The organism is Reyranella sp. GW821-FHT12G01 (genome assembly GCF_058806575.1).
Genome location: NZ_JBXAPV010000001.1, coordinates 1,640,308 through 1,753,044 on the forward strand (window position 1 = coordinate 1,640,308; position 112,737 = coordinate 1,753,044).

At 66.9% G+C, this 112,737-nt stretch carries 105 protein-coding genes (2 of these 105 cut by a window edge); 57 read left to right on the forward strand and 48 right to left on the reverse strand.

Features of this window, described 5'->3' with window-relative positions:
* The 3 genes in view from AC1RP5_RS08115 to AC1RP5_RS08125 are tightly spaced (at most 24 nt apart) and all read left to right on the forward strand, a layout consistent with a single transcriptional unit that may run on beyond the window.
* Positions 1–895 carry the 3' portion of an ABC transporter permease subunit gene (locus AC1RP5_RS08115; protein ID WP_493110118.1) on the forward strand. Its footprint begins 29 nt before the window's first position, so only the last 895 of its 924 coding nucleotides appear in the window; its start codon lies off the left edge, out of view; its stop codon occupies positions 893–895.
* A gap of 11 nt (positions 896–906) precedes the next feature.
* A complete protein-coding gene (locus AC1RP5_RS08120) occupies positions 907–1,974 on the forward strand; it encodes an ABC transporter ATP-binding protein (protein ID WP_493110119.1) in 1,068 nt (355 codons plus the stop codon).
* Positions 1,975–1,998: 24 nt separating this feature from the next.
* Entirely contained in the window at positions 1,999–3,417 is a 1,419-nt protein-coding gene (locus tag AC1RP5_RS08125; protein ID WP_493110120.1) for an amidase family protein, read from the forward strand.
* Between the two features lie 21 nt (positions 3,418–3,438).
* Here the strand turns inward: AC1RP5_RS08125 and AC1RP5_RS08130 are convergent, their stop codons facing one another.
* Genes AC1RP5_RS08130 through AC1RP5_RS08140 form a run of 3 tightly spaced genes read right to left on the reverse strand, consistent with a single transcriptional unit; the run spans position 3,439 to position 8,072 of the window.
* Positions 3,439–4,623: an MFS transporter gene (locus AC1RP5_RS08130; RefSeq protein ID WP_493110121.1), complete on the reverse strand. Its 1,185-nt coding sequence runs from the start codon at positions 4,621–4,623 to the stop codon at positions 3,439–3,441.
* Positions 4,620–5,723, reverse strand: coding sequence for an S-methyl-5-thioribose-1-phosphate isomerase (gene mtnA / locus AC1RP5_RS08135; protein WP_493110122.1), 1,104 nt, complete (start codon positions 5,721–5,723; stop codon positions 4,620–4,622). The genes AC1RP5_RS08130 and mtnA overlap by 4 nt, the downstream gene beginning before the upstream one ends.
* 9 nt (positions 5,724–5,732) lie before the next feature.
* Complete coding sequence (locus AC1RP5_RS08140; RefSeq protein WP_493110123.1) at positions 5,733–8,072, reverse strand: thiamine pyrophosphate-binding protein; 2,340 nt, start codon at positions 8,070–8,072, stop codon at positions 5,733–5,735.
* A gap of 100 nt (positions 8,073–8,172) precedes the next feature.
* Here AC1RP5_RS08140 and AC1RP5_RS08145 point away from each other — a divergent pair, with 100 nt between their 5' ends.
* The gene (locus AC1RP5_RS08145; RefSeq protein WP_493110124.1) at positions 8,173–8,646 is read left to right on the forward strand and encodes an Lrp/AsnC family transcriptional regulator; all 474 of its coding nucleotides are present in this window, start codon (positions 8,173–8,175) and stop codon (positions 8,644–8,646) included.
* A gap of 96 nt (positions 8,647–8,742) precedes the next feature.
* On the opposite strand, the gene AC1RP5_RS08150 is transcribed toward AC1RP5_RS08145, so the two are convergent.
* Positions 8,743–9,651 carry a PhzF family phenazine biosynthesis protein gene (locus AC1RP5_RS08150; protein ID WP_493110125.1) on the reverse strand — a complete coding sequence of 303 codons (909 nt, stop codon included), beginning with the start codon at positions 9,649–9,651 and terminating at the stop codon, positions 8,743–8,745.
* A gap of 36 nt (positions 9,652–9,687) precedes the next feature.
* Here AC1RP5_RS08150 and AC1RP5_RS08155 point away from each other — a divergent pair, with 36 nt between their 5' ends.
* Both AC1RP5_RS08155 and AC1RP5_RS08160 read left to right on the forward strand, forming a co-directional pair.
* Entirely contained in the window at positions 9,688–11,373 is a 1,686-nt protein-coding gene (locus AC1RP5_RS08155) for an AMP-binding protein (RefSeq protein WP_493110126.1), read from the forward strand.
* Positions 11,374–11,641: 268 nt separating this feature from the next.
* Positions 11,642–12,853, forward strand: coding sequence for an acyltransferase family protein (locus AC1RP5_RS08160; protein ID WP_493110127.1), 1,212 nt, complete (start codon positions 11,642–11,644; stop codon positions 12,851–12,853).
* Here the strand turns inward: AC1RP5_RS08160 and AC1RP5_RS08165 are convergent.
* From AC1RP5_RS08165 to AC1RP5_RS08175, 3 genes are read right to left on the reverse strand one after another with little or no spacing between them, the layout of a single operon-like run.
* Positions 12,774–13,316 (reverse strand): hypothetical protein, encoded by a 543-nt coding sequence (locus AC1RP5_RS08165; RefSeq protein WP_493110128.1) that lies wholly within the window; start codon positions 13,314–13,316, stop codon positions 12,774–12,776. The genes AC1RP5_RS08160 and AC1RP5_RS08165 overlap by 80 nt on opposite strands.
* A gap of 15 nt (positions 13,317–13,331) precedes the next feature.
* On the reverse strand, positions 13,332–14,078 hold the full coding sequence (locus AC1RP5_RS08170; protein ID WP_493110129.1) for an alpha/beta fold hydrolase: 747 nt from the start codon (positions 14,076–14,078) through the stop codon (positions 13,332–13,334).
* A 38-nt stretch (positions 14,079–14,116) separates the two neighbouring features.
* Positions 14,117–14,599, reverse strand: a complete 483-nt coding sequence (locus tag AC1RP5_RS08175; RefSeq protein ID WP_493110130.1) for a PaaI family thioesterase — start codon at positions 14,597–14,599, stop codon at positions 14,117–14,119.
* A gap of 297 nt (positions 14,600–14,896) precedes the next feature.
* On the opposite strand from AC1RP5_RS08175, the gene AC1RP5_RS08180 reads away from it, so the two are divergent.
* Positions 14,897–15,325 carry a hypothetical protein gene (locus AC1RP5_RS08180; RefSeq protein WP_493110131.1) on the forward strand — a complete coding sequence of 143 codons (429 nt, stop codon included), beginning with the start codon at positions 14,897–14,899 and terminating at the stop codon, positions 15,323–15,325.
* The gene (locus tag AC1RP5_RS08185; RefSeq protein ID WP_493110132.1) at positions 15,325–15,840 is read left to right on the forward strand and encodes a hypothetical protein; all 516 of its coding nucleotides are present in this window, start codon (positions 15,325–15,327) and stop codon (positions 15,838–15,840) included. Before AC1RP5_RS08180 ends, AC1RP5_RS08185 begins: the two co-directional genes overlap by 1 nt.
* A 24-nt stretch (positions 15,841–15,864) precedes the next feature.
* Here the strand turns inward: AC1RP5_RS08185 and AC1RP5_RS08190 are convergent, their stop codons facing one another.
* Entirely contained in the window at positions 15,865–17,019 is a 1,155-nt protein-coding gene (locus AC1RP5_RS08190; protein ID WP_493110133.1) for a M20 family metallopeptidase, read from the reverse strand.
* Between the two features lie 39 nt (positions 17,020–17,058).
* Complete coding sequence (locus AC1RP5_RS08195) at positions 17,059–18,300, reverse strand: Zn-dependent hydrolase (RefSeq protein WP_493110135.1); 1,242 nt, start codon at positions 18,298–18,300, stop codon at positions 17,059–17,061.
* A 93-nt stretch (positions 18,301–18,393) separates the two neighbouring features.
* Here AC1RP5_RS08195 and puuE point away from each other — a divergent pair, with 93 nt between their 5' ends.
* Together puuE and AC1RP5_RS08205 are read left to right on the forward strand one after the other, a co-directional pair.
* Positions 18,394–19,308 (forward strand): allantoinase PuuE, encoded by a 915-nt coding sequence (puuE, locus tag AC1RP5_RS08200; RefSeq protein ID WP_493110136.1) that lies wholly within the window; start codon positions 18,394–18,396, stop codon positions 19,306–19,308.
* A gap of 246 nt (positions 19,309–19,554) precedes the next feature.
* Complete coding sequence (locus tag AC1RP5_RS08205; protein ID WP_493110137.1) at positions 19,555–20,007, forward strand: hypothetical protein; 453 nt, start codon at positions 19,555–19,557, stop codon at positions 20,005–20,007.
* 5 nt (positions 20,008–20,012) lie between these two features.
* Here AC1RP5_RS08205 and AC1RP5_RS08210 read toward each other — a convergent pair whose 3' ends face one another.
* The 4 genes from AC1RP5_RS08210 to AC1RP5_RS08225 are packed head-to-tail and all read right to left on the reverse strand — an operon-like array spanning position 20,013 to position 24,267.
* The gene (locus tag AC1RP5_RS08210) at positions 20,013–21,215 is read right to left on the reverse strand and encodes a pyridoxal phosphate-dependent aminotransferase (RefSeq protein WP_493110138.1); all 1,203 of its coding nucleotides are present in this window, start codon (positions 21,213–21,215) and stop codon (positions 20,013–20,015) included.
* A gap of 14 nt (positions 21,216–21,229) precedes the next feature.
* A complete protein-coding gene (locus tag AC1RP5_RS08215) occupies positions 21,230–22,069 on the reverse strand; it encodes a DMT family transporter (protein WP_493110139.1) in 840 nt (279 codons plus the stop codon).
* A gap of 4 nt (positions 22,070–22,073) precedes the next feature.
* Positions 22,074–23,120 carry an Ldh family oxidoreductase gene (locus tag AC1RP5_RS08220; RefSeq protein ID WP_493110140.1) on the reverse strand — a complete coding sequence of 349 codons (1,047 nt, stop codon included), beginning with the start codon at positions 23,118–23,120 and terminating at the stop codon, positions 22,074–22,076.
* Positions 23,121–23,127: 7 nt separating this feature from the next.
* Complete coding sequence (locus tag AC1RP5_RS08225) at positions 23,128–24,267, reverse strand: amidohydrolase family protein (protein WP_493110141.1); 1,140 nt, start codon at positions 24,265–24,267, stop codon at positions 23,128–23,130.
* Between the two features lie 70 nt (positions 24,268–24,337).
* Here AC1RP5_RS08225 and AC1RP5_RS08230 point away from each other — a divergent pair, with 70 nt between their 5' ends.
* From AC1RP5_RS08230 to AC1RP5_RS08240, 3 genes are all read left to right on the forward strand, one after another.
* Positions 24,338–26,083 (forward strand): FAD-dependent oxidoreductase, encoded by a 1,746-nt coding sequence (locus tag AC1RP5_RS08230; RefSeq protein WP_493110142.1) that lies wholly within the window; start codon positions 24,338–24,340, stop codon positions 26,081–26,083.
* Positions 26,084–26,130: 47 nt separating this feature from the next.
* Positions 26,131–26,598, forward strand: a complete 468-nt coding sequence (locus tag AC1RP5_RS08235) for a CHRD domain-containing protein (protein ID WP_493110143.1) — start codon at positions 26,131–26,133, stop codon at positions 26,596–26,598.
* Positions 26,599–26,689: 91 nt separating this feature from the next.
* On the forward strand, positions 26,690–29,659 hold the full coding sequence (locus tag AC1RP5_RS08240) for a DUF4114 domain-containing protein (protein WP_493110144.1): 2,970 nt from the start codon (positions 26,690–26,692) through the stop codon (positions 29,657–29,659).
* Between the two features lie 3 nt (positions 29,660–29,662).
* Here the strand turns inward: AC1RP5_RS08240 and AC1RP5_RS08245 are convergent, their stop codons facing one another.
* The gene (locus AC1RP5_RS08245; protein WP_493110145.1) at positions 29,663–30,490 is read right to left on the reverse strand and encodes an amidohydrolase family protein; all 828 of its coding nucleotides are present in this window, start codon (positions 30,488–30,490) and stop codon (positions 29,663–29,665) included.
* Between the two features lie 10 nt (positions 30,491–30,500).
* A complete protein-coding gene (locus AC1RP5_RS08250; protein ID WP_493110146.1) occupies positions 30,501–31,529 on the reverse strand; it encodes an aldo/keto reductase in 1,029 nt (342 codons plus the stop codon).
* A gap of 64 nt (positions 31,530–31,593) precedes the next feature.
* Here AC1RP5_RS08250 and AC1RP5_RS08255 point away from each other — a divergent pair, with 64 nt between their 5' ends.
* Positions 31,594–32,235 carry a glutathione S-transferase family protein gene (locus AC1RP5_RS08255; protein ID WP_493110147.1) on the forward strand — a complete coding sequence of 214 codons (642 nt, stop codon included), beginning with the start codon at positions 31,594–31,596 and terminating at the stop codon, positions 32,233–32,235.
* A gap of 163 nt (positions 32,236–32,398) precedes the next feature.
* Here the strand turns inward: AC1RP5_RS08255 and AC1RP5_RS08260 are convergent, their stop codons facing one another.
* Genes AC1RP5_RS08260 through gpt form a run of 5 tightly spaced genes read right to left on the reverse strand, consistent with a single transcriptional unit; the run spans position 32,399 to position 37,878 of the window.
* A complete protein-coding gene (locus AC1RP5_RS08260; RefSeq protein WP_493110148.1) occupies positions 32,399–33,295 on the reverse strand; it encodes a TauD/TfdA dioxygenase family protein in 897 nt (298 codons plus the stop codon).
* Positions 33,296–33,317: 22 nt separating this feature from the next.
* Positions 33,318–35,351, reverse strand: a complete 2,034-nt coding sequence (locus AC1RP5_RS08265) for a bifunctional aldolase/short-chain dehydrogenase (protein WP_493110149.1) — start codon at positions 35,349–35,351, stop codon at positions 33,318–33,320.
* Between the two features lie 8 nt (positions 35,352–35,359).
* The gene (locus AC1RP5_RS08270; protein ID WP_493110151.1) at positions 35,360–36,349 is read right to left on the reverse strand and encodes a Bug family tripartite tricarboxylate transporter substrate binding protein; all 990 of its coding nucleotides are present in this window, start codon (positions 36,347–36,349) and stop codon (positions 35,360–35,362) included.
* A gap of 15 nt (positions 36,350–36,364) precedes the next feature.
* Positions 36,365–37,378, reverse strand: a complete 1,014-nt coding sequence (locus AC1RP5_RS08275) for a zinc-dependent alcohol dehydrogenase family protein (protein WP_493110152.1) — start codon at positions 37,376–37,378, stop codon at positions 36,365–36,367.
* Positions 37,375–37,878: a xanthine phosphoribosyltransferase gene (gpt, locus tag AC1RP5_RS08280; RefSeq protein ID WP_493110153.1), complete on the reverse strand. Its 504-nt coding sequence runs from the start codon at positions 37,876–37,878 to the stop codon at positions 37,375–37,377. The genes AC1RP5_RS08275 and gpt overlap by 4 nt, the downstream gene beginning before the upstream one ends.
* A gap of 134 nt (positions 37,879–38,012) precedes the next feature.
* On the opposite strand from gpt, the gene AC1RP5_RS08285 reads away from it, so the two are divergent.
* The 7 genes from AC1RP5_RS08285 (at position 38,013) to AC1RP5_RS08315 (ending at position 45,235) form a co-directional block, all read left to right on the forward strand.
* A complete protein-coding gene (locus AC1RP5_RS08285; protein WP_493110154.1) occupies positions 38,013–38,741 on the forward strand; it encodes a TerC family protein in 729 nt (242 codons plus the stop codon).
* 5 nt (positions 38,742–38,746) lie between these two features.
* Positions 38,747–39,178 carry a universal stress protein gene (locus tag AC1RP5_RS08290; RefSeq protein WP_493110155.1) on the forward strand — a complete coding sequence of 144 codons (432 nt, stop codon included), beginning with the start codon at positions 38,747–38,749 and terminating at the stop codon, positions 39,176–39,178.
* A 72-nt stretch (positions 39,179–39,250) separates the two neighbouring features.
* Positions 39,251–40,426: a deoxyguanosinetriphosphate triphosphohydrolase gene (locus AC1RP5_RS08295; protein ID WP_493113312.1), complete on the forward strand. Its 1,176-nt coding sequence runs from the start codon at positions 39,251–39,253 to the stop codon at positions 40,424–40,426.
* Between the two features lie 146 nt (positions 40,427–40,572).
* Complete coding sequence (gene argS, locus AC1RP5_RS08300) at positions 40,573–42,315, forward strand: arginine--tRNA ligase (protein ID WP_493110156.1); 1,743 nt, start codon at positions 40,573–40,575, stop codon at positions 42,313–42,315.
* A gap of 147 nt (positions 42,316–42,462) precedes the next feature.
* Complete coding sequence (locus AC1RP5_RS08305) at positions 42,463–43,242, forward strand: SPOR domain-containing protein (RefSeq protein WP_493110157.1); 780 nt, start codon at positions 42,463–42,465, stop codon at positions 43,240–43,242.
* A gap of 10 nt (positions 43,243–43,252) precedes the next feature.
* A complete protein-coding gene (gene nagZ / locus AC1RP5_RS08310; protein WP_493110158.1) occupies positions 43,253–44,284 on the forward strand; it encodes a beta-N-acetylhexosaminidase in 1,032 nt (343 codons plus the stop codon).
* 54 nt (positions 44,285–44,338) lie between these two features.
* On the forward strand, positions 44,339–45,235 hold the full coding sequence (locus AC1RP5_RS08315) for a segregation and condensation protein A (RefSeq protein WP_493110159.1): 897 nt from the start codon (positions 44,339–44,341) through the stop codon (positions 45,233–45,235).
* Between the two features lie 14 nt (positions 45,236–45,249).
* Here AC1RP5_RS08315 and AC1RP5_RS08320 read toward each other — a convergent pair whose 3' ends face one another.
* Positions 45,250–45,747, reverse strand: a complete 498-nt coding sequence (locus tag AC1RP5_RS08320; protein WP_493110160.1) for a hypothetical protein — start codon at positions 45,745–45,747, stop codon at positions 45,250–45,252.
* Between AC1RP5_RS08320 and scpB the strand changes: the two genes are divergently transcribed.
* The 8 genes from scpB (at position 45,682) to AC1RP5_RS08360 (ending at position 51,888) form a co-directional block, all read left to right on the forward strand.
* Positions 45,682–46,377 carry an SMC-Scp complex subunit ScpB gene (gene scpB, locus AC1RP5_RS08325; RefSeq protein WP_493110161.1) on the forward strand — a complete coding sequence of 232 codons (696 nt, stop codon included), beginning with the start codon at positions 45,682–45,684 and terminating at the stop codon, positions 46,375–46,377. The genes AC1RP5_RS08320 and scpB overlap by 66 nt on opposite strands.
* A gap of 120 nt (positions 46,378–46,497) precedes the next feature.
* Positions 46,498–46,770, forward strand: coding sequence for a twin-arginine translocase TatA/TatE family subunit (locus tag AC1RP5_RS08330; protein ID WP_493110162.1), 273 nt, complete (start codon positions 46,498–46,500; stop codon positions 46,768–46,770).
* 29 nt (positions 46,771–46,799) lie between these two features.
* A complete protein-coding gene (gene tatB / locus AC1RP5_RS08335; protein WP_493110163.1) occupies positions 46,800–47,324 on the forward strand; it encodes a Sec-independent protein translocase protein TatB in 525 nt (174 codons plus the stop codon).
* Between the two features lie 70 nt (positions 47,325–47,394).
* On the forward strand, positions 47,395–48,210 hold the full coding sequence (gene tatC, locus AC1RP5_RS08340; protein WP_493110164.1) for a twin-arginine translocase subunit TatC: 816 nt from the start codon (positions 47,395–47,397) through the stop codon (positions 48,208–48,210).
* A gap of 2 nt (positions 48,211–48,212) precedes the next feature.
* Positions 48,213–49,496 (forward strand): serine--tRNA ligase, encoded by a 1,284-nt coding sequence (gene serS / locus AC1RP5_RS08345; RefSeq protein WP_493110165.1) that lies wholly within the window; start codon positions 48,213–48,215, stop codon positions 49,494–49,496.
* Positions 49,493–50,290, forward strand: coding sequence for a 5'/3'-nucleotidase SurE (gene surE / locus AC1RP5_RS08350; RefSeq protein WP_493110166.1), 798 nt, complete (start codon positions 49,493–49,495; stop codon positions 50,288–50,290). The genes serS and surE overlap by 4 nt, the downstream gene beginning before the upstream one ends.
* A gap of 9 nt (positions 50,291–50,299) precedes the next feature.
* Positions 50,300–50,947: a protein-L-isoaspartate(D-aspartate) O-methyltransferase gene (locus tag AC1RP5_RS08355; RefSeq protein WP_493110168.1), complete on the forward strand. Its 648-nt coding sequence runs from the start codon at positions 50,300–50,302 to the stop codon at positions 50,945–50,947.
* A gap of 62 nt (positions 50,948–51,009) precedes the next feature.
* Positions 51,010–51,888, forward strand: a complete 879-nt coding sequence (locus AC1RP5_RS08360; protein WP_493110169.1) for a peptidoglycan DD-metalloendopeptidase family protein — start codon at positions 51,010–51,012, stop codon at positions 51,886–51,888.
* A 149-nt stretch (positions 51,889–52,037) separates the two neighbouring features.
* On the opposite strand, the gene AC1RP5_RS08365 is transcribed toward AC1RP5_RS08360, so the two are convergent.
* On the reverse strand, positions 52,038–52,376 hold the full coding sequence (locus AC1RP5_RS08365) for a DUF1491 family protein (protein WP_493110170.1): 339 nt from the start codon (positions 52,374–52,376) through the stop codon (positions 52,038–52,040).
* Between the two features lie 10 nt (positions 52,377–52,386).
* Positions 52,387–53,319, reverse strand: a complete 933-nt coding sequence (locus AC1RP5_RS08370; protein ID WP_493110171.1) for a hypothetical protein — start codon at positions 53,317–53,319, stop codon at positions 52,387–52,389.
* 65 nt (positions 53,320–53,384) lie between these two features.
* On the opposite strand from AC1RP5_RS08370, the gene AC1RP5_RS08375 reads away from it, so the two are divergent.
* A complete protein-coding gene (locus tag AC1RP5_RS08375) occupies positions 53,385–55,190 on the forward strand; it encodes an ABC-F family ATP-binding cassette domain-containing protein (RefSeq protein WP_493110172.1) in 1,806 nt (601 codons plus the stop codon).
* 123 nt (positions 55,191–55,313) lie between these two features.
* On the opposite strand, the gene AC1RP5_RS08380 is transcribed toward AC1RP5_RS08375, so the two are convergent.
* Both AC1RP5_RS08380 and AC1RP5_RS08385 read right to left on the reverse strand, forming a co-directional pair.
* Complete coding sequence (locus tag AC1RP5_RS08380) at positions 55,314–56,741, reverse strand: M20/M25/M40 family metallo-hydrolase (RefSeq protein WP_493110173.1); 1,428 nt, start codon at positions 56,739–56,741, stop codon at positions 55,314–55,316.
* A 43-nt stretch (positions 56,742–56,784) separates the two neighbouring features.
* The gene (locus AC1RP5_RS08385; RefSeq protein ID WP_493110174.1) at positions 56,785–57,789 is read right to left on the reverse strand and encodes a hypothetical protein; all 1,005 of its coding nucleotides are present in this window, start codon (positions 57,787–57,789) and stop codon (positions 56,785–56,787) included.
* A gap of 173 nt (positions 57,790–57,962) precedes the next feature.
* Here AC1RP5_RS08385 and AC1RP5_RS08390 point away from each other — a divergent pair, with 173 nt between their 5' ends.
* Together AC1RP5_RS08390 and AC1RP5_RS08395 are read left to right on the forward strand one after the other, a co-directional pair.
* The gene (locus AC1RP5_RS08390; protein WP_493110175.1) at positions 57,963–59,549 is read left to right on the forward strand and encodes a peptide chain release factor 3; all 1,587 of its coding nucleotides are present in this window, start codon (positions 57,963–57,965) and stop codon (positions 59,547–59,549) included.
* Positions 59,550–59,786: 237 nt separating this feature from the next.
* Positions 59,787–61,502: an N-acyl-D-amino-acid deacylase family protein gene (locus tag AC1RP5_RS08395; protein WP_493110176.1), complete on the forward strand. Its 1,716-nt coding sequence runs from the start codon at positions 59,787–59,789 to the stop codon at positions 61,500–61,502.
* A 72-nt stretch (positions 61,503–61,574) separates the two neighbouring features.
* On the opposite strand, the gene AC1RP5_RS08400 is transcribed toward AC1RP5_RS08395, so the two are convergent.
* Positions 61,575–62,414: an amidohydrolase family protein gene (locus AC1RP5_RS08400; RefSeq protein WP_493110177.1), complete on the reverse strand. Its 840-nt coding sequence runs from the start codon at positions 62,412–62,414 to the stop codon at positions 61,575–61,577.
* 20 nt (positions 62,415–62,434) lie between these two features.
* A complete protein-coding gene (locus tag AC1RP5_RS08405; protein ID WP_493110178.1) occupies positions 62,435–63,658 on the reverse strand; it encodes a CaiB/BaiF CoA transferase family protein in 1,224 nt (407 codons plus the stop codon).
* A gap of 116 nt (positions 63,659–63,774) precedes the next feature.
* Between AC1RP5_RS08405 and AC1RP5_RS08410 the strand changes: the two genes are divergently transcribed.
* From AC1RP5_RS08410 to AC1RP5_RS08420, 3 genes are all read left to right on the forward strand, one after another.
* On the forward strand, positions 63,775–64,125 hold the full coding sequence (locus AC1RP5_RS08410; RefSeq protein ID WP_493110179.1) for a RidA family protein: 351 nt from the start codon (positions 63,775–63,777) through the stop codon (positions 64,123–64,125).
* Between the two features lie 47 nt (positions 64,126–64,172).
* The gene (locus AC1RP5_RS08415; RefSeq protein WP_493110180.1) at positions 64,173–64,520 is read left to right on the forward strand and encodes a RidA family protein; all 348 of its coding nucleotides are present in this window, start codon (positions 64,173–64,175) and stop codon (positions 64,518–64,520) included.
* 126 nt (positions 64,521–64,646) lie between these two features.
* Entirely contained in the window at positions 64,647–65,141 is a 495-nt protein-coding gene (locus AC1RP5_RS08420) for a hypothetical protein (RefSeq protein ID WP_493110181.1), read from the forward strand.
* Positions 65,142–65,205: 64 nt separating this feature from the next.
* Here AC1RP5_RS08420 and AC1RP5_RS08425 read toward each other — a convergent pair whose 3' ends face one another.
* Complete coding sequence (locus tag AC1RP5_RS08425; RefSeq protein ID WP_493110182.1) at positions 65,206–66,609, reverse strand: FAD-binding oxidoreductase; 1,404 nt, start codon at positions 66,607–66,609, stop codon at positions 65,206–65,208.
* A gap of 71 nt (positions 66,610–66,680) precedes the next feature.
* Here AC1RP5_RS08425 and AC1RP5_RS08430 point away from each other — a divergent pair, with 71 nt between their 5' ends.
* The 3 genes from AC1RP5_RS08430 (at position 66,681) to AC1RP5_RS08440 (ending at position 70,021) form a co-directional block, all read left to right on the forward strand.
* A complete protein-coding gene (locus AC1RP5_RS08430; RefSeq protein ID WP_493110183.1) occupies positions 66,681–67,931 on the forward strand; it encodes a thiolase family protein in 1,251 nt (416 codons plus the stop codon).
* 9 nt (positions 67,932–67,940) lie between these two features.
* On the forward strand, positions 67,941–68,837 hold the full coding sequence (locus AC1RP5_RS08435) for an SDR family NAD(P)-dependent oxidoreductase (protein ID WP_493110184.1): 897 nt from the start codon (positions 67,941–67,943) through the stop codon (positions 68,835–68,837).
* Positions 68,838–68,938: 101 nt separating this feature from the next.
* Complete coding sequence (locus tag AC1RP5_RS08440; RefSeq protein WP_493110185.1) at positions 68,939–70,021, forward strand: adenylate/guanylate cyclase domain-containing protein; 1,083 nt, start codon at positions 68,939–68,941, stop codon at positions 70,019–70,021.
* Positions 70,022–70,168: 147 nt separating this feature from the next.
* Here the strand turns inward: AC1RP5_RS08440 and AC1RP5_RS08445 are convergent, their stop codons facing one another.
* Positions 70,169–70,615, reverse strand: coding sequence for a flavodoxin domain-containing protein (locus AC1RP5_RS08445; protein ID WP_493110186.1), 447 nt, complete (start codon positions 70,613–70,615; stop codon positions 70,169–70,171).
* A 104-nt stretch (positions 70,616–70,719) separates the two neighbouring features.
* Between AC1RP5_RS08445 and paaG the strand changes: the two genes are divergently transcribed.
* From paaG to AC1RP5_RS08460, 3 genes are read left to right on the forward strand one after another with little or no spacing between them, the layout of a single operon-like run.
* On the forward strand, positions 70,720–71,517 hold the full coding sequence (gene paaG / locus AC1RP5_RS08450) for a 2-(1,2-epoxy-1,2-dihydrophenyl)acetyl-CoA isomerase PaaG (protein WP_493110187.1): 798 nt from the start codon (positions 70,720–70,722) through the stop codon (positions 71,515–71,517).
* A gap of 21 nt (positions 71,518–71,538) precedes the next feature.
* A complete protein-coding gene (locus AC1RP5_RS08455; RefSeq protein WP_493110188.1) occupies positions 71,539–72,321 on the forward strand; it encodes an enoyl-CoA hydratase-related protein in 783 nt (260 codons plus the stop codon).
* A gap of 47 nt (positions 72,322–72,368) precedes the next feature.
* A complete protein-coding gene (locus AC1RP5_RS08460) occupies positions 72,369–73,301 on the forward strand; it encodes an SMP-30/gluconolactonase/LRE family protein (protein WP_493110189.1) in 933 nt (310 codons plus the stop codon).
* Here the strand turns inward: AC1RP5_RS08460 and AC1RP5_RS08465 are convergent.
* The 4 genes from AC1RP5_RS08465 to AC1RP5_RS08480 all read right to left on the reverse strand — a co-directional run bounded on the left by AC1RP5_RS08465 (position 73,298) and on the right by AC1RP5_RS08480 (position 77,420).
* Entirely contained in the window at positions 73,298–74,677 is a 1,380-nt protein-coding gene (locus AC1RP5_RS08465) for a T6SS phospholipase effector Tle1-like catalytic domain-containing protein (protein ID WP_493110190.1), read from the reverse strand. The two genes, AC1RP5_RS08460 and AC1RP5_RS08465, sit on opposite strands and share 4 nt — an antisense overlap.
* A 97-nt stretch (positions 74,678–74,774) precedes the next feature.
* On the reverse strand, positions 74,775–76,166 hold the full coding sequence (locus tag AC1RP5_RS08470) for a malonyl-CoA decarboxylase domain-containing protein (protein WP_493110191.1): 1,392 nt from the start codon (positions 76,164–76,166) through the stop codon (positions 74,775–74,777).
* A 64-nt stretch (positions 76,167–76,230) separates the two neighbouring features.
* On the reverse strand, positions 76,231–76,869 hold the full coding sequence (locus AC1RP5_RS08475; RefSeq protein WP_493110192.1) for a DNA-3-methyladenine glycosylase family protein: 639 nt from the start codon (positions 76,867–76,869) through the stop codon (positions 76,231–76,233).
* Positions 76,866–77,420 (reverse strand): methylated-DNA--[protein]-cysteine S-methyltransferase, encoded by a 555-nt coding sequence (locus AC1RP5_RS08480; RefSeq protein WP_493110193.1) that lies wholly within the window; start codon positions 77,418–77,420, stop codon positions 76,866–76,868. The genes AC1RP5_RS08475 and AC1RP5_RS08480 overlap by 4 nt, the downstream gene beginning before the upstream one ends.
* A gap of 127 nt (positions 77,421–77,547) precedes the next feature.
* On the opposite strand from AC1RP5_RS08480, the gene AC1RP5_RS08485 reads away from it, so the two are divergent.
* From AC1RP5_RS08485 to AC1RP5_RS08505, 5 genes are all read left to right on the forward strand, one after another.
* Complete coding sequence (locus AC1RP5_RS08485) at positions 77,548–78,777, forward strand: BtaA family protein (protein WP_493113314.1); 1,230 nt, start codon at positions 77,548–77,550, stop codon at positions 78,775–78,777.
* On the forward strand, positions 78,774–79,448 hold the full coding sequence (locus AC1RP5_RS08490) for a class I SAM-dependent methyltransferase (RefSeq protein ID WP_493110194.1): 675 nt from the start codon (positions 78,774–78,776) through the stop codon (positions 79,446–79,448). The genes AC1RP5_RS08485 and AC1RP5_RS08490 overlap by 4 nt, the downstream gene beginning before the upstream one ends.
* A gap of 118 nt (positions 79,449–79,566) precedes the next feature.
* Positions 79,567–80,769 carry a 3-oxoadipyl-CoA thiolase gene (gene pcaF / locus AC1RP5_RS08495; RefSeq protein WP_068197029.1) on the forward strand — a complete coding sequence of 401 codons (1,203 nt, stop codon included), beginning with the start codon at positions 79,567–79,569 and terminating at the stop codon, positions 80,767–80,769.
* On the forward strand, positions 80,769–81,842 hold the full coding sequence (locus AC1RP5_RS08500; protein WP_493110195.1) for an OmpA family protein: 1,074 nt from the start codon (positions 80,769–80,771) through the stop codon (positions 81,840–81,842). The genes pcaF and AC1RP5_RS08500 overlap by 1 nt, the downstream gene beginning before the upstream one ends.
* Positions 81,843–82,138: 296 nt before the next feature.
* Positions 82,139–88,615, forward strand: a complete 6,477-nt coding sequence (locus AC1RP5_RS08505; RefSeq protein ID WP_493110196.1) for a hypothetical protein — start codon at positions 82,139–82,141, stop codon at positions 88,613–88,615.
* Between the two features lie 67 nt (positions 88,616–88,682).
* Here the strand turns inward: AC1RP5_RS08505 and pncA are convergent, their stop codons facing one another.
* From pncA to purD, 5 genes are read right to left on the reverse strand one after another with little or no spacing between them, the layout of a single operon-like run.
* Entirely contained in the window at positions 88,683–89,291 is a 609-nt protein-coding gene (gene pncA, locus AC1RP5_RS08510; RefSeq protein ID WP_493110197.1) for a bifunctional nicotinamidase/pyrazinamidase, read from the reverse strand.
* A gap of 3 nt (positions 89,292–89,294) precedes the next feature.
* The gene (gene tgt / locus AC1RP5_RS08515) at positions 89,295–90,431 is read right to left on the reverse strand and encodes a tRNA guanosine(34) transglycosylase Tgt (protein WP_493110198.1); all 1,137 of its coding nucleotides are present in this window, start codon (positions 90,429–90,431) and stop codon (positions 89,295–89,297) included.
* A complete protein-coding gene (gene queA, locus AC1RP5_RS08520; RefSeq protein ID WP_493110199.1) occupies positions 90,428–91,471 on the reverse strand; it encodes a tRNA preQ1(34) S-adenosylmethionine ribosyltransferase-isomerase QueA in 1,044 nt (347 codons plus the stop codon). Before queA ends, tgt begins: the two co-directional genes overlap by 4 nt.
* Positions 91,472–91,495: 24 nt before the next feature.
* Entirely contained in the window at positions 91,496–92,623 is a 1,128-nt protein-coding gene (locus AC1RP5_RS08525; RefSeq protein WP_493110200.1) for an MBL fold metallo-hydrolase, read from the reverse strand.
* Positions 92,624–92,680: 57 nt separating this feature from the next.
* On the reverse strand, positions 92,681–93,961 hold the full coding sequence (purD, locus tag AC1RP5_RS08530) for a phosphoribosylamine--glycine ligase (protein WP_493110201.1): 1,281 nt from the start codon (positions 93,959–93,961) through the stop codon (positions 92,681–92,683).
* Positions 93,962–94,018: 57 nt separating this feature from the next.
* Between purD and xseA the strand changes: the two genes are divergently transcribed.
* From xseA to AC1RP5_RS08570, 8 genes are all read left to right on the forward strand, one after another.
* Entirely contained in the window at positions 94,019–95,539 is a 1,521-nt protein-coding gene (gene xseA, locus AC1RP5_RS08535; RefSeq protein WP_493110202.1) for an exodeoxyribonuclease VII large subunit, read from the forward strand.
* A 116-nt stretch (positions 95,540–95,655) separates the two neighbouring features.
* On the forward strand, positions 95,656–96,387 hold the full coding sequence (locus AC1RP5_RS08540) for a ribonuclease activity regulator RraA (protein WP_493110203.1): 732 nt from the start codon (positions 95,656–95,658) through the stop codon (positions 96,385–96,387).
* Between the two features lie 173 nt (positions 96,388–96,560).
* Positions 96,561–98,858, forward strand: a complete 2,298-nt coding sequence (locus AC1RP5_RS08545; protein WP_493110204.1) for a TonB-dependent receptor — start codon at positions 96,561–96,563, stop codon at positions 98,856–98,858.
* 21 nt (positions 98,859–98,879) lie between these two features.
* A complete protein-coding gene (locus AC1RP5_RS08550; RefSeq protein WP_493110205.1) occupies positions 98,880–99,563 on the forward strand; it encodes a Fe2+-dependent dioxygenase in 684 nt (227 codons plus the stop codon).
* The gene (locus AC1RP5_RS08555) at positions 99,563–100,258 is read left to right on the forward strand and encodes a PepSY-associated TM helix domain-containing protein (protein ID WP_493110207.1); all 696 of its coding nucleotides are present in this window, start codon (positions 99,563–99,565) and stop codon (positions 100,256–100,258) included. Before AC1RP5_RS08550 ends, AC1RP5_RS08555 begins: the two co-directional genes overlap by 1 nt.
* Before the next feature lie 9 nt (positions 100,259–100,267).
* On the forward strand, positions 100,268–101,074 hold the full coding sequence (locus AC1RP5_RS08560) for an energy transducer TonB (protein ID WP_493110208.1): 807 nt from the start codon (positions 100,268–100,270) through the stop codon (positions 101,072–101,074).
* Between the two features lie 10 nt (positions 101,075–101,084).
* Entirely contained in the window at positions 101,085–101,813 is a 729-nt protein-coding gene (locus AC1RP5_RS08565; protein ID WP_493110209.1) for a MotA/TolQ/ExbB proton channel family protein, read from the forward strand.
* 10 nt (positions 101,814–101,823) lie between these two features.
* Entirely contained in the window at positions 101,824–102,240 is a 417-nt protein-coding gene (locus tag AC1RP5_RS08570) for an ExbD/TolR family protein (RefSeq protein WP_493110210.1), read from the forward strand.
* 12 nt (positions 102,241–102,252) lie between these two features.
* On the opposite strand, the gene AC1RP5_RS08575 is transcribed toward AC1RP5_RS08570, so the two are convergent.
* Positions 102,253–102,774: a Fur family transcriptional regulator gene (locus AC1RP5_RS08575; protein WP_493110211.1), complete on the reverse strand. Its 522-nt coding sequence runs from the start codon at positions 102,772–102,774 to the stop codon at positions 102,253–102,255.
* A 200-nt stretch (positions 102,775–102,974) separates the two neighbouring features.
* Between AC1RP5_RS08575 and AC1RP5_RS08580 the strand changes: the two genes are divergently transcribed.
* Together AC1RP5_RS08580 and AC1RP5_RS08585 are read left to right on the forward strand one after the other, a co-directional pair.
* Positions 102,975–103,643, forward strand: a complete 669-nt coding sequence (locus AC1RP5_RS08580; RefSeq protein ID WP_493110212.1) for a response regulator transcription factor — start codon at positions 102,975–102,977, stop codon at positions 103,641–103,643.
* Positions 103,640–104,962, forward strand: coding sequence for an ATP-binding protein (locus tag AC1RP5_RS08585; protein ID WP_493110213.1), 1,323 nt, complete (start codon positions 103,640–103,642; stop codon positions 104,960–104,962). The genes AC1RP5_RS08580 and AC1RP5_RS08585 overlap by 4 nt, the downstream gene beginning before the upstream one ends.
* 12 nt (positions 104,963–104,974) lie before the next feature.
* Here AC1RP5_RS08585 and AC1RP5_RS08590 read toward each other — a convergent pair whose 3' ends face one another.
* From AC1RP5_RS08590 to AC1RP5_RS08605, 4 genes are all read right to left on the reverse strand, one after another.
* Positions 104,975–105,355, reverse strand: coding sequence for a VOC family protein (locus tag AC1RP5_RS08590; protein WP_493110214.1), 381 nt, complete (start codon positions 105,353–105,355; stop codon positions 104,975–104,977).
* An 86-nt stretch (positions 105,356–105,441) separates the two neighbouring features.
* Complete coding sequence (locus AC1RP5_RS08595) at positions 105,442–105,702, reverse strand: hypothetical protein (RefSeq protein WP_493110215.1); 261 nt, start codon at positions 105,700–105,702, stop codon at positions 105,442–105,444.
* Between the two features lie 95 nt (positions 105,703–105,797).
* Positions 105,798–106,850 (reverse strand): glycosyltransferase family 4 protein, encoded by a 1,053-nt coding sequence (locus AC1RP5_RS08600; protein ID WP_493110216.1) that lies wholly within the window; start codon positions 106,848–106,850, stop codon positions 105,798–105,800.
* A 4-nt stretch (positions 106,851–106,854) separates the two neighbouring features.
* A complete protein-coding gene (locus AC1RP5_RS08605) occupies positions 106,855–107,667 on the reverse strand; it encodes a UDP-2,3-diacylglucosamine diphosphatase (protein WP_493110217.1) in 813 nt (270 codons plus the stop codon).
* Positions 107,668–107,789: 122 nt separating this feature from the next.
* On the opposite strand from AC1RP5_RS08605, the gene AC1RP5_RS08610 reads away from it, so the two are divergent.
* On the forward strand, positions 107,790–108,716 hold the full coding sequence (locus tag AC1RP5_RS08610) for a diacylglycerol/lipid kinase family protein (protein ID WP_493110219.1): 927 nt from the start codon (positions 107,790–107,792) through the stop codon (positions 108,714–108,716).
* Between the two features lie 24 nt (positions 108,717–108,740).
* Here AC1RP5_RS08610 and AC1RP5_RS08615 read toward each other — a convergent pair whose 3' ends face one another.
* The 5 genes in view from AC1RP5_RS08615 to AC1RP5_RS08635 are tightly spaced (at most 16 nt apart) and all read right to left on the reverse strand, a layout consistent with a single transcriptional unit that may run on beyond the window.
* Positions 108,741–109,022 (reverse strand): hypothetical protein, encoded by a 282-nt coding sequence (locus AC1RP5_RS08615; protein WP_493110220.1) that lies wholly within the window; start codon positions 109,020–109,022, stop codon positions 108,741–108,743.
* The gene (locus tag AC1RP5_RS08620) at positions 109,019–109,732 is read right to left on the reverse strand and encodes a hypothetical protein (RefSeq protein ID WP_493110221.1); all 714 of its coding nucleotides are present in this window, start codon (positions 109,730–109,732) and stop codon (positions 109,019–109,021) included. The genes AC1RP5_RS08615 and AC1RP5_RS08620 overlap by 4 nt, the downstream gene beginning before the upstream one ends.
* Before the next feature lie 13 nt (positions 109,733–109,745).
* Complete coding sequence (locus AC1RP5_RS08625) at positions 109,746–110,957, reverse strand: lytic murein transglycosylase (RefSeq protein ID WP_493110222.1); 1,212 nt, start codon at positions 110,955–110,957, stop codon at positions 109,746–109,748.
* Between the two features lie 13 nt (positions 110,958–110,970).
* Positions 110,971–112,491 (reverse strand): TldD/PmbA family protein, encoded by a 1,521-nt coding sequence (locus tag AC1RP5_RS08630; protein WP_493110223.1) that lies wholly within the window; start codon positions 112,489–112,491, stop codon positions 110,971–110,973.
* Between the two features lie 16 nt (positions 112,492–112,507).
* Positions 112,508–112,737: the 3' portion of a hypothetical protein gene (locus AC1RP5_RS08635; protein WP_493110225.1), read on the reverse strand. 40 nt of this gene lie beyond the right edge of the window; only the last 230 of its 270 coding nucleotides appear in the window; its start codon lies beyond the right edge, outside the window — the gene reads right to left on this strand; its stop codon occupies positions 112,508–112,510.

Consider the following 112,737-nt stretch of genomic DNA (forward strand, 5'->3'; position numbering starts at 1 on the left):
GCTGTGCCACCTGCTGCTGATCGTGGGCGTGGTGGCCGTGTGCATGCCGCTCTACTACGCACTGATCGCGGCGACTCATACGTTGCCCGACGTGCTGCAGGTGCCGATGCCGCTGACGCCGGGCAGCGAACTGCTGGCCAACCTCAAGACGGCGATGGCGCGCGGCGATCTCGGCCGCCAGCTCGTCAATTCGCTGATCGTCTCGGTGGGCGTCACGGTCGGCAAGATCGCGGTGTCGATCCTCTCGGCCTTCGCCATCACCTATTTCCGCTTTCCCTTCCGGATGACGGCCTTCTGGCTGATCTTCGCCACGCTGATGCTGCCGATCGAAGTGCGCATCGTGCCGACCTATGCCGTTGCAGCGCATCCGCTGCAGGGGCTTGGGTGGCTGCTCGACCAGACCGGCTTGCGCGGACCGCTGGAGAGCGTGACCGGCTGGAACATCGAAGCGGTCGTGAAGTGGAGCCTGCTCGACAGCTACGCCGGCCTGATCCTGCCGCTGATGGCCTCGGCCACCGCGACCTTCCTGTTCCGCCAGCTCTTCCTCACCATTCCGGAGGAGCTGCTGGAGGCCGCCAAGATCGACGGCGCTTCGCCGATGCGCTTCCTGATCGACGTGCTGTGGCCGATGTCGCGCACCAATGTCGTGGCGCTCACCGTGATCCTCTTCGTGTTCGGCTGGAACCAGTATCTCTGGCCGCTGCTGATCACGACCGAGGCCAGCATGACGACGGCGGTGATCGGCCTCTCCAAGCAGATTTCCGCGGCGCCGGAAGCCGTGCCGAAATGGAACACGCTGATGGCTTCGGCGCTGCTGATCACCCTGCCGCCGGTGATGGTCGTGGTGCTGCTGCAGCGCTGGTTCGTCAAAGGCCTCGTCGACTCGGAAAAATAGCGGAGCATCCCTTGGCCACCGTCGACATACGCAAAGTCGAGAAGTCCTACGGGGCCGCGAAGGTCCTGCATGGCGTCGACCTGGAGATCGAGCACGGCGAGTTCGCCGTTATCCTGGGGCCGAGCGGCTGCGGGAAATCCACCCTGCTGCGCATGATCGCGGGCCTGGAGGAGATCACCGGCGGCGAGATCGCGATCGACGGGCGCGTCGTCAACCGGCTGGAGCCGCGCGAGCGCGACATCGCCATGGTGTTCCAGAACTACGCACTCTATCCGCACATGAGCGTGGCCGAGAACATGTCCTACGCGTTGCGCATCGCGCATGCGCCCAAGGAGACGATCCGCGACAAGGTGGCGGGCGTCGCCGGCATCCTGGGGATCGGCGATTTCCTCGCCCGCAAGCCCACGCAGTTGAGCGGCGGCCAGCGCCAACGGGTCGCCATGGGCCGAGCCATCATCCGCGAACCCAAGGTCTTCCTGTTCGACGAGCCGCTGTCCAACCTCGACGCCAAGCTGCGCCACCAGATGCGCACCGAGCTGAAGCGCCTGCACCTGCGGCTCGACGCCACCTCGATCCTGGTGACGCACGACCAGGTCGAGGCGATGTCGCTCGCCAACCGGCTGATCGTGATGAATGCCGGCAAGGTCGAGCAGGTGGGTTCCCCAGGTGAGGTCTATGCGCGGCCGGCGACGCTCTTCGTGGCGGGCTTCATCGGCTCGCTGCCGATGAACTTCTTCGACGGGACGGTGGCGCGCGATGGCCAGTCGATCGTGCTGGCCGGCGGCGCTTCGATCGAAGGCGGCGGCGAGCGGATCGGCACGCCGGGGCGTGAGGTGGTCGTGGGTGTCAGGCCCGACGCGCTCACCCTGGCGACGCCGCAGGCCGGCGGTCTCGGCGGCAAGGTCGAGCTGATCGAGGACCTGGGCAGCGTGAAGCTGGTCCATCTCGACGACGGGCGCGGCGGCTTCGTGGTGGCTGTGCCACCCGACACCGAGCTGGGCGAGGCCACGGAGCAGGGCGCGGCGGTGCGGGCGAAACACCTGCATCTGTTCGACGCCAAGTCGGGCCAGCGGCTCTAGGAAAAGCGGAATCAGGAGGAAGCGATGGAACTGCGTCGGTACGCAGCCTTGAGCGCGGTCGAGATGGCACGGCTGGTGCGGCAGGGCGAGGTCTCGCCCGTCGAGCTGGTGCAGGCGTCGCTGGATGCGATCGAGGAGACCGAGCCCAAGGTGAATGCCTATAGCGCCGTCTTCACCGACGATGCGCTGAGACAGGCGAAGGAACTTGAGAAGGAGGCGCGCGCGAAGTCGTTCCGCGGGCCGTTCCATGGCGTGCCGGTCGGCATAAAAGACCTCTTCCTGGTCGACGGCTACAAGACGCAGCGCGGCTCCAACCTCTATGTCGATTCGGTCGCGACCGAGACCGCGCCGTCGGTCGAGCGCATCCTGGCGGCGGGCGCGGTGATGGTCGGCAAGACGACGACGCCGGAACTGGGCTGGAAGGCCGCCTCCAACTCGCCGCTCTATGGCGTCACGCGCAATCCGTGGGATGTCTCGAAGACCGCGGGCGGATCGAGCGCCGGTTCGGCTGTCGCCGTGGCCGATGGCACGGTACCGCTGACCCTGGGTTCCGACGGCGGCGGCTCCATGCGCGTGCCGGCCTCGTTCTGCGGCATCTTCTCGCTGAAGCCGACGCTTGGCCGTGTGCCGACCTATCCGCTGAGCCCGACCGAGCATCTCTCGCATGCGGGCCCGATGACCAACACCGTCGAGGACTATGCGCTGGCGCTCGACGTGCTGCAGGGACCGGATGCGCGCGACCCGCAGGCGCTGCCGCCGGCCTGCCTCTCCTATCACGAGACGCTGCGCGACCTGCCGAAGCTGCGCTGCGTGCTGGCGCCGACCCTGTTCGGCGCGTCGGTCGAGCCGGGCATCGCGGTGGTGATCGCCGAGGCCTTCGCCGGCATCAAGGCACACCTGCCGGTCGAGATCGTCGAGGCGAAGATCGACTGGCCCGATCCGATCGACATCTTCGACGCGCTCTGGGTGGCGCGCGGCGCGCTCTATGGCGGCATGAAACCGGAGGACATCGCCCGCATCGATCCGGGCTTCGCGCGCATGGTGGCGCGCGCGCCCGCGATCAAGCTCGAGAACCATTTCCGCACCCTGCAGGCGCGCGCCGCCTTCAACCGCTCGGTGGCCGAAGCCTTCGAGCAGTTCGACCTGCTCGTCATGCCGATGGTGCCTGTCGATCCCTTCGCCGCCGAGGATGACGGGCCGAAGGACATGGACGGCACGCATCCGGTGCCGTGGGCGCGCTGGACGCCCTTCTCCTATCCTTTCAACATCACCGGCCAGCCGGCGGCATCGGTGCCCTGCGGCTGGTCGCCGTCGGGTCTTCCAGTCGGCCTGCAGGTGATCGGTCGACGCTTCGCCGAGGAGCATGTGCTGCAGTTCTGCGCCGCCTGGGAGAAGCACTTCAACTGGCGCCAGCGCACGCCTGCCGTCTACGCGGGCGGCTGATCCTGCCGGGATTTCCAGGGGTCAGCGTATGGGCCCGCTCACCCGCACCAGCATGATCGTCGTGATGAGGGCGATCATGGCGACGACGAAGGTGACCCAGAGCACGCCCGCCGCGCCGTAGCTCGCCATAACCGCCGCCAGGACCGGCGGCGCGGAGGCCGAGACGATGCCCTGGGGCAGCGCGAGGCGGCCAAGATAAGTGCCGAACTGGGCGCGGCCGAACAGAGCGAGCGGCAGGGTGGCGCGCAGCACCGCCTTTAGTCCATTGGCGACGCCGTAGGTCATCATGCAGACCAGGGCGACGAAGAAGTTGCCGCCGGCCAGCAGCGCCAGCCCCAGGCCGAGCGGCAGTACGGCGCTGGAGAACAGCGTCGAGCTGGTGATCGTGTAGCGATGGCCGAACACCAGCTCGAAGGCCCGCACCGCCACCTGCGCCGGCCCGATCAAGGTGGCCAGCAGTAGCGCGGTCGCCGGATCGTAGCCGAGGCCGCGCAGCACGCCGATCGCGTGCACGATGAAGCCGGTGAAGATGAAGGCGCCGCACGACAGCGAGACCGACAGCAGCATGAAGATCCGCTTGGTGTGCGCCGACGGCACCACGGGCGCTGTCGCGCCCGCCGCGGCCTGCGTGCCGACCAGGGGCCGGCCGGGGAGCACCAGTAGATGGACGGGCGCGCAGATCGCGAGATGGACCGCGGCATAGATCAGCACCACGCCGCGCCAGCCGAACAGAAGTTCGAGCGCTTCGGAGACTGGCCAGAACACGCTGGAAGCGAAGCCGCCGATGATTGCCAGCACGGCGATGGCCTGCCGCGCGCGGGTGCCCGCGATCTGCGCCAGCGCGATGCTGGAGGGCGTGTTCAACGCCAGGGTCGAGGCGACGCCCATCGCGGCCCAGCACAGGAGATAGGTGATCATCCCCTGCGAGAGGGTGAGAGCGGCCATCGACAGCGCATAGAGGACGGAGCCCACTGCCATGACGGTCCGCGCGCCGGTGCGGTCGAGCAGGCGGCCGACCCAGGGCGAGAACAGTGCGCCGACGCCGAACATCACGGTGATGCCGCCGTAGACGACTTCGCTCGGCAGGACGAGATCGTGCTCGATATGCCGGCCCAGCACCGAGGGCATCAGGAAGGTCGTGCCCCAGCCCACGATCTGGGTGAGGCCAAGCCCGGCGGTGGCCTTGGCCGTCGGGCTGACCTTCACGCCGCCCGGTTCTGTTGTTCGGGATAAAGCGACAGCAGCCCGGCCTCGCTGGCGGCGCAAACGCCGCGCTCGGTGATCAGGGCCGTCACGAGACGCGCCGGCGTCACGTCGAAGGCGGGATTGGCGCCGGCGCTGCCCTCGGGGAGTATCTGCACCGTCTCAAGCTCGCCCGTTTCGGTGCGCCCGGTCATGTGTGACAGCTCGCGTGCGCTGCGCTCCTCGATCGGGATGTCGCGCACGCCGTCGACGATCGTCCAGTCGATGGTCGGATAGGGCAGGCCGACATAGAAGGGCACGCCGTTGTCGTGCGCGGCCAGCGCCTTCAGGTAGGTGCCGATCTTGTTGCAGACGTCGCCGCCTCGGGTCGTGCGGTCGGTGCCGGTGATGACGAAGTCGACCTGGTCGTGCTGCATCAGGTGGCCACCGGCATTGTCGGCGATCACCGTGTGCGGCACGCCGTGCTTGCCCAGTTCCCAGGCCGTCAGGCTGGCACCTTGATTGCGGGGGCGCGTCTCGTCGACCCAGACATGGATGGGAATGCCGGCATTGTGCGCCCGGTAGATCGGCGCCAGCGCGGTGCCCCAGTCGACGGTGGCGAGCCAGCCGGCGTTGCAATGGGTGAGGGCGTTGATGCGCCCACCCTTGTCGCGCGGCTTCAGGTTGCGGATGAGGCCCAGTCCGTTCTCGCCGATGCGGCGGCAGATCTCGGCATCCTCGTCGCAGATCTCGGCGGCGCGGCGATAGGCGGCCTCGCGACGCTTCGCCGGAGGCAAGGGCGCCAGCAGTGCCCGCAGGTCGTCGAGCGCCCAGCGCAGGTTCACCGCCGTCGGTCGCGATTCCAGCAGCACTGTGTAGGCGCGCGCTAGCATCGCGTCGGACGGGTCGGTCGCCATGGCCAGCGCCATGCCGTAAGCGGCGGCCGCGCCGATCAGCGGCGCACCGCGCACGATCATGGTGCGGATAGCCACCTCGGCATCCTCCATCGTGCGGAAATCGCGCACGACGAACCGATGAGGCAGCAGGGTCTGGTCGATGGCCTGGACGGTCGTGCCGTCGGCGCCGAGCCAGATGGTTCGGTAAGGTGTGCCGTCTACTTTCACGCCGCCACTTTAGACGGCGCGCGCCACCGCGTCGATTATCGCCGCCGAATCGAGGCCGTAGGTGCGATAGAGATCGGGAATGTCGCCGGACTGGCCGAACTTCTCGATGCCGAGCGGTACGACCCTTTGGCCACGCACCGATCCCAGCCACGACAGCGCAAGCGGATGGCCGTCCATCACCGTCACGATGCGCGCATCACGCGACAAGGGCGCGAGCAGCCGCTCGATCGGGCTGGCCGAGCGGTCGACCATGCCCGCGGTGCGGCCGCGATTCCGCTGCGCGGCCAGCCAATCGGTGTGCAGCCGGTCGGGCGAGGTTAGCACCAGCAGGCCGGCGCCGCCGAAATCACGCGCGACGCTCTCGTGCGCGGCGACCGCCTCGGGCGTCACCGCGCCCATGGCGACGATGGCCACGTCGGCGCCATTCTCGGGCGGGGCGTACCAGTAGCCGCCGGACACGATGTCGTCGCGCTGCTCCGGCGTCAGCGTGCGCTCGGGCTGGGCCAGGCTGCGCGTCGACAGGCGCAGGTAGATCGAGCCGCCATCGTCCTTCTGCATGTATTCGAAGCCGTGGCGCATCAGCACCGCCAGCTCGTCGACATAGGCGGGCTCATAGGAGACGAGGCCGGGCTGGCCGATGCCGATCAGCGGCGTGTGGATGCTCTGATGCGCGCCGCCTTCCGGCGCGAGCGTCACGCCCGACGGCGTCGCCACCAGCATGAAGCGTGAGTCCTGATAGCAGGCATAGTTCAGCGCATCGAGGCCGCGCGCGATGAACGGATCGTAGAGCGTGCCGATCGGCAGCAGGCGCGCGCCGAACAGCTGATGGCTGAGGCCCATCGCGGCGAGCTGGATGAACAGGTTGTTCTCGGCGATGCCCAGCTCGACATGCTGGCCCTTGGGTGTCTGGCGCCAGAGCTGCGCCGACACGACCTTGAGCTCGCGGAACACGTCCTCGGCTTCGGTGTGGCCGAACAGGCCGCGCCGGTTCACCCAGGCGCCGAGATTGGTCGAGACCGTGACGTCGGGCGAGGTCGTGACGATGTGGCGGGCGAGCTCGCCGTCTTCCGACGCGATCGCGTTCAGGATCTTGCCGAACCCTTCCTGCGTGCTCGACTTCTTGTCATTCGGCTTGGTGAGCTGCGCCGGGATGGCGACGACCGGCGCGTCGGTGCGGCGGCGGCCCTCGGCGTTGAAAGGTGCTGCATCAAGGAAGGCCTGCAGGTCGGCGGGCGCGGAGGTGAGGCCCGCGAACTTCTCCCACTCCTGGCCGTCCTCGATTCCTATGCCCTTCTTGAAGCCCGCCATCTGGTCGAGCGTCATCAGGCCGGAGTGATTGTCCTTGTGGCCGGCGAAGGGCAGGCCCTGGCCCTTGATCGTGTAGGCGATGAAGCAGGTCGGCGTGTCGTCGGTGACGTTCTCGAAAGCGTCGATCACGGCCTGCATGTCGTTGCCGGCCAGGTTGGTCATCAACTTGTGCAGCGCCGCGTCGTCGTGCTGGTCGAGGATACGGCGGATGCCGGGATACTGGTTGAGGTCGCGCGTCAGCGCCTCGCGCCAGCCGGCGCCGCCCTTGAACACCAGCGCCGAGTAGAGCGAGTTGGGGCAGGCGTCGATCCAGTCGCGCAGATGCGCGCCGTCGGCCTGGGCAAAGGCGGTCTCCAGCAGCTTGCCGTACTTCAGCGTGACGACGCGCCAGCCGACCAGCTCGAACATCTCGGCGACCCGGCCGAACAGCCGGTCGTTCACCACGCCGTCGAGGCTCTGGCGATTGTAGTCGATCACCCACCACAGATTCCGGACGTCGTGCTTCCAGCCTTCGAGCAGCGCCTCGAAGATGTTGCCCTCGTCGAGCTCTGCGTCGCCGACCAGCGCCACCATGCGACCGGTGGGCCGCTTGCCGTCGCCCAGGTTCTTCAGGCGCACATAGTCCTGCACGATCGACGAGAACAGCGTCATGGCAACGCCGAGACCGACCGAGCCCGTCGAGAAGTCGACGTCGTCCACGTCCTTGGTGCGCGACGGATAGGACTGCGCGCCGCCCAGCGCGCGGAAGCGTTCGAGCTTCTCGCGGGTCTGGTGCCCGAACAGGTACTGGATCGCGTGGAACACCGGCGAGGCATGCGGCTTCACCGCGATGCGATCCTCGGGCCGCAGCACCGAGAAGTAGAGCGCCGACAGCACCGTCGCCAGCGAGGCGCAGGAGGCCTGGTGGCCACCGACCTTCAGCCCGTCGCGGTTGGGACGGATGTGGTTGGCGTGATGGATCGTCCAGGCGCTGAGCCACAGCACCTTGCGTTCCAGTTCACGGAGGAGGCGGAGACGCTGGATGGGGGCGAGTGTGGTCATGGCCATTTGCATACGCCCGACGGGCTGGAAGGTCCTTGCGTTTGGGTCGTCCAGAGGGCTGTATAGGGCAGGATTTACCTGAAATAAGGTGTATTGAGCAATGATCTCCCTGGATGCGATCGACCGGCGCATTCTCGAACGGCTGCAGCACGATGGCCGCCTGAGCAATGCCGACCTCGCCGAGCAGGTCGGCCTGTCCTCCTCGCCATGCTGGCGGCGGGTCAAGGCGCTGGAGGAGGCGGGCGTCATCAAAGGCTATGCCGCCCAGGTCGACGCCAAGTCGGTCGGCCTGTCGGTCAACGTCTTCGTGAGCGTGTCGCTCTCGACCCAGAACGAGAAGGCGCTGAAGGACTTCGAGCGCGCGGCGGCGGAGCGGCCCGAGGTGATGGAGTGCTACCTGATGACCGGCGACAGCGACTACCTGCTGCGGGTCGTGGTGCCGGACCTCGAAGCCTACGAGCGCTTCGTCATGGACTTCACCAAGATCCAGGGCATCGCCCAGATCAGAAGCTCGTTCGCACTGCGTCCGGTGAAGCAGGGCGCGGCGTTGCCGTTGGCGGCGTCGGGCCGCTAATTCTTGTCATCCTGAGCGCAGCGAAGGATCTCACGCCAGCTACGGAGTGCTTTGGTCATTCCGCAAGGTCCTTCGCTGCGCTCAGGACGACGACAGCTACTCTAGCTCGATCACGCCGCTCATCATCGGCTTGCAGCGACCGCCGATATAGGTCGCGACGACCTTGCCGGCCTTCTTCTCGGCCGATGCCAACAGCACGCTGAGGCGGCCCATGTCGAAACCCTGGCCGATGGTCTTCGCCAAGGTGATGTCCGTTTCGGGCCGGTGGTGGGCCAGCACGCCGATCAGCGCGACGTTGGCTCCACCCGTCGCGGGATCCTCGGGGATGCCGTGCTCGGGGGCGAACATGCGGGTGTGGACGTCGATCTCACCGTCCTTCGCCTGCACATAGAGATGGATGCCGACGATGCGATCTCGCGGTAGCTCGCGCGCGAAGATCTCGCCACGCGGCGCGGCGCGCTTCAGCGCTTCGCGCGACTTCAGTTCGACGAACAGAAGCGGCACGCCGCACGAGGCGACCCGCGGCGGATGCACGTCGAGCTTCAGGTCGTCGGCCTTCAGCGAACAGGCCTGCGCCACAAGAGCAGGATCGATCTCCTCGCCGAAGCTGAGCGGCACCGGCGCGGCGAGGCGCGTCGCGACAACGGCGCCGGCTTCGTAGGTGATGTCCATGTTCACCAGCCCGGCCTTCTCCTCGAAGACCAGCCGGTCCCCGCCCACGGGCCGGCCGTAGCTGGTGCCGGCACGGGCCAGCACGAAGGCGGTGCCGACGTTGGGATGGCCGGCGAATGGCATCTCGGCCTTGGGCGTGAAAATGCGGACCTCGGCGGTGTGGGCCGGGTCCTTGGGCGGCAGCACGAAGGTGGTCTCGGCCAGGTTGAACTCGGCCGCGATGGCCTGCATCCGCTCGCTCGACAGGCCCTGTGCATTCGTGATGACGGCCAGCGGGTTGCCCCCGAACTGGCGATCCGTGAAGACGTCCACGGTGACGAAATCGAGTTTCATGATTCCAAATCTCGCATGGCGCGCTAATCTCGCCGCATGACCAAAGCTCAGGCCGCCCCCAGAATCTCTCACGATATCTCTTACGATCACGGAGTCTCGGACAAGAAGCTGATCGGCGAGACGATCGGCGCCTTCTTCGACCGCACCGTCGAGACCTATCGCGACCGCGAGGCGCTGGTGGTCCGCCACCAGGACGTGCGCTGGAGCTGGGGCGAACTCGGCCGCCGGGTCGACGACCTCGCCGCCGGCTTGCTGACCCTGGGCCTGGAGCGCGGCGACCGGGTCGGCATCTGGTCGCCCAACACATCGGAATGGACCTTGGCCCAGTTCGCGACCGCGAAGGCGGGCCTCGTGCTGGTGAACGTCAATCCGGCCTACCGGCGCGCCGAGCTCGAATACGCGATGAACAAGGTCGAGTGCAAAGCGCTGATCCTCGCGCCCGCGCTGAAGACGTCGAACTATCTCGAGATCGTCGACGACCTGGTGAAGGCGAAGAAGCTGCCGCACCTCAAGCACGTCATCCGGCTCGGCGCCGAGAAGACTCCGGGCATGCTCAACTTCGACGATGTCGCGACCGCCGGCGGCAACGCCGAGAAGGCGCGCATCGCCGAGCTGGCGCCCAAGCTGCAATTCGACGACGCGATCAACATCCAGTTCACGTCGGGAACGACCGGCTTCCCCAAGGGCGCGACGCTCAGCCATCACAACATCCTGAACAACGGATATTTCGTGGGCGAGGGGTTGAAGCTCACGCCCGAGGATCGCCTCTGCATTCCCGTGCCGCTCTATCATTGCTTCGGCATGGTGATGGGCAACCTCGGTTGCCTGACGCACGGCTCGACGATGGTCTATCCGTCGGCCGCGTTCGATCCGCTGGCGACCCTGGAGGCCGTGGCCGAGGAGCGCTGCACGGCGCTTTACGGCGTGCCCACCATGTTCATCGCCCAGCTCGACCATCCCGACTTCGCGAAGTTCGACCTGAAGAGCCTGCGCACCGGCATCATGGCCGGCTCGCCTTGTCCCATCGAGGTGATGAAGAAGGTGCAGAGCCACATGCACATGGGCGAGGTCACCATCGCCTACGGCATGACCGAGACCTCGCCGGTGTCGACCCAGTGCGCCACCGACGATCCGGTCGAGCGCCGCGTCTCGACCGTGGGCCAGGTGCTGCCGCACATCGAGATCAAGATCGTCGACACCGAAGGCAAGGCCGTGCCGCGCGGCGCGACCGGCGAGTTCTGCACGCGCGGCTATTCGGTGATGAAGGGCTACTGGAACGACGAAGCCAAGACGAAGGAGGCCGTCGACGAGGCCGGCTGGATGCGCACCGGCGATCTCGCGACCATGGACGAGCAGGGCTACGTCAACATCGTCGGCCGCCTGAAGGACCTGATCATCCGCGGCGGCGAGAACGTCTATCCGCGCGAGATCGAGGAGTTCCTCTACCGGCACCCGAAGATACAGGACGTGCAGGTGATCGGCGTCCCCGACCCGCGTTACGGCGAGGCGGTCTGCGCCTGGATCAAGTTGCACGCGGGCCAGACCGCGACCGACGAGGAGATCCGCACCTTCTGCCAAGGCCAGATCGCCCACTACAAGATCCCGCGCTACATCGAGTTCGTGCCGGAATTCCCGATGACCATCACCGGCAAGATCCAGAAGTTCGTGATGCGCGAACAGACGATCGAGAAGCTGGGACTCAAGGCCGAGAAGACGGCTTAAGGGCTGAGCGAAGTTCAGCCTGCGAAGCGGCAGGACATTGCCTCTGGCAATGTCCGGGAGCGCCGAAGAAAGAGCGATCACAGAAAACTCATGACCCCATCGCCCCGCATGGCGGGGCACTTCCCCATCTGGATGGGGAAGCGACTGATCATCAGTCCAATCGCTGCAGCTGCAACGAACTCAATTGTGACCCTTTGAAGGAACGTGCAACGCCCACGTCGGTGCCGCCGTTACAGGCCCATTCGGCATCAACAAGGGCGTGTTTCTCGTGAAGTCTGTCGCCGTCGTCTCCACGGATACCTTCGCCCGCTCCCACGAAAGATACTTGGCGCTGCGCAAGGCGCCGCTGGTCCGCATCGCCCAGCCGGCGACGCGTTTCCCAGCCTTCGACAATCTGCGCGTCTTCGTGATTGCGCTGGTGGTCCTGCAGCATGTTGCGCTGGGCTACATGACAGGTGCGCAGGCAGTGTCGGCCGGCTCCTACACCAATGGTAGCGCGCCGGTCGTCGACATGGCGCAGTGGGGTGGTTTCAACGTCCTCGTCACCTGGACCAACGGCTTCTTCATGCCGTTGATGTTCCTGCTGTCGGGCCTGTTCGTGCGCCCCTCGCTCGCGCGCAAGGGACTGCGCCAGTACCTCGCCGACCGCGCACTTCGGCTGGGCGTGCCGCTGCTCGTCGGCGTCGTGACGATCGTTCCATTGTCCTATTACGCCGCCTTCCTGTTGGCGGGCGGCAGCGACAGCTTCGCGACATTCTGGAAACACATGGTCACGGTCGGGCCGTGGCCGAGCGGGCCACTCTGGTTCGTGGGCGCGCTGCTGGTGTTCGACGCCACACTGGCCATGCTGCTTGCGCAGGACCGTGTCTGGCACTTCGCGCGACGCTTCGGTCAGGCATTGGATCGCATGCCGGCCGGCGCGTGGCTGATGCTGTTCATCGTGGCGAGCGCCGCAGTGTACCTGCCGCTCCATCTCGCCTTCGGCAAGTCGCACTGGCTGACCGCAGGACCTTTCGGCATCCAGACCAGCCGCATCGGCCTCTATTTCCTCTCGTTTGCCTTCGGCGCGTTCGTCGGTCCGGAGCGGCTGGCGCGGGCGTTCGAATTGCAGTGGATTCGCTGGCCGCTGCTGGCCATCGTTGCTACGGCAGCGTTCTTCGCGCTCGACGGGCGAGAGGTCCCGGCCTGGGTCGATGGCGTGATGCTGGTCCTGTTCGCGACTCTCACGTCGCTCGGCCTCCTGGCGCTCGCCGTGCGCTTCTCGAACCACTCCGGCGCGATCGGAAACAGCCTCTCCGGCAATGCTTACGGCATCTACCTCGTGCACTGGCCGATCGTGCTGTGGCTTCAGCTCTTGCTGCTGTGGACGCCGCTGTCGCCGGTGACGAAAGGCGCGCTCGTCATGATTCTCGCCTTTTGCCTGAGCTGGCTTGTCTCGAGCCTGCTGCGCCGCTTGCCCGGCGTTTCGCGAGCGGTGTAGCAGCCGCTGCGGTCGCAGCATTCCCATCCGGCTGCTTGCGCTGCAGCCACAGGAAGATGGTCGACCATGCCAAGGTCGCCAGCACGAAAGCCAAGCCGAATTTCAGAATGGCGAAGCCCACGAGAGCTCCAGCAAGTGCAAACCCGCCCGACGCACCGATCGGAGCCAATGCCAGGAACATCAGAAACGGCACGAGCAATGTCAGGGCGATGATGCGGAATAAGAGCGGTTCGCTGTTCCGTGTCCAGTGATAGGCCACCCAACCCGCAAAGAACGCAAAGAGCGCTGCAACCAGGCCGATCGAGATGATGCTGGCCTCGAGAAGGTTGGGAACTCTGTTCGCGCGGCTCTCCATGATCGCAATGGCGATAAGTGTTGCGGTCATTGCAGAGAACGCCGCACCACACGCGAATTTCAGCCCGCTGGCATCGAATTGCGGATCTGCCGAAGGATCAGGCGCCATGTATGGACGCGGTTCTCACGGCCGGTGCGCCTCCAAAAACATCCGGATGTGACGCACGGCCAGAGGCACGCGTTCCGGCGTGTCCTTCCAGGGATAAAGAGTCACCTGCGAATTGGGCGACAGCATCGCCACTTCCATCGCGACCTTGTAGGGATGCGGCGGGCTGTCGTCGGGGGCGACCAGGATCGGCGTCTTGCAGGCCTTCACGAACTCGCGCGGCACGGTGAACACGAAGTCGGCCTTCTTCGTGTACATGTTGGTGAGGAACTGGCTCACCTGGTCCATCGTATATTCCGGCCGCTTCTTCACGAAGTCGGGGCCCCAGCCCTTCATGTTGTTTTCGTAGAACTGGTTCGGCAACTCGGGGCGGAAACCCGAGGGCTGCGTCAGCACGGCGGCGACGACGCGGTCGCCCACGCGCTTGATCAGGTTCCAGATCAGCGGTTGGCCGATGCAATAGCCCAGCACCATGAACTGCTTGGCGCCGAGATGATCCATCAGGCCGACATGGTCGTCGGTGAAGCCGTCCCAGGTGCGCTCGATGTCGAGCGGGCCAGTCGACTGGCCGCCATTGGCGTTGCGCAGGTCGGCGACGACGCAACGGAACCGGTTGCTGAATTCCTTCATCGCGCTGAACGGATGCGTCCTGTCGAGGCCGCCGATCACCGAGTTCAGGCCACCGCCCGGAATGATCAGCAGCGGCAGGCCGGAACCCGCCTCTTCATAATGAATGCGAACGTCGCCTTTTTCGTAGAACGGCATGGTGTTTTCTCCCTGCCGGCAGCGTGCCACGCGCCGGGTCAGGGCGCAAAGATCAGACAGGTCGTGGTGCCATGCGCCAGCAGACGTCCGTTCCGGTCCGTGATGCGCCCTTCTGCGGTGCCGACGCGGCGACCGGCGTTGAGGACGAGACCCTCGGCGCGGATCAAGCCTGTCTCCGGTGTGATCGGGCGCAGCAGCGAGATCTTGAACTCCACCGTCGTCTGGGCGAACCCCTTCGCGAGCGTGGTCTGGATCGCGAGGCCCATGCAACTGTCGAGCAGCGTCGCGGCCAGCCCGCCATGCACCGTGCCCGAGGGGTTGAGGTGCCGGCCCGTCGGCACGATCGCGACGACGACACGCCCGCTCGCTGCCTCGACGACGTCGTAACCCAGGGTTTCGGCGATCGTGTTCAAGGGCAGCGTGCCGTCGGCGAGACCCTGCACGAATTCGAGACCGGTCATCTCGCGCCGTGCCTCGGCGCTGACGGTTCCGTAGGTCTTGGCGGTGGCGGGGCTTGGCATCGAAGGACTCCTGCAGGGTGTTTCCGTTCGCACGCTTACCGTCGAGTGCCGCCATGCGTCTGGCCGCTTTCGGACCCGGTCGGCGCTGTCCGGTACACAATCGCGGGTAGCAGGTACCAAATGTTTCCTGTTAGGGTGGCATGTGTCGGGGGAGAGAATAACGGAATGATAAGTCTGGGACGGCGTCACGCCCTGCTGGGACTTGGAGTGACGCTTGCGGGGTGCACACCCGAGCAGAAGCTGGTGACGCAATCGAACGCCGCGACAGGCGTCCAGGGCACGAAGTTGAAGCGGGTTTTGATCGCGATCTTCGTTCAGGATACGCGGATGACGGCGGGGCAGAATGCATCGCTCCTCCAGGTCGACGAACTGAAGCGCGCTTTCGAGGCGAAATGGTCGCCGCTCGGGATTACCATGGAGATCGTCGGCGCCGATGGCACGCCCGACAATGGCGGACTGCTGCTCACGACTGCCAACGCCCGTTTTCGGGCGAGCGAGATGCTCATGCTCCAGACGGGCGCGAGCAGGTTGCGCGGCGCGTTCATCCAGGAATACGAGATCGACGCGAAGCTCTATCAGGGCAATCCGACCAAGCTCGTCTGGCGGGGCTCGACGGAATTGTCCGGCTTCTATCGGGTGAGCGGTACGCCGTCGCGGCGCCCGGAAGAGGCGGATCGCTATGTCGACAGTCTGACGGCGAAGCTGCGGCAGGACGGGCTGATCTGATGGCGCGCCTTCTTTCACTGTCGCGTCGCTCGCTGCTCCTCGCGGCAGGTGGCTCTGTCCTCGCCGCCTGCGAGACGGCTCCCACATATGTCTACGAGCCTCTCACCTCCGGGCCGGCGCCCGCGAAGATGCGGCGGCTGCTGTTGTGGTTGCCGACCAACGACGACGTCATCGACGGAACGCAAATCAAGACCGACTTCACCCGGGCGCTGGCCCCCTACGGCGTTGCCGTGGAATCGGGCCGTAGCAATCGCCTGCAGATTTCCCGCAGTGGAGACCAGCAGGAGATCGTCCAGCGATTCAATCCGGACTACCGGCTGGAGATCGATTTCGGCGGAGGGCACACGGCGGCCCAGGGAAGCCAGACCTCATTGTCCACGCACGTGCGCGCCGTGCTTTATCGCGGCACGAGCACGACTCCGCTCGCGCGCTTCCACTATCACGCACAATCCAAGAACGTGCCGCGGTTCGCGCAGCAGGTCGTCGAAAGTCTGAAGGCCGGCGGCTACCTCTAGCCGCCGGTGCGTCTCTCCGGGCGGTCAGCCCAGCAGGCGCTTCACCACATCGAGCTGGATGTGGGCGGCATCGACCATCTCGGCGATCGGCACGCTCTCGTTGGCGGCGTGGCCTTGCGCACCGGAGCCCGGGCCGAAGTTGATGATCTCGATGCCGTCGTCGGCGTAGTAGCGGCCGTCGCTCACGCCGGTGGCGTTGAGGAACTTCACCTTGCGGCGGCTGTGCGTCTTCACGGCGGTCTCGAAGGCGCCGACCGCCGCGCCGTTCTCGGGCGCGAAGAAGCCGTTGGTGCCGGTCAGGAATTCCACGCCGTACATCGACTTCGGCTCGCCGACGCCGTCGACCACCTTCTTCAGCTCCTTGAACGCGTCCTTCACCTTCTCGTCGGGCAGCAGCCGGCGGTCGATCTCGACGGTGCAGGCCGAGGGCACGACGTTGGTGTTGTGGCCGCCGTGGAACATGCCGATGTTCACCGTCGACTTCATCGCGCCCGAGACGCGCGTCGCCAGCGCCTTGTCGTAGTAGGAGCTGAGCGCGCCCACCAGGCGCATCATGCGCAGGATGGCATTGTCGCCGGCCGCCGGATTGCCGGCATGGGCGGCGCGGCCCTTGGTGGTGAGGCGCGCCCACATCACGCCGCGCTCGGCGACGATCAGGTTGTTCTCGGTCTGCGCGCCCAGGATCAGCGCGTCGGGCCGCACTTTGCCGCTCTTGCGCAGGTATTCCATGCCCTCGGGTCCGAGATTCTCCTCATCGGCTACGAAGGTGAAGATCAGCTCGCCCTTCGCCGGGCCGCCGCGGCGCGCGATCTCCTCGGCAATCCAGATCTGCACCGCCATGCTGCCCTTGCAGTTGCCGGCGCCGAGACCGTAGACGAGGCCGCCCTTCACCAGCGCCTTGTAAGGATCGCTCTTCCAGTTCGAACGCTCGCCGACGCCGACCGTGTCGACATGGGCGTTGAAGGCGATCACCGGACCTTTCGCCTTGGCCTTCATGCGGGCCACGACATTGTCGACGCCCTTCTTGCTGGTCGCGATCTCGACCTTGTAGCCGGCCTTCTTCAGGCGCTTGGCCGTATAGGCGCAGATCTCGACCGAGGTGCCGGGCGGGTAAGGGCTCGGCAATGCGATCAGGTCGGACAGGATCGAGACGAGTTCGGACTGCATCTTCTTCGACATGAATTCGAAATCCTTATTCAGACAATGCTGTTGGGTGCGTCAGCGGTTCGCGAGTTCAGCCAGCACTTCGACGAGGACGCGGGCGCCGGCGGCGAGGTCCTGGGGGGTGGCGCTCTCGATCTCGTTGTGGCTGATGCCGCGCTCGCAGGGCACGAAGATCATGCCAGCGGGGCAGAGATGGGCGATGTGCATGGCGTCGTGGCCGGCGCCCGAAGGCATGTCCATGTTGGAGAGTTTTAGCGCGTTGGTCTTGGCGCGCACCAGGTCGACCACCATCGGATCGAAGTTGGTCGGCGGCACGGCAACCACGCGCTCGATGCCGCTCGTGCAGGGCGCGGCCTTGACGGCGACGATCTCCTTCAGCTTCTTCTCGTGTGCTTCCAGCACCGCATCGTCGGGATGGCGCATGTCGATGGTGAAGACTGTCTGGCCCGGCACCGTGTTGGGCGAACCGGGCGCTACGTCCACGCGGCCGATGGTGAAGCGCAGCATGTCGTCGGTGTCGGTCGTCGCCTCGTACATCGCCTGGGCGATGCGAAGGGCGGCCGCGAACGCATCCTTGCGGGCGGCGCGCGGCGTCGTGCCGGCATGCGCTTCCTCGCCGTGCGTCGTCACGATGTAGCGGCGGCTGCCCTGGATGGCGGTCACGACGCCGATCGTCTTCCGCTCGTTTTCCAGCCGCGGGCCCTGCTCGATATGGGCCTCGACATAGCCGTCGAGCGGGAAGCCGGGCTTGCCCTGAAGCAGCGGTGCCGGCGCGGCCCTGAAAGTCTCGGCCAGCGCGTCTTTCAGCACGACGCCTTTCCAGTCCTTCACCTGCAGCATCTGGTCGAGATCATTGTGGCCGGCGAACACCGCCGAGCCCATGGCGCCGGGCTGGAAGCGCGAGCCTTCCTCGTTGGTCCAGGCGACGGCCACGACCGGGCGGCGCGTCTTCACGCCGGCGTCTTCCAGCGCCTCGAGCGCCTCGAAGGCGGCCAGCACGCCGTACATGCCGTCGAAGCGGCCGCCGGTCGGCTGGCTGTCCATGTGCGAGCCGCTCATCACCGGCAGCGCCTTCGGGTCGGAGCCCTCGCGGCGCACGAAGAGGTTGCCGATGGCGTCGGTCGAGATCGAGAAGCCGCGCGCCTTGGCCCAGGAGCCGAGCAGGTTGCGCGCTGCGGCGTCCTCGGCCGAGAGCGCCTGCCGGTTCACGCCGCCCTTCGGCGTGCCGCCCAGCTTCGCCATGTCGGCGTGCCGTTGCCACAGGCGGTCTTCCTTGATCGCGTCGGCCGCGCCCATCTCGCCTCCTCAAGCTTGTCGCGCGAGCTATAGCCGCGCCATAGTCGCCCTTCAATCGCCCGCCCGTTGGGCGCCTGTGTTTCCGGGGACCACATGCACAATCATCTCGACCGCAACCTGATCGGCTATGGCCCCAATCCGCCGGACGCCCAGTGGCCGGGCGACGCCCGCATCGCGGTGAGCTTCGTGCTGAATTACGAGGAGGGCGGGGAGAATACGATCCTGAACGGCGATCCTGCCTCCGAGGTCTTCCTGACCGAGACGCCGGGCGGCACGCCGATCGTCGGCGGCCGCGATCTCTCGACCGAGTCGATGTACGAGTACGGCAGCCGCGCCGGCTTCTGGCGCATCCTGCGGCTCTTCCAGGAGCGCAACATGCGCTTCACGTCATGGGCGGTCGGCCGCGCGCTGGAGCTCAATCCCGCCGCCGGCAAGGCGATGGCCGAGGCCGGCCACGAGGTGGCGAGCCATGGCTGGCGCTGGATCAACTACAAGGACTTCACGCTCGAGCAGGAGCTCGACCACATGAAGAAGACGGTGAAGGTGATCAAGCAGACGGCGGGCAAGGCCCCGGTCGGCTGGTACACCGGCCGCTTTGGCATGCACACGCTCGAAGCCGTCATCAAGCATGGCGGCTTCCTCTATTCGAGCGACTCCTATTCCGACGATCTTCCCTACTGGGTGAAGGTGGGCGGCGAGCCGCACCTGATCATCCCCTACACGCTGGAAGTGAACGACATGAAGTTCGGCGTCGCGCCGGGCTTCACCGCGGGCGACGGCTGGCTGCAGGCGATGAAGGACAGTTTCGACGTCCTCTATGCCGAGGGTGCGCGCTCCCCGAAGATGATGTCGATCGGCCTGCACTGCCGTCTCGCCGGCCGGCCGAGCCGCGCCGCGACCCTGGCGCGTTTCCTCGACTATGTGGCGTCCAAGCCCAAGGTCTGGGTGGCGACGCGCGAGGAGATCGCGCGCCACTGGATCAAGGTGCATCCCGCTTCGAAAGACTGAGGGAGCCTGAAAGGCTCACGCAGCGTTACAATTGGTACAAGAATATCGCCGCCGCCCTGTTGCGCGGCGATTGCGTGCGCGCGGCCGATGGCGGTGCGGGGAGGGCGTTAAAGCCAAGCGTTGACGGCATTTTATCGAGGTCGCCCCATGACGCAGTCCGACTGCTGGCAAGGAATATCCGGTTGTGACGGCGTCGGGCGGCTGGGGTTTACCCTGGGGATAAAATCGTGTGATCAATGGCGCATCGTGAACATTCATCGAACCGCCACCCTGACGATCCTGGTCGCCGCGCTGTTCGCCGCGCCGGGATGCGCCAAGAAACCGAGCGAGACGGCTGCCGTCCCGTCGGGGCCGACGGAGCATGAGGCCTTCGTGAAATCGCGCAAGGACGAGGTCGTGCAGTCGCTCGCGATTTGCGAGAGCGGCAGCTGGGGACCTCATGCGACTCCCATCAGGGGCGGACGCGGCACCTATCACGGTCGCTTCCAGTACACCGCGCGCACCTACATCACCTTCCAGCAGCGGCGCGACGGCACGGTCCTGACGCCGCAGGAAGCGGTCGCGGCGGCGCAGGACTATGAGAAGGCCGCCGACCTCACCGAGTGGGTGATGTTCAACCAGGGCGAGACCTGGCACTGGCCGCTCTGCAACCGCAAGCTCGGCCTCGCCAACAAGGTCAAGGAAATCAACGCCCTCTAGGGCGTTCAGTGCAGATCGGCGCAGAACTCCTGGATGCGCGTGCAGCCTTCGCGCAGGCTCGCCATGTCGGTGGCGTAGGAGATGCGGAAGTAGGGGCTCATGCCGTAGGCCGCGCCCTGCACCGTGGCGACGTGCTTCTCTTCCAAGAGCGCCGTCACGAAATCCGTGTCGTTGGCGATCTTGCGCCCGCCCTTCGTGGTCTTGCCGATGCAGCCCGCAACGTTGGGGAACACGTAGAACGCGCCCTCGGGCATGTGACAGGTCAGGCCCTTGGCGGCGCGCAGCATGCTCACGACCTCGTCGCGGCGCTTCTGGTAGTCGGCGGCGCGCTCTTTCAGCAGCTCCTGCGGACCGTTGAGCGCGGCGGTGGCCGCGGCCTGGCCGATCGTCGAGATGCCCGAGCCGATCTGGCCCTGCATGTTGGTCATCGCCGCGATCATCGCGCGCGGGCCGCCCGCGAAGCCGACCCGCCAGCCGGTCATGGCATAGGCCTTCGACGCGCCGTTGACGGTGAGCGTGCGATCCTTCAGCGCCGGCTCGACCTCGGCCACGGTGCTGAACTTCGCATCGCCGTAGACCAGGTGCTCGTAGACGTCGTCGGCCATCACCAGCACGTGCTTGTGCTTCATCAGCACGTCGCAGATCTGGCGCATCTCGGCCGGAGAGCAGACCGCGCCGGTCGGGTTGTTGGGGAAGTTCATCACCACCCACTTGGTCTTGGCGGTGATGGCGGCGTCGAGGTCGGCGGCGCGCATCTTGAACTGGTTGTTCTCCGGGCAGGAGATCGACACCGGTGTGGCGCCGGCGATGACGGCCTGGTCGGCGTAGGAGATCCAGCCCGGCGCGGGGATGATCACCTCGTCACCCGGGTTCACGCTGGCCATCAGCACGTCGTACATGATCTGCTTGCTGCCGTTCGAGACCATGATCTCGTCCAGCGCATAGTCGAGATTGTTGTCGCGCTTGAACTTGCGCTGGATCGCTTCCTTGAGCGACTTCACGCCATCCTGCGGCGGGTACTTGGTGTCGCCGGCCAGTGCGGCCTGGTGCGCCGCCTCGATGGCGTGGGCGGGCGTGGGGAAGTCCGGTTCGCCCGAGGACAGGCCCACGATCTTCACGCCCTGCGCGCGCAGCTCGCGCACCTTGCGGGTCATCGCGGCCGAGGCCGACACCTTCACGTTCTTCAGACGATCGGCAACCTCGAACATGTTTCCCCTTACCTTCAGTTCTTCTTTCGAATGGTGAGCGCGATGCCGCCCAGGATCGCCAGCGAGGCGAACAGCAGCCGCGCGGTGATGGGCTCGGCGAGTAGCACCACGCCCCCCAGGGCGGCAATGGCCGGCACGCAAAGCTGTATTGTGGCGGCCGAGGTGGCGGAGAGCGCCGGCAGGGCCGCGTACCACAGGACATAGCCCAGCCCGGAGGTCACGGCGCCCGAGGCCACGGCGTAGATGAGGCCTGTCTGATCGGGGCTGGTCTGCGTCGCTGCAGCCAGGCTGAGGACGGCGGCGAAGGGCACGGCGCGGATGAAATTGCCGCCGGTGGCCGCGGTCGGATCGCCGGCGCCGCGGCCCAGCAGGGAATAAGCGCCCCAGGCGATGCCGGACACGAGCATCAGGCCCGCGGCCATTGCCGGCGGCGCCGAGAGGCCGGGCAGCAGCAGCCAGACCAGGCCTGCGATCGCCACCAGGACGCCGACGAGACGCAGCCCGACCAGCCGCTCGCCGTTGAACAGGCCGTAGCCGGTCATGGTGAGCTGGACGGCGCCGAACAGCAGCAACGCGCCCGTGGCGGCGGTGAGGTCGCGATAGGCGAAGGAGAAGCAGACCGCGTAGGCGAACAGCATCGCAGCCATCGACCAGCTTCCCGCCGCCAGCGGTTGCCGGCCGCGCGAGCGCAGCAGGATCCAGAGCACGAGCGCGCCCGAGGCGAGGCGGATCGAGGTGAAGGTCGCGGCGTCGATCGAGGTGTCGCGCAAGGCGATGCGGCAGAGCAGCGAATTGCCGGCAAAGGCCAGCATCGCGAAGACGATCAGCAACGGCAGGCGCAGCGTCGGGCTCATCGGCTCAGAACGGCGCCTTCAACCCGTTCTCGCGCGCGACCTTTTCGAGATCGGCGATCGTGTCCGGCGGCAACGACAGCCCGTCGCGGCGATTGGCCACCTCGTTACGCGCCTCGATCTCGCCGGGATAGAAGACTTCGTTGTGGCCTTTCGCGAGCGGCACGGCTTTCAGCTCGCCGATCATCTGCTCCATGCGCGCGTTGAAGTCCGCGAGCGGCTGGAAGGCCTTGATATCGAGCACGATCATCAACTGGCCCGCGCCGCTCTTGTGCTCGGTCTGGTAGGGGCCGGCGACGCCGGTGCCGAAGGCGCTGCCGGTCAGCACGCCCGACAGCATGTCCATGGTGGCCGCGATCGCGTAGCCCTTGTGACCGGCCATCGGCAGGATGATGCCGTCGATTGCCGCCGCCGCATCGATGGTCGGTGCGCCCTCGGCGTCGATTGCCCAGCCTTCGGGGATCGTCTCGCCGCGTTGCTTCGCGAGATAGATCTTGCCGCGCGCCACGCCGGTGTTGGCGATGTCGAGCACCATCGGCGCGAAGCGGCCGGCGGGCGCGGCCCAGGACCACGGGTTGGTGCCGACCGTCTTCTTGCGGCCGCCCCATGGCGCCATCGCCGGGCTGGCATTGGTCGAGAGGAACGCGACGCAGCCTTCGCGCGCCGCGATCAGCGTGTAGTAGAGCGCGGTGCCGAAATGGTTGGAGTTGCGCAGGGCGACGGCCGCGATGCCGAAGTCCCGCGCGCGCTTCACCGCCTCGCGCATGGCGAAGACGTTCAGCACCTGGCCCATCGCATCGCCGCCGTCGATCACCGCGACGGCTTTGGCGTCGACCGCGAAGGTCGGCTGGGCGACCGGCGCACAGACGCCGGCCTTGAGACGCGCGAGATACCAGGGCAGTCGCAGCACGCCATGCGACTGGTGTCCCCAGAGATCGGCCTGCACCAACGTGTCCGCGACGATGCGGGCGTCGGCGTCTGGCATTCCCGCCGAGGCATAGACCTCGGTCGCAAAGTCGAGCAGTCGCTGTGGCGACAGGCGTGCGACGGTCATGGGCGCCTTAGGCGCCCAGCCCGTAGAGCTTCATCGCATTGTCGCGCGTAATCTTGCGCTTGGTTTCGGCCGGGACATGGTTCAACTCCCTGGAGATGAACTCCTGGCTGTCGGGCCAGATGCCGTCGGGGTGCGGATAGTCCGAGCCCCACATGACATTGTCCTCACCGAGATGGCGCAGCAGCTCGATGCCGACCGGATCGGTCTGGTAGGTCGCGTAGAACTGGCGATGCCAGTATTCCGACGGCTTCATCTTGAGGTCGAGGTCCTGGAACTGGTCCTCCCACTCGAGGTCCATGTGCTGCAGCACATAGGGGATCCAGCCGAGGCCCGCCTCGCCGATCACGATCTTGAGGTTGGAGTAGCGCGCCGGCGCGCCGGAATAGATCAGGCCCATCAGCATGGTGCTCATGTGCATCTGGAAGCCGGTGATGTGCGTGGCGAAGATGCGGCGCTGAACTTCGGGCGTGTACTTGGTGACGTCGGGCGAGCGCCCGCCGATCGTGTGGAAGTGCAGCGGGATGCCGGTCTCGTGGCCGAACTTCCACAGCGGCTCCCAGAACGGATCCCACAGCGGCGTCATGTCGGGGCGGTTGGCGATGTCGAGGCCCTTCACGCCGCGCTTGGCGCAGCGCATCGCCTCGGTGATCGACTCATCCATGTCGTAGTTCGGGATGTTGGCCAGGCCGACCAGACGATCGGGCGCCTGCTTGCAGAAATCGTGGAGCCAGTCGTTGTAGATGCGCAGCATCGTAATCGCGGCTTCCGGATCGTTGAGGCGGCCGCTCGATCCCAGCACGCCGTAGAGAACCTCGGCCTGCACGCCGTCGCGGTCCTGGTCCTTCAGGCGATGGTCGACTTCGGTGAGACGGCGGATGCCCTTCTTGCCGTCGCTGTAGAGGCCGGTCGAAGCCATGCGGTCGGAACGATGGATGATGCCCGGCACGTATTCGCGTCCCGCCGAGCCCATGCCGTTCATCAATCCGAACTTCGCACCCTTGACGCTGACCCATTCCGGTCCCTTGGGACCTTCAATCACATGGGGCATGCGCTCCTTCAGCGAAGCCGGCGCGTTGCTGGTGAAGAGATCCGGCGGCAGCCAGATCAGGTCGATATGCCCATCCGCAGAAATCACATCGTATTTCATCGCTCGTTTCCTCCCGGGCGTTTGTTCTTCTAGAGTGCGCCGCCTGTCCGACCGTCGCAATGGGAAGAGAATGAACGACACCGAGTGGCTTGCCAGTTTTGCGTCCGCGTTGAAGCGTTCCGACATCGATGCTGCATCCGCGTTGTTTGCCGATGAGTGCTATTGGCGCGATCTCGTTTCCTTCACCTGGAACATCGTGACGCTCGAGAGCCGCTCTGCGATTGCTGACATGCTCAAAGCGCGACTCGGAGATGTGAAACCCGAGTCGTTCGAACTCGCAGGGCGGCCCGGCTGGTTCACTTTCGAAACGGCGCAGGGCCGCGGCAAGGGCCACCTCCGCCTCAAGGACGGAAAGGCCTGGACCTTCTTCACCGCGCTGATGGAGCTGAAGGGTTTCGAGGAGAAGAAGGGACCGTCACGCGAACACGGCACGCAGCACGGCGCCTTCAAGGATCGCGTGACCTGGACCGACCGTCGCCGCGCCGACGCGAAGGAGATCGGCTTCGACCGCCAACCCTATGTACTGGTGATCGGCGGCGGGCAGGGCGGCATCGGCCTCGGCGCGCGACTCAAGCGACTCGGCATCCCGACCTTGATCGTCGACAGCAACCCGCGGCCGGGCGATGCCTGGCGCAACCGCTACAAGTCGCTCTGCCTGCACGACCCGGTCTGGTACGACCATCTACCGTACCTGCCGTTCCCCGATCACTGGCCGATCTACACGCCCAAGGACAAGATGGGCGACTGGCTGGAATCCTACACGAAGATCATGGAGCTCGATTACTGGTCCTCGACCAGGTGCAAGAGTTCGTCGTACGACGAGAAGAAGGGCGAGTGGACGGTCGTCGTCGAACGTGACGGCAAGGACATCACGCTGACGCCGAAGCAGCTCGTGATCGCGACCGGCATGTCGGGCTTCCCCGAGATTCCGAAGTTCGCCGGCGCCGAACAGTTCAAGGGCAAGCAGCATCATTCAAGCCAGCATCGCGGCGGCGAGGGCTGGGCCGGCAAGAAGTGCGTCGTCGTGGGTTCGAACAATTCCGCGCACGACATCGCCGCCGATCTGTGGGAGCACGGCGCCGACGTGACCCTGCTGCAGCGTTCGCCGACCCTGGTCGTGCGCGCCGAGACGCTGGCCCGCAACCGGCCTCTCTATTCGGAAGAGGCGGTGGCGTCTGGCATCACGACCGAGATCGCCGACCTCACCACTGCCTCGATGCCCTACGGCGCGCTGCCCAAGGTGATGCAGCCGGTGGTCGACCAGATCCGGCGCGACGATGCCGACTTCTATGCGCGACTGGAGAAGGCGGGCTTCAAGCTGACCTTCGGCGAGGACAATACCGGTATCGGCCCGATGTATCTGCGCCGCGGCTCCGGCTACTACATCGAAGTGGGCGCCTCGGAGCTGATCGCCGACGGGCGCATCAAGCTGAAGTCCGGTACGGAGATCGAGCGCCTGACCGAGGATTCGGTCGTGCTGAACGACGGCACCGAACTGAAGGCGGACCTCGTCGTCTATGCCACGGGCTACGGCTCGATGAACCAGTGGGCGGCCGAGCTGATCTCGCCCGAGGTCGCCGACAAGGTCGGCAAGTGCTGGGGCCTGGGCTCCGGCACCGCCAAGGACCCGGGTCCCTGGGAGGGCGAGCTGCGCAACATGTGGAAGCCGACGGCGCAGGAGAACCTTTGGTTCCATGGCGGCAACCTGATGCAGTCCAGGCTCTACTCGATCTTCCTGTCGCTGCAGCTCAAGGCGCGCATGGAGGGGCTGCCGACGCCGGTCTATGGCCGGGCGGCGGTGCATCACAAGCAGTGATTTCGGGCGGGGACGCCGGGCCGGTTCGCAACGTACACTGTGGACGCATGCACCGTTCCGTTCCCCGCCGCCTCATCCTGTCCTTCGGTCTCCTGCTCGCCGTGTCGGGCTGCTCGTTCAACATGGGCGAGCCCAACCTGCCGAAGACCGACTTCCGCGCCGACCTGAGCGGTACGCGCGAAGTGCCGGCGACCGACAGCAAGGGCGACGGCTACTTCACGGCGGTCTACCGGCCCTCGACCCGGGTGCTGGAATACAAGATCAACCTCGTGCGGCTCAGCGGTCCGGTGCGCCAGGTGGGCCTCTATGGTCCGGCCGCGCCCGACCAGACCGGCCCGCAGGTCGTGCCGATCGACGTCCCGTTCTACGCCGACCGTTCGACGGTGAACGATGGCGTGACGCTCACCGAGCAGCAGGCCAGGGAAGTCCTGGCCGGCCTCTGGTACGTGAACGTGCTGACCGAGAAATATCCCGACGGCGAAATCCGCGGCCAGATCGTCCCCTTGAAGAAGTAACCCTTCGTCGCGGCGGAGTTTTTTCCGCCCACGGATTTGCGTGTCGCTGCTAATCTCGCGGTGAGGAGTCGCAAACAGCAAGGGTGCGTTCGTGGCGGTACTTTCCGACTCGCTGTATCTCAATTTCACCAGCTACGGCATGCAGGACTTTCCGGCCGGGACGTCGGTGCAGGACGCCTACGGGATCACCAACTGGATTGCGGCCGACGAGATCGTCAACGTGGCGATCACCCTGCCGCGGGCCAACGATCCGACGACGCTGCTGAACAGCGACTGGGCCACGCGCCAGACGACCCTCGACAACCTCAAGAACTCGGGCACCTTGTGGACGACCTACGGTGCCGACCAGACTCAGTACAATGATGCCGTGGCGCTGCTGACGGGAACCGGCGCCGGCCAGCTCGGCCTCAAGATGATCGGCGATGCCGCGGGCACCGACGGCTACATCTCCTCGGCCGAATCGCGCACGATCTGGCTGCAGCTCACGCCCGACGATTTCCAGTCCCTGTTCGAGACGCAGGCCTTCCAGACGGTCTCCCCGTTGATCGACGGCGGCAAGTATTTCTGGAACGGCCCGCTTTCGCTACCCGATGCGCTGTCGAGTCTCGGCGTCGGCATATGGTTCGATTTCCTTCAGCGCGGACCAGGTCCGGCTTTCCAGAATCTCGGCGGCAATGCCGAGGCCACGCTCGAGGTCGGTCCGCAAAGCATCGGCAATACCGGTGGCGACGCGAAGATCGCGCCCTATCCGTCGAGCATGGCGAGCTGGTTCTACAATTTCCCGCTCGCCAACTTCCCGACGGTGACGACGGCGACCGTGGGCCTTCTCGAACCGGGCAGCGCCGATGCACTGCCATCCACGTCGACGCAGTCGTTCCAGGAATTGCTGAATATCTTTCGCACCTCGACGACGGGCCTGACGACGCCTGCCACCTATTACGACGTCGCCAACAACGGCACCTTCTACGCCGCCACCGGCAGCCAGACCGATCCCGGTGAACGCTCGCTAGACGTCGGTGTCATCGCCGCGGCGAGCCCGGGCAGCACGATCGGCCTCTATGCCGGATCGGGCTTCTACAATCCGTTGGTGCTCGGCTCGACGCAGGGCGCCTATTCCAATGTCTACACCGCGTTCCAGAGCGCCTTCTGGGACCAGATCAACGAGCCGCCCGTCATCTCGGCCTCGACATCGATGACGCAGCAGACGAAGCCCGGCTCGCCCTTCGCGATCGCGGCCTCCGAGCTCTTCGTCGACGCTGCCCTGCGCAATATCACGGTGCTCAAGGCGGACAACGATTTCGGGTCGAGCTGGGGCTTCCAGAACGGTCTCGCGAACCAGAACGTCAATTCGAGCTCGCCCTACGTGATCGTGGTCGGTGGCACGTCGGTCACGACGCAGGCCACGGCGCCGCACGATCCGACCACCAGCTCGCTCTATGCCGCGGCGCTCTCAGGCGATCCGTGGACCTTGTGGCAGCTCATGGTCGCGGGCCTGAAGGCGATGCCCGGCGATGTCGGCGCGACGATGGAGTACACGTTTCTCGAATCGACGTGGAACCAGTTCACGGCCTCGACCTCCAATGTGCCTTTCCCGTACGCGATGGAATGGACGGGAGCGGGCTTCGGTGCGGGCGATGGCGGCGTCGACACGACCCAGCCCACGCCGTGGTACCAGCGCGCCTTCGGCCTGTTGCCGACCAGCGCCAATCCCGCGCCCTATGGCGGGACCGGCCGCGGCGCGCCCGACGTTTCGGCCTCCGCCGGCGGCAACCTGCCGTACTACGTGCCGCCCGCCGACATGGTCGGCGCGGCCAGGACCGAAGGCACCAGCGCCGCCGCGCCGCTGTGGGCTGCACTGATGGCCCAGATCGACACGATCTTCCGGGATCAGGGCCTGCCCCAGCTGGGCTTCTCGAACGACCTTCTCTACATCGCCGCGGCGGTCGCGCCGGGGGCGTTCAACGACATCACGATGGGCAACAACGTCTCGTCGTACCATGTCGATTCCGGGTCCGACATTCTCTACCCCGGCACGTCGACCGACCCGTCGTCGTTCGGGGTCGTGCCGACCGGCTTCGGCTATCAGGCCATGGCCGGCTACGATCTCACGACGGGACTGGGTTCACCCAACGGCACGTTGCTGGCGCAGGCGCTGACCTGGATCGCCCATTCGCAGCTCTATTTCTCCGCCGAGCCGGACGTGGTGAACGGCGATCTCACCAACGGCTGGACCAGCGGCGCGACGCAGACCCTGCTGTTCCAGACCATGTCGCCCAATGGCGGTACGATCGACGTCAGCATCGGCGGCGACAACTTCGACTATACGAGCGGCGCGTCGGCCAACTTCGCCTGGACGAGCCGGCTGGCGATGCAATCGCTGCAGCCCGATTTCGATCCCAACCTCGTGCGCCTGTTCGATGGATCGGGGCACGGCACGCAGATGCAGTTCACCGCCGGCTCGTCGGACGCGCTCAGCGTGTCGATCGACGGCGCGGACGGGCAAGCCATTCAGGCGAGCCTGACCAGCGCCTATGGCTTCGCCGACTTCATGGCGAGCGACGGTGTCGTGCGCGTGGCGCGTGCCGTTGCGGTGGCCGAGACCGCGGGCGCGGCCGACGATCAGATGGCCATCGTGCGCGTGCGCCAGAACGGGCGGGATTCGCTCGCCGTCACTTTCTACAAAGTCGATGATCTCGCCGGCACCATCAACGGTATCGCGCCGGGAGAGGCGGGCTATGCCGCGGCGGCGAAGGCCAATGCCTATCAGCTCGCCACCGGCGGCACGCTGCTGGGCGGCCCCGGCTACGGCAACTACACCGAGAACGCGCTGCTGCACGTCAACGCCGGCGACATCGTCGCGATGTCGCTCTCGAACATGAGCCAGGGCGACACGTACTTCGCCTTCTCCCAGGCCAACCCGGACAAGCAGGGCCACCTGTGGAACTACGGCCTCAACACCTGGGGTTGGGAAGACACCAAGGGCGGCGGCGACCATGACTTCAACGACATGGTCGTCCAGCTCGATTTCACCAGCGCCAGCGGCCACGGCTGGCTGGTCTAGCCGTTAGTCGAACTTCAGCTTCCAGTCGATCCATTCGCACAGGCCGCGGCCCATCACGTCCTCGAGGTCGCGGCCCTTCAGCCACGGCAGCTCCTCGGTGAAGAAGGTCACGCACTGGCGGTAGGTGCACTGCATGCGGGTGATGTCGGTGCCCCAGAAGAAGCGCTTGGGTCCGAACGCGTCGAAGATGCGGTGCAGCCCGTCCTGGATGTTCCTGAACGGATAGCCCTTGGTCGAGTAATGCGGCGCGCCGGTCGCCTTGACCGCGACGTTGGGCAGCTTCGCCAGCGCCACCAGCTTGTCGAGATGGATGAAGGCTTCCTCGTCCTGGCCGTGCCGGTTGAGGCCGCAATGGTCGACGATCAGCTTGAGCTTGGGATGCGCCTCGGCAATGCCGCGGAACTTGTCGAGGAAGAGGCCGCCCATGGTCGCGACGGGGATGCCTTCCTTCTCGGCGGCCGGCCACACCCAGTCGAGCAGCCCGTCGTCCAGCCACTTCTGCTCGGCCGGCTGCAGCAGCGCCCAGCGCAGGCCCATCATGCCAGGCTGGTTGCGCCAGCCCTTGATGAGGTTGCGATTGTTGGGATCGGTCAACGGGAACTGGCCCATCACCGCGAAGCGGTCGGGATATTTCTTCGCCGCATCGAGGGCGAGCTGGTTGGAGGTCGGATCCCAGCTGTAGGGCGGATGAATCAGCGCGGCATCGACGCCGGCTTCGTCCATCTCCTTCAGCGCCTGCTCGGCGGTGAAGCTCTCGACCTTGCGATGCAGGCCTGAGGGCGGCGTGACGGTCTGCGACCAGATGTGGATCTGCGCGTCGACGATCTTCATGTCTGTTTCCTCAGTTGGGAGTGGGGGCCGCGGCGTCGAGCAGCTTCTCGCGCTTCAGCTCGCTCCAGAGTTCGACGGGAATCTTCACGCTCATATGGGCGACGTTCTGCTTCACCTCCGCGACGCTGAGCGCGCCCGGGATGACGGAGCAGAGGGCGGGATGGAACAGCGGGAACTGCATCGCGGCGGCGCCGAGCGGCACGCCGTGGCGCTTGCACACGGCCTCGATCTTCTGCGCCTTGTCGACCAGGTGCTGAGGTGCGGCGACATAGTCGTGTGTCGCGCCGGTCTTCACGTTGCCGGTCAGGATGCCGGAATTGTACGGCCCGCCCAGGATCACCGAGACGTTCCGCTTGCTGCATTCCGGCAGGAACTCCTCCAGCGCGCCCTGTTCGAGCAGCGTGTAGCGACCGGCCAGCAGCATGCAGTCGAAGTCGCCCGCCTTGATGAAGCGCGTGCTGGTGTCGCTCTCGTTGATGCCGACGCCGATGGCGGAGATGACGCCGGCTTTGCGCAGCTCGTCGAGCGCGCGGAAGCCGGAGTCCATCACGGTCTTGAAGCGCTCGTCGAGGATGGCGCGGTCCTTGATCGTCCAGAAGTCGACGTCGTGCACCAGCGCGATGTCGATCTTGTCGAGGCCGAGCCGGAAGTGCGAGTGCTCCAGCGAGCGCATCACGCCGTCATAGGTGTAGTCGAACTGCGGCACGAAGCCCGGCAGGCCGTTCTCGCGAAAATCCTTGGGCAGCACCTCACCGGGCTTCCGCACATGCAGGATACGGCCGACCTTGGTCGAGAGCACGTAGCTGTCGCGCGGCTTCTCGCGCAACGCCGCGCCCATGCGCAGCTCGCTGCGGCCATAGCCGTAGAAGGGCGAGGTGTCGAAGTAGCGGATGCCGGCGTCGTAGCCGTCGTCGGTGAGCTTCACCGCTTCTGCATCGGGAATGGTGGCGCGGAAGCCGCCCATCGGCGCGCCGCCGAGACCGATCTCGGTGACTTCCAGTTTCGTTTTTCCGACTTTGCGGCGCTTCAGCGCTGTCATGTTCGTTTCCTCCGAGGACGGGGGAGAGTACGAATTGCCTCCGGTTCGCGCCACAGGAGAGACCATGAGCGACGATCGCCTCGTTCTGCACGGCAGTTTCACGTCGAGCTCGAGCTACAAGCCGATGCTCTTCCTCGCCCTCTCGGGCCTGCCGTTCTCGTTTCGCACGGTCAACCTGAAGAACGGCGTGCAGAAGGAGGAGGCGCATCTCGCGATCAACCGCTACGGCCAGGTGCCGGTGCTGCGCCATCGCGGGCTCACGCTCGTGATGTCGAACGTGATCCTCGACTATCTCGCGCGCACCACTGGGCACTTTGAGCCCAAGACCGAGCAGCATCGCTGGCAGGCACGCGAATGGTTGTCGTGGGAGAACGACGCCATCACCAACGTGGCGCGCGTCCGCCACTTCGCGCGCTTCCGGCCCGACGTGTCGCAGGACATCGTGAACTTCTTCCGGCCCGGTGCCGAGGCCGCCCTCGACTTCGCCGACAAGTCGCTGGCCGGCCGCGAATGGCTGGTGGGCGACGCCTGCTCGATCGCCGACATCGGCTGCTGGGGCCGCATGGTCTTCGCCCACGAAGGCGGCCTGTCAATCGACTCGCGGCCGAATCTCGCCGCGTGGCGCGACCGCATCAAGGCGATGCCAGGCTTCGCGCTGCCGTATGACCTGATCCCGAAGAAGGACGCTGAATTCGACGGGCGTTAGAGGTTCGCAAAAAAACCCGTCGTCCTGAGCGAAGCCGCCCGTAAGGCGGCGCAGTCGAAGGACCTCTTTTCCGACGCACGGTGTGTCGAAGCGAAAAGAGGTCCTTCGACTACGCGCCTTCGGCGCTTCGCTCAGGACGACGGGTTGTTTGGTTTAGGCGTCTTTAAGCCGCCTGTTGGCCCGCGACCGTCGGGCCTTCGCTCATCGTCGTGGTGCGGCGCATGTCGCGGACGATGTTGAGGTCGTCGAAGCGGCGGACGCGGTGCATGGTCGTGCGGTTGTCCCAGATCACGAAGTCGTTCTTCGTCCAACGATGGACGTAGACGAACTGCGGCTGGGTCGCGTGTTCCATCAGGTCGCGGATGAAGGCCATCGCTTCGGGGCGCGGCCAGCCGACGATGGCGCCGATATGGGCCGACAACAGCAGCGACTTGCGGCCCGTCACCGGATGGGTGCGCACGAGCTTGTGCAGCACCGGCTTCATGCTGTGGCGTTCCTCGTCGGTGAAGTTCGAGAAGCCGAGCTGGGCGCGCGAGTAGATCAGCGAGTGCTCGCAGACCAGGTCCTCGATCTCCGCCTTGGTCGCGTCGTCGAGCGCGTCGTAGGCCGCGCGCATGTCGGCGAACTCGGTGTTGCCGCCGTCGCGCGTCACGATGCGGCCGCTCAGCAGCGAATAGCGCGCGGGCACGATGCGGAAGGTGGCGTCGGAGTGCCACAGCCGGTTGCCGAGGGCGGCCATGCGGCGGCGGTCGTCGCGCTCCAGCTTCTTGTTCTGTTTGTCGAGGTTGGAGACGTCGGCGAAGGCGGTGTGCAGGCGCATGTCGGCCGCGGTGATGGCGGTGTTGGCGCCCACCTGCAGCGGACCAAAGTTCTTGGTGAACTCGAGCTGCTGCTCGTCGGTCATGTCCTGGCCGGGCAGCACCAGCACGGCATGCTTGTCCATGCCGGCCTCGAAGGCGGCGACCTCGGCCGGCGTCAGCGGACGCGTCGCGTCGAGGCCGGTCATCTCGGCGGCGAAGAGGGGCAGCTGAGGCAGGAGCGGGCGCGTCTCGATCGACAACAGGGCCTCCCTGGAGGGGGTACTAACGCAGAGCGGCCGCGATATTACCACCGTCCACGGTCGTGACAGCGCCCGTCGTCTTCGACGCTTTGGCCAGCGAAACGAAAGCCTGCGCCACGTCGTCGGCCGTCACTTCGAGGCCCAGCAGGTTGCCGCCCATGTAGTCGGCCTCGCTGAGACCGCGCGCCTTGGATCGCTGTGCGATCATTTCGTCCGTCAGGAGACCCGTGCGGATGCGATCGGCATTCACGGCGTTAGCGCGGATGCCGTCGCCGCCATGGTCGAGCGCGTACTGGCGCATCAGGAACAGGGTCGCGGCCTTCGGCAAACCATACGGTCCGAAGTCCGGACCCGGATTCACGGCCTGCTTGGAGGTATTGAACAGCAGGCAGCCGCCCAGCCCCTGGGTGCGCATGATGCGCACGGCGTTCTGCGCCACGCTCTGGTGTGCCCAGAAGTTGAGCTCGAAGCTCTGGCGCAGAACGGCCTCGTCGACGTCGCCGATCCGGCCCTGCCACGCGGCGCCCGCATTGGAGACGACGATGTCGACGCCGCCGTACGTGGCCGCGACCTTGTCGAAGGCTGCGCGCACCGATTTGGGATCGGTCACGTCGCAGGCGATGCCGCCCTTCACCTTGGAAACGTCGCGGTCGAGCACCGCCACCTCGGCGCCCTCGCGCGCGAAGGCCGCCGCCGTGGCAGCACCAATGCCCGAGGCGCCACCGGTCACGACCACGATGCGCCGCGCCAGCGGCTTCTCGGCCGCGCTGCTGAGCTTGGCCTGTTCGAGCGACCAGTACTCGATATCGAAGATGTCGGGCTCGGGGATGCACTGGTAGGTCCCCAGCCGCTCGGCGTCGGCGACGACCGCCACCGTCGTCTCGGCGAGGTCGGCCGCGATCTTGGCGTCCTTCGACGTGTTGCCGATGCCGAACAGGCCGACACCCGGCACCAGCGCGACGCGCGGGATCGGGTCGAGTTCCTTCTTCGCGGTGATCTGCTTGCCGTTGTAGCGCGTGAAGTAGGCGTGATAGTCGGCCGCGAACTTTTCCAGCGCCGCCTTGGCATCGTGCTTGAACGCGTCGAGCTTGCCCGCTTCCGGCGCGGGCGCGACGAAGGCCACGTTCTTGGTGCGGATCGCATGGTCGGGCGTCACCGGACCCTGCTGGCTGTAGCGCGCGATCTCCTTGCCGTTCACATAGGCGAGGACGTCCGACGAGTTGCGGAACTCGAACACGAAGCGCTGCGCGGCTTCACGTCCACCGGCCTTCGCGGGCAGCGAGAACAGGCCGCGCAGAATCGGCGCGACCTCGGCCGCCGTCGCCGGCGCCGCGGGCAGCGTGGCGCCAGGGAAGATCTTGCGCGTGGCCTTGGCGAGGCGATCCTCGGCCAGGGTCACGAGGTCGATCATGCGGACATAGGCTTCCTCCGCCGTCGCGCCCATCGAGAAGATGCCGTGCTTCAGCAGGATCAGCCCCTCGACGTCGGGATGGGCGCGCGCGATTTCGGCGGTCTTCTTGGCGAGCGCGAAGCCCGGCATGACATAGGGCACCAGCGCCGCGCGCTTGCCGTAGAGGTCGGCCGCCAGTTCGGCGCCGTCGGGCTGGTCGGTCAGCGCCAGCACCGCGTTGGAATGGGTATGGTCGATGAACTTGTGCGGCAGGAACGCATGCAGCAGCGTCTCGACCGACGGGTTGGGCGCCTTGCTGTCGAGCAGGTTGGCGCGCTGCACGTTCACCATGTCTTCGTCGCTGAGCGCCTGCAGCCCTTCAAGCTCACGCAGCGGCGCGAGACGAACGGCGGGCAGACCGGGCGCCTCGATCGTGCCCATGTCCCAGCCGCTGCCCTTCACGCAGAGCACGTCGAGCGCCTGGCCGGTGACGTCGGCCATGCGCGTCTTCACCGAGGTGTTGCCGCCGCCGTGCAGCACGAGCTTCGGCTCGCCGCCCAGCAGGCGCGTCGTGTAGACGCGAAGCGCCAGGTCCTCGTCGATGCCCCTGGTGGCGTGGCTCGCGATGGCTTGCTTGGCGTCGCTGTCGGACCAGAGGTTCTTCATGGCGCTGTCTAATCCTCGGGCTGGATGCCGGCGTCCTTGGCGATCTTCACCCAGGTCGCGATCTCCTGCTCCTGGTACGGCTTGAACTGCGCCGGATCGCGGGGTTCGACGGTGAAGCCGAGCTTGTCGATCTTCTCGACGACCTCGGGCTTCTTCAGGCTCTTCATGATCTCGGACGAAAGCCGGTCGAGTGCGGGCTGCGGCGTCGCCGCCGGCGCGAAGAAGGCCGCCCACGAGGAGGCGTTGGCGCCCGTGACGCCCTGCTCCTCCAACGTCGGCACGTCGGGAAGCTGCGGATTGCGCTTGGCGCTGCCGATCGCGATGGCGCGGATCTGTCCCGACTTGATCTGCGCAAGGACGCTCGGCAGCGTCGAGTTGGAGATGTCGATGCGGCCGCCGATCAGGTCCTGCACCAGCGGCGGCGCGCCGCGATAGGGGATGTGGGTCATCTTCGTGCCCGTCCGCGCCATGAACAGCTCGGTCGACAGGTGCGAGCCCGAACCGATGCCGGTCGAGCCGTAGTTCAGTTCGCCGGGCTTGGCCTTGGCCAGCGCAATGACGTCCTGGATGTTCTTGGCCGGCAGGTCGTTGCGCACGACGAAGACATGCTCGAAAGCGCCGGCGCCCGCGAGCGGCGCGAAGTCCTTCACCGCGTCGTAGCCCGGCTCCTTCAGCATGAACATGTTGTTCCCGTGCGTCTGGTTGTTGCCGAAGGTGATCGTCTGTCCGTCGGGCTTGGCCTTGGCGACGGCGCGCGTGCCGATGGCGCCGGCCCCACCCGACACGTTCTCGACCACGACCTGCTGCCCGAGCGGACCGGAGATGTCCGCGGCGACGATGCGCGCGATCACGTCAGTGGGGCCGCCGGCCGGATAGGCCACGACCATTTTTATCGGGCCGGTGGGCTGCCAGGCTGAAGCGGGAGCCGTCTGGGCAAAAGCAGACTGGGCAAAGGGTGCGGCCAGAAGGCCGGCGCTGAAGAGGCGGCGCTTGATCATGATGAGATGTGCTTCCTAGGCGTGTGAAATGACGATCTTGCCGAAATGCTTCTGGCTCTTGAGGTGCTGGTAGGCCGCTTTCGCCTCGGCGAAAGGAAACACCTTGTCGATGACGGGTTTGAGACCATTGGCCTCGATGGCGCGGTTCATCGCCTCGAACATCTGCGTGCTGCCGACATAGAGACCCTGGACCTTGAGGTTGCGGCGCAGGATCGGCATCGGGTCGAGCGTCGCCATGCCCGACAGCAGGCCGATCACCGCGATCGACCCACCGAGGCGCGTCGCCATGAAGGAGCGAGGGAGCGTGCCGGCGCCGCCGACTTCGACAGTGATGTCGGCGCCGCGGCCACCGGTCAGCTTCAGCGCTTCCTGGTCCCAGTCGGGCGTCGCCTTGTAGTCGATGACCGCCTCGGCCCCCATCTGCTTCAGGCGCTCGGCCTTGGCGGCGGAGCTGGAGGTGCCGATGACGCGCGCGCCGAAAATCCGCGCGAACTGCAACGCGAAGATCGAGACGCCGCCGGTGCCCTGGATCTGCACGACGTCGCCCGCCTTGATGTGGCCGATCTCGACCAGCGCGTTCCACGCCGTGACCGCGGCGCAGGGAAGGGTGGCGCCCTCCTCGTAGCTGAGATGTGCCGGCAGCTTCACGACACCTTCTTCTTCCAGCACGGCCAGCTCGGTCAGCATGCCGTCGATCGCGCCGCCCATGGCCGAGGGCATCGCGCTGTCGCTGATCGCGCCGCCGAACCAGCGCTGCATGAAGCAGCCCGCGACCCGGTCGCCGACTTTTACGCGGCTGACGCCCGGCCCGACCGCGACGACTTCGCCCGCGCCGTCCGACAGCGGGATCAGGTCGGGCTTCGGCGCCGAGCGCGCATACTGTGCCTCGATCGTGAGCAGGTCGCGGTAGTTCAGCGAGGTCGCCTTGACCCGCACGAGCACCTGCCGCGGCCCCGGCGTCGGATCGGGACGTTCGATCAGGGTGAGCGAGTCGATGCCCTTGGGGGCGGGGATGACGTAGCACTTCATTTGGCGTCGCCCTTCAGTTCGATGATGGTCTTGGCCATGACGGCCTCCTGGTCCCAGGGGAACAGGATCCAGGTGTCCTGGCTGACTTCGGTGACGTAGCTGTCCACGACCGGGCGGCCGGCGGGCTTTGCATAGACCGTGGCGAAATGGGCCTCGGGCAGCCTCGCCCGCACGGCGCGGGCGGTGACGCCGGTGTCAACCAGGTCGTCGACGATCAGCCAGCCCTTGCCCTTGTCCTGCTCGGCGGACGTGCCCTTCAGGAACTCGACCTTGGCGCCGCGTTCCATGCGGTCGTAGGTCGAGCAGCAGACCGTGTCGATCAGCCGGAGATTCAGCTCGCGTGCCACGATGGCGGCCGGGACGAGGCCGCCGCGGGTGATCGCGACCAGGCCTTTGAACGGCCCCAGGTCGGCCAGCCGCCAAGCGAGCGCCCGGGCGTCGCGGTGCAGTTCCGTCCACGAAACGGGGAACATCCTGTTGTAGCCCGCACTGCTCGCCATGCGATTTCGCCCCTGATCCCGTCCGGTTTGGCTTGCCCCTTATGAAGGGCTGCACTAACACCTTCGGCCGAAGCATAGAAGCGCAGGCCGTAAGGAATCGGGCCACAGGGAAAACGGTACGGGGACCGCTGCACATGGGAATTGAGCTGACGCCCGCTTTCTGGAGCGGTCTCACCCAGATCATTCTGGTGAACATCATCCTGTCGGGCGACAACGCCCTCGTCATCGCGCTGGCCTGCCGGAACCTGGAGAAGAAGCACCAGCGCCCGGCCATCATCATCGGCAGCGGCGGCGCCATCGTCCTGCGAATCATCTTCGTCCTGATCGTCGACTACCTGTTGTCGATCCCGTTCCTGAAACTCGCGGGCGGCCTCCTGCTGCTGTGGATCGGCGTCAAGCTGGTGCAGGGTGAGGAAGAGGGCGAGGACGGCGTGAAGGCCGCCAGCTCGCTGATGTCGGCCATTCGCACCATCATCATCGCCGACGCGGTGATGAGCCTCGACAACGCCATCGCCATCGCCGCCGCCGCCAAGGGCGACACCACGCTGATGGTGCTGGGTCTCATCATCTCGATCCCGCTGATCGTATTCGGCGCCACGCTGATCATGGCACTGCTCAACCGCTTCCCGATCATCGTGATCGCCGGCGGCGCGCTGCTGGGCTGGATCGCCGGCGAGGTGCTGGCCACCGATCCGGGCTACGCCGCCAAGCTCACCGCCATCACGCCGCACGCCAAGACCATCATGGAAGTCGGCTGTGCGGTGCTGGTCGTGGCCGTCGGCTACTTCCTGCAGCACCGGGCCAAGCAGAAGCACAAGGGCCACGATCCAGTGGATCTCGCTGCCGATAAGGCCAAGGAGTAGCGGTCATGCACAAGATCAACGCTATCCTCGTCGCGGTCGACGGTTCGGGCTGCTCGGATCGCGCCGTCGAGCATGCGCTCGACATGATCGCCACCGGCTGCGCCGCCGAGCTGCACCTGCTGAACGTGCAGCCGAGCATCGGTGGTGCGGTCGCCAGCTTCGTCTCGCGCGACCAGATCGACGCCCATCACCGGGAAGAGGGCCAGAAGGCGCTCGCCTCGGCCGTGGCGCTCGCGGCCAAGAACTCGGTCGCCGCCAAGACGCATATCGGCGTCGGCCGCCAGGGAGAGATCGTCGCCGACTTCGTGAAGAAGACGGGCGCGGGCCTCGTGGTAATGGGCACGCGCGGCCATACCGGCCTCAGCGGCGTGCTGATGGGCTCGGTTGCCCAGGACGTGATCGCGCACTCCAAGGTGCCGGTCACCCTCGTCAAATAGGCGCCAAGTAGCCTTTCCGGTTCCGAAGGCGTAGAACGCGGCCCTGCAGGAGGACCGCGTTTGGCCGAGGATATGTGGCGACACGAGGCGTTGGCGCCCTATGCGACCTTGCCGTGGCAAAGCCGCGGCCGGCTTCATCCCGAGGCCGAATCGCCGGGCCGCAGCCCGTTCCAGCGCGACCGCGACCGCATCATCCATTCGACCGCGTTCCGGCGGCTGAAGCACAAGACGCAGGTCTTCGTCTTCCACGAAGGCGACCACTACCGCACGCGTCTCACCCATTCGCTCGAGGTCGCCCAGATCGCCCGCACGATCTGCCGCGTGCTGCGCCTCGACGAGGATCTCGGCGAAGCGGTGGCTTTGGCCCACGACCTTGGCCACACGCCGTTCGGCCATGCCGGCGAGGAGGCGCTGCACGGCGCCATGAAGGACTATGCGGGGTTCGACCATAACGCCCAGACCCTGCGCATCCTCACCAAGCTCGAGGACCGCTATGCCGAGTTCAACGGGCTGAACCTCACCTGGGAGACGCTCGAGGGCGCGGTGAAGCACAACGGCCCGCTGCTGAAGCCTGGCCGCGCGCTCGCCGACCTGCCGGCCGCCATCGTCGACTACTGCAAGGACCACGACCTCGAACTCGACGGCTATGCCGGACCCGAGGCGCAGGTCGCGGCGCTGAGCGACGACATCGCCTACAACAACCACGATATCGACGATGGCCTGCGCGCCGGCCTGTTCGACGTGAAGGACCTGCTCGACCTGCCGCTGGTCGGCGAGATGTTCGCGCTGGTGATGGACAAGTATCCCGGCATTGAACAGACGCGCCTGATCCACGAGGCGGTGCGCCGCGTGATCAATGCCATGGTCGAGGACGTGGTGGCCGAGACGCGCCGCCGCCTGAAGGAAGCCAACCCGAAATCGGTCGCCGAGATCCGTGCCCTCGGCCGACCGGTGGTGGCCTTCTCCGAGAAGATGGTGGCCACGGAAAAGACCGTGAAGCGCTTCCTCTACACGCGCATGTACGAGCACTGGAAGCTGAACCGCTCGCACTCCAAGGCGCGCCGCGTCGTGGTCGACCTGTTCAACCTCCTGTTCGCAGAGCCCAACTGCCTGCCCTCGCCGTGGCGCGAGAAGGCCGAGCAGGCGGGCGCCCATGCCCGCGCCCGCGTCGTCGCCGACTACATCGCCGGCATGACCGACCGCTTCGCCCTCGACGAACACCGCCGGCTGTTCGACCTGTATTCGTAAGGTACGGGTGTCTCGTTGGAGCGCGCCACTCCAGTGGCGCTCGGGCTCATGAGCGCCACTGGAGTGGCGCGCTCCGTTCAGAGGCCGTTTCCCTGCAGTCCGGCGCCCCGGATGACAAAAGGCGCGGATTCGGCAATACCCGCCCCATGAATCCGTACCGTCATTTCATCGGCGAGATCGTCGCGGCCCTCCAGTCCATGCAGGCTGCGGGTGAATTGCCCGAAAAGCTCGATTTTTCCGCGATCACGGCCGAGCCGCCGCGCGATCCGGCGCATGGCGACATCGCCACCAACGCCGCCATGGTCCTGTCCAAGGCCGCGGCCAAGAAGCCGCGCGACATCGCCGAGCCGCTGCTCGCCCGCCTCAAGGCCAACCCCGACGTGGTCGACGGCGCGGTGGCCGGACCGGGCTTCCTCAACCTCAAGATCGCCGACGGCTTCTGGCGGGCGCGGCTCGCGGACTGCCTGAAGGCCGGCATCGCCTATGGCGATTCGACGATGGGCAAGGGCGCCAAGGTGAACGTCGAGTATGTCTCGGCCAACCCGACCGGTCCGCTGCACGTCGCGCACGCGCGCGGCGCCATCGTGGGCGACGCGCTGTCCAACCTGCTGCACAAGGCGGGCTACGACGTCACCAAGGAATACTACATCAACGACGCCGGCGCGCAGGTCGACAAGCTCGGCCAGTCGACCTACCTGCGCTACCGCGAGGCGCTCGGTGAGACGGTCGATTCGATTCCCGAGGGCCTCTATCCCGGGGAGTATCTCAAGGACGTGGGTGCGGCGATCGCCAAGCGCGACGGCGCGCGCTGGGTCGGCAAGCCCGAGGCCGACTGGCTGCCCGAGATGCGCGCCTTCGCCATCGCCACGCTCATGGCCGAGATCAAGGCCGATCTGGAGACGCTCGGCGTCAACATGGACGTCTTCTCGTCGGAGCGTGCGCTGGTCGAGAGCGGCGCCGTCGAGCGCGCCTTCCAGGAGCTGACGCGCCAGGGCCTGATCTACCAGGGCCGGCTGGAGCCGCCGAAGGGCCAGCTTCCCGACGACTGGGAAGATCGCGAGCAGACGCTGTTCCGGGCGACCCAGTTCGGCGACGAGGTCGACCGTCCGCTCAAGAAGTCGGACGGTAGCTGGACTTACTTCGCCAACGACATCGCCTATCACCACGACAAGTACCGTCGCGGCTTCGCCGACATGATCGACGTGTGGGGCGCCGACCATGGCGGCTACGTCAAGCGCATGAAGGCGGCGGTCAGCGCGATCACCGAGAAGCAGGGCGAGCTCGACGTGAAGCTCTGCCAGCTGGTGCGCGTCATGCGCAACGGCGAGCTGGTGCGCATGTCCAAGCGCGCCGGCACCTTCGTGACCTTGCGCGACCTGCTCGACGAGGTCGGGCCCGACGTCGTGCGCTTCACCATGCTCACGCGCAAGAACGACGCGCCGTTCGACTTCGACCTCGTGAAGGCCACCGAACAGTCACGCGACAACCCTGTCTGGTATGTCCAGTATGGCCACGCGCGGACCCGCTCCGTGATGCGCCAGGCGACGGCCGCGGGCATTGCGATCGACGATCTCGGCAGCGCGCCGCTCGACCGCCTCTCCGACGCGGGCGAAGTCGCGCTGATCCGGATGATCGCCCAGTGGCCCCGCCAGGTCGAAGCGGCGGCGGTGGCTCACGAGCCGCACCGCATCGCCTTCTATCTTTACGACCTGGCAGCCGCCTTCCACTCCCATTGGAACCGGGGGAGGGAGGAGCCGGGCCTGCGCTTCGTGATCGAAGGCGACTCCGATCTCACGCGCGCGCGTCTGGCATTGGTACAGGGAATCGGTTTTGTGATAGGATCGGGTTTAAAGGTCTTCGGCGTAACACCCGTCGAGGAAATGAGATAAAAAATGCATGTTCGCCGGTCCCCCTCCGGCGACGGACCAACGATCTACCGGCCCAACGAGTCGGTGGCAGTGCGGCTCGATCCTCCGCCTCGGCCCGTCGCGCATGAACCTGATTCGATTCCCCCGCCTCCCCGGGACTCGCTGCTCATGCGGGTCAATCGACGCCGCGGACAGATCCTCACGGTGATGGTGTCCATCGCCGCGGTCGCGAGCTTCGGTTCGGTCGTGTGGTGGGCGCACAACCAGGACGTCAAGGCGGGCGGCAAGGGACTGGAACCGCTGGTGGTGCAGGCGCCGACCACGCCGGCCCGTATCAAGCCCGAGAATGCCGGCGGCCTCGTCCCGCCGAACCAGGACAAGGAAGTCTTCAACCGCATCGCGCCCGGCGCGGTGCCGGCCCAGCCCGAGAAACTGCTGCCGGCTGCGGTGAATCCGAAGCTGCCGGCCAACGGCCTGCCGCTGCCGGCCGCACCGCCAAAGGAGGCGGAGGCCGCCAAGACGCCGACGCCGCTGCAGCCGACCTCGACCACCGGCGGGCCCACGACGCCCCCGGCCGTCGTCGAACCCAAGGTGCCGGCCAATCCGCCTAACGTGCAGCCGGCGACCAACACGCCGCCCGCGACCGAGAGCGGCCCCAGCATCGCCAGCCTGATCGAGAACATGTCCGGCCCGACCGGCGGCTGGCGCATCCAGGTCGCCTCGGTGAAGAACGAGGACGTGGCCAAGTCGACCTGGGCGCGGCTGCAGAGCGCCCACAGCGGCGAGCTGTCGAACCTGCGCATGCAGGCGGTCCGCGTCGACCTCGGCGAGCGCGGCGTCTGGTATCGCGTGCAGGCCGGCCCGCTCGACGAGCGGCAGGCCCATTCGGTCTGCGCCTCGCTCAAGGCCCGCAAGACCGACTGCGTCTCGGTTCCGCCCGCGCGGTGATTTCCTCTAGATGAGTCGTCCGCGCGCGCTGATCCTGGGCTGCGCCGGGACCGAACTGTCGGCGGAGGAGCGTGCCTTCTTCCGCGACGCCGACCCGCTGGGCTTCATCCTGTTTGCCCGCAACATCGACACGGTCGAAAGCACCCGTCGGTTGACCGAGGAGCTGCGCTCCTGCGTGGCGCGCGCCGACGCACCGGTGCTGATCGACCAGGAAGGCGGCAGGGTCGCGCGCCTCCGTCCCCCGCAATGGCGCAAGGCGCCGCCGGCCCGGCTGCTGGGCGAGCTCTACGCCCGCGATCCCGACGCCGGGCTTGAAGCCACCAAACTCAACTCGCGCCTGCTGGCCGCTGACGTGGCGTCGATCGGCTGCGACGTCGACTGCCTGCCCGTGCTCGACATCGCGTTTCCCGAGACCCACGCCGTGATCGGCGACCGCGCCTATGCCGACCGGCCCGAGCCGGTCGCCGCGCTGGGCCGCGCCGCGGCCGAGGGGTTGATGGCCGAAGGCGTGATGCCGGTGATCAAGCACATCCCGGGACACGGCCGCGCCACGGTCGACAGCCACGAGGCACTGCCTACGGTGACTGCCTCGCGCGCCGAGCTGGAGCGGACCGACTTCGTGCCCTTCAAGCTGCTCTCCGACCTGCCCTGGGCGATGACCGGGCACCTTCTGTTCGAGGCGATCGATCCGAAGGACTGCATCACGGTTTCGGCAGGGGCCGTGCAGGACGTGATCCGCTCCCATATCGGCTTCGACGGGCTGCTCCTGTCGGACGACCTGTCGATGCAGGCATTGGGGGGCTCGCTGGGCGACCGTGCGGCGCGGGCGCTGGCCGCCGGCTGCGACATCGCCCTCCACTGCAATGGCAAGATGCCCGAGATGGTCGAGATCGTCGGCCGCACCGCCGCCATGACCGCGGCCGCCGACCGGCGTTTCCAGGCCGGTCGCAGCTTCCTCGGTCGACATCGCGAGCCTGCCGGCCCCCGTGGCCTGGCCGATGCGGCCCGACGGGTCGCTGAACTCCTGCCGGAATGGGGATAAGGCAGGGCCAAATCATGTGGCGGTAGGCGCTTCCGCTGACTAAACCGGGATGGCATGACCGATCCCGCCAGCCCGCCTCCCGAGGACGCGCCCAAGACCGACAGCGCCGCGCCCGCCGCAGCGCCGGCTGAGGCGACTCGGGGCGAAGCGGCGCCGGCCACGGGTGCCACCGCCGACAATTTCGCCGCGGCCGGCCCCGACGTCATCGCGCCGGGCGAGGGCGAGCTGATCGTCAATCTCGAGGGCTTCGAAGGTCCGCTCGACCTGCTGCTCAATCTGGCGCGCGACCAGAAGGTCGACCTCCGCAAGATCTCGATGGTCGCGCTGGTCGACCAGTATCTCGTCCATATCCACCAGGCCCGCCGCATGCGGCTGGAGCTGGCGGCCGACTATCTCGTGATGGCGGCGTGGCTCGCTTACCTCAAGTCGCGCCTGCTGCTGCCCGAGCCGCCGGCCGGCGAGGAGCCGTCGGGTCAGGAGATGGCCGACGCGCTGCAGTGGCAGTTGCGCCGCCTCGAAGCGATGCAGGAAGCCGGCGCCCGCCTGATGGCGCGGCCGCAGCTCGGCCGGGACATCTTCTCGCGCGGCCAGCCCGAGGGCATCGTCGTCGTGCGCCGCGCGGTGTGGGACATCAAGCTCTACGACCTGCTCAGCGCCTATGGCTCGCAGGTCCGGCCGAAGGACGCCGACACCTACCAGATCAAGCCGATGGAGTTCTTCTCCGTCGAGGAAGCCGCCGAGCGGCTGGGTCGCATGCTGGGCATCGCCATCGACTGGCAGTCGCTCGAAGCCTTCCTGCCGGCCGGCCTGACCGACCCCGCACGTCGTCGCTCGGCGATCGCCGCGACCTTCGTGGCGGGCCTGCAGCTCGCCAAGGACGGCCAGATCGAGCTGCGCCAGAGCGAGCGCTTCGGCCCCATCCATTTGCGTAAACGTACCGACCAGCAGTGACGGTCCCCGATATGTCAGACATCGAAAACGCCACGCCGGCCGTCGAAGATCCCGACGCGCTGGCCCTCGTGCGCGAACTCGCGGCCGCCAAGGAAAAGCCCGAGGACGACGAAGAAGACGAGGATGACGACGACGAGTCGGACGACGACGATTCCGATGACGATGATGATTCGGATGGTGACGATGATGATTCGGACGACGATGACGACGACGAAGATTCGGACGACGACGAAGATGACGATGAGGACGGCGACGAGGAAGACGGCGACGCCGACGAAGACGACGAGAAGGACGATGACGAGGACAGCGACGACGGAGACGGCGAGGAGCCTGTAAAGGCCGCCGTTGCCGACGAAGCCGCGCCGGAAGCTTCGGCTGTGGCCACCGACGAGAGCGCCGTCGTCGAGGCCGTGGCCGCTGAGGCCGTCGCGGTCGCGGCTATCGCCATGTCGGCGGCCGCCGCCGGGGAAGCGCCTGCCGCCAACGTCACCGACGTCGTCTCGCCCGACCATGCCCAGCACCTGCGCCTGCTCGAGGCGCTGGTCTTCGCCGGCACGCAGGCGCTCGACGAGAAGGAGTTGGCCGAGCGCCTGCCCAACGACGCCGACGTGAAGCGCCTCGTGGCCGACCTCGCCGAGATGTATGCCGGCCGCGGTGTGAACCTGGTACAGGTTGCGGGCGGCTATGCCTTCCGCACGGCCCCTGACCTTTCCGAGAAGCTCAAGATCGAGCGGCCGGTGACGCGCAAACTGTCGCGGGCCTCGGTCGAGACGCTGGCGATCATCGCCTATCACCAGCCGGTGACGCGCGCCGAGATCGAGCAGGTCCGCGGCGTCGGCCTCAGCAAGGGCACGCTAGACCTGCTGTTCGAGCAGAACTGGATCAAGCCGATGGGCCGCCGCCGCGCGCCCGGCAAGCCGGTGACCTGGGGCACGACCGACTTCTTCCTCGAGCATTTCGGCCTGCCGAGCCTCGACGACCTGCCGGGCCATGAGGAATTGAAGGCTGCCGGGCTCTTGGATGCCCGCTCGCAGCCCCCCATATTCAGGCCGGACGAGCCCGACCTGCCGCTCGAGCCCACGGACGACGAGCCCGACGAACCGCTCGCCGTCGAGGAAGCCAGTGGGGAACAGGGGCGCTGACGCCCCTAAACGACCTTATTCGGTCGCATTCGACAGGTTGCCGGGGCTTCGTAGCGGATGCCATAATCGGCATTCGTAATTCGACACGCCGATTGAAAATCGACTTGGGAGCATTTTGAAATGGGTAGCTTCAGCGTATGGCACTGGCTGATCGTGCTGGCCGTCGTGCTGCTGCTGTTCGGCGGTCGCGGCAAGGTCTCGCAGCTCATGGGCGACTTCGGAAAGGGCCTCTCGGCCTTCAAGAAGGGCGTCGGGGGCGGCCAAGAAGAGACACCGCCGCAGGCTCAGCCGGGCGCACAGCCGGGTGACACGGCCAAGCCGATCTCGGCTCAGGCGACGACCACCCCGCCGGGCGGCACGGTCCACCACCAGGACAGCGCCGCCAAGGTCTGACACGGCGCGTTGTGAGGGCCTGACCGGCCATGTTTGGCATCGATAGTCCCGAGCTTCTGGTGATCGCGGTGGTGGCGCTTGTCGTCATCGGCCCCAAGGAGCTGCCCGGCATGCTGCGCAGCTGGGGCAAGTGGATGGCGCAGATGCGCGGCATGGCCTCGGAATTCCGCGGCCATGTCGACGAGATGGTGCGCCAGGCCGACCTCGACGACGTGAAGAAGCAGCTCGCGGCCACCCCTGGCCTCGACCTGCAGGCGCTCGACCCGACCAAGGAGATCAAGAGCGCGCTCCAGGAGGGCATGGCGGAGGGCGAGAAGGCCATGGCGGAAGCCAGGGCCCAGATCGACAATCCGCTGGTCGAGCCGGAATCCGCTCCCCAGATCGCGGCCGAGCCCACGCTCGAGACCGCCGTCGCCGCGGCGCCTGCGGAAGCGGCCCTGACCGCGCCCGAATCGGCGCCGGCGCCTGAGCCGGCACCTGTCGTGGCCGAAGCGCCGGCCGAGCCGGCTCCTGCGGGCGAAGAAAAGCCGGCCAAGGCCGTCGCGGCTGGCTAGCGCCAACTTGCGCTTTGAATTGCGCGCCAAAGGGCGGCATAACGCGGCTCCCCATGCGGCGACGTAGATAGTGACCCAAGCGCACGACGGACCTGAAGACGACAAGCCGATGCCGCTGCTCGATCACCTGATCGAGCTGCGCAAGCGCCTGATCTATGCGCTGATCTGCTTCTTCGCGGTCTTCTTCGTCACCTTCTACTTCGCCAAGCCGATCTTCTCGTTCCTGATCCAGCCGGCGCTGGCGGACGGGTACAAGGTCATCGTCCTCGACATCTTCGAGTTCTTCTTCGTCACGGTGAAGCTGTCGGCGTTCGTTGCGCTGATCGTGGGTTTCCCGCTGATCGCGGTGCAGATCTGGCTGTTCGTGGCGCCGGGACTTTATCGCCACGAGAAGCGGGCGTTCATCCCGTTCCTCGTCGCCACGCCGTTCATGTTCTATGCCGGCTGCGCGCTGATGTATTACGTCGTGCTACCGTACGTGATCAACTTCATGCTGACGCAGTACGCGCCGCCGGACATCGAGAAGACGCTGAGATCGTCGGACTATCTCGAACGCATCCTGCAGCTCGTCTTCGCCTTCGGTTTCGCCTTCGAGGTCCCGGTCCTGCTGACCCTGCTGATCCAGGTCGGCATCGCCACGACCGAGGGGCTGAAGTCCAAGCGCCGCTACGCCGTCGTCATAGCCTTCGTCATCGCCGCCGTGCTGGCGCCGCCCGACGTCGTGAGCCAGATCGCGCTCGCGATCCCGCTGATGGCCTTCTACGAGATCAGCATCCTGATCGGCGGCACGATCGAGCGGAAGCGTGCGCGCGAGGAGAAGGCGGCCGAGGAGGCCGAAAAGAAGGCCGAGGAAGCCGAGAGGACCGGCGAAGCGTCCGGCAGCTAGCCATGCATGACATCCGTTTCATCCGCGAAAGCCCCGAGGCGTTCGACGCCGGCCTGAAGAAGCGCGGCCTGGCGCCGCTCTCGGCCGAGATCCTGGAGATCGACAAGCGCCGCCGCGCCGCCATCTCCGACAGCGAATCCATCCAGGCCAGGCGCAAGGCACTCAGCCAGCAGATCGGCATGGCCAAGCGCAAGGGCGAGAACGCCGACGCGCTGATGGCCGAGGTCGCGGCCCTCGAGCAGAGCCTGAAGAACGGCGAGCATGAGGCCCAGCGCCTCGACGAGGAGCTGAAGATCCGCCTCGAGGTGCTGCCCAACCTGCCGTTCGAGAGCGTGCCCGACGGCGTCGACGAGACCGGCAACGTCGAGATCCGCCGCGACGGCAACCAGCGCAACTTCAGCTTCGCGCCCAAGGACCACGTGGCGCTGGGCGAGGCGACCGGCAACATGGATTTCGCCGCCGCCGTGAAGATCTCCGGCTCGCGCTTCGTGTTCCTGAAGTCGCATCTCGCGCGGCTGGAACGCGCCCTGTCGCAGTTCATGCTCGACCTGCACACGGTCGAGGGCGGCTACACCGAGGTCAACCCGCCGCTCCTGGTGAAGGACGCGGCCGTCTACGGCGTCGGCCAGCTGCCGAAGTTCGCCGAGGACATGTTCCACACCGACAACGGCTTCTGGCTGATCCCGACCGCCGAGGTCTCACTCACCAACATGGTGAACGACATGGTGCTGGAGGAGCGCGAGCTGCCGCTGCGCTTCACCGCGTTCACGCCCTGCTTCCGCTCCGAGGCGGGATCGGCCGGTAAGGACACGCGCGGCATCATCCGCCAGCATCAGTTCCCCAAGGTCGAGCTGGTCAGCATCACGACGCCCGAGCAGTCCGACGCCGAGCACGAGCGCATGACGGAATGCGCGGAGCTGGTGCTGAAGCGCCTCGGCCTGCCCTATCGCACCGTCGTGCTGTGCGGCGGCGACATGGGCTTCGGCTCGCGCAAGACCTTCGACATCGAGGTCTGGCTGCCCGGCCAGGACGCCTATCGCGAGATTTCGAGCTGCTCGAACATGGGCGACTTCCAGGCGCGCCGCATGAACGCGCGCTACCGTCCGAAGGAAGGGAAGGGCACGCGCTTCCTGCACACCCTGAACGGTTCGGCCCTCGCGGTCGGCCGCACGCTGGTCGCGGTGCTGGAGAACTACCAGAACGAGGACGGCTCGGTGACCGTGCCCGAGGCGCTGCGTTCCTACATGGGCGGCCTCGAACTCATTCCCGCGCCCGCCGCGAAATGAAGGTCGCCAACCTCGCCAAGGCGCGCATCCTCGTCACCAACGACGACGGCATCCATGCGCCGGGCCTGGAGGCGCTGGTCGAGATCGCCACGCAGCTTTCCAGCGACGTCTGGATCGTGGCGCCCGAGGTCAACCAGAGCGGCGCCGGCCATTCGCTGTCGCTGTCGCGGCCGATCCGCGCGCGTGAGGTCAGCGAGCACAAGTTCGCGATCGACGGCACGCCGACCGACTGCGTGCTGTTCGCCGTCAAGCACCTGCTGAAGGACCGCAAGCCCGACCTCGTCCTGTCGGGCGTCAACCGCGGCACCAACATCGCCGACGATGTGACCTATTCGGGCACCATCGCGGCTGCCATGGAAGGCTGCCTGCTGGGCATCCCGTCGATCGCCTTCAGCCAGGCCCACATGCACGACCACCCGGTGAAGTGGGGCACCGCGACCGCCCATGGCGCCGCGGTGGCGCGCCGCGTGCTGGCGCTCGACTGGCCGCGCAACGTGCTGATCAACGTCAACTTCCCCGACGTCGTGGCGGGCTCGGTGCAGGGCGTGCGAGTGACGCACACCGGCACGCGCGGCTTCGGCGGCCATATCGTCGAGCGCAAGGATCCGCGCGGCGGCACCTACTACTGGATCGGCTACGCCCCGCAGGAGAGCGAGATCGACGCCGCGAGCGACATCGCCGCTGTCCGCTCGGGCCATATCTCGGTGACGCCGCTGCACCTCGACCTCACTCACGAGAGCATGCGCCGCAAGCTCGTCGCGGAGTTCGAGGCGTCACCCGTCGACACCGACTAGAGGGCGCCCGTGAACGTCCCCGCGATGCAGCGCCTGATCGCCGAGCTGCGCAACTCGGGCATCACGGACGAGAACGTGCTCGGCGCCGTCGCCTCGGTCGATCGCGAGCGCTTCGTGTCGCAGCCCTTCGCCGAGCGCGCCTGGGAGAACACCGCGCTGCCCATCGCCTTCGGCCAGACGATCAGTCAGCCGCTGGTGGTCGCCGCCATGACCGAAGCGCTGCGGGTCGGCCCGCGCATGAAGGTGCTCGAGATCGGCACCGGCTCGGGCTACCAGGCCGCCGTGCTGGCCAAGCTTGCGCGCCGCGTCTACTCGATCGAGCGCTTCAAGCCGCTGTCCAAGGCGGCCGAGCGCCTGCTGCTCGACCTCGGCATCTACAACGTCGTGGTCGACATCAACGACGGCAGCAAGGGCTGGCCGGGCCAGGCGCCGTTCGACCGCATCATCGTCACAGCCGCCGCCGAGGAACGCCCGCAGGCGCTGATCGACCAGCTTGCCGTCGGCGGCATCCTGATCGTGCCGGTGGGCCGCGATCCGACCTCCCAGGTCGTCGAGCGCATCGTGAAGAACGAGAGCGGCCTGCAACGCGACACGCTGATGCCGGTGCGCTTCGTGCCGCTGGTGACGGGTCCGCTGCCGGTACTTGGGCAGGGCTGACACCGTCAGAAATCGACGCGAGCCCGATTCCCGCCGGAATCGTCATGCAGTAGTATGAGCGTATGAAAAGAGCCCCTCGCTTCCCCTCGCGATGGGCCGGCCGGATGCACACGCTGGGTACAATGGCGGTGCTGTCGGTCGCGCTCGGCGCCTGCAACACCGTCATGGGTGCCCGTGAAGGCACCATGGAATATCCCGGCTCCGGCGCGGGCCCCAATGCCGTTCCCGTCTATGTCGTGAAGGACAAGGACACGGTCGAGAGCATCTCGCGGCGCTACGGCGTGTCGTCGCAGACCATCATCGACCGCAACAACCTCAAGGCGCCCTATACGCTGAAGCCCGGCCAGTCGCTCTCGATCCCGGGCGCCCGCTTCGTGCAGGACAGCTACGGCGAGTCGGCCGCGCAGCAGACCGCCGCCGCCAACCCGAACGCGCCGTCCTCGGTGAAGCGCGAGGGCCTCGCGCCGCCGCCGGGCTCCTCGCAGGGCGAGGCGCCGCGCTCGGCCGCGCCCGCCGGCGAGCCGACGCCGCTTGCCAAGGCGCAGACCAGCGCCTCGGTGACCCCGCCGCCCAAGATGAGCTGGCCGGTCAGCGGCAAGATCGTCACGCCCTACGGCACCTCGGGTGGCCAGAAGAACGACGGCATCGACATCGCTGCCGCCAAGGGCACGCCGGTGAAGGCGGCCGAAGGCGGCAAGGTGATCTATACCGGCTCCGAAATCCCCAAGATGGGCAACCTGGTGCTGGTCGAGCATCCCGGCGGCTACATCACCGCCTACGGCAACAACGAAGAGCTGCTCGTGAAGAAGGGCGACACGGTCAAGCGCGGCCAGTCCATCGCCAAGGTCGGCAATTCCGGCGGCACGCCCGAACCGCAGCTCCACTTCGAAGTGCGCCGCGCCGGCAAGCCGATCGATCCGACGACGGTTCTGTCCAAGTAAGTGGGTCTTCAAGGATACCTCCCCATTCAAATGGGGAGGTGGCGCGCTCACAGCGCGACGGAGGGGTCATGACTTGCAGTGATCGCACTTCCTACGTCGCTCCTGGACATTGCTGCGCAATGTCCTGCCGCTCACAGGCTGAGCTTCGCTCAGCCTACGATCTTGCCGATCATCTTGTACTCACCCTTGCGGTCCTCGATCTCGAGGACCCACAGGTCGGGGTCGCGCGCGACCTGGCGGGCGATGTAGGCGTCGGCTTCGGGCTCGGTGACGGGCGAGGGGCCGGTGCCGCGGCTCCACGAGGGCTCGTCGTCGAGCGTGCTGGTCTGGGTGAACACGGTCACGCCCGCCTCGAAGCGGTTGATCTTCAGCAGCACCGTGCCGACATCGGGATCGCCGCGCCGCACCACGGCGGCCGGAATGAACGCGCGATCGCACAGGCGAACCTGCGCGCTGACCCATAGTCCCGTCGTGAGGCCCATCACCATGATGGGCCCTTCATGCCAGTGCGTCGTCCAACCCGTCAAACACCGCCCGCGCGCCGCGCCACTGATAGCGCACGCACGGAAAGGGCAGGGCGGCGAGCGAGCCTTCTTCCTCGCCGGGCAGGTCGACCGGGGCGATGAGGATCGGCCGCACGGCCGTGCCCTGGCGCGCGGCCGCGAGCGACAGCGATCCGACCGCCAGCGCCACGTCCTCGGGCTGGCCGTCGGTGATCAGCGCGAACAGCGGCTTCGGCCCGGCCGGACCGACCGAGAAGAGATCCGTCGTGCCGCCGAATACGCCGCGCTTGGTCAGTTCCTCGTAGAGCGCGGCATCGACCAGCGCGCGATCGCAGGCCGCGGCCGGCGGCACGCGCGTCGAGGGATCGGTGCAGAGCGCGGTCTGCAGCGGCGCCGCGCCGCCCGCCTTGTAGCGGCGCACGGCGTCGACGAAACGGCCGAGCAGCCGGTTGAGGCGCGGGCTGTCGAGCGGCGCCACGATCAGCGCCTCGCGCTCCTCGCCGTCGGGCCATCTCACGCTGCGCCACACGCCCTCGGCCAGGAACTCGCGGAAGGCCTCCATGCTCTGGCCCGGCCGCGCGCCGCCCATGCGGCCGGAATGGGCGAGATAGAGCGCGCCGGCCTGGTCCTCGACGATCATGCCCGCCACCTTCCGGTCGGCATCGGTGCGCGGCAGGTTGATCTCGCAGGTGATGCTCTCGCGCCGGGAGGGCGCCTCGGGCGCATGGCCGAGGACCAGCGCGTCGCGGGTGTGGCGCGGCTCGACCGCCCACCAGAAGGCGTCGTCGCGCGCCCAATGGATGGTCGTGCGAAGTTCGCCGCCGCGCCAGGTCAGTCGCACGCCGCGCGCGGGAACGCCCTGCAATGCACCATGCAGGCGCCTGATGGCGCGGTCGATCCGCTGCGGCTCTGCCACGACCTCGAGCATGGCCGACCATAGCGCGGCTTCTGCCCTTGCCGATGTGGACAGGTTCGGCCAATACAGCGCGCTCCATGGCCGATCCGCCCCTCCTTGCGCTGAGCGATATCCGCTTCCACCTCGGCGACCAGACCATCCTGGCCGGCGTCGATCTCGGCATCGCGCCGGGCGAGCGCCTGTCGCTGGTCGGACGCAACGGTGCGGGCAAGTCGACCCTGCTGCGCATCCTGGCGGGCGCGCCGATCGCCGATTCGGGCGAGCGCTTCGCCCAGCCCGGCGCCACTGTCGCCACCCTGCCGCAGGAGCCGGACTTCACCGGCCACGCCACGGTCGGCGACTATGTCGCCTCCGCGCTCACCGATTCGCTGGGCCCGGACGACTATCGCGTCGCCGCCATCCTCGAGGACATGAAGCTCGACAGCGGGCGCGATCCGACCACGCTTTCGGGCGGCGAGGCGCGCCGCGCGGCGCTGGCGCGCGTGCTGATCGGCGAGCCCGACGTGATGCTGCTCGACGAGCCGACCAACCATCTCGACCTGCCGACCATCGAGTGGCTGGAGGAGAAGCTCTCGAAGTGGCGCGGCGCCTATGTGCTGGTGAGCCACGACCGGCGCTTCCTCACCAATTTGACACGCGCCGTGCTGTGGCTCGACCGCGGCATCGTGCGCCGCCTCGACAAGGGTTATGGCGAGTTCGAGACCTGGTCGAACGACATTCTCGAACGCGAGGCGACCGAGCGGCACAAGCTCGACCGCCTGATCGAGCGCGAGACCGAATGGGCCGGCAAGTCGATTCGCGCTCGCCGTACGCGCAACGAAGGCCGCCTGCGCGCGCTCGCGGCACTTCGCCAGCAGCGCAGCCAGCAGATCGGCCCCGTGGGCCGCGCCACCATCGAGGCCGGCAGCGCCGAAGCCTCGGGCGCGCTGGTCGTCACGGCGCGCAACATCACCAAGCGCTGGGGCGACAAGATCATCGTCGAGGATTTCTCGACGCGCATCTTCCGTAAGAACCGCATCGGCCTGATCGGGCCGAATGGCGCGGGCAAGACGACGCTCCTCAAGATGCTGATGGGCGAGCTCGAGCCCGACAGCGGCACGGTGAAGCTCGGCGCCAACCTGATGCCGGTGGTGATCGACCAGCGCCGCATCGGCCTCGATCCCGACAAGACGCCGTGGGAGACGTTGGCCGACCGCAACGACCATGTGCTGGTGCGCGGTCATCTCACGCATGTGATGACGTACCTGCGCGAATACCTGTTCCGCGACGAGCAGGCGCGCCAGCCGGTGCGCACGCTCTCGGGCGGCGAACGCAACCGCCTGCTGCTCGCCAAGGCGCTGGCAGCACCTTCGAACATGATCGTGCTCGACGAGCCGACCAACGATCTCGACGCCGACACGCTCGACCTGCTGCAGGAAGCGCTCGACGATTACGACGGCACCGTCCTGCTGGTGAGCCACGACCGCGACTTCCTCGACCGGCTCGTGACCTCGACCATCGTGCTCGAAGGCGACGGCACCGCGACGGAATATGCCGGCGGTTACACTGACTATGTGAACCAGCGCGGCCCAAGGGTGGAGCCGACCGGCGTCACGCCCTCGCGCGCGAAGGACAAGGCGCCGCCGAAGCCGGCCGGGCAGGCCAAGGCCCGCCTGGGCTACAAACGCGAGCGCGCCCTGGTCGAATTGCCGAAGAAGATCGAAGCCCTGCAGGCCGAGATCGCGACTTTGCAGCAGGCGCTAGCCGACCCCGACCTCTACCGCCGCGATCCCAAGAGCTTTCAGTCGAAGACCACCCGCATCGGCACCGCGCAAGCCGAGATCGAAGCCGCCGAAACCGAATGGCTCGAACTCGAAATGCTCAAGGAAGAGCTGGGCGGCTAAAGCTTCCTTCCCCATTCAAATGGGGAAGTGCCCCCGTCTTACGGGGGCGATGGGGTCATGACGCCTCCGTCGGCGTAAGACGCCCGCCACCTCCCCATTTGAATGGGGAGGCAAATTCAACGCCTACTTCTTCTTCCGCTCGTAGTGCGCCTTGATCATCAGCGCCGTCGCGACGGTCACCTTCTTCCCCGTCGGAATGTGCAGGAACTCGTTCGGCCCATGCGCATTCGAATGCGGACCGAGCACGCCGGTGATCACGAACTGCGTCTTGGGGAACTTGTCGCCCAGCATGCCCATGAACGGGATCGTGCCGCCTTCGCCCATGTAGGCGACCGGCTCGCCGAAGGCTTCCTGCGAAGCCTCGGTCACGGCCTTCTCGAGCCACGGCGCCAGCGGCGGCGCGTGCCAGCCGCTCTGACCGCCTTCGCCGGCGTCGAACTCGACGGTGGCGCCATAGGGTGGATCGGATTCCAGCGCCTTCTTGATCGCCTGCGCGGCGGCCTTCGCGTCGAGCGTCGGCGGCGTGCGCACGCTGATCTTCGCCTCGGTGTAGGGCAGCAGCACGTTGCCGGCGTCGATCGGTTCGGGATAGCCCGCCATGCCGACCGTCGCGAGCTGCGGCCGCCAGGTGCGGTTCAGCACCATCTGGCCGAGATCGTCGACCATCGGCTTGGTCGTGCCGGCAAAGGGGAACTTGCGATAGACCTCGTCGCCCAGCACGCGGGCGGCTTCGGAGGCCTGCGCGATGCGTTGCGGCGGGATCTGCACGAACAGCTCCGGCAGTTTCATCTCGCCGGTCGCCTCGTCCTCCAGCCGCGTCAGCAACGCGCGCGTGATCCGGAACGACGAAGGCACGATGCCCGACGCGTCGCCCGAGTGAACGCCCTCATTCAGGACGCGCACCTTGAGCGTGCCGGCGGCGATGCCGCGCAACGACGTGGTGAGCCACATCCGGTCCCAATCGCCGCAGCCCGAATCGAGGCAGACGACCAGCGACGGGTCGCCGATCCGGTCGAGCAGATGGTCGACATAGAAGGGCAGGTCGTAGCTGCCGGATTCCTCGCAGCCCTCGATCATGATGACGCAGCGGGCCCGCGGCACCTTCTGCTCCTGCAGCGCCAGCAACGCGGCGAAGCAGGCATAGATCGCGTAGCCATCATCGGCGCCACCGCGGCCGTAGAGCTTGTCGTCCTTGCGCACCGGGATCCACGGCCCCATGCCCTCGGCCCAGCCCTTCATCTCGGGCTGCTTGTCGAGATGGCCGTAGAGCAGGACGGTGTCGTCGTTATCGTCACCCGGGATTTCGATGAAGATCAGCGGCGTGCGCCCCGGCAGCCGCACCACCTCCATCGTCGCGCCCGCGAAGGCGGCGACGTGCGGCCTCGCCCAGTCGGTCATCAGCGTGACCGCCTGCTCCATGAAGCCGTTCTCCTCCCACTTGGGGTCGAACGACGGCGACTTGTTGGGGATGCGGATGTAGTCGGTGAGGGACGGCAGGATCTGGTCGTCCCAGAAGCTGCCGATGAAGGTTTTGAGCTGGTCGGGGTTCATGGCAGGAGTTTAGTCCCGCCGTCTGCTCCCGCAAACTCTCGGCTCAACTTTCGACGGCGTCGGCCTTTTTCTCCGCTTTGTCCTCAGCGGGTTTCTCCGATTCGTCCTGGGTCGGCTTCTCCGGCTCTTCCTTCGCGGGCTCAGCCTTGGCGGGACCGAACCACGAGGCCGCGCGGTCGAAAGCCGCGACGAGGGCGGTGGCCTCGACAGGATCGACCAGTGTCTCGAAGCCGTTGAGGATGTTGTTCCGGATGCGGCGCAAGGTATCGAGCTGCTGGAGCTTGTCCTTCGACAGGCTGAAGCGCTCCTGCTCGAACAGGCTGTCGAGGGGGACGGCGCGGTCGTCGGCCATGTCGGCGTGGCGCTTCACCTCGCGCTCGAAATTCACGGCGGCGTTGAGCACGGCCTGGTAGGGCATCTTCAGGTCGAGGAGCTGCTTCGGCGCCAGCGCTTCCACGGGTGTCCGCTTGGCCGGTGAATGGGCGAGGTTGCGGAAGAGCGGGCGCTGGCCGTCCTCCTGCTTTTCCGGTTCGGGCTCCGGCCAGGCGCCCTGTTCCTTCAGCTCCTCGACGCCGACGCGGATGCTGACGAAGTCGTTGGCGGGTTTGGCGGTGGGGGCGGGCGTGAGCGCCAGCTCGATGACCGTCACGGCGACGGGCGCGACGACCGGTTCGACGGACGGTCCCATGACGAGCACGGGCACGGGCTCCGCGGCTTTCTCCGGTTCCTTCGCGGGCTCCTTCACGGCTTCCGTGTCGGGTGCTTTTTCCGGAGCGGGGAGCAGCTTGGTCGGCTCGGGCAAGGCCGCGAGGACGGCGGCCTTCGCCGCGGGCTGCTCGACGCGGGCATTCCGGGCCGCCCGCAGGATCAGGCCCTGCGCGGCCAGGATGCAGAAGAACGCCACGCCGCCCGCCGTCACGCCGTCGAGCGGCATCTGCTTGGCCTGGGCCACGATCGCGCCGTAGGCGACGCCGCCGGCGACCGGGAGCACCAGCTCTTTCAGCACGCGGAGCGCGATTGGCGTCTTGCCAGCCTTCGTCTTGTCCATTGACCCCAATCCACCCCAGCCGGAAGCGCGCCGCGCACCGGAAAATGACCGCCGTCGTACTAACAAACCTCGGCAACGCGACCAAGCGGGAGCCCCGGGAGAACTGCCCACGGCCGAGTTGACGCCCGGGCCTGCCTCCGCTACCCCCACGCCACCCCTCCCAAAGGTCAAAAGTGCCCGATTCCGCCGCTCCCGCCGTCGCGTCCGATTCTGCCCTGGCCGGCCATCCGGCAGGCCTGCGGCGTACGTTTGCGATCATCTCGCACCCTGACGCCGGCAAGACGACGCTGACGGAAAAGCTGCTGCTGTTCGGCGGCGCCATCCATGTGGCGGGCGCCGTGAAGGCGCGCGGCGAGGCGCGGCGGGCGCGCTCGGACTGGATGAAGATCGAGCAGCAGCGCGGCATCTCGGTCACCACCTCGGTGATGCATTTCGAGTATGGCGGCGCGGTCTTCAACCTGCTCGACACGCCGGGCCACGAGGACTTCTCCGAGGACACCTACCGCACCCTGACCGCCGTCGATTCGGCGGTGATGGTGATCGACGCCGCCAAGGGCATCGAGGCGCGCACGCGCAAGCTGTTCGAGATCTGTCGCCTGCGCGACGTGCCGATCGTCACCTTCATCAACAAGATGGACCGCGAGTCCAAGGACCCGATCGAGCTTCTGGATGAGGTCGCCTCGACCCTGGCGCTCGACGTCTCGCCCATGACCTGGCCGACCGGCTCGGGCCAGAACTTCAAGGGCACCTACGATCTCAACAACAACCGCATGCTGGTGTTCGACAACACCGACCGCAGCCGCATCGGCGAGGTGATCGAGAATTACCAGATTTCCGATTCGAACTTTGCCGAGGAAGTCGAGCTGGTGCGCGCGGGCTATCCGGCGTTCGATCTCGAAAGCTATCGCGCGGGGCATCTCTCGCCGGTGTTCTTCGGCTCGGCCTACAACAATTTCGGTGTGAAGGAGCTTCTGGACGCGATCGCGGCCTGGGCGCCGCCGCCGCGCCCGCAACCCGCCGAGCCGCGGCCCATCCAGCCGACCGAACCCAAGGTCTCGGGCTTCGTGTTCAAGGTCCAGGCCAACATGGATCCCAATCATCGCGATCGCATCGCCTTCCTGCGCCTGTGCAGCGGCAAGTTCCGTCGCGGCATGAAGCTGACGCAGATGGGCACGTCCAAGGTGATGGCGGTCAACTCGCCGATCCTGTTCTTCGCCCGCGAACGCGAGATCGTCGACGAGGCCTGGCCCGGCGACATCATCGGCATTCCCAACCACGGCGTGCTCCGCGTCGGCGACACGCTGACCGAGGGCGAGACGCTCAAGATCACCGGCATCCCGAACTTCGCGCCGGAAATCCTGCGCCGCGTGCGGCTGGAGGATCCGATGAAGTCCAAGCAGCTGCGGCGCGCGCTGGAGGACCTCGCGGAAGAGGGCGTGACGCAGGTGTTCCGTCGCGTCATCGGCGGCGACCATATCGTCGGTGTCGTCGGCGAGCTGCAGCTCGACGTGCTGAAGACCAGGGTCGAGGCCGAGTACAACGTCCATATCGATCTCGAACCTGCGCCGTTCGAGACCGCACGCTGGATCTCCGCCGAGACCAAGGCCGACCTGGAAGAGTTCATGTCGGCCAATCGCGGCGGCATGTCCGAGGACCGCGACGGCTCGCCGGTGTTCTTGGCGCGCAACGCCTGGGAGCTGGGCTACATCGCCGAGAAGAGCACGAAGGTGAAGTTCAGCGACATTCGAGAACGCTCTTAGAGTCCTTCGGAGATTATTTGCTTCCCCATTCAAATGGGGAAGTGCCCCGTCATACGGGGCGATGGGGTCATGACCCCTCCGGCCCTTCGGGCCACCTCCCCATTTGAATGGCGAGGAAAATGAGTCAGCAATTCCGCACTGAATGACCGGAAGCCAGTAATGCATGGCTTCTGTCTTTTCGGGCCCGGCCGTGTGTGGAAAGGTTACGGCTCCATTTCACAGGTAGCGGGACAGGCCATGCACGACATCGTCATCCGGGGCGGCACCATCGTCGACGGCACGGGCGCGCCGGCGTTTCAGGGCGACGTGGCCATCGACGGCGACAAGATCGTCCAGGTCGGCGGCAAGGCGGGTCCGGGCAAGCGCGAGGTCAAGGCCGAGGGACGGCTGGTCACGCCGGGCTGGGTCGACGTTCACACTCATTATGACGGTCAAGCGACCTGGGATCCGGTGCTGGCGCCGTCTTCCTGGCATGGCGCCACGACACTCGTGTTCGGCAATTGCGGCGTCGGCTTTGCGCCGGTGCGCAACGAGCATCAGAAGGCCCTCATCGAGATGATGGAGGGTGTCGAGGATATCCCCGGCATCACCCTCACCGAAGGCCTGAAGTGGGACTGGGAGAGCTTCCCGGAATATCTCGACGCGCTGGACCGCCTGCCGCGCACCATCGATATCGGCGCCCAGGTCGCCCACCATCCGCTGCGGGTCTATGCGATGGGCGAGCGCGCCATCAAGCGCGAGATGGCGACGGCCGAGGATATCGAGCTGATGGCGCGCCTCACCGAGGAAGCGCTGAAGGCGGGCGCCGTCGGCTTCACCACCAGCCGCACCGACCAGCACAAGACCTTGGCCGGCGACCTGGTGCCCGGCCGCTATGCCGAGCATGAGGAGCTGATCGCGATCGGCAAGGCGATGGGCCGCGCCGGCGTCGGCACGTTCGGCTTCCTGTCCGACTTCGACGACGAGAAGGCGGAGTGGAACTGGGTCCGTGAAGTCGCCAAGCACAGCGGCCGGCCGGTCTGGTTCCTGCTCACCGACCGCAGCTACGATCCGCAGCGCTACAAGCGCCTGATGGACGGCGTGCGCGCCTGCCGCGCCGACAACCTGCCGCTCTATGCCCAGGTCGCGGGACGCCCCGTGGGCCTGACGCTCGGCCTCAATACTTCGCTCAATCCGTTCGGCCTGCGCGAGGGCTACGCCGAACTGGCTCATCTGCCGCCGGCCGAGATGCTGGCCAAGCTGCGCACGCCGGAAGTGCGCCGCCTGATCCTGTCGCAGGAAGCCTCGCCGCGCCTGCTCGAAGTGCTGCCGCCGCTGTCGCGACAGATCGCGACGCGTTGGGACCGCATGTATCCGCTCGGCGACAAGCCGGACTACGAGCCCGCGCCGGAGCGCAGCATCGAGGCGCTGGCCAAGGACGCGGGCGTGACGCCGCAGGAATATTGCTACGACTACCTGACCGGCGCCGAGAACCGCATGGTCTATTTCCCGGTCACCAACTACGTGCACGGCGATCTCGAGGTCGTGCGCGAGATGATCGAGGACCCGCACACCATCCTCGGCCTGTCCGACGGTGGCGCGCATTGCGGCGTGATCTGCGATGCCTCGCTCAACACTTCCATGCTGCAGCACTGGGTGCGTGACCGCACCCGTGGACCGCGCCTTGGCCTGGAGTTCGTGGTCAAGCGCATGACCAGCAGCACCGCCGACTTCTACGGCTTCAAGGATCGCGGTCGTCTGCAGCCGGGCATGAAGGCGGACGTCAACGTCATCGACTTCGACGGCCTCAACCTGCACAGCCCGAAAATGATCTTCGACCTGCCGGCCGGCGGCCGCCGTCTGGTCCAGAGCGTCGACGGCTACGACATGACGATCTGCTCCGGCACGCCGATCTTCGAGAAGGGCGTCGAAACCGGCGCCCGTCCCGGCAAGCTGGTCCGCTCGACGGCCTGATCTCAAACGGACCGCGGGCCTCCGGCCCGCTCAGATTCATGAGCGGGCCGGAGGCCCGCGGTCCGTAAGAGCTTACTTCTTCGGCGACCAGCCGTAGGCCTTGGTGCAGGCGCCGCCCATCAGCATGGCGCGTTCGCTGTCGCTGAGCGTCTTCGTCTCCAGGAACGGCTTCACCGCGTTCTCGTAGTTCACGACGGCGAAGGCGCGCGTCCAGTCGGTGCCCCACAGGCAGCGCTCGAAGCCCCACGCGTCGAACACGCGCTTCAGCGGATCCCAGATGTCGGGGAACGGGTAGGGCTGCTTCGACAGCGTGCAGGCGCCGCTCACCTTGATCACCGCGTTGGGGCGCTTCGCGAGGTCGAGAATCTTCGGCAGGTCGGCCCACGGCTCGGCGGGCGCCGGCGGATCGCGCGGCTGCAGCAGGCCGAGATGGTCGACGATGAAGCGCGTGTTGGGATGGCGATCGATGATCTTGATGCCATCGTCGACCCGGCCCCAGAACAGGAAATTGAGCGGCAGGTCGTAGTCCACGGCGGCCTTGCAGATGCGGTCAAGGCCGGGATGCTCGGGCGCGCGCTTCTCCTCCTCGCGCAGGAAGATGCGGATGCCGACGGCGCCCTGCGTTTCCTTCCACTTCGCGACCACGTCGGCGACGTTCTTGTCGTCCGGATCGACCGGCTTCACGATGGCCATGCGGCCGGGATGCTGGCGCGCCACTTCCTCGGCGTAGCTGCCGTCGTAGCGGTACATCGAGAAGGACGAGATGAAGATCGCGCCGTCGACGCCGACCTTGTCCATCGCCGCGACCATCTCTTCGCCCGTCACGTGAGGCGGCCAGTTCGGCACCGTCGCCCACGGTCGCTTGGGCGTGTTGGCTTCGTACGCATGGACCTGCGAGTCGATGATCGGCATGGCGTTTCCTCTTTCGTTCGTTACTTCTTCTTCCGTTCCGTTACCGGGACTGTGACCTCATCGGCGCGCAGGCGCACCAGCTCGTCGGCCGGCAGGCCTAAAAGCTCGGCCAGCACGGCATCGGTGTGCTGACCCAATGTCGGCGCCGCGCGCTTGATCTCCGACTTGCCGCCGGTGTGGAGGCGGATGGGCGAGATCGGCACGCGGGTCTTGCCGCGGCGCGGATGCTCGACATCGACCCAGAAGCCACGCGCCTCGAGATGCGGATCGTAAGCGACTTCGCGCGCGGTTTTCACCGGGGCGCAGGGCACGTGCGCTTCGTTGAGCGCAGCCAGCACTTCGTCCTTGGTCTTCGTCAGCGTCCACGCGCCGACCGTGTCGTCGATCATGGCCATGTTTTTCGCCCGGCCGGGTGTGGTCGCAAGCTCCGGATTTGCGAGCCAGTCCTTGCGGCCCAGCATCTCGCACATCGACACCCAGTGACGCTCGGCCGAGGTGAAGATCGCGACATAGCCGTCGCTGCAGCGGTAGGTGTTGTACGGCGCCATGGCGAGCGCGGGGTGCCGGTTGCCGGTGCGGTCGGGCACGTTCTTGTCGCCGTCCATCACCGCGCCCAGCGCCGAGGCGATGGAGATCGCGCCGGCCTCGTGCATGGCGACCTCGACGCGCTGTCCCTTGCTCGTGCGCTCGCGTTGCACCAGTGCGCCCAGGATGCCGGCGCAGAGATGGATGCCGGCGAGGAAATCGCACACCGCGGCGCCGGCCTTGGTCGGCGGTCCGTCGGCGTCGCCAGTGGCATTGGTGATGCCGCTCATCGCCTGGATGGTGACGTCCATCGCCGCGAGGTCGCGATAGGGACCGTCGAGGCCGAAGCCCGAGCTACCGCCATAGACGAGGCGCGGGTTCAGTTTGCTCAAAACGTCGTAGCCGAGGCCCAGGCGATCCATCACGCCGGCGGCGAAGTTCTCGATCAGCACGTCGGCCTTGGCGACGAGGTCGAGAAAGATTTCCTTGCCACGCGGTTGCTTGAAGTCGAGGACGACCGACTCCTTGTTGGAGTTCAGCATCACCAGCGGATAGGGCTCGACCTCGCGCTTGCGGCGGCGCACCACGTCGCCCTCCGGCGGCTCGATCTTGAGCACGCGGGCGCCCATGAAGGCGAGCTGCAGGCCGCAATAGGGGCCGTTGTAGATTTGCCCGAGATCGAGGACGAGCATCCCGTCGAGCGGGCGCTTGATGGTCATGGGTGCATTATCTCCGATGCGCGGAGGAGACTTTATCGCGATCCGGGCGCGCGGGGAGGGTGGAGTACGTTCCCGGTCCGTTGTGCGAGCCGAAAGGCCGCTTTAGGGTTGTTCGCATGAGCAACATCACGCGAATCGACGTCGGCCCGCGCATGAGCGAGGCCGTCACCCTGGGCAACCGCATCCATTGCTCGGGCATGATCCCCGAGGATACGAGCCTCGACATCACCGGCCAGGTGCAGCAGGCGCTGGCCGAGATCGACTCGCTGCTGGCCAAGGGCGGCAGCGACAAGACGAAGATCCTGACCGCCACGATCTGGCTGAGCGATATCGCAGATTTTGCCGCCATGAATAAAGTTTGGGACGCCTGGGTCGTGCCGGGCCAAACGCCCGCCCGCGCCACCGTCCAGGCCCGGCTGAACGACCCGAACATGAAGGTCGAAATCATGGTCGTCGCGGCGATATAGGCTCTGCTAAGGTCCCGCCGCTTCGAATTCCAAGAAGGAGAAAGTCAATGAGCGTCACCCGTATCAACGCCGGCGCCCGCATGAGCAGCGCGGTGGTCCATGGCAACACGGTCTATCTCGCCGGCCTCACCGCCGACGACGCCAAGGCCGACGTGAAGGGCCAGACCAAGCAGATCCTCGACAAGGTCGACAAGTTCCTCAAGGAAGCCGGCACCGACAAGTCGAAGGTGCTCTCGGCCAACATCTGGCTGACCGACATCTCGACCTGGAGCCAGATGAACGAAGTCTGGGACGCCTGGGTCTCCCCCGGCAACGCCCCGGCCCGCGCGACGGTCGAAGCCAAGCTCGCGGCTCCCGGCCTCTCGGTCGAGATCATGATCCAGGCCGCCAAGTAAGGCGCACCTGCTTCACTAGAAAAGGGCCGGCGAATGCCGGCCCTTTTTGTTTCTGCGGCTTGCCCTGATCTTGACCGTGTTGCCGGCCATCGGCTTCTATCCGCCCGAACTCTGGGGAGAGGGTAGATGCCGGTAAAGAGCGTGCTCGCGGGCCTGTGCCTCGCGGGAATGACGTCGATGGCGCTGGCGCAAAATGGCCAGCAGCCTTTCGGCAAGGGCTTCGACAACTGGACCTTCTCGCGCGAGAAGGAAGCGAACGGCATCACGAATTGCCGCGCCTTCCACCGCGTTGGCGGTCGCGACGACATCATGGCGATGCGCACCAATGGCGATGCCTATGTCAGCGTCCGCGCCGAGAACCGCAAGGGCAAGTTCCCCAACTCCATCGTCGTTCCCCTGCGCGAGCCGGCGACCGGCCTGCAATGGAACCTGACGGTAGAGGCCAACGGCGCGCGCATGTGGATGACCATGCCGGCGACGGCGATCGAGATGATTGCCGCGAAGGGCGGCTACAGCGTGCTGCTGGGCGGCAGTGAGGATCGCGACGACGTCAATCTCGGCAAGAGCGCTCCCGCGGCCTGGAAGCGCGTCAGGGAGTGCATCGTCGCTTCCGGCGGCTGAATTCGCTCCTCAACGGAAAAGGGCCGGCGATTGCCGGCCCTTTTGTTTTCTCGTGGTCTGACGACTAGTTGATCGGCCCGATGATCTTGCCCGGGTTCATGATGTTGTCCGGGTCGATCGCCTTCTTGATCGAGCGCATCAGCGACATTGCCTCGCCGTGCTCCTGGTAGAGGTACTTGATCTTGCCGATGCCGACGCCGTGCTCGCCGGTGCAGGTGCCGCCGAGGTTCTGGGCGCGCGCGATCATGCGGTCGTTGAGGCCTTCGGCGCGCGGCAGGTAGGTCGGGTCGTTGGGGTCGACCATCATGGTGAGATGGAAGTTGCCGTCGCCGACATGGCCGACGATCGGGGCGTAGAGGCCGTTGGCCTGGATGTCCTTCTGCGTCTCGAGGATGCATTCGGCGAGCTTGCTGATCGGCACGCAGACATCGGTCGCCCACATGCCCCAGCCCGGCTTGTAGGCCTTGGCCGCCCACGCCGCGTCGTGGCGGGCCTGCCACATCTTGCTGCGTTCCTCGGCCTGGTTGGTCCAGGCGAAGTCGCCGCCGCCATTCTCGCCGGCGATAGCCTGCACCATCTCGGCCTGTTCTTTGGTGCCGGCCTCGGTGCCGTGGAACTCCAGCAGCAGCAGGTTCTTCTGCGGCAGCGAGAGCTTGGAATACTGGTTCACCGTGTCGACGGTGTAGGTGTCCATCAGCTCGATGCGCGCCACCGGGATGCCGGACTGGATGGTCTGGATCACCGTGTTGACCGCGCCTTCGAGGTCGTCGAAGGCGCAGGTCGCGGCGACCATCGATTCCGGCGTGCCGTAAAGGCGCAGCGTGATCTCGGTGATGACGCCGAGCGTCCCCTCGGAGCCCACGAACAGCTTCACCAGGTCATAGCCCGCGCTCGACTTCCGCGAGCGGCGGCCGAGCTGCATGATCCGTCCGTCGGGCGTCACGACCTGCAGCGACAGCACGTTCTCGCGCATCGTGCCGTAGCGCACGGCGTTGGTGCCGGAGGCGCGCGTGCTGGTCATGCCGCCGATCGAGGCGTCGGCGCCCGGATCGATCGGAAAGAAGAGACCGGTCGCGCGCAGGTATTCGTTGAGCTGCTTGCGGGTGACGCCGGGCTGGACCACCACGTCGAGGTCGGCCTCGTTGACCTGCAGCACCTTGTTCATGCGGCTGACGTCGAGCGAGATGCCGCCATTGGGGGCGCTGATATGGCCCTCCAGCGAGGTGCCGGTGCCGAACGGGATGATCGGCGTCTTGTGGCGGGCGCAGAGCTGGACGATCTGCTGCACTTCCTCTGTCGATTCGGCGAAGACCACGGCGTCCGGCAGGTGCGCTTCGTGATACGAAATGTCCTTGCCGTGCTGTTCGCGCACGGCGTGCGCGGTGCTGACCCGGTCGCCGAAAAGCGCCTTCAGCTCGGCGATCGTGGCATCGACGTGGGGAGGTTTCGCCTGGGCCGCTGCAGCCATGTTCGTTCTCCTAGCGTAAGCCGTTTGGATACGCTCAAATGCGGCCAAAGCCAACCTGAGGAAACCGCCCCATGCGCGACGTCTACGTGATCGGCGCCTACACGACCGTCTTCAAGAAGCACCCCGGCCTCAGCTTCGGCGACCTGGCCCGCGAGGCCTATCTCGGCACCCTGAAGGATGCCGGCATGGAAAAGGGCACGGATATCGAGACCGGCTGGCTGGGCAATTGCGGCATGGGCTTCTGGGGCCAGAACTCGATCCGTGGCCAGGCGCTGTTCCAGCCGCTGGTCGAGGAGGGGCTGTTTCCCGAGCGGGTGCCGATGTTCAACGTCGAGAATGCCTGCGCCACCGCCTCGACCGCCTTCATGGGCGCCTGGAAGGACGTGCTGGCCGGTACGCACGAGCTGTCCTTTTGCCTCGGCGTCGAGAAGCTGTTCAGCCCGGAGGCGCCCGAGCGCACGGCGGGACTTTTCAACCAGGGCTACATCACCAGCCAGCACGACCGGCTGGTCGAGGAGATGAACCGGGTCGGCAAGATGGTCGGCTCGGAGTTCAAGCCGGGCGACGACCGCACCATCTTCATGGACACCTATGCCATGCAGGCCAAGTGGCACATGTGGAAGTACGGAACGACGCAGGCCCAGATCGCTGCCGGCGCCGCCAAGAACCACAATTACGGCGCGCTGAACGAGAAGGCGCAGTACCGCTTCCAGATGACGCCGCAGTCGGTGCTTGAGGATCGCCCCGTGTCCTTCCCGCTGACCCGCGCCATGTGCGCGCCGATCGGCGACGGCGCGGCCGCCGCGCTGCTCTGCTCGGCCGAGTATCTCGAGAAGCAGCCCAAGGAAGTACAGGACCGCGCTCTCAAGATCGCGGGCGTCGGCTTCTCCGGCGGCAAGTATCGCAATCTCGACGAGCCGGGCCTGACGCGCGCGGCCGGCGACAAGGCCTACAAGATGGCGGGCCTTGGCCCTGAGGACATCGACGTCGCCGAGGTCCACGACGCCACCAGCTTCTGCGAGATCTACCAGTGCGAAATGCTGCGCTTCTGCCCCGAGGGCGAAGGCGGCAAGTTCGTCGAGTCGGGCGCCACCGGCCCCGGCGGCAAGTTGCCGGTCAACACGTCGGGTGGCCTCGTCTCCAAGGGCCATCCGGTCGGCGCCACTGGCCTGTCGATGCTGGCCGAGCTTGCCATGCAGCTGCGCGGCGAGGCCGGCGCCCGTCAGGTGGAAGGCGCGAAGGTTGCGCTCGCCGAAAACGGCGGCGGCGTGATCGGCATGGAAGAGGCCGTGGCCTCGGTCGTGATTCTCAAGAAAGAGTAGAGGACAGAAATGACAATCCGCTTCGACAACCGCGTCGCCATCGTCACCGGCGCGGGCAACGGTCTCGGCCGCGCGCACGCGCTCCTGCTGGCCAGCCGTGGCGCCAAGGTGGTCGTGAACGATCCGGGTGGCGCGGTCGACGGCAAGGGTGGCGGTCACGCCGCGGCCGACAAGGTGGTCGACGAGATCAAGGCGGCCGGCGGCCAGGCCGTCGCCAACTATGATTCCGTCGCCGAGGCCGCGACCGCCGCCAACATCGTGAAGACCGCCGTCGATGCCTTCGGCACGGTCGACATCGTGGTGAACAATGCCGGCGTCCTGCGCGACAAGACCTTCCACAACATGACGACCGAGGATTTTGAGTTCGTCGTGAAGGTCCACTTCCTCGGCACCGCCTATGTCACGCACGCCGCCTGGCCGATCATGCGCGCCAAGGCCTATGGTCGGGTCGTCGTCACCTCGTCGAACTCGGGTATCTACGGCACCTTCGGCCAGTCGAACTATGGCGGTGCCAAGCTCGCGGTCGTGGGCTTCATGAACGCGCTGCGCCTCGAGGGCCAGAAGTACAACATCATGATGAACGCGCTGGCGCCGATCGCCGCCACGCGCATGACCGAGAGCCTGATGACACCCGAGGCGCTGGCCAAGCTGAAGCCCGAGTTCGTCTCGCCGATGGTCGCCTTCCTGTGCAGCGAGCAGTGCCAACGCACCGGCGACATCTGGAGCGCCGGCGCCGGCACCTTCGCGCGTATCGAGTATCGCGAGGCCGAGGGCCTGAAGATCGACGGCCGCGCGCCGACCATCGAGGACGTCGCCGACAATATCGAGAAGATCGCCGACGTCTCGGCCAACCGCGTCTTCCGCACCTCCGGCGAGGAAGTCGCCGCCGTCGTGAGCGGCTCCTGAGCGGCGAGGCAACCACAGGCGACCGGCTGCTGCCGGTCGCCAAGTGGCTGACCCGCGAGGGGCGGCTGGTCCGCCGGCCGGCCGACTTCATCGAGCAGCTGATGAACCGCGTGCTGGCGGCCGGCGTGCCGCTGTGGCGCATGTATGTCGGCCTGCAGCTCGTGCATCCGCAGCTTCAGGCGATGGGCTATCTGTGGCGGCGTGGCGAGAAGGTCGAATCGATCGCGCGCGCCTATGGCGTGCAGTTCACCTCGGCCTATATCGGCAGTCCGATCCAGGAAGTGCGCGAAAGTAGTGCGCCGGTGCGCTATCGGCTCGATCGCCTGACCGAGAAGAATCACGAGGTGCTGCACGAGGTCAGGAGCGGCGGCGGCACCGACTACTATTCGCTGCCGATGCATATCCGCCGCGACGGGCCGATGCCGGTCGTGGCTTTCGCGACCGACGCCAGGGACGGGTTCAGCGACGCCGACATCGACGATCTCACGCGGCTCGTCGACATGATGGGCGCGATCACCGAGATGCATATCGAGGAGAGCGTCGCCCACACCATCACCGAGACCTATCTCGGTCGTCAGGTCGGCCAGCGCATCCTGAACGGCGCGATCCGGCGCGGCGACGGCGAGGAGATCCGCGCCGTCCTGTGGTTCTCCGACCTGCGCGACTTCACCGGCCTCAACGAGCGCCTGCAGCCTGACCAGGTGCTGGAGTTGCTCAACAACTATTTCCAGCTGATCGGTGATGCGCTCGAAAAGCATGGCGGCGAGATTTTGAAATTCATCGGCGACGGCGTGATGGCCTACTTTCCGGCCGAGGATGCGCTGTTCATGCCGATGGTGACGGCCGCCGCGCTCGAAGCCGCCCAGCAGGTGATCGGCGATGCCGACGCCGCCAACGAAGCGCGCGCCACCGGCGGCGCCGAGCCGATCAAGTTCGGCATCGGGCTCCACGTTGGCACGGTGACCTTCGGCAACATCGGCACCGAGGACCGGCTCGACTTCACCGTCATCGGCTCCGCCGTCAACCGAGCGTCACGGCTCGAGGGCCTGACGAAGGCATTGGAAGTCCGCGTCTGCGCCTCCGCCGAATTCCACGAGGATTGCCCGCGCCCGATGAAGTCGCTGGGCAAGCATCGCCTGCGCGGCGTGCGAGATCCGGTCGAGATCTTTACGTTGCCGGATTGAGGGGCCGAGCGGAGCTCGGCCCGTTGAGCGACAGGACATTGCTTGCAATGTCCGAAAGCGCCGAAGAACGACGGCCACACATGACCCCTCCGTCGACGTAAGACGTCGACACCTCCCCATTTGAATGGGGAGGAGATCAAGTCGGAATCAAACCTGAGTCTTCCAGCCCTCGATCCAGGTGAGGGCTTCTTCGTCGGGCAGGGGCTGCTCGGAAGCGTCGACTTCGAGCCGTTCGCCGACCTTCCTCGCGCCGCAACGCTCCAGCGCCTCGTCGACCTTCTTGCCGCCGCCGCAGAACGTGTCCTGGTAGGTCATGTCGCCGAGCGCGATGACGCCGTAGCGATGACCCGACAGGTCGGGCTTGTCGCGGTCCAGCGCCTCGACCAGCGGCAGGATGTTGGTCGGTATGTCGCCCGAGCCGTGGGTCGCGCAGACCACGAGGAGCACGTCGTGCGCCATGAGGTCGGCGGCGGTCGCGGCCTTGTCGGTGACGTCGACCGTGTGGCCGGACGTCGCCAGCACGGGCTGCAGCGCGTCGGCCACCATCTGGGCGTTGCCCGATTCGGTGCCGACCAGGATCAGGATCGTGGCCATGCTCCGGGATAAGGTAGCGAATGCCGCGATGCGACGCGACCCGATGGCGCGGCCTCCGGACGCATGCCAGTCTTTGGCCCATGACTGAAAAGACCCCAGAAACAATGCCGGAAACGCCCGTCCTCTCGACCCTCGCGGGCGGCGTGCTGACCCTGACGCTCAATCGTCCGCATCGCCTGAATGCGATGAGTCACGCGCTGATCGACTCCATGAACGCCGAGCTGAAGCGCGCCCGCGAGGACGCGGCCGTGCGCTGCGTGCTGCTGACCGGCACCGGCCGTGGCTTCTGTGCCGGCGCCGATCTGGCGGGCGGCGGTCCCGGCGATGCGTCTTCCCAGGGCCCGCGCGATGTGGGCGCCGCGATGGACCGCATCTTCAACCCCATGATCCGCGCCATGCGCGATCTCCCCAAGCCGATCGTCGCCGCGGTGAACGGCGTGGCGGCGGGCGGTGGCGCCAACCTGGCGCTGGCCTGCGATATCGTGATCGCCGCGCGCTCGGCCCGCTTCGACCAGGCCTTCGTGCGCATCTCGCTGATCCCGGACCTGGGCGGCACCTGGTTCCTGCCGCACACGGTGGGCGATGCCCGCGCGCGTGCGCTCGCGATGCTTGGCAGTTCGGTGCCGGCCGAGGAGGCCGCGCGCATGGGCATGGTCTGGCAGGTGGTCGACGATGCCGCGCTGATGGACGAGGCCGGCAAGATCGCCAGCAGGCTCGCGACCGGCCCGACCCGCTCCTATGCCGCGATCAAGGGCGCCATCAACGCGGCGGCCACCAACACGCTCGACCAGCAGCTCGACCTCGAACGCGACCACCAGCGCGAGCTCGGCAAGAGCGAGGACTTCAAGGAGGGCGTTGCGGCCTTCCTTGCCAAGCGCGCACCCAATTTCACCGGACGTTAAGCCAGGACAGTTGAGAGACCGATGACCTACGAGAAGATCCAGATCGCCAAGAACGACGGCCTCGCCACGCTGACCCTGAATGCGCCGGACCGGCTGAATGCCGTGTCGCGCAAGATGATCGGCGAGCTGAAGCAGTGCTGGGAAGACCTCGCCGCCGACACCTCGGTGCGCGCCGTGCTCCTCACCGGTGCGGGCCGTGGCTTCTGTGCTGGCGCCGACCTTGCCGATCCCGACCGTGGCAGCACGTCGGATTCGGGCGAGGCGCTCGACAAGTTCTTCAATCCGGTGATCCGCCTGATGCGCAGTGTGCCGAAGCCGATCGTGGCGGCGGTGAACGGCCCGGCGGCCGGCGTCGGCATGAGCTTCGCGCTCGCCTCCGACATCGCCGTCGCGGGCAAGTCGGCCTCGTTCCTGCAGGCCTTCGCGCGCATCGGCCTGCTGCCCGACGGCGGCAGCACCTGGTTCCTGCCGCGTCTGGTGGGCGAGCAGCGCGCCCGGGCGCTGGCGATGCTGGCGCCGCAGATCAGCGCGCAGCAGGCCAAGGACTGGGGCCTGATCTGGGACGTGGTCGAGGATGCCGACCTCATGAAGACCGCGGGCGATCTCGCGCGGCGCCTGGCCGACGGCCCGACCATGTCGCTCGCGCGCATCAAGGAGGCGATGAACCGCGCCAGCGGCAACACGCTCTCCGAGCAGCTCGACGTCGAGCGCGACTTCCAGCGTGAGCTGGGCAAGAGCGAGGATTTCAAGGAAGGCGTCGCGGCCTTCCTCGCCAAGCGCAAGCCCGCCTTCAAGGGCAAGTAAAAGACGACAAGAAAACGACGACAAGAACCGACCACGGGAGAGACGCCATGACGACGCCGTTCAAGGAGATCACCTCGGGCCTGAAATTTCCCGAAGGTCCGATTGCGATGCCCGACGGCTCGGTCATCCTGGTCGAGATCGCGCGCGAGACGCTGACCCGCGTCACGCCGGACGGCAAGCAGCACATCATCGCTAAGCTGGGCGGCGGTCCCAACGGCGCGGCCGTGGGCCCCAAGGGCAAGATCTATGTCTGCAACAATGGCGGCTTCAACTGGATCGAGCGGCCCGACGGCCGCCTGTTCCCCGGCACGCAGCCCGCCTCGTACAAGGGTGGCTCGATCCAGGTGGTCGATCCGGAGACCGGCAAGTTCGAGACGCTCTACGACAGCTGCGACGGCCGCAAGCTGAACGGGCCGAACGATCTCGTCTTCGACGATGCCGGCGGCTTCTGGTTCACCGACCTCGGCAAGACGCGCGAGCACGACAACGATCGCGGCGCCGTCTACTACGCCAAGGCCGACGGCTCGAAGATCGAGCAGAAGGTGTTCCCGCTGGAGCGGCCCAACGGCTGCGGCCTCTCGCCCGACGGCAAGACGCTCTATGTCGTCGAGACGCCGACGGCGCGCCTCTGGGCCTTCGATCTCTCCGCGCCCGGCACCATCAAGGACGCCAACGGCGCCTATCGCGGCGAGAAGGGCCGCGTGGTGACCGGCCTTGGCGGCTACCAGATGTTCGATTCGCTGGCGGTCGATTCGGCGGGTCACATCTGCGTCGCCACGCTGATCACCGGCGCGGTCTCCGACATCTCGCCCGACGGCCAGTCGGTGACGCAGTACAAGTTCCCCGACGCGATGGTCACCAACGTCTGCTTCGGCGGGAAGGACCTGCGCACCGCCTACGCGACGCTGTCGATGACCGGCAAGCTGGTCAGCTTCGAATGGCCGCGTCCGGGCCTGAAGCTGAAATATCTCAATGACTAGGGACTGATGCCTAGCTTGGTCTTTGCGTCGGCGATGAGCTTGAGCATCGCCGCAGCGGAGGGGTGATCGGCGCTGTCGATTCTCTCGCCATTCCAGTCGATGACGAAGACCTTCGGGTAGCTATCGGGCTTGGCGTAGGTGTCTTCGATCAAAGGCAGCACGCGCAGAAGGTTCTTCGGAGCATACTTCGCCGACCAGAATCCGGCCGGCTGTCCCAATCTCATCAGCGCCGCGATGTGGACGTTTTCCTCGATGGCGCCATCGCGGCGGTCGTAGGAAACTGCGGTCTGCCAGAACCTGAGATCCTTGACCGGCATGTTGGCCATGGACCGGTACGCACGCGGAAACAGTCGATACTGGCGTTGACGGGAATTGTGCTGCTCGGCGGCGCTGTGCTCCTTGGGGCTGAGAAGAGCACCGTCGGTGATCGGGAAGTCCGGATAGTGCCGCTTCACCCGTCGGATCATCCAATCCAGCGTGATGTCGTCGAGCGTATCGCGATTGTTTCTCGTTGCCGTCGAGTAATAACCGCCGCCGATGTCGGCGTGCACGCCTGGAAACCAGACCTGCTCCGTCTTGGTGTCGTATTGCTTGTAACGTGGCCGCCGCCAGATCGAGGCACTGAAAGGTTTGCGCTGCTCGTCAATCGCGATCGCGTGCAGGTTGACCTTGGTGATCGACGAGAGGTTGACGTCGTGAAATGCGTATTTCTGGCGGTTTTCGATGTCGAACCAGCCGATCGGTACACCCAGCGCGCCGACCGTATCGAAAACGCCGATCAAATTGACCCGGAAGTCCTCGCGCTTGTGCATGTACTCGGTCAATTCGACCCACTCTGCCGGCATCCGGTCGGCGGGCGGGGTGCGGTAGAAGTTCCAGGCCCGCTCTTCGTTTTCTGCTGAGCAGGCTTCCCGCTTCAATAATCCAGCCGCTGCGATGTAGCCGATCACGGATCTCGCGGTGTACGCCCCTCGCGAAAAGCCGAACACGAAGACCTCGTCTCCCTCCTGGTAGTTGAAGGAGAGGAATTTGTAGGCACGCCGTATGTTGGCGCTGAGGCCTTCGCCGAAGATTCCGCCGGTGAACTTGTCGTTGAAACCGGTGCCGACGCCGCGCTGGTAGAAGACGTAGTTGTCACGATTGGCCGATCTGAATGCGCTCACCTGATCGGTGCCGGCGGTGCCGCCGTCCGCCTTGGACGCTGTGGGGATGGGCACGGCTCTCGGCGGCTGCAGATGCTGGATGATCCGGTCTTCGAGCCGGACGATGTTCGTGTCGTCGTCGCTGGCTTCCCAGTCGTTCCAGGTCCCATCCAGCAACAGGATTAGGCGCTTCTGTCTCGCGCCTGTCGTCACTTCGGCGGTCGTTTCCGGCATATGCAGCTCCCCCGCGGTTCCGCGAAGTAACTACACCATTAATTGCACGACAGGACCATATTGCCCGTCGATGCACGGGCGCATATCACCCTCTACGTCACCCCTTCGCCTGCGCTCGGACCTCGCGGCTGGCGACGACCTTGCCGGCGGCGTAGGCCTCGTGGTTGGCGTCGACGTCGGAGAGCTTGTAGCGGTAGTTCACCATCATCGCGTAGGACTGCTTCAGGCCATTGGCGCTGGTGTCACCCAGCCAGTTCAGCCGCTCGACGATGGCGCCGTTGCCGAGGTGGAAATGCGCCACGCGATCGAGCGCGCGGCCCTTGTCGGTCGCAGTGAGGTAGACGGCGGCAAGCCGCGTCAGGATCGGCCGCAGCGCCTTGTCGATCGCCGGCACTTCCCACCAGTTGGGACGGGCGAGCAGTTTCAGGACGGCGGCGGCGCCGTGCGCCTCGTCGGTCACCGGTCCCAGTGACGCGATCTCGCTTTGCGTGAGCGCCGCGTCGCCTTCGGTCTTCACCCGATGCTCGACATGCTGGCGCAGGCCCGGGATCGGCGACAGGGTGGCGAAGTCCTTGATGTTCGGCAGGTCGCGCGCGAGCTGGCTGGCCACGCGCTTGATCAGGAAGTTGCCGAAGCTGATGCCGGCCAGGCCCTGCTGGCAGTTCGAGATCGAATAGAAGATCGCGGTGTTGGCGCGATTGGGGTCGTGCGTCTCGTCGCGCGCGTCGAGCAGGCGCTGCACGTTGCCCGCCATGCCGTCGACCAGCGCGACCTCGACGAAGATCAGCGGCTCGTCAGGCATGCGCGGATGGAAGAAGGCAAAGCAGCGCCGGTCAGAATCGAGCCGGTTTTTTAAGTCGCGCCACGAGCGGATCGCGTGCACCGCTTCATAAGTGACCAATTTCTCCAGCAGCGAGGCGGGCGAGCGCCAGTCGATGCGGACGAGGTCAAGGAAGGCGACGTCGAACCACGCGCCCAGCAGCGAACGCAGGTCCTCGCTCAATGCCTTGGCGGTGGCGTCGCTGCGGCCAAGCGTCAGAAGCTCGGCGCGCAGGTCGACGACGAACTTCACGCCCTGCGGCACGCCCACGAACTCGCGCAGCAACCGCACCGCCGGCGATTCCAGGTCGCGGCGCAGCGCCCGCGCGGGATCCTTGCTGGCACGCCACTTCTCGACGGTCTTCAGCGCGGCCTCGCGCGGCAGGCCGTAGTCGCGTGCCAGGGTCAGCAGGAATTTCTTGCGGCCGGCGGCTGACAGCGACAGGTAGGCCTGCCCCAGCTCCGCTGCACGTCCGCGCCGCGCCGTCTCGCCGCCCTTGCCTTCGAGGCAGGCGTCGATGCGGCCCTTCAGGCGCGGGATGTCGTCATCGGGAAGATCGGGCCGGAGCGGCGCACCGACCGCTTCGCGCGCGCCACGCGCGGTGTCGACGAAGGCGGTGCGAAGTCGTTCGAGGGTACGGTCGACGGTATTGGAAAACGGTAGGGCCATGACCGGAGTATGTCACAGCAAACGTGTCACTCCAGTGGCGGCGCATGAACGCGCCTTTACCGCATCATGCCGGCGGCTGATCCAGCACGCGCCACAGATACCAGCTCGCCACCGTGCGATAGGGCCGCCACTTCTCGCCGGCTTTTTCAAGCGCCTTGGGTGACGGCAGCGCGCGCTTCCTGAAGGCCTTCGCATAGGCCTTGCGCAAACTGTAGTCGTCGAGCGGCAGCACGTCGGGGCGGCCGAGGCGGAACATCAGGAACATCTCGGCGCTCCAGCGACCGATGCCGCGCACCTTCACGAGACGTTCGATCAATTCGGCGTCGGGAACCGAGTGCGCTTCGTCGAGCGTCGGCAATTCACCGCCGTCGACGCGGCGCGCGAGGTCCTGCACCGCCAGCACCTTGGCGCGCGACAGGCCGCAGCCGCGCAAGCTCTCGTCCGGCGTCTTCAGGATATGGCGCGGCGTGAAGCCGTCGGTCGCGCGTGGATAGAGCGCCTCGACCCGGCCGTAGATCGTGGCGGCCGCCTTGTTGGAGAGCTGCTGGTAGACGATGGCTTCGGCCAGCGAGCCGAACAGGCTGCGCGAGACTTTCAGCTGCATGCGGAACGGGCCGACTGTATCGATGATCGTGGCCAGCGCCGGATCGGCTTCCTTGAGATGCGCGACCGCTTTCGCGGGCTTGAAGGGAAATCCCGTCATCGGGCCGCGAACAGCGGTCCGGCGCCAACTTCGGGGGCGCCCTCGATCTCCAGCATGCGCCGCTTGGTCGAGACGCCGCCATTGGCCGAGAAGCCGCCCATCTTGCCGTCGGCGCCCAGCACGCGATGGCAGGGCACGATGATGGCGATCGGGTTCTTGCCCAGCGCCTGGCCGACCTCGCGCGATTCGTGCGGCACGCCGAGGCGCTTGGCGATCTCGCCATAGGTCATGGTGTGGCCGGGCGGGATGGTGCGCGCCACCTCGTAGACCTGGCGATGGAACTCGGGCGCCGCATCGAGGTCGAGCGGGATGTCGGCGAGATCGGTGTTGCCGCCCGCCAGCAGCGCCTGCACGCGGTCGAGCGCTCGCTGGACGCCGGCCGGCACATGGGCGGCTTCGACGGCACCCGGCCAGCGCCGCTTCACGCGGGCGCGCGTGGCGGCGGGATTGGGTTCGGGAAGCTGCAGACCCGCGATGCCGCGACCGCTCCAGGCCACGGCACAGGTGCCGATCGGCGTGTCGAACAGGGCAAAGCCAAGAGGGGCGCTCATGGGGGCAACCTTTCTGCCTAACCAGTCATCCCGTCAAGTCGGGAGAACCCACAGATAGCCGTCATCAAACTGGCACTGACCACGGCTAGCGTCGGATGGTCGATATTGAGCCGGAGTCGATGGTTTGATCTATCCGCGGGCCGAGAGCCATTCGATCCTGAAGCAGGCGGTGCGTCGCCATAAGGTCATGTCCCGCGAGGGACTTCTGGAAAAGCTGTTCGAGCGGTTGTTCCGCGGCCTGGTCTACGCCCAGATCTGGGAAGATCCCGAGATCGACCTCGAGGCGATGGCGCTGACGCCGGACTGTCATATCGTGGCCATCGCGTCGGGCGGCTGCAACATCCTGTCCTATCTCACGGCCGCTCCCGCGCGCATCACCGCGGTCGATCTCAGCCGGGCCCATGTCGCGCTCAACCGGCTGAAGCTCACGGCGGCGCGCAAGCTGCCGTCCTGGTCGGACTATTACCGCTTCTTTGGCGCCGCCGACTCGGCCGCCAATCCGCGCGCCTACGATCGCCAGATCGCACCGCATCTCGATGCCGAGAGCCGTGCCTACTGGGAAGGCCGCAGCCTCCATCGCGGCGGCCAGCGTCGCATCTCGATCTTCGCCAAGAACGCCTATCGCCATGGCGTGCTCGGCCGCTTCATCGGTGCGGCCCACGTCGCCGCGCGCGCCTATGGCGTGAACTTCAACGGGCTGCTGGCCGCGCGCACGATCGAGGAGCAGCGCCGCTACTTCGACACCGTGTTGGCGCCGTTGTTCGACAAGGGCCTCGTGCGCTGGGCCACCTCGAACCGCCTGTCGCTCTACGGGCTCGGCATTCCGCCGGCGCAATACGAGGCGCTGGCTGGCGGTCGCGACATGGGCTCGGTGCTGCGCGACCGGCTCGAACGGCTGGCCTGCGGCTTCAGCCTCGCCGACAACTACTTTGCCTGGCAGGCCTTCGGCCGCTCCTATGCGCGCGATGCCAAGGGGCCGCTGCCGCCCTACCTGCGGCAGGAGAATTTTCCGGCCGTGCAGCGCGGCGCCGAAAAGGTCGAGGTGCTGAACCGCTCGGTCACCGACTATCTCGCCTCGTGTCCGGCCGCCTCGCGCGACCGCTACGTGCTGCTCGACGCGCAGGACTGGATGACCGACGCGCAGCTCAATGCGCTGTGGAGCGAGATCACGCGCACCGCCAAGCCCGGTGCACGCGTGATCTTCCGCACCGCCGCCGAACCTTCGCTGCTGCCGGGCAGGGTCGCGCCCGAGCTGCTCGACCAGTGGCACTACGAGGCCGACGCCTCGCTCGCCTTCACGGCGCGCGACCGGTCTGCGATCTACGGCGGCTTCCATCTCTACGTGCTGAAGCCGTGACGGGCTTCTCCGGAGAGGGCATCTCCGCGAACGGCCATGCCGGCTTGCTGGACGGCATCTACCGCCGTCAGCGGCACATCTACGATCTCAGCCGCAAATACTATCTGCTCGGTCGCGACCGGCTGATCGACAGTCTCGCGCCGCCGCCCGGTGGTCGTGTGCTCGAGATCGGCTGCGGCACCGCGCGCAACCTGATCGCGGTGGCGCATCGCCATCCCACCGCGCCGCTGTTCGGTATCGACTTGTCGCTCGAAATGCTCGACACGGCACGCCGCCGCGTGACCCGCGAAGGGCTTGGCCCGCGCATCCGCCTGGCTCATGCCGACGCCACCCGCTTTGACCCGGCGCTGCTGTTCGGCGTGCCGGCCTTCTCGCGCATCTTCTTCTCCTACACCCTGTCGATGATCCCGGAGTGGGAGAGGGCGCTCGCCCACGCGGTGCTCTGGCTGCAGCCCGGCGGCGAGCTGCACCTCGTCGATTTCGGCGGACAGGAGCGGCTGCCGCGCTGGTTCCGCGGCAGCCTGCGCCAGTGGCTGGCGCTGTTCCATGTGACGCCGCGCGATGCGCTGGAGGCTGCTCTGGCGCGAATTCCCGGCGGGATCGAGGTCCGCACCTTCGATCGGCCCCATCTCGGCTACGCCCAGTACGCGGTCTGCCGGCGCCCGGGCTGACCGGCCACACTCCCAACACATGGCCCCCCTGTCCGGGAGGCATTGGGGCCCCATTGGCAACCGCCCGCGGCCGGTGCTACCCCGGCAGCAACGATTTGCTGTGTCGGGAGTACCCAAGATGACCGAAGCCTTCATTTGCGATGCGATCCGCACCCCCGTCGGCCGTTATAACGGCGGCCTTGGCGCCATGAGGGTCGACGATCTCGCCGCCCATCCGATCAAGGCGCTGATGCAGCGCAATGCCAATGTCGACTGGGGTTCGGTCGACGACGTCATCTATGGCTGCGTGAACCAGGCCGGTGAGGACAACCGCAATGTCGCGCGCATGGCAGGCCTGCTGGCCGGCCTGCCGGTCGAGGTTGCCGGCGCCACCGTGAATCGCCTGTGCGGCTCGGGCCTCGAAGCGGCCGGCCATGCCGCGCGCGCCGTGAAGCTCGGCGAGGCCGACCTGATGATCGCCGGCGGCGTCGAGGGCATGACCCGCTCGCCCTACGTCATGGGCAAGCCCGAAGGCGCCTTCGATCGCTCGATGAAGCTCGAGGACACGGTGCTGGGCTGGCGCTTCGTCAATCCGCGCATGAAGGCGGCCTATGGCGTCGACCCGATGGGCCAGACCGCCGAGAACGTCGCGACCGAGCACCAGATCAGCCGCACCGACCAGGATGCCTTCGCCTATCGCAGCCAGCGCCGCTGCAAGGCCGCCCAGGATCGCGGCTTCTTCGAGAAGGAGATCGTCAAGGTCTGCGTGAAGAAGGGCAAGACCGAGGTGATCGTCGAGAAGGACGAGCATCCGCGCGGCGACACCACGATGGAAACGCTGTCGAAGCTCTCCGCCGCGTTCCGCGATGGCGGCTCGGTGACGGCTGGCAACTCGTCGGGCCTGAACGACGGCGCCTGCGCCATGATCATCGCCTCGGAAGCCGCCGCCCGCGCCAACGGCCTGACGCCGCGCGCGCGCATCCTCGGCACCGTGTCGGCGGGCGTCCCGCCGCGCGTCATGGGCATCGGTCCGGTGCCGGCGACGCAGAAGCTGCTGGCCAAGCTCGGCATGACCATCGGCGATTTCGACACGATCGAGCTCAACGAGGCGTTTGCCGCCCAGGCGCTGGCCGTGCTGCGCCAGCTCGGCCTCAGCGACGACGCCGAGAACGTGAACCCGAACGGCGGCGCGATAGCGCTCGGCCATCCGCTGGGCGCCTCGGGCGGCCGCCTGATGATCACCGCGCTGAACCAGCTCGAGGCCACCGGCGGCAAGCGTGCGCTCGCCACCATGTGCATCGGCGTCGGCCAGGGCATCGCGCTGGCTCTGGAACGCGTCTGATGTGGCGCCTGGTCGTCGCCGCGGCGCTTTGCCTGGCCGCGGTGACGGCGCAGGCCCAGGTCGATCCGCGCTTCACCAAGGAGCTGACCTCCAACGCGCCGGGCTCGGGCGATGTGCTGCTGCCGCGCTATGCCGGCTCCTTCATCCTGGCGCAGACGAAGAAGGACTTCGACGAACTGGTCCTGCCGCTGGGCGCGGCGACCGGCTCGTCCTATCAGACCGATCCCGACAAGAAGCTGCGCTACCAGAAGGTCGAGACGGTCGAGGGCCGGCTGACGCGCACCGTCTATGTCATTCCCGAGGGCCGCTCCGTCCTCGAAGTGGTGCGCAACTACACCAACGAGCTGGAAGGCAAGGGCGCCAAGACGCTCTTCCAGTGCAGCAAGACCGAGTGCGGCGAGGACTTCCACAAGCTGCACGGCGTGCCGCGCGCGCTGAAGCCCGAAGGCACGGCCTACAATCGCACGCGCCGCGACCTCACCGGCAACGTGCTGGAATATGTCGATCCCGCCGCCGACCAGCGCCTGTGGGTCGGCAAATGGGCAAGGGACAATGGCTCCGACGTCTATGTCTCGATCTATGCGGCGACGCAGACCGGCGGCTCGATGGGCGACGTCTCGGCGGCGTTGAAAGGCCGCGTGCTGTTGATGCTCGACGTGCTCGAGACCAAGACGATGCAGACCAACCTCGCCTTCGTGTCGGCCGAGCAGATCGGCGGCGCGCTCGGCAAGGACGGACGGGTCGCGCTCTATGGCATCCTGTTCGACTTCGACAAGGCTGACCTCAAGCCCGAGTCCGACAAGCAGCTCGTCGAGATGGCGAACCTCATGAAGGCGACGCCGGGGCTGAAGGTGTTCATCGTCGGCCACACCGACAACAAGGGCACGCTCGCCTACAACACCGATCTCTCGCAGCGTCGCGCCGAGTCGGTCGCGAAGGCCTTGACCGCGAAGTACGGCATCGCCGCTGATCGCATGGTGGCAAAGGGCGTCGGTCCATTGAGCCCGCTCGCGCCGAACGACAACGAAGACGGTCAGGCGAAGAATCGCAGGGTCGAGTTGGTGAGGCAGTAACGATTCGACGATTCTTCATCGTCAGATAGCTAACGCAAACACGACGACGGCCGCCTTCACAGGCGGCCGTTTTCGTTTCGCTGCTGCACAAGATTTTCACCAGCGTCTCATGTTTTTTTCCTCAGCGTCTCTATCAGCATCCTACGCACTGCCCACGCCCTGCTTTTTCTTTCACGCGATTTTTCGCGCTGATAGCTTCCGCGCCGCTTGCCCCGGTTGAATCGTCGAATGCCGAACGCGTGATGCGCGAGGCTGCTCCGATCGGTCGAGGCAGAACGAAAAATTGGGGAGCTACCATGACCGACATTCTTGTTACCGGCACTGCGGGCACGCCTGGCGCCAATGGTTCAGCTCCCAACGCGTCCGGCACCGAGGGCGGACGTGGCGGCAAGGCGGCAGCGGCGATCGCCTCCACCACCGAGGTGTTCATGTCTGCGACCGCCATCGGCGGCGTGGGCGGTCGCGGCGGCAATGGTGCGGAGGTCACGGGCAATGCCGGCGCCGGTGGCATCGGCGGCATCGCAACCAGCGACTCCCAATCGACGGCCACCAACGCGGACGGCATCACGGTGTTCGCCGAAGCGGATGCCGGCAATGGCGGCAACGCCGGTACGGCGGGCACCGGTGGCGCAGGCGCCAACGGCGGCACGGGCGGTCTCGGGCGTGCGACGGCGAAGGCGATCAATCCTGCGGGTGCCGCCGACGCGACGGCCATCGCGCGCGCTGGCAGTGGTGGAGACGGCGTGGTCGGCGGCAACGGCGGCGGTGCCACGGGTTCGACGGCCGAGGCGCGTTCGGGCGTTGGCCAGAACGCATCCGCGACGGTGCAGCAGACGGGCGGCAACGGTGGCACGTCGTTCGGCGCCACGGCGTCGGGCGGCGGCGGAGCGGCGAACGCGACCGCCAACGCCGTCAGCGGCTCGACGGTGGGCGGCGTGCTGCATCTCTCGCAATCCGCGACCGGTGGCAACGGTGGCGCGGCGATCGGCACCGGCAGCGGTGGCAGCGGCGGCAGCGGTAGCTCATCGCTCACCTTCGACGACACGATCCAGGCCGATGTTAGCGACACGGTCATCGCCGAGGTCCATGGCACCGGCGGCAATGGCGGCGATGCCAGGACCGGCCGCGTCGGCGCCACCGGCACGGCCACCCTCACGCTCACGGGCGCCCATAACGTCACGGGCGAGGCTTTCGCCAGGGGCGGCAATGGCGGCAATTCGAATGCTACGGGCTCGGGCGGTGCCGGCGGCGCGGCAACTGCCAGCGCAACGACGAACGGCACGGGCGACGACGGCAGCGTCGAAGCCAGTGCGCAAGCCACAGGCGGCAATGGCGGCGTCGGCAAGGGTGCGGGCTTCTCGGGCGGCGCCGGTGGCACGGCGACGGTTTCGTCCATGAGCACCAGCACCGGCTCCGGTGTCAGCTCTCAGGCGACGGCGACCGGCGGTAACGGTGGCGCCGGGTTCACGGGCGCGAGCGGCGGTGCGGGCGCATCGATCACCCTGAACAACGTGGCGACCGGCGGCTCCTCTTCGCAGGAAACCGTTCTCGTGCAGACTGCCAATGGCGGCAGCGGCGGTGCGGCAACCGGCGGCGGCTATGGCGGCCTTGCCGGCAATGCCAGTTCGACTCTCGACGTGGCGATGGCTTCCAGTTCGCGCCTCGACATCACGGCCATCGCGAAGGGCGGCAATGGCGGCGCTGCCGATACCACCGGCAAGACACGCACCGGCGGTTCGGCCGATGCAACGGCGGAGGCGACCGACGCGGTCGACACATTGGCGACTGCCATCGCCACTGGCGGCAACGGCAGCAATGCCAGCACCGGCACCGGCGGCAAGGGTGGTTTGGCACACGCCAACGCGAACGCGGCCGGCATCGAGAGCGGCACGGCGACGGCCATCGCGACCGGCGGTGCGGGCGGTTCGCATAGTGGCGGCGCCATGATGGGCGGCGCAGGTAGCGTGGCAACAGCGGACTCCATGGCCAGCGGCAGCGCTCTCGCAACGGCGCAGTCGCGCGCGACCGGTGGCGCCGGCGGTACGGCCTATGGTGCGGGCAAGACAGGCGGCGCGGGCGCCAGCCTCGACGGCATGGCTACGGCCATGGCCACGACCGAAAACGACAACGGAACGGCATCGGCGACGGTCGATCAGATCGGCGGCAATGGCGGCAACGGAGTCGTCGGCGCGCGCGCCGGCAGTGGTGGCTCCAGTAAGCTCGAGAACGCGGTCTACGGCGACGCTTCGGGCGGCTCGCTCACGCTGATCCAGCGGGCGACCGGCGGCAACGGCGGCGTCGCGAGCGGCGGCACGAACTATGCGGGCCTGGGCGGCGCCGCGTCCTCGACGCTGAGCTTGAGCGACACGATCAACACGGTGATCTCGGCCCAGACGGTCGCCACCGGCGGCAATGGTGGCAGCGGCGATGCGCGCGATGGCGGTACGGCCTTCGCCGGCACCGGCCTTCAGGGCATCGACGATGTCGAGGCGCTGGCGACCGCCACGGGCGGCTTCGGTGGCAACTCGGGGCTGGCCAACGGCGCCAAGGGCGCCGCGGCAACCGCGATGGCATTCGCGGTATCGTCTGGCGACAGTGACAGCGCGGTGCATGCCCTTGCCTTCGCGACCGGCGGCGCTGGTGGTGGCGGCGTCGGTGCCGGCAATCGTGGCGGTGCCGGCGGCAAGGCCACGGCGACGGCAGAGGCCTCGTCGGCCTCCGGCGCGAACGCCCTGTCAGAGGTCTTTGCCGTCGGCGGCGCCGGCGGTGTGGGCCAGCTCGGTGCGGGTGGCGGAGCCGGCGCGGCCGCGTCGCTGCAGAATGCCGTCTCGGGCTACAGCCGTGGCGGCAGCGCCGTCCTTTCGCAGTTGGCAGCCGGCGGTGCGGGAGGCTCGAGCGACGGCGGCGCGGCTGGTGCGGGAGGTGCGGCCACTTCGGAGCTCGCCTACACGCCGGACATGCTCTCGATGAGCAACGCCGTCCGCGCCACCCTGACGGCGAATGGCGGTACGGGCGGAACAGCGATCGGCACGGGATCGACCGCCGGCGCGGGCGGCGCGGCGACGGCGAACGGCAGCGTGGCGAACCTGCCGTCCTCCAGCGTGACCGTGAGCATCGCGGGCGGCAATGGCGGCGATACGCTGTCGTCGTCCGGCACGGGCGGCACGGGCGGCACGGGCGGCACGGGCGGCAGTGCCAGGGCAACGGCGGTCGCGCAGGGCGGGCAAGGCGGCGCCGAGGTCTATGCGCGGGGCGGCAACGGCGGCAACGCGGTCATGGGCAGCGACGGCACTTTCACCGCGGCCAGTGGCGGCGCGGCCGGCAAGGTGACCTTGGGTACGTCCAATGCCACGGGCATCTCCGGTACGGGCTACGCCCTCGTCCAGGCGACCGGTGGCGATGGCGGCATCGGCTACGGCGTCGGCAAGACCGGCGGCGCGGGCGGTTCGGCCGGCGGCCTCAGTGCGACCGCCAGCTCCGCAGGCGCACAGACAGCCTTTCTCACCGTCAAGGCGTTCGGTGGCGACGGCGGTGCGGGTCTTGGCGGCGCGACCGGCGGTGCAGGCGCGTCGACCACCGTCAGCAACGCGGTGAACGCCACCAGTGGCGGCGCCTACAATCTCATCCAGTGGGCGGCGGGCGGCGATGGCGGCCAGTCGACCGGAGGAACGGGCGGTATCGCCGGCACCGCTTCATCGGCGCTCAATCTCGATGCGACCGGCCGAAGCGCGGACCTCGGCGTCAACATCCAGGCCACGGGCGGCAACGGCGGCGGCGGCGCCACGGCGCAGGCGGGTGGCACGTCGAAGGCGACCGGAACCTTCAAAGGCGACAAGCTCATCAATGCTGACGTGAACAGCTACGGCGGCGCCGGCGGTGCGGCCTTGAACGCCGACGGTGCGGCGGGCGGCAAGGCGACGGCATCGTTCACCGCTACCGGCAGCCAGGGCATCGTCGCGCGTTCGGTCACGCAGGGTGGCGACGGCGGCGATGCAACGGGCGCCGGGCGCACGGCCGGCACCGGCGGCATCGCCTCCGCGACGATGGTGGGCAACGCAGGCAACGGGCAGGACCTCTCCCTGCGGCTGGAGGCGAGCGGCGGCGATGGCGGCGCGGGACATGACGGCGCGCGCGGCGGCACGGGCGCGTCCACCACGATCGCCAACGCCGTGAGCGGCACGAGCGCGGGTCTGATGGCGTTCACCCAGATCGCCAATGGCGGTTCCGGCGGCAGCAGCGCGGGTGGCTATGGTGGCTACAGCGGCACGGCGAGTTCGTCGCTCACCGTCAACAACAGTGTCGCCAGCATCCTCGACATGAGGACCCATGCCACAGGCGGCAATGGCGGCGACATCGTCGGTGGAACGCTCGATACCAAGGCCGGCGGCAAGGCGACGGCGTACACGTCCGTCACCGGCGTCAACGAGGTGAACACCGAAGCCTATGCGGTGGGTGGCAATGGCGGCTCCGCCATCAACGGCCGTGGTGGTCTCGGCGCCTCGGGCGCCGCAACGGCGATTGCCCACTCGAACCACAGCGCGGCGGCAACGGCCGGCACGACGGGCGGCAACGGTGGCAATGCAGGCGACGGCGCCGCGCTCACGGGCATCGGCGGCGCAGGCTCCGACGCGGGCACGGCCTCGGCAACGGCCACGGGTCTCGATGCCTATGCCTGGGCCACGGGCACGGGCGGCAATGGCGGCTCGAGCAGCGGCGCCCGCAAGGCGTCCGGTGCAGGCGGCACGGGCGGTACGCTGTCGGCACTTGCCGAGGGCATCAATACCGCGTCGGCGACGATCGGGATGACCGGCGGCGACGGTGGCACGGGCCTGGCCGGCGCGAACGGCGGCGCCGGCGGTTCGGCGTCGGCGATCGATCTGGCCAAGGCCTACACCGTCAACGGCTTGGCCGTGATGGAGCAGAGTGCCTCGGGCGGCAGGGGCGGCGATGCGGCGGGAACCGGCCTTGCCGGCGCCGGCGGCAGTGCGGCCTCGTCGCTCACCTTCGACGACAGCACCCACGCGACACAGAGCCATTCCGTCAACGTCAATGCGTCGACCACCGGCGGCGACGGCGGCGACGGCAACAACGGCGCGTCGGGCGGGAAGGGTGGCGGGGCCAGCGCCCTGGCGAACGTCTCTTCGTCGACAGCGGACGCCGAGGTCTCGGCCAACGCCGATGCATCGGCGGGCTATGGCGGCAACGGCAACCAGAACGGCAATGGTGGCGCTGGCGGCGCGGTGAGCACCAGCATCGCGATGGCGATCGGCGGGATCACGGCCACCGCCGTAGCCGCGGGCAGGGGTGGTCAGGGCGGCGAGGCCAACGGTGTGGGCAAGATCGGCGGCGCCGGCGGCTCGGCCGGCATCGTGACGGCTTATGCGCAGGGTTCGACAACGGCGTTTGCGAGCGTGGAGCAGACCGGCGGTTCCGGTGGCGACGGCGGCAATGGCGCCAGCGGCGGCGTCGGCGGTTCCAGCATCCTGAACAATGCCGTGACGGCCGTGGTTGGCGACGGGGGCGATATCACGCTCTCCCAATACGCCTATGGCGGCGCCGGTGGTGATGGCGATGGTGCTGGTCACGCCGCCATCGGCGGCCTCGCGCAATCGGTCCTCACCTTCGACGACAGTGCCAGCAGCTGGCACGCCGGCAGCGTCAGCCTCGACATCCTGGCGGGCGGCGGCAGTGGCGGCCAGGATGCCTTCGGCGGCAGCAACGGCGGCGATGCCGTGGCCACGCTTTCGGCCACGCTCACCGACTCCGGCACGCTCGCCTGGCTGTCGGCCATGGCGCAAGGCGGCGGTAACGGGAGCGGCAGCGACGCGACGGCCGATGTGTCGGCCATCACCGTCGCCGGCGCAAACGTCTCGGCGAGCAGCTACGCCGGCAGCGGTGCGCTCTCCACCGGCACGGCCCATTCGATCGCGCATGCCGAGGGCCTCTCGAACAACGTCCAGGCCATTTCCTATGCGCAGGCGGGCTACGGCTCCGACTCGATGATCAATGTCGTCGGTGCGGAAGTGAGCAGTTCGGGCGCCGAGATGCAGCACGCCGTGAGCTTCGCCTCCTTCGGCGAGATCGCGGGCGCCTATTCGCCGGAGACGACTGTGCTCGGCACCATCACCGGCGCACCCGGCGCCGCCCAGATCAGTGCGATCGTGGACGACAATCCGACGATCGCCGCGGGCTTCTCGGAAGCGACGTCCTACTTCGCGGTCCTGGAACTGGGCGGCCAGCACGGCACGGCGGCCGACGGAACCGAAACCGCGAGCGGCTATATGAAGGTTTCGGTCAATCTCGAGGCCCTGCCGGAAGCGCAGAACCTGCTGATGGGTTTCTACAATCCCCTGACGACGGGAGCCGGCTTCACGCAGATGACCTTCACCATCCGCGCCGACGGCAACGTGATCGAGGAACATACCTGGAGCGATGCCGCGGCCGCCGAAGCGTTCTTCACCGACCACGTCGTCGACTTCGGCTCGATCACCGCGCTCGACGCCGACTCCGACGGCAACCTCAACCTCGCCTTCACCTTCGCGATCCGGAGCGATTCGGCCAGCAGCGGCTTCTTCGGCAGCATCCTGGTCGGCGATCCGCCGCCGCAAGGAGCGTCGAGCGCGGCCGATGCCTACGAACTCGCGCAGGCGATAGCCGTCCACACCGGCACCGAGCCGCAACACGAGGCGACGCCTGTGCACGACGCCACCGTGCCGCCGGTCGAGACCGCGCACCACGACACGACGACGGACCACGATCACTTCGTCGTCTGATCCTTGGACCGCGGGCCTCCAGGCCCGCTCATGATCTATGATGCGGGTCTGGAGACCCGCGGTCCGATTACGCCGTCGCGTTCAGGTTGATGCCGGCGCGGCGCATGTCGCTCATCATGCGCTTGCGGCTGTCGTCGAGATCGATGGCGGCAGTCGCCTCGACCACTACGGCGACGTCGAAGCCCGCCTGGCGTGCGTCGATGGCCGACCAGGCGACGCAGTAGTCGAGCGCCAGTCCGCAGAAGACCAGCCGGGTGAAGCCGCGCGCCTTCAGGTAGCCGTCGAGGCCGGTGCGCGTCATGCGGTCGTTCTCGCGGAACGCCGAATAGGAATCGATGCCGGTATGATAGCCTTTGCGCACGATCATCTGCGCCTTGGTGACTTCGAGGTCGGGATGGAACGCAGCGCCGTCCGTTCCCTGCACACAGTGATCCGGCCACAGGGTCTGCTCGCCATAGGGAAAACGCATCGACGAGAAAGGCTCTGCACCCTGCCATGAGCTGGCGAACGAGGCATGACCCGCGGGATGCCAGTCCTGCGTCAGCACGACATGGTCGTGGCGGCCGATCAGGCGATTGACCAGCGGGACGATGGCATTGGCGCCGGTAACCGCCAACGCGCCGCCCTCGCAGAAATCGTTCTGCACGTCGACCACGATCAGGGCCTCGTTCGGCATCCGTTACGCTCCGTTACTGATCGGCGGGATGTCGCCCAGCGCCTGGTCGCGTTCGAACGCAGCGATCCAGTCATCCAGGGTTTTGCTTTCGATGGCGCCACGCAGGCCGCGCATCACGTCCTGGTAATAGTGGAGATTGTGCCAGGTGAGCAGCATCGCGCCGAGGATCTCGTCGGCGCGGATGAGATGATGCAGGTAGGCGCGGCTGTGATGCGTGCAGGCGGGGCACGCGCAATGCTCGTCGAGCGGACGTGGATCGTCGCGATGGCGCGCGTTGCGCAGGTTGATCTCGCCGCGCCGCGTGAAGCCCTGCGCCGTGCGACCGGACCGTGTCGGCATCACGCAGTCGAACATGTCGATGCCGCGCTTCACCGCGCCCACGATGTCGCCGGGCCGGCCGACGCCCATCAGGTAGCGCGGCCGGTCCTGGGGCAACATCGGCACGGTGTAATCGAGCGTCGAGAACATCAGCTCCTGGCCCTCGCCGACGGCCAGCCCACCGACCGCATAGCCGTCGAAGCCGATATCGATCAGCGCCCTGGCGCTCTCCTCGCGCAGCGCGGGGAAGACGCTGCCCTGCACGATGCCGAACAGGCCGTAACCCGGTCGCTCCGAGAAGGCACGGCGGCCGCGCTCGGCCCATTTCATCGACAGCCGCATCGAGAAGGCGGCTTCGGGCTCCTCGGCCGGCCAGCTCGTGCATTCGTCGAACGACATGGTGATGTCGGCGTCGAGCAGGCGCTGGATCTCGATCGAGCTTTCGGGCGTGAGGCGATGCTGCGAGCCGTCCTTGGGTGAGCGGAAAGTGACGCCGTCGGCATCGAGCTTGCGCAGCTCCTTCAGCGACATCACCTGGAAGCCGCCAGAGTCGGTCAGGATCGGGCCCGGCCAGTTCATGAACTTGTGCAGGCCACCCAGCGCCGCCACACGCTCCGCACCCGGCCGCAGCATCAGGTGGAAGGTGTTGCCCAGCACGATCTCGGCGCCGGTCTCAGCGACCGATTGCGGCAGCATCGCCTTCACCGTGCCGGCGGTGCCGACGGGCATGAAGGCCGGTGTCTCGATGGTGCCGTGCGCTGTGGTGATGCGGCCGCGGCGTGCGGCGCCGTCGGTGCCCAGCAGTTCGTAGGAAAGGCTCATCGGCGCAACAGACAACAATCGCCGTAGGAATAGAAGCGGTAACGCTCCTTAACGGCATGTGCGTAGGCCTGCTGCATGCGCTCCAGACCGGCGAAGGCCGAGACCAGCATGAACAGAGTCGAGCGCGGCAGGTGGAAGTTGGTCAGCAGCAGGTCGACGGCGCGGAACTGGAAGCCCGGCGTGATGAAGATGTCGGTCTCGCCGCTCCACGGCTTGATCGCGCCATCGTTGAGGCGCGCCACCGATTCGAGCAGCCGCAGCGAGGTCGTGCCGATCGACACGATCCTGCCGCCCAGAATGCGCGTCGCCTCGACCGCGCGCGCTGTGGCGGCGGAGACCTCGCCCCATTCGGCGTGCATCGTATGCGCGTCGGTATCGTCGACCCGCACCGGCTGGAACGTGCCCGCACCTACATGCAACGTGACGCCCGCCGTGGTGATGCCGCTGTCGGCGAGCGCAGCCATCAGGTCCGGCGTGAAATGCAGGCCTGCGGTGGGGGCGGCGACGGAGCCGTCATGCTTGGCGAACAGCGTCTGGTAATCCTTGCGGTCCTGCGCGTCGGCGGTGCCGCCGCGAATGTAGGGAGGCAGGGGTACCGCGCCCTCCTGTTCGAGGGCTGTGAGAAAGGCGTGACCCTCGGTGTCGAAGGCCAGCACCAGCGAGCCGTCCTCGGCCTTCGATTCGACCGTGGCGCCGAGGCCCGTGAAGACCAGCCGATCGCGTGGCCGCAGACGCTTCGCGGGACGCGCAAAAGCGCGCCAGCGCCGGTCACCGAGATCGCGGATCAAGAGCGCCTCGACCGCAACGTCCTGGCGCACGCCGTTGCCGGGCCTCACGCCTTTCAGCCGTGCGGGGATGACCTTGGTGTCGTTGAACACCAGAAGATCGCCACGCCGCAGCAGGCCGGGCAGGGACCGCACCGTGCGGTCGTGCAGGGTCTCGCCGGTGACGTCGAGCAGGCGCGCGGAGTCGCGCGGGGAAACAGGCCGCTGGGCGATCAGATCGTCCGGCAGCGCAAAATCGAAAAGGTCGACGCGCATTGAGAGGGGAAGAGTCCTAGGTCGTCAGGTCTGGCCGATGTCCATGACCACGCCGTCCGAATCGTCGGCGGGCGGCTGGGCATGCCGGTCGGCGAGGGCCACGAAGCGATGCACGCCGTCGACCACGATGCGCTTCACGCGCGCACGGGTCTCGAGGCAGTGCAGGTGCGCCAGCGTCTCGCCGAAGGCGAAGACGATCTGGTTGTTGTCGAGATGGCGCGGGAAGAGGACCGGCACCATGTCCCAGCCGGTGGCGCCTTTCGCGCCCATGCCGGCAATCGCGATCTCCATCTCGTTCAGGCGTGCATCGTGATGGGCCACGAGCTGGTCGAGGCGCGTGTGCAGGCCGATGAAGGGGAAGCCGTGGCTCGGCAGCACCAGCGCATCGGCCGGCAGGCGGCGGAAGCGCGAGAAGCCATCGAGGAACCAGGTCAGCGCATCGGCCAGCGGCTCGTTGGGCCACACACCGACATTGGTGCTGATCTTGGGCAGCACCTGGTCGCCCGCGATCATCACGTTGAGCTCGGGGCACCACAGCGACGCATGCTCGGGCGCATGGCCGCGGCCCACGATGACGTCCCAGCGATGGCCGCCGACCGTGATCGGATGCGCATGGATCATGCGGTGATACGACGTAGGCAGCGGCACCACGCCCTTGGCGTAGCCACCCTTGTGGCGGTGGAAGTTGGCGATGCGGTCGGGCGGCACGCCGTTGCGCGCGACGTGTGCTGCCCGCGTTTCCTCACTTTCGACGAAGTCGTTGCGCGCGGCCTGCGCGCTCATGTACTCGCCCAGCGTCATGTAGAGCGGCGCGTTCCACTTCTCGCACAGCCAGCCGGCGAGGCCGATATGGTCGGGATGGAGATGCGTGCCGATCACGCGCACCACTGGTTTGCCCTGGAGCTTCTCGGCGAAGATCTTTTCCCAGAGGGTTCGCGTGTCCTGCGAATTGATGCCGGTATCGACGATCGTCCAGCCGTTCTCCTCTTCGATCAGCCACAGGTTGATGTGGTTGAGCTGGAACGGCAGCGGCATGCGCAGCCAGTAGATGCCGGGGGCGACATTCTTGATGTCGCCGGGCTCCGGCACGTCACCACAGGGAAAGCGAAGCTGCGCCAGCAGGCGCTGGGACTCGGAGAGGGCGTCGGGCATGGCGGGAAATTAAATGATTCTGCCGCCCCCGTCTCCGGGGGAGGGCGCATGCCAGCCTTACGTGGCTTTGAGCGCCCGCCAGGCGATGTCCTTGCGGTAGAAGCCCTCGGGCCAGTCGATCAGGTCCACCGCGCGGTAGGCGCGGGCGCGGGCTTCCTCGACGGTGGGGGCCATGGCGCTGACGTTCAGGACACGGCCGCCATTGGCGAGGATCTTGCCGTCCGGGCTTGCCTTGGTGCCGGCATGGAAAATCTGCACGCCCTCGACCTTGGCCGCCTCGGCGAGGCCCCGGATCTCGCTGCCCTTGGGGTAGGAGTCGGGATAGCCCCTGGTCGCCATGATCACGGTGATGGCGGCATCGGACGACCAGCGCAGGTCGAGATGTTTCAGCCCACCCTCGGCCGAGGCGAGCAGCGCCGGCACGAGGTCCGACTTCAGCCGCATCATCAGCACCTGCGTCTCGGGATCGCCGAAGCGGCAATTGTATTCGACCAGCCGCGGCCCCTTGGCGTCGATCATCAGGCCGGCATATAGCACGCCCCGGAACGGCGTGCCGGCCTTGGCGAGTGCCCGCACGGTCGGCAGCACGATCTCGTCCATCGTGCGCTGCTGCATGGCGGCGTCGAAGATCGGCGCGGGCGAATAGGCGCCCATGCCGCCGGTGTTCGGCCCCGTGTCGCCGTCGAAGGCGCGCTTGTGGTCCTGCGCGCCGACCAGCGGCAGGACATGCTCGCCGTCGGTCAGCGCGAAGAAGCTCGCTTCCTCGCCCTGCATGAATTCCTCGATCACCACCGAGGCGCCGGCGGCGCCGAAGCGGTTGCCCGAGAGCATGTCGCGCACCACCTCGATCGCCTGGTCGACCGTCTCGGCGATGATCACGCCCTTGCCGGCCGCGAGCCCGTCGGCCTTGATCACGATCGGCACGCCCTGCGCCCTGATATGGGCCTCGGCAGGGGCGACCTCGGTGAAGCGCTCATAGGCGGCGGTCGGGATGTTGTTGTCGCGGCAGAGCTCCTTGGTGAAGCTCTTGGAGCCTTCGAGGCGGGCGGCCGCCTTGGACGGGCCCCAGGCCTTGATGCCGGCCTCGGCGAAGGCGTCGGCCATGCCGGCGACCAGTGGCGCGTCGGGTGCGATCACCACGAAATCGATCTTCAGGCGCTGGGCCAGGGCCACCTGGCCGGGGATGTCCTCGGCGCCGACATCGTCGATGCATTCGGCGACCTGGGCGATGCCGGCATTGCCGGGCGCGCAGAACAACTTCGTGCACAGCGGCGAGGCGGAAATCGCCCAGCACAGCGCATGTTCGCGGCCGCCGCCGCCCACCACGAGGATTCGCATGGCGAGGCTTTGACCACAGTTTGCGCCGTGGGCACAAGCGGCTAGGTTCGGGACAATATGGATGAACTCGACGCCCCGGCCGCCCCCTCAAACGTCCCGGAATTCTCGGTTTCCGAGCTTTCCTTCGCCCTGAAGCGCGAGATCGAAAGCGCCTTCCCGCGGGTGCGCGTGCGCGGCGAGATCAGCCAGCCGTCCTTCCCGCGCTCCGGCCACTGCTATTTCCGTCTCAAGGACGAGAATGCCGTGATCGACGGCGTCGCCTGGAAGGGCACGATCCCGCGACTGGGCATCAAGATCGAGGAGGGGCTGGAGGTCATTGCGACCGGCAAGCTCACCACCTATGCTGGCTCCTCGCGCTACCAGATCATCGTCGACCGGCTGGAACTGGCGGGCGAAGGCGCGCTGCTGAAGCTTCTGGAAGACCGGCGCAAGAAGCTGCAAGCCGAGGGCCTGTTCGATCCGGATCGCAAGCGGCCGCTGCCCTACCTGCCGCAGGTGGTGGGCGTCGTGACCTCACCGTCGGGCGCCGTGATCCGCGACATCCTCCATCGCCTCAGCGACCGCTTCCCTTGCCATGTCCTCGTCTGGCCGGTGGCCGTTCAGGGCGAGAAGGCAGCGGGCGAGGTGGCCCGCGCCATCGAGGGCTTCAACCGGCTCTCTGCTGACGGGAAGGTGCCTCGTCCCGACGTGCTGATCGTGGCGCGCGGCGGCGGCTCGCTGGAAGACCTGTGGGCCTTCAACGAGGAGATCGTGGTGCGCGCCGCCGCGAACTCCGAGATCCCGCTGATCTCCGCCGTCGGCCACGAGACCGACACGACCCTGATCGACTTCGCCTCGGACCGCCGCGCGCCCACGCCGACCGCCGCCGCCGAGATGGCGGTGCCGGTGCGCGCCGACCTGATGACCGAGACGCTCGACTACGCCAAGCGCCTGGTCGGCGGTATGACGCGCCTCCTGCGCGAGCAGTCGATGGAACTGGCTGGCCTCGCGCGCGGCCTCGGCGATCCACGCCGCCTGATCGAGGAACGCCAGCAGAGAGTCGACGTGAGCGGCGAGCGGCTCGCCTTGGCAACGCGCCAGCTCGTCGAGCGGCGGTCGCATCAACTCTCCGCCGCGCGGCTCGTCAGCCCGCAGGCCGTGATCGCCACCAAGGAACAGGCGCTGATCGCCGAGGGCCGCGCCCTCACGCGTGCCGTCGATCGCTTCAAGAGCGACGCGCTGCAGAAATATGCGCGTGCCTTCGATCGCCTCGACCAGCTCGGCGATCGCCTGAAGCGCCATGGCAACGATCTTCTCGTGAACGGCCAGCGCCAGGTCGACCAGGCGGCGAAGCTGCTGGAGAGCTACTCCTTCCACTCGGTCCTGAACCGCGGCTTCGCGCTGGTCCGCGACCAGGATGGCCAACCCGTCCTCGCCGCCGCCGGCACCAGCACCGGCCAGACCATCAGCATCGAATTCAACGACGGCCGCGTGGGCGCGCGCGTGACCGAAGGCGCGGGTGCGCCGAAGCCTGCTGCCGCGCCGCCAGCACCGCCGCGTCGTCGGGATGGTGGTGGGAGCCAGGGATCGCTGCTGTGACGAACTGGCGGCGCTGAAACAAAAATTGTCATCCCGAGCGTCGCGAGGGACCTTTCCTGTCACTCTAATGGTCCCTCGCTACGCTCGGGATGACAGAGTTAAAGGGAGGAACAACGATGACCAGCGGACCGCTGTCGGCCGAGACGATCAAGAACTTCATGTATGCGAGTACGGCAACCGTCTCGATGCAGATGTTGAAGCGCGGGTTTCGCAACGTCGCGGTGAACGGGGTGAAGCCGCTCAATCCGGCGGCGGCGCGGATCGTCGGGCCGGCCTACACGCTGCGCTACATCCCGAGCCGCGAGGATATCGACAAGGCGCCGAGTCCCAGCGATCCGCCCAACGCGCAGCGCACCGCGATCGAGGAATCGCCGGCGGGCTCCGTGCTGGTGATCGGCACCGAGGGCAACACGCGGTCGGGCACGCTGGGCGACATACTGGCGCTGCGTCTCAAGGTGCGTGGCCTCGCCGGTGTGCTGAGCGATGGCGCGATGCGCGACTCGCCGGTGATCGGCAAGTTCGACTTCCCGGTCTATTGCTCGGCCGCCGCAGCGCCGCCCAGCATGGCCAACCTGCGGCCCGTCGAAGTGCAGGTGCCGGTCGGCATCTGCGGCGTGCCGGTCTATCCCGGCGACGTGATCGTGGCCGACGAGGACGGCGCCATCGTCGTGCCGCGTCATCTCGCCGATGAAGTCGCGCGCGATTCCTTCGAGCAGGAGCGGCTGGAGAAGTTCGTCGCGATCCGCGTGGGGCAGGGCCATCCGATCACCGGCACCTATCCGCCGAACGACGAGACCAAGAAGCTCTATCAGGCGTGGATCAAGGCCGGTGAGCCTGCCGGCGGATGAAGCGCTTTCTGATTCAAAGTCTCAAAATTAGAATTCGTTAATTCTCATCGCCGTCGCGCTGCGTTGAAAATTAGCAATCGATAATCCGCGTTTATAACAACGCTGCATCGCCATCTTTGTCGATTGTGTGTCCCTTGCGACTGACTATCAGTAGCGCTCAAGGGAGATACAACTTGAGCACTCGTACGACGAAGATTCAGACCGCCGTTGTCGGCCTGCTGATGGCGCCTGTTGCGGCCCTCGCGCAGCAGCCGACCGACCCCGCGCAGACGCCTGCTTCGCCGGCGCCTGCGGATCAGAACCAGCCGGCGAACCCGGCCGGGGCTCCCGCGACGATGCAGACCGTGACGGTCACGGGCAGCCGTCCCAGCGAAGATTTCCAGACCACGCGCGCCTCGATCAATCGCTTGGGCGCCGCCAACCTGATGGACGTGCCGCAGTCGATCGTCGTCGTGAACAAGGCTTTGATGCAGTCGCAGGGCGTCACGTCGCTGACCGATGCGGTGCGTAATGCGCCGGGCGTCACGATCGGTTCGGCCGAAGGCGGCACGATCGGCAACAACATCAACATCAACGGTTTCTCGGCGCGTACCGACATCTATCTCGACGGCATGCGCGATCGCGGCCAGTACTATCGCGACGTCTTCGCACTGGAGCAGGTCGAGGTCCTGATGGGCCCGTCGTCGATGCTGTTCGGTCGCGGCTCGACCGGCGGCATCATCAACCAGGTGACCAAGAAGCCGTTCCTGAAGCAGGCAACGGAACTCAGCGCCTCGGTAACGACGAACGGCCTCGTCCGGGCGACCGCCGACGTGAACACCCCGTTCGAGGAGAACAACGCAGCGCGCGTGTCGTCGTTCTTCCAGATCGGCAAGGCCTCGACGGTCGACCAGACCAACGTGCTGGACTTCGGTTTCGCGCCGACGGTCAAGCTCGGGATCGGCACGCCGACCGAGATCACGCTGGGCGCGATCCTGCAGCACCGCAAGGACCAGCTGAATTACGGCGTTCCCAATCTCAACGGCTATCCGTTGAATGCGCCGCGCAACACGGCCTATGGCTTCAACGACGATTACACGCAGCAAGACTCCATCGCCCTGCAGAGCCTGATCGAGCACAAATTCTCGCCGGCCATGAGCATCCGCAACCAGACCGAGTTCGTCTGGGTGAACACCGACGTCCGCGAGACCTCGGGCGGCTTCGTCGGCACGCTCGGCCCCAACAACGGCTTCGTGGCGGCGGCCAACGGCCCCAACGCCATTCCCTACAGCGGCGCGCCGCTGGGCAATCTCTGGGTCCGCCAGCTCAGCCGCGATCGCAACATCAACGACATCACGCTCGAGAACCAGACCGAGGTCCTGTCGAAGTTCGATACCGGTTCGGTCGGCCACACGCTGCTGATGGGCATCGACCTCAATTACGAGTCCTACACCAACAAGACGACGACCCGCACGGGCACCTGCAACGGCATTGCCCTGCCAGCCGGCTCGGTCGGCTGCACACCGGCGGGCTACACGGTGGGCGCGAACACGCCGGGCAACGTGGCTTCGCTGCCGGGCAACTATGCTTCGTCGCAGGCCTGGGGCGCGGGCTTCTATGCCAATGATACGGTCCAGCTCCTTCCCGAGCTGAAGGTCGTGGCTGGCCTGCGCTGGGACTATTACTCGGCGCAGATCGGCAATTCGATCAATCGCCTGAACACGGTGGGCAACACAACGGCGGCCTACCTCACGCAGGTCGACACGTTCCTCAGCGTCCGTGGCGGCGTGATCTACGAGCCGACCCCGGCGCAGTCCTACTATGTGTCGTACAGCACCTCGTTCAACCCGTCGCTCGAGCAGCTCACAGCCACAACGGGCACGCAGAACCTGCCGCCGGAGAACAACCAGGGCGTCGAGGCGGGTGTCAAATACGAGATCCTGGGCGCGAACCTCTCCGTAAACGGCGCGGTGTTCTCGATCATCAAGAACAATGCCCGTACGGCCAATCCGGACGGTACTTTCACGCCGACCGGCAACGTGCAGGTGAGCGGCGGTCGTGTCGGTTTCGCCGGCCGCATCACGCCGGAATGGCAGGTGTTCGGTGGTTATGCCTACCTGAACGGCGTGATCATACAGGGTCTCACCTTCCAGAACGGCATCGGCAACACGACGGGCAAGGTCCCCGTCAACACGCCGCAGGACTCCGGCAACATCTGGACGACCTATACGATCGCCGACACCTATGAGCTTGGTGGCGGCGTGTTCTACACAGGCCAGCGTTACGCCAACAACACCAACACCGTGGTCGTTCCGGCCTATGCGCGCATCGACCTGACGGCTGCCTACAAGCAGCCGACCTACGATGTGCGGCTCAATATCTTCAATCTGCTGGATACCAAGTACTATGACGCGCTCATGCCGTCCGATGGCGGTCGAGCCACCGTGGGCTCGGGTCTGACGGGAATGATCACGCTCAACTATCGCCTGTGAAGACGGAAGCCGCCGCCCGTCATGCTGGTCTGTGTTCCCCAAGTCCTCAACGCCGCGCAGCTCGTCAGCCTGCGCGAGCGCCTGGAGCGCTCCAATGCCTGGGTCGACGGTCGTGTGACCGCCGGCTACCAGGGGGCGCCGGTGAAGTTCAACCAGCAGATCGACGAGCGGTCTGAAACGGCGATTGCGTGCCAACGCATCGTCGGCGCGGCGCTGGAGATTCATCCGGTCTTCATCAGCGCCGTGCTGCCGAACGAGATCTACCCGCCGATGTTCAACCGCTACGGCGAGGGCATGAAGTTCGGGGCGCATGTCGACGGCAGCGTGCGGATCAACCCGCACACCGGCCGCAAGCTCAGGACGGACGTTTCCGCCACATTGTTCCTCAGCAACCCCGAGGACTATGACGGGGGCGAGCTGCAGATCGAGGACACGTACGGCCAGCACAGCGTCAAGCTGGCGGCCGGCGACATGGTGGTCTATCCGGCGACCAGCCTGCACTCGGTGGCACCGATCACGCGCGGTGTGCGGACGGCCTGTTTCTTCTGGGCGCAGAGCCTGATCCGCGACGACATACAGAGGTCTTTGCTGCACGACATGGACAACGCCATTCAACGCCTGAACGAGACCAACGCCGACGAGCTGGCGCGGCGGTCGTTGATCGGCTGCTACCACAACCTCGTGCGGCAATGGAGCGAGACCTGATGTCGGTCACCGCCGCCACGGCTGGGGGAAGCAACAAGGTCAATCACCGGCTGACCTTCGTGCGCTGGGTACGCAAGACGCATGGCTGGTTCGGCCTGTGGGGCGCGTTGCTCGGTCTCATGTTCGGGTTCAGCGGCATTTGGCTGAACCATCGCAGCACCATGAAACTGGAACTGCCCGACCAGAAGCAGATTAACGCCCAGATCGCGTTGCTCGAGCCTGCGCCCAAGACCATCGAGATGATGGGCGCGTGGTTGCAGGAGACCCTAAAGCTCGACCGGCCGCCCAATGTCGCGCGCGTCGAGCGGGCGCGGCCGGTGGCTTGGGCTGAACGAGGTTCTGGCGGTGGCGAGGGCGCCGCGCGTCCCCTGCAGCAACCCGAGCGCTGGGTGATGACCTTCGGTGGTCCCAACCATCTGGTCCAGGCCGAGTACTGGGTGGGCAACAAGTCGCTGTCGGTACGCACCACGCAGAACGGCTTCATCGCCACGCTGACCAACCTGCACAAGGGCACGACCATGCCGGTGCCGTGGATCCTGCTGATCGACACATTGGCCGGCAGCATGATCTTCCTGTCGATCAGCGGTGTCATTTTGTGGTGGGAGACCCATCGCAAGCGCGCGGTCGGCATCACGATCTTTGCCGTGGCTGTTGCCGCCACGGTGGCCTTGGCCGTCAGCCCGCTGCAGCTGTAGGGCGATGTGATGCAAGAGTCTGTTCCTTCGGGTTCGCCGGTCGCGGACCCCGGCCCGCCGGGCCCGTCGCGCGAGCCGTTGTCGACGACGGCGCGCGTGGCCATTGTCGCGTTCGTCGTCTTCTTCCATGTCGGCGGTGGCTGGGCGCTGACCCAGATCGAACCGCTGCCGATGATCGTGGGCGATGTGGCGCCGATGGAAGTGCGCATGGTGCCGGCCGATTCGCCGCCCCAGCTCGAGATCGAGAACGCCGAGCCGCCGCCGCCCGTCGAGATCCCGCCGCCGCCGGTCGACGTGGCGGCCATCGTCGATCCGCCGCCGCCCGATCTGCCGCCGCCGGAGTTCCCGCTGGCCAAGGTCGAGCTGCCGCCACCGGACGAGCCGCCGCCGCCTGAGATTCCCGTGGAGAAGAAGCCCGACCCGAAGCCGCCGGAGCCCAAGCCGGTGCAGAGGAAGCCACCGCAGCCCGCGCGCCCGGCTGCCCCGGTCGATGCCACGGCGCAGCAGGCGGCGCCGGCGGCGCCGCCCGGACCCGCCGTCGTCGACTCCTCGCAGCTCAGCTTCGTCGTGCGGCCCAATCCGGCCTATCCGATGAGGGCGCGGCGGGCCGGCGACCAGGGCAAGGCCTATGTCCGGGTGCTGGTCGATGTGACCGGCCGTCCGTCCCAGGTGTCGCTGGCGAAGTCCTCGGGGTTTCCGGATCTGGATCAGGCCGCGCTGGCGGCCGTGCGCGCCGCGCAGTTCCGCCCGTACAGCCCGGGCGGGGTGCCGCGGGCCTTTCTGGTCGACGTTCCGATTGATTTTGTGTTGAGGTAGGAGAGTACGCATGGGCGACGCAACGTCCCTTGGCTTCGGCCATTTCATCGCGCAGGCGGACATCGTCGCGAAGATCCTGCTGGGCGTGCTGGCGGTGATGTCGGCGATCTCCTGGTACCTGATCATCTACAAGGGGATCGGGCAGGTGATTCGGCAGGGCCGCAGCCGCAAGTTCCTGAACTTCTTCTGGAGCGCCACGTCGCTGGAGCAGGTCCAGAACGAGCTCAGCATCCACGGCGTGCGCGAGCCGTTCGGCCACCTGACGGCGCATTCGCTGCATGCCCAGGCCCATCACGCCAAGTTCGGCGCGGCCAAGCTCGAGGAAGCGGGCAGCGAGACCGAGTTCCTGACCCGCACCATCAAGAAGGTGCTCGACGAGGAGACGACGTCGCTGGAGAACGGCCTCACCATGCTGGCGACCATCGGCGCCACGGCGCCGTTCGTGGGCCTGTTCGGCACGGTGTGGGGCGTCTATCACGCACTGGTCGCGATCGGCATGTCGGGATCGGGGATGCTCGACAAGGTCGCGGGCCCGGTCGGCGAGGCGCTTATCATGACCGGCATTGGCCTTGCCGTCGCGCTGCCCGCGGTGATGGGCTTCAACTGGCTGACCCGCTCCAATCGCGTGCTGACGGCCAAGCTCGACGCCTTCGCCTTCGAGCTGCTGACCTTCCTGTCGATGGGTCGCGCGCTGCAGGCCGGGCGCAAGCCCGGCGTGCCGCTCACGGCCGTGAACTGAGGAGTGCGCCATGGCTTTCGGGAGTTTCGAACGCAAATCCTCGTCTTCGCCGATGGCGGAGATCAACATGGTGCCGCTGATCGACGTGGTGCTGGTGCTGCTGGTCATATTCATCGTGACCGCGCCGCTGCTGACCAACGTGGTCAAGCTCGACCTGCCCAAGGCAACGGCCAATGCCGATGTCCAGAAGCCCGAGAAGATCGAGTTCGCGATCGACGCGCAGGGCACCCTGCACTGGGGCGGCGAGCGGCTGACCCGGGAAGAGGCGATGGAGAAGTTCGCCGAGGCGGGCCGCAAGCGGCCGCAACCCGAGGTCTATCTCCGCGCCGATGCCACCGTGCCCTATAGATACGTCATGGAGACCCTGGCCGACGCCTCAAAGGGCGGCCTCTCCAAGATCGCCTTCGTCAGCGAGCCGGCGCGATAGGGCGTCAGCCTGTCAGTGAGCGGAATCGCCGTGCATCCGGCGATCGAGCCGAACGGTGACGCGTCTCGAAGCTTTCTGCTTGATCGGAGGCGCTGCCGGTCCGTCGCACGCCTCGCCGTAGGCCACCAGCCGATACCGGACCAGACGATAGCCGAGCCCACGCGCGACCTCGTTCATTTCCTCGAAGAGGGCTTCGTCGGCAAAGGATTCGATCTTGCCGCTCGCCACATCGATGAGGTGTCCTTCAGAGTCGTCACGGCGCAGCCGGTACTTGGTGATGCCGTCGCCGAGATCATGGGCCGACAGGATGCCGGCATCGGCCAGCTTGTTGAGGATGCGATAGGTGGACCCCAGCGCCAGGGACTTGCGTGCCGCACCGGCCCGGCGATGCACGTCATAGGCATTGGCGAACGGCTGGATCTGCATGACGGCCGAGAGAACGGCGCGGACCGCCGGCGTGCACCCGACGCCTGCTTTGCCGCAGGCACCCTCGATATCGAAATCGATGACGGCTTCTTGTTCGGACTGGACCATGCGCCCTGCTCATCAACCTGTGGCCCTCCGTAACACGATGATTTTCGATGGCGTTGATAAGCATTTGCAATCGCGACGGTTTGGCGCGAATTGATTAGGAAGCGCTCAGCAACACAACCGAAGAATTAGGAATTGCTCATTCTACTCAATCGACGAAAGCCCGCTTTCGAACCCGGCAACGGCCTGCCTTGCGAGAGAACATGCGGGTGCTCCTGATCGAAGACGATTCCATGATCGGCTACGGCCTCACGCGCGCATTGCACGAGCATGGGATCATCGTGGACTGGGCGCACGATCGGCTTGAAGGCGAGGCGGCGTGGCATCGGCGAGAACATGCTGCCGTCCTGCTCGATATCGGCCTGCCCGACGGCTCGGGCGTGGAACTACTGCAATCCATCCGCTCGGCCGAGATCGACACGCCCGTGCTGGTGATCACGGCGCGCGCTGAGATCGACAGCCGGGTTGCCGTTCTCGACCTGGGCGCCGACGACTACATCGTCAAACCGTTCGAGCTTCGCGAGTTGTTCGCGAGGTTGCGCGCGGTCCTGAGGCGGCATCAGCCGAACCCGCGAGCCGCCCTGACGGCGGGAGAGGTCACCATCGACCTTTCGACCCATCTCGTAACGTATCGCGGGACGGCCATCAGGTTGCCATCGCGCGAGTTCGCCCTGCTTCATGTGCTGGTCCGGCAACCCGGCAGGATCATCACCCGCAACGAGATCGAGGCGGAGATCTATTCGACCGACAAGGAGAAGGTCGAGAGCAACTCGGTCGACGTGCTGATCCATGCCATCCGCCGCAAGTTCGATCGCCAGGTGATCCGCAATGTCCGCGGCGCAGGTTGGCTCGTGACCCGGGACAGGCCGTGAAGTCGTTGCGCAAGCAGATCCTTTTCCGGATCGCGCTCCTGCTGGCGGGTGTCGGTCTCGTTGGCGGCATCGTCGCCTACCGGTTCGGCACGGAGGAAGCGAACTTCGTGTTCGACGGGCAGCTCTTCCAGATTGCCCAGCATGTCGGTGAAGGCATCGACAAGATGCCGCCGGTTTCTCTCGAGCAGGACCCTGAAGACGAGTTCACCGTGCAGGTGTGGGCGGCCGACGGACGACAGGTGCGGGCAACCGGCGGCGTCGACATCCCGCGACAGGCCCGCAACGGGTTCGTGGACCTGCTCGTCGCCGGTGAAGCGTGGAGGGTTTTCACGGTCCTGGATGGCGATCGCACCGTTCAGATCTCGCAACGCCAGGAAGTCAGGGACGAGGTTGCCGAGCAGTTGGCCATGAGCGCCGCGCTGCCGATCCTGGCGGCCATTCCCATTGCCTGGGCAATCGTCATCGTCGGCCTGAACCGGCTCTTCCGGAGGCTGGATCGTGTCGGCGGTGAGCTGGAGCGACGCAGCGTCGATGCCACGACGCCTCTATCGCTGGCGACGATGCCGGCCGAGATGCGGCCCTTCGTGGGGGCGATGAACGAACTGCTCGACCGGCAGGGCAAGGTGATCGACCAGCAGCGTCGGTTCGTCTCCGACGCCGCCCATGAATTGCGCACGCCGCTGACGGCGCTGCAGATCCTCGTCGACACGTTGAGCGAACGGACGGCCCGGCCGGGCAGCGACGGCAATGCGGATATCGCCGCTGACCTCTCGCGCGCGGTCAGAAGGGCGCGCCTGCTGGCGAACCAGCTCCTGGAACTCGCCGCGGTGGACGCCGGAACCGAAAAGCAGGTGGCGACGATACTGGATGTGCGCGAAACGCTTCTCGACGTGGTCGCCGGCCATGTGCCGCAAGCCAGCAAGAGAGACGTGCAATTCGCGGTGAAAGCCGACGTAACCGCCCGCCTGCAGGGCGCCGCGGCGGCACTGACGAGCCTGTTCTCGAACCTCGTCGACAATGCCGTGAGGCACAGCCCGGCCAAGGGCGTGGTCAGCGTCTCGCTTCAGATGTCGGACGGCGAGGCGGTCGTGGAGATCGCCGACGGCGGTGCGGGGATCTCCCCGGAGGCGCTGCCGCACATCTACGATCGCTTCTTCCGCGAAGCCTCGAACCGAACGGATGGAGCGGGTCTCGGCCTGTCGATCGCCAAGGCGATCGCCGATCAGAACGGCCTCGATCTTTCGATCGGCAACCGCCCCACGGGCGGCGTGACGGCCCGCATCCGCATTCCGGCGGCGAAGCTGGTGGCTGCCGGCTGAAGCAACCGGGTTTTAGCCCGGATGCTCACCATAGGGCTTGGTGATCAATTCGAGCAGGTGGCCGTTCGGGTCTTCGAAGTAGACGCCACGGCCGCCGTAGAGATGGTTGATCTCGCCCGCGCCGCTCTTGTTGGGATGGGCGTAGTAGGGGATGCCGGCCTTCTTGATCTTCGCGAACGAGGCATCGAATTCGGCGTCGTCGACGAGGAAGGCGTAGTGCGTCGTGCTGGGGTTCGGCGTGCCGATGAAATCGAGCGTGACGCCGTTCGACGTCTGCACCGGGCGGAACGGCCCCCATTGCGGGCCGGCCTCGACGCCCAGTATGTCGGCCAGGAACTCGGCCGACGCGTCCTTGTCCTTCACATGAATGATCAGGTGGTTGAGGGCTGGCACTGAAGCCTCCTGGGGAAGTCTCCTGCGGGCTCCTTCTGACGTAGTCAGGCGGCCCGCGACTTCAAGCCAGGGTTACCGGTCGGTGATCAGCCGCCGCCCTTCTCGCAGACGAACGCCTTGAAGGTGATGATGTCGCTCGGGACACCCTTCTCCTTGCAGTACTCCTCGAACTCTTCCGGCGTCACAGGCACCATCTTGATGGCGTGACGGCGGCTGCGCCAGTCGGCCATGCGGCTCATCTCCTTCATGTGCCAGTCGGCGTAGGAGCTGAGCGGATAGTGCTTCACGAGGCGCTGCAGCGCCTCATGGTCGGATGCGGTCACCTTGGCGAAATACTGGATAGCCATACCGGTCTGCCCTTGGAATGCGGACGCCGCAAATACTCTCCTGCAGCGTAGCCCGCAACCCGTATGAGAGGGAACAGGAAGGGATCGAAAAGCGGCTAGGGTGCGGCGGCGTCGGGCACGACACGATTGCGCAAAGGCTGCCAGTGGCCACGCGGAATGGGCTGCAGTGTGTCGACGAACTGCTGTGCGCAACGCTCCCAGGTGAAGGTCTCCGCATGACGGCGGCAATCCACAGGATCGCGCGACACGGCGGCGAGACAGGCGGTGCGCAAATCGGGATCGACGGCGCCCACCTTGGGATCGGTGACGACGTCGAGCGGCCCTGGCACCGGATAACCCGCGACCGGAACGCCCGAGGCCAGCGCCTCGACCATCACCAGGCCGAACGTGTCGGTGACGCTCGGAAAGACGAAACAGTCGGCTTGTGCATAACGGTAGGAGAGTTCGTCGGTATCGACCGAGCCGAAGAAGTGCGCATCGGGATAGCGCTTCTGCAGCGACTTGAGCTGCGGGCCGCCGCCCACCACCCATTTGCTGCCGGGCAGGTCGAGGTCGAGGAAGGCCTTGATGTTCTTCTCGATGGCGACGCGGCCGGCATAGAGCCAGATCGGGCGCGGCTCCTTGAACTGCTCGCGCGGCTGCGGCTTGAACGCGGTGATGTCGACGCCGCGCGACCACGGCACGAGATTTTTGAAGCCGCGCGCGGTGAGCTCGTCGCGGATCGCCGGCGACACGACCAGCACGGCGGCCGAAGGCGCATGGAAGCGGCGCACGAAGGCGTAGCTCCACGACAGCGGCGCGAAGATGCGGGCGCGCACATATTCGGGGAAGCGCGTGTGATAGGCGGTGGTGAAGGGGATCCTGCGCTTGAGGCAGAAGGCGCGCGCCGCCCAGCCGAGCGGCCCCTCTGTGACGAGATGGATGGCGTCGGGCGCGAACAGCTTCAGCATGTGGCTGAGCCGCGCCGAGGGAAACAGCGACAGCCTGATCTCGGGATAGGTCGGACAGGGCAGGGTGCGGAAGCGGTCGGGGCCGAAGACTTCGACCTCGTGGCCCTCGGCGCGAAGAATGCGCGCTACGGTCTCCAGGGTGCGGACGACGCCGTTGATCTGGGGGCGCCAGGCGTCGGAGACGATGGCAATGCGCAAAAGGCTACTCCGCGGCGAGTTGAACGTGGGACAGAGGCAGGCGCGACGAACGGCGAGCCACTTCGTCCGCCCAGTGCACGATGCGCAGGTGGCCGTCGAAATCCTCGACCAGCGCCGTGCAGCTTTCGACCCAGTCGCCGTCGTTGCAGTAGAGGATGCCCTCGATGGTGCGCATCTCGGCGTGATGGATGTGGCCGCACACCACGCCGTCGACGCCGCGGCGGCGCGCTTCGCTGGCCACCGCATGTTCGTAGTCGTTGATGAACTGCACGGCGTTCTTCACGCGGTGCTTCAGGAAGGCCGACAGCGACCAGTACGGCAGGCCGAGCTTGCGGCGGCCCCAGTTGAAGATCGTGTTGAGGCGCAGCGCGGCGGCGTAGGCCCAGTCGCCGAGGATCGCGAGCCAGCGCGCGTAACGCACGATGCCGTCGAACTGGTCGCCGTGGATCACCAGCAGCTTCTTGCCGTCGGGCGTCTCGTGGATCGCCTCATCCTTCACATGCACGTCGCCGAAGGTGAGCTGGCAGTATTGCCGCGCCGCCTCGTCGTGGTTGCCGGGGATGTAGACGACGTTGGTGCCCTTGCGGGCCTTGCGCATGATCTTCTGCACCACGTCGTTATGGCTCTGCGGCCAGTACCACCAGCGCTTCAGGCGCCAGCCGTCGACGATGTCGCCCACCAGATAGAGATGCTCGCTCTCGTTCCTCTTCAGGAAGTCGAGCAGCAGGTCGGCCTGGCAGCCGCGTGTGCCGAGATGGATGTCGGACAGGAAGATTGCCCTGTGCCGGGCAGGCTGGCTGCGTTCGATGTGGCTCATGAGGGCACGGTCATGTGGAAAACGACTCGACCGACACAAAATATGTTGTGCGCGATTGCGCGGGACGCATTGGATTGTGTAAGGGAGCCGTTGCGTGGAGGTGACCCGGTTGTGACGGTTCAATGACATTCGCCCCAGCTGCAACATCAGTTCTCCTGATCCTGAATCCGACCGCCGGACGGCGTCGGCGCGGCCTCGTCGATGCCGTCGTGCGCCGCGTGCGTGCCGGCGGGTGGAGGGTCGACGTCGTGGAGACCGCGGCGGCAGGCGATGCGCGACGGTTCGCCGAAACGTGCGACGCCGAACGCTACGGCGTCATCGCGGTGGCAGGCGGCGATGGCACGATCAACGAGGTGGTGAACGGGCTCGCGGCCCGTGCCGCCACCGCGCCGCCGCTCGCCATCGTGCCGCTGGGCACTGCCAACGTGCTGGCGCACGAACTCGGCCTCGGCTCCAGCGCTTCGTCGCTTGCCCAGGCGATGATGGGCGGCCGTGAGGTGCTGGTGCATCCGGGCCGGGCCAGCGAAGCCGGCAAGCCGCGCTGCTTCTCGCTGATGGCCGGCGCCGGCTTCGATGCCAAGGTCGTGGCCGGCGTCAGCTCGGGCCTGAAGCGCCGCTGGGGCAAGGGCGCCTATGTCTGGCGCTCGCTGATCGAGGCCCGGCGCTACCGGCCGGTGCGCTATGCCGTCGAGATCGACGGCGCGACCTACGAGGCGGCGTCGGTGATCGTGACACACGCGCGCCACTATGCCGGCCCGTACGTGGTGGCGCCGGCCGCCTCATTGGGTGATCCGCTGCTCCATGTCTGCCTGTTCGAGCGCTGGGGCTGGATGCACGCGCTGCGCTTCGGCGCGGCGCTGTTGCGCGGGGCGCTGCCGCGCACGTCGGGCTATCGCGTCGTCTCGGGCCGCGAGGTCCGGATCTCGGTGCTGAACGACGCCGGCGAAAGCCGCCGCCAACCGGTGCAGATCGACGGCGACGACGCGCTCACCCTGCCGGTGTCTATCGGCCTCTCGACCGAGGCGGTGCGGTTGCTGCGGCCGGCTTGAACCCGCCCGCGGTTCGGAAGAGGCCTAGCGGCGGGCGTAGAGGGCGGCGACGTCTTCCGACGACAGGCCGAAGATCTGCGCGATCCGGTCGATCTCTTCCGTGGGCAGGCTCACGAGGTTCGAGCGCTCCTCGAGATCGGCGAGCATGAGCTCTTCCATCGGCACGAACTTGATCGCGCGCCGGACACGGGGCGTCTTGGGCTTGGCGGCGGCGGCCGGCGCCGTCTCTGTCGTTCGCGCACGTTTGGGACCGGCGTAAGCCGCCGTCACAAAATCGGTAACAGTGGGAGCCGGTTTCTTCGTCATGGCACCACCCCTATGCGCTTCAGGTATATAAGCGCGGAGGGCCCGTCGGAAAAGTCCAGTTCTCCCTTCCACTCGGTTCCCATCAACAGATGCTTGCCGAGGGTCGTATCGCGGATCTGGATGGCGCTGCCCGCGATCGCGCGCAGCGCCAGCGGATCAGGCGAGGCGAGCAGCTTCTGGACGGCGTCGAGTTCCGCCGGCTTGAGCTCGGAGGCGATGGCGAGCAGCTTGCGGCGCAGCACACCCGCCAAACGCGCCCATTCGGCGGCGGTTTCGGGCAGGAAGCCATAGATCGCCCAGACATAGCCGCCATGGGTCAGGCTGGCGACGAGGTTGACCCGCGTGACGCCGCAATCCCGCAGGACCAGGAGGAGGTTCTGCAGGATCTGCTTGAAGGCGCCTGTGCGCTGGGTCGCCGGCGTGAGCACGGTCCAGCTGAGGAAGGCGCGCCGCTGCAGAGGATCGATGCGGAACGCGACGTTGGCGATGCGCGTGCCCGCCTGGAAGAGCTGCATGCGGACCAGCAGCCGGTCCTCCGGGAGCAGGCGGAGGACCATGTTCGCGCCGTTGAAGCGGATCGTCAGGGTCTGCGAGAAATGGATCAGGTCTCGCTTGAACCAGGTCGTGCACCACCGGTTGACGTGGGCGAACTGGGTGCCGCCGAAGCTGCGCAGGCCTCCCCGGCTGCCGATGCCGATGAAGGCGGTCATGGAGAGCCGGCCTTTACCGCACCGCCTGCAGGCGGCGTACCGACTCCTGGGTCGGATGCCCGTCAGCAGGCAAGGCCTGCTGCTGCTGGAAGAGGCGCAGCGCGGAGCGGGTCTTGGGGCCTAACAGCCCGTCGGCTTCGTCCTTGTAGAGGCCGAGCTTGGTCAGGCGATTCTGCATGTCGATGACGGTGTCGCGCGAGATCGGCGCGTCGTCGGCCGGGGCCTGCTGCTGCACCGGCGGTCCGCCCGCGATCTGGCGGGCTAGGATGCCGACCGAGAGAGCGTAAAGCGTCGAGCGGTTCCAGTTCATCACCGCCTTGAAGTTCGGATAGATGATGAACGCGGGGCCGCGGAAGCCCGCGGGCAGCAGGATCGACGAGGCGTCGTCGACCTGGGGCAACGGGCCGCCGTTCATCTTCTTCACGCCCATCGCGGCCCAGGCCTTCACCGGCTTCTCGACCGTGGTGTCGGCCTGGTCGAGCGGGAAGTTCGCCGGCAGCACGATCTCTTCGCTCGACGGCAGGCCCGGCTTGAAGCCGATGCCGCGCAGGAAGTTCGAGGCCGAGGCGAAGGCGTCGGGCAGGCTGTTCCAGATATCGATCTTGCCGTTGCCGTCGCGATCGACCGCCCACTTGGTGAAGGTGGACGGCATGAACTGCATGTTGCCCATCGCGCCGGCCCACGAGCCGCGCATCTGGTCGCTGGTCATGTGGTTGTTGTTGAGGATGCGCAGCGCCTGCACGGTCTCGTTGCTGAAGAATTCGCGGCGCTTGGTCATGCACGCGAGCGTCGCGACGGAGCGTACGACGCGGAAGTCGCCCATGTAGGTGCCGTAGTTCGTCTCGATGCCCCAGAAGGCCATGATGTACTGCGGCGGCACGCCATACTCGGCCTGCAGCTGGTCGAGCAGGGCGCGATACTGCGCCATCTTCTGCTGACCCTTCTGGATGCGGTCGAGCGACACGGTGCCGCCGACATACTTCGCATAGGTCAGCGAGAATTCGGGCTGACGGTTGTCGAGGTCGATCACCTTCTGGTCGGGCGTCAGGCCCTGGAAGGCACGGTCGACGATCGCGGCCGGCACGCCCTGCTTCAGCGCATCGGCCTTGATGGTCTGCAGGCAGTCGCGGAAGCCGCTGTCCTGCGCAACGGCAGGTACGACCACGGAGCTGCAGAGGAGCGCCGTCGTTGCGGCGAGAATTCTTGCGTGGGGCATGAGGGTCATGCCCCGGAGTTTATCACGACCCGGCGACGGTCAGCCCTTCAATTCTCACCGTCGGGGCGTTGGTCGAGCTCTTGAATTCGAGGTCGTTCGCCGCCGTCATGTTCATGAACATGTCTTTCAGGTTACCGGCGACGGTGATGCCGCTCACCGGCCAGGCGAGCTTGCCGTTCTCGATCCAGAAACCCGAGGCGCCGCGGCTGTAGTCACCGGTCACGCCGTTGACACCGAAACCGATCATGTCGGTGATGTAGAGACCGCTCTTGATATCGCCGATCAGCTCGTCGACCGAGAGCTTGCCCTTGTCGAGATAGAAGTTCGACGTGGTGGGCGAGGGCGGGCCCGAGACACCGCGCGAGGCGTGGCCGGTCGGCTTGAGGTTGAGCTGGCGCGCGGCCGCGAGGTCGAGCAGCCAGGTGGTGAGCACGCCGTCGTCGATCACCGCGCGGCGCGACGTCGCCAGACCCTCGGCATCGAACGGGCGGCTGCCCAGCCCGCGCTTGCGCAACGGATTGTCGAGGATGCGGATGCCCTCGGCGAACACGCGCTCGCCCATCTTGTCCTTGAGGAACGAGGTGCCGCGCGCCACGGCGCGGCCGTTGATGGCGCCGGCGAGATGGCCGACCAGCCCGCCCGAGACGCGGCGATCGTAGATCACCGGCACGCGCGCGCTCTGCGCCTTGCGCGGATTGAGGCGGCGCACGACGAACTTGCCGGCGTTGCGGCCGACCTTGGAAGCGGACATCAGGTCCTCGAGATGGACCGCGCTGGTCCATTCATAGTCGCGCTCCATGCCGGTGCCTTCACCGCCCAGCACCGAGCAGGACAGCGAGAAGCCGCTGCGGCGGTAGCCGCCGGAGAAGCCGTTACTGGCCGCCAGCATGACGGAGGTGCGGCCCCAACCGGCCTCGGCGCCTTCGGAGTTGGTCACGCCCTTCACCGCGCGCGCCGCATCCTCGGCCTCGGCTGCCATGGCGAGCAGCTTCTTGGCCGTGGGGCGCGTCTTGTCGTCGAGGTCGAGGTCGGGCCACTTGTGGGTCAGCAGTTCCTCCGGCGCGAGGCCGCAGGTCGGGTCTTCCGGCACGGCGCGCGCCATGTCGACGGCGCGGCTCGCCAGTTCCCTCAGCGAGGCGGGCGCGAAGTCGGTCGAGGAGACGAAGGCCTGGCGCTTGCCCACGAAGACGCGCAGGCCGAGATCGCGGCCTTCGCTGCTTTCCAGCTTCTCGCGCTTGCCCAGCCGCTGTGCCACCGAGATCGACTCGCCGTTGACGTAGAGCGCGTCGGCGGCGTCGGCGCCGTTATCCTTCGCCCACTTGATCAGATCGGACAGGAGATTGGCGTCGGGCGCCCCGGCCGGTCGTGTGTTGCGCGCGATCTTCGCGACGACCTTCGCCGCGGTCTTGGCGACAGGCTTGCGCGCTGCCTTCTTAGGCGTCGGCTTCTTCTTCGGCGCGGCCTTCTTCACCACCTTCCTGGTGGCGGGCTTCGCCGCTTTCTTCGGGGAGGATTTCGGAGGGGTCTTTTTCGCTTTGGCCATGAGGCCGTTCTACGCGCTAACGGCCCGTGTCGTCGAGATAGTAGGAAAAGAACAGGATGCCGGTCGCGGCGATGCCGAGTGTCCAGAATAAGGCACGCACGAAGTTCGCGAGCAGGGTCTGGTCGGGCCACAGATGGGCCACGGCTTCTGCACCGAACTGGTAGCCGAGCAGGCCGATCATCGTGCCCAGCATGAGCGAGATCGCGGCGTTCCACACATGACGAACGCCGCGCCGGATCGCGCCCT

Bases quoted from the DNA above. Each gene is read 5' to 3' on its own strand.
- AC1RP5_RS08125 (WP_493110120.1), top strand. From the start codon at position 1,999: ATGGAACTGCGTCGGTACGCAGCCTTGAGCGCGGTCGAGATGGCACGG.
- AC1RP5_RS08140 (WP_493110123.1), bottom strand. From the start codon at position 8,072: ATGACCACACTCGCCCCCATCCAGCGTCTCCGCCTCCTCCGTGAACTG.
- AC1RP5_RS08145 (WP_493110124.1), top strand. From the start codon at position 8,173: ATGATCTCCCTGGATGCGATCGACCGGCGCATTCTCGAACGGCTGCAG.
- AC1RP5_RS08150 (WP_493110125.1), bottom strand. From the start codon at position 9,651: ATGAAACTCGATTTCGTCACCGTGGACGTCTTCACGGATCGCCAGTTC.
- AC1RP5_RS08155 (WP_493110126.1), top strand. From the start codon at position 9,688: ATGACCAAAGCTCAGGCCGCCCCCAGAATCTCTCACGATATCTCTTAC.
- AC1RP5_RS08165 (WP_493110128.1), bottom strand. From the start codon at position 13,316: ATGGCGCCTGATCCTTCGGCAGATCCGCAATTCGATGCCAGCGGGCTG.
- AC1RP5_RS08170 (WP_493110129.1), bottom strand. From the start codon at position 14,078: ATGCCGTTCTACGAAAAAGGCGACGTTCGCATTCATTATGAAGAGGCG.
- AC1RP5_RS08175 (WP_493110130.1), bottom strand. From the start codon at position 14,599: ATGCCAAGCCCCGCCACCGCCAAGACCTACGGAACCGTCAGCGCCGAG.
- AC1RP5_RS08185 (WP_493110132.1), top strand. From the start codon at position 15,325: ATGGCGCGCCTTCTTTCACTGTCGCGTCGCTCGCTGCTCCTCGCGGCA.
- AC1RP5_RS08190 (WP_493110133.1), bottom strand. From the start codon at position 17,019: ATGTCGAAGAAGATGCAGTCCGAACTCGTCTCGATCCTGTCCGACCTG.
- AC1RP5_RS08195 (WP_493110135.1), bottom strand. From the start codon at position 18,300: ATGGGCGCGGCCGACGCGATCAAGGAAGACCGCCTGTGGCAACGGCAC.
- puuE (WP_493110136.1), top strand. From the start codon at position 18,394: ATGCACAATCATCTCGACCGCAACCTGATCGGCTATGGCCCCAATCCG.
- AC1RP5_RS08210 (WP_493110138.1), bottom strand. From the start codon at position 21,215: ATGTTCGAGGTTGCCGATCGTCTGAAGAACGTGAAGGTGTCGGCCTCG.
- AC1RP5_RS08215 (WP_493110139.1), bottom strand. From the start codon at position 22,069: ATGAGCCCGACGCTGCGCCTGCCGTTGCTGATCGTCTTCGCGATGCTG.
- AC1RP5_RS08220 (WP_493110140.1), bottom strand. From the start codon at position 23,120: ATGACCGTCGCACGCCTGTCGCCACAGCGACTGCTCGACTTTGCGACC.
- AC1RP5_RS08225 (WP_493110141.1), bottom strand. From the start codon at position 24,267: ATGAAATACGATGTGATTTCTGCGGATGGGCATATCGACCTGATCTGG.
- AC1RP5_RS08230 (WP_493110142.1), top strand. From the start codon at position 24,338: ATGAACGACACCGAGTGGCTTGCCAGTTTTGCGTCCGCGTTGAAGCGT.
- AC1RP5_RS08235 (WP_493110143.1), top strand. From the start codon at position 26,131: ATGCACCGTTCCGTTCCCCGCCGCCTCATCCTGTCCTTCGGTCTCCTG.
- AC1RP5_RS08245 (WP_493110145.1), bottom strand. From the start codon at position 30,490: ATGAAGATCGTCGACGCGCAGATCCACATCTGGTCGCAGACCGTCACG.
- AC1RP5_RS08250 (WP_493110146.1), bottom strand. From the start codon at position 31,529: ATGACAGCGCTGAAGCGCCGCAAAGTCGGAAAAACGAAACTGGAAGTC.
- AC1RP5_RS08255 (WP_493110147.1), top strand. From the start codon at position 31,594: ATGAGCGACGATCGCCTCGTTCTGCACGGCAGTTTCACGTCGAGCTCG.
- AC1RP5_RS08265 (WP_493110149.1), bottom strand. From the start codon at position 35,351: ATGAAGAACCTCTGGTCCGACAGCGACGCCAAGCAAGCCATCGCGAGC.
- AC1RP5_RS08270 (WP_493110151.1), bottom strand. From the start codon at position 36,349: ATGATCAAGCGCCGCCTCTTCAGCGCCGGCCTTCTGGCCGCACCCTTT.
- AC1RP5_RS08275 (WP_493110152.1), bottom strand. From the start codon at position 37,378: ATGAAGTGCTACGTCATCCCCGCCCCCAAGGGCATCGACTCGCTCACC.
- gpt (WP_493110153.1), bottom strand. From the start codon at position 37,878: ATGGCGAGCAGTGCGGGCTACAACAGGATGTTCCCCGTTTCGTGGACG.
- AC1RP5_RS08285 (WP_493110154.1), top strand. From the start codon at position 38,013: ATGGGAATTGAGCTGACGCCCGCTTTCTGGAGCGGTCTCACCCAGATC.
- AC1RP5_RS08290 (WP_493110155.1), top strand. From the start codon at position 38,747: ATGCACAAGATCAACGCTATCCTCGTCGCGGTCGACGGTTCGGGCTGC.
- AC1RP5_RS08295 (WP_493113312.1), top strand. From the start codon at position 39,251: ATGTGGCGACACGAGGCGTTGGCGCCCTATGCGACCTTGCCGTGGCAA.
- argS (WP_493110156.1), top strand. From the start codon at position 40,573: ATGAATCCGTACCGTCATTTCATCGGCGAGATCGTCGCGGCCCTCCAG.
- AC1RP5_RS08305 (WP_493110157.1), top strand. From the start codon at position 42,463: ATGCGGGTCAATCGACGCCGCGGACAGATCCTCACGGTGATGGTGTCC.
- nagZ (WP_493110158.1), top strand. From the start codon at position 43,253: ATGAGTCGTCCGCGCGCGCTGATCCTGGGCTGCGCCGGGACCGAACTG.
- AC1RP5_RS08315 (WP_493110159.1), top strand. From the start codon at position 44,339: ATGACCGATCCCGCCAGCCCGCCTCCCGAGGACGCGCCCAAGACCGAC.
- scpB (WP_493110161.1), top strand. From the start codon at position 45,682: ATGTCGGCGGCCGCCGCCGGGGAAGCGCCTGCCGCCAACGTCACCGAC.
- AC1RP5_RS08320 (WP_493110160.1), bottom strand. From the start codon at position 45,747: ATGGTCGGGCGAGACGACGTCGGTGACGTTGGCGGCAGGCGCTTCCCC.
- AC1RP5_RS08330 (WP_493110162.1), top strand. From the start codon at position 46,498: ATGGGTAGCTTCAGCGTATGGCACTGGCTGATCGTGCTGGCCGTCGTG.
- tatB (WP_493110163.1), top strand. From the start codon at position 46,800: ATGTTTGGCATCGATAGTCCCGAGCTTCTGGTGATCGCGGTGGTGGCG.
- serS (WP_493110165.1), top strand. From the start codon at position 48,213: ATGCATGACATCCGTTTCATCCGCGAAAGCCCCGAGGCGTTCGACGCC.
- surE (WP_493110166.1), top strand. From the start codon at position 49,493: ATGAAGGTCGCCAACCTCGCCAAGGCGCGCATCCTCGTCACCAACGAC.
- AC1RP5_RS08360 (WP_493110169.1), top strand. From the start codon at position 51,010: ATGAAAAGAGCCCCTCGCTTCCCCTCGCGATGGGCCGGCCGGATGCAC.
- AC1RP5_RS08365 (WP_493110170.1), bottom strand. From the start codon at position 52,376: ATGGTGATGGGCCTCACGACGGGACTATGGGTCAGCGCGCAGGTTCGC.
- AC1RP5_RS08370 (WP_493110171.1), bottom strand. From the start codon at position 53,319: ATGCTCGAGGTCGTGGCAGAGCCGCAGCGGATCGACCGCGCCATCAGG.
- AC1RP5_RS08375 (WP_493110172.1), top strand. From the start codon at position 53,385: ATGGCCGATCCGCCCCTCCTTGCGCTGAGCGATATCCGCTTCCACCTC.
- AC1RP5_RS08380 (WP_493110173.1), bottom strand. From the start codon at position 56,741: ATGAACCCCGACCAGCTCAAAACCTTCATCGGCAGCTTCTGGGACGAC.
- AC1RP5_RS08385 (WP_493110174.1), bottom strand. From the start codon at position 57,789: ATGGACAAGACGAAGGCTGGCAAGACGCCAATCGCGCTCCGCGTGCTG.
- AC1RP5_RS08395 (WP_493110176.1), top strand. From the start codon at position 59,787: ATGCACGACATCGTCATCCGGGGCGGCACCATCGTCGACGGCACGGGC.
- AC1RP5_RS08400 (WP_493110177.1), bottom strand. From the start codon at position 62,414: ATGCCGATCATCGACTCGCAGGTCCATGCGTACGAAGCCAACACGCCC.
- AC1RP5_RS08405 (WP_493110178.1), bottom strand. From the start codon at position 63,658: ATGACCATCAAGCGCCCGCTCGACGGGATGCTCGTCCTCGATCTCGGG.
- AC1RP5_RS08410 (WP_493110179.1), top strand. From the start codon at position 63,775: ATGAGCAACATCACGCGAATCGACGTCGGCCCGCGCATGAGCGAGGCC.
- AC1RP5_RS08415 (WP_493110180.1), top strand. From the start codon at position 64,173: ATGAGCGTCACCCGTATCAACGCCGGCGCCCGCATGAGCAGCGCGGTG.
- AC1RP5_RS08420 (WP_493110181.1), top strand. From the start codon at position 64,647: ATGCCGGTAAAGAGCGTGCTCGCGGGCCTGTGCCTCGCGGGAATGACG.
- AC1RP5_RS08425 (WP_493110182.1), bottom strand. From the start codon at position 66,609: ATGGCTGCAGCGGCCCAGGCGAAACCTCCCCACGTCGATGCCACGATC.
- AC1RP5_RS08430 (WP_493110183.1), top strand. From the start codon at position 66,681: ATGCGCGACGTCTACGTGATCGGCGCCTACACGACCGTCTTCAAGAAG.
- AC1RP5_RS08435 (WP_493110184.1), top strand. From the start codon at position 67,941: ATGACAATCCGCTTCGACAACCGCGTCGCCATCGTCACCGGCGCGGGC.
- AC1RP5_RS08440 (WP_493110185.1), top strand. From the start codon at position 68,939: ATGAACCGCGTGCTGGCGGCCGGCGTGCCGCTGTGGCGCATGTATGTC.
- AC1RP5_RS08445 (WP_493110186.1), bottom strand. From the start codon at position 70,615: ATGGCCACGATCCTGATCCTGGTCGGCACCGAATCGGGCAACGCCCAG.
- paaG (WP_493110187.1), top strand. From the start codon at position 70,720: ATGCCGGAAACGCCCGTCCTCTCGACCCTCGCGGGCGGCGTGCTGACC.
- AC1RP5_RS08455 (WP_493110188.1), top strand. From the start codon at position 71,539: ATGACCTACGAGAAGATCCAGATCGCCAAGAACGACGGCCTCGCCACG.
- AC1RP5_RS08460 (WP_493110189.1), top strand. From the start codon at position 72,369: ATGACGACGCCGTTCAAGGAGATCACCTCGGGCCTGAAATTTCCCGAA.
- AC1RP5_RS08465 (WP_493110190.1), bottom strand. From the start codon at position 74,677: ATGCCGGAAACGACCGCCGAAGTGACGACAGGCGCGAGACAGAAGCGC.
- AC1RP5_RS08470 (WP_493110191.1), bottom strand. From the start codon at position 76,166: ATGGCCCTACCGTTTTCCAATACCGTCGACCGTACCCTCGAACGACTT.
- AC1RP5_RS08475 (WP_493110192.1), bottom strand. From the start codon at position 76,869: ATGACGGGATTTCCCTTCAAGCCCGCGAAAGCGGTCGCGCATCTCAAG.
- AC1RP5_RS08480 (WP_493110193.1), bottom strand. From the start codon at position 77,420: ATGAGCGCCCCTCTTGGCTTTGCCCTGTTCGACACGCCGATCGGCACC.
- pcaF (WP_068197029.1), top strand. From the start codon at position 79,567: ATGACCGAAGCCTTCATTTGCGATGCGATCCGCACCCCCGTCGGCCGT.
- AC1RP5_RS08500 (WP_493110195.1), top strand. From the start codon at position 80,769: ATGTGGCGCCTGGTCGTCGCCGCGGCGCTTTGCCTGGCCGCGGTGACG.
- AC1RP5_RS08505 (WP_493110196.1), top strand. From the start codon at position 82,139: ATGACCGACATTCTTGTTACCGGCACTGCGGGCACGCCTGGCGCCAAT.
- pncA (WP_493110197.1), bottom strand. From the start codon at position 89,291: ATGCCGAACGAGGCCCTGATCGTGGTCGACGTGCAGAACGATTTCTGC.
- tgt (WP_493110198.1), bottom strand. From the start codon at position 90,431: ATGAGCCTTTCCTACGAACTGCTGGGCACCGACGGCGCCGCACGCCGC.
- queA (WP_493110199.1), bottom strand. From the start codon at position 91,471: ATGCGCGTCGACCTTTTCGATTTTGCGCTGCCGGACGATCTGATCGCC.
- AC1RP5_RS08525 (WP_493110200.1), bottom strand. From the start codon at position 92,623: ATGCCCGACGCCCTCTCCGAGTCCCAGCGCCTGCTGGCGCAGCTTCGC.
- purD (WP_493110201.1), bottom strand. From the start codon at position 93,961: ATGCGAATCCTCGTGGTGGGCGGCGGCGGCCGCGAACATGCGCTGTGC.
- xseA (WP_493110202.1), top strand. From the start codon at position 94,019: ATGGATGAACTCGACGCCCCGGCCGCCCCCTCAAACGTCCCGGAATTC.
- AC1RP5_RS08540 (WP_493110203.1), top strand. From the start codon at position 95,656: ATGACCAGCGGACCGCTGTCGGCCGAGACGATCAAGAACTTCATGTAT.
- AC1RP5_RS08550 (WP_493110205.1), top strand. From the start codon at position 98,880: ATGCTGGTCTGTGTTCCCCAAGTCCTCAACGCCGCGCAGCTCGTCAGC.
- AC1RP5_RS08555 (WP_493110207.1), top strand. From the start codon at position 99,563: ATGTCGGTCACCGCCGCCACGGCTGGGGGAAGCAACAAGGTCAATCAC.
- AC1RP5_RS08560 (WP_493110208.1), top strand. From the start codon at position 100,268: ATGCAAGAGTCTGTTCCTTCGGGTTCGCCGGTCGCGGACCCCGGCCCG.
- AC1RP5_RS08565 (WP_493110209.1), top strand. From the start codon at position 101,085: ATGGGCGACGCAACGTCCCTTGGCTTCGGCCATTTCATCGCGCAGGCG.
- AC1RP5_RS08570 (WP_493110210.1), top strand. From the start codon at position 101,824: ATGGCTTTCGGGAGTTTCGAACGCAAATCCTCGTCTTCGCCGATGGCG.
- AC1RP5_RS08575 (WP_493110211.1), bottom strand. From the start codon at position 102,774: ATGGTCCAGTCCGAACAAGAAGCCGTCATCGATTTCGATATCGAGGGT.
- AC1RP5_RS08580 (WP_493110212.1), top strand. From the start codon at position 102,975: ATGCGGGTGCTCCTGATCGAAGACGATTCCATGATCGGCTACGGCCTC.
- AC1RP5_RS08595 (WP_493110215.1), bottom strand. From the start codon at position 105,702: ATGGCTATCCAGTATTTCGCCAAGGTGACCGCATCCGACCATGAGGCG.
- AC1RP5_RS08605 (WP_493110217.1), bottom strand. From the start codon at position 107,667: ATGAGCCACATCGAACGCAGCCAGCCTGCCCGGCACAGGGCAATCTTC.
- AC1RP5_RS08610 (WP_493110219.1), top strand. From the start codon at position 107,790: ATGACATTCGCCCCAGCTGCAACATCAGTTCTCCTGATCCTGAATCCG.
- AC1RP5_RS08615 (WP_493110220.1), bottom strand. From the start codon at position 109,022: ATGACGAAGAAACCGGCTCCCACTGTTACCGATTTTGTGACGGCGGCT.
- AC1RP5_RS08620 (WP_493110221.1), bottom strand. From the start codon at position 109,732: ATGACCGCCTTCATCGGCATCGGCAGCCGGGGAGGCCTGCGCAGCTTC.
- AC1RP5_RS08625 (WP_493110222.1), bottom strand. From the start codon at position 110,957: ATGACCCTCATGCCCCACGCAAGAATTCTCGCCGCAACGACGGCGCTC.
- AC1RP5_RS08630 (WP_493110223.1), bottom strand. From the start codon at position 112,491: ATGGCCAAAGCGAAAAAGACCCCTCCGAAATCCTCCCCGAAGAAAGCG.